Consider the following 115,343-nt stretch of genomic DNA (forward strand, 5'->3'; position numbering starts at 1 on the left):
TCAGCCAGCGGCTGCCGGACAGGTTCAGGCTGCCCGCCAGCATGTCGTACACCTTGAGGCCGATGCCGTAGAACGGCTGGTCGAACATCTGGTAGGCCGGCACCACGAAGCCCAGCGGCCAGACCAGGTGCGGCGCGTTGCGGGCCAGCAGGCCGCGCTCGTGCAGCGCCTCGCGTACCAGGCTGATGTTGCCCTGGGCCAGGTAGCGCACGCCGCCGTGCACGAGCTTGGTGGCCTTGCTTGATGTGCCCTTGGCGAAGTCGGCCGCCTCCAGCAGCAGGGTGCGATAGCCGCGCGACGCGGCGTCCACGGCCGTGCCGAGCCCGGTGGCGCCGCCGCCGATGACGATGACGTCCCAGCGGGCCTCGCGCCGCAGGGTGTCGAGCAGGGCGGCGCGCGAGGGGGGCTGGATGGGGAGGGCGGGTGTGGGCATGGTGGTTCGGTGCAAATCGATCGTATGTCGGCGAAGTTTGGCGATGGGTCGCGTGGTGAGGCGCGGTCAGGCGGCCGGCGCGTCGTCGCGCGCCCAGTCACGGGCGCGGTCCACGGCGCGGTGCCAGCGGCCCAGCCGCTGCGCGCGCTCATCGGCGGAGAGGCGTGGCTCGAAGCGGTGCTCCACCTGCCACTGGCGCGCAATCTCTTCGGTATCGGCCCAGTAGCCGGTGGCCAGCCCGGCCAGATAGGCGGCGCCCAGCGCGGTGGTCTCGGTCACGCGGGGGCGCACCACCGGCGTGCCGAGCAGGTCGGCCTGCATCTGCATCAGCAGGTCGCTGCGCGAGGCGCCGCCATCCACCCGCAGCTCGGCCAGCGCGATGCCGGCGTCCTTCTGCATCGCGTCGAGTACATCCACGCTTTGCAGGGCGATCGATTCCAGCGCGGCACGGGCGATATGCGGCCCGCCGGTGCCCCGCGTGATGCCGACGATGGTGCCACGCGCGAAGGGGTCCCAGTGTGGCGCGCCGAGCCCGGCGAAGGCCGGCACCAGCACCACGCCGCCGGTGTCCTCGCACTGCCGCGCGAGCGGCTCCACCTCGGGCGCGCTCTGGATCAGCTTCAGGCCATCGCGCAGCCACTGGATCGTGGCGCCGCCCATGAACACGCCGCCTTCGAGGCAATATTGCGTGTCGTTGCCGATCTGCCAGCCAATCGTCGTCAGCAGCCGGTTGCGCGAGGTCACGGGCTGGCTTCCGGCATTCATCAGGATGAAGCAGCCGGTGCCGTAGGTGTTCTTCGCCATGCCGGGCGAGAAGCAGACCTGACCGAAGGTGGCCGCCTGCTGGTCTCCGGCGATGCCTGCGATGGGGATCTCGGTGCCGAACAGCCGGGCCGAGGTGCGCGCCACCTCTCCGCTGGAGGGCGCCACCTCCGGCAGCAGGCTGCGCGGAATGTCGAGCAGGCCGAGCAGTTCGTCGTCCCAGCGGAAATCGTGGATGTTGAACAGCAGCGTGCGTGATGCATTCGACACATCCGTCACGTGGCGCTTGCCATCGGTCAATTGCCAGATCAGCCAGCTATCGACGGTGCCGAAGGCCAGTTCGCCGCGTTCGGCGCGGGCACGGGCGCCTTCGTAGTGGTCGAGCATCCAGCGCAGCTTGGTGCCCGAGAAATAGGCGTCGATGATCAGGCCGGTCTTTTGCTGGAAGGTGTCGCCGTGGCCCTCGGCCTGCAAGGCTTCGCACATCGGCGCGGTGCGGCGGTCCTGCCAGACCAGCGCGCGGCCCACCGGCTCGCCGGTCTTGCGGTCCCACAGCACGGTGGTCTCGCGTTGGTTGGTGATGCCGATGGCGCGGATCTGGGTGCCGCTGACGCCGGCATCGCCCAATACCTCGTGGGCCACGGCCAGCTGCGACTGCCAGATTTCATAGGGATCGTGCTCGACGTGCCCGGGATGCGGATAATATTGCCGGAACTCGCGCTGGGCGATCCGCACCACATTGCCGGCGTGATCGAACAGGATGGCGCGCGAGCTGCTGGTGCCCTGGTCGAGGGCCAGCACGTACTGGGGCTGCTGCGATGAAGGCGTCGGGGTCATGCGTTCCATCCGGAATTGAATTGCGGCCGGGTTTGCCGGCCAGACATCGCTGCCATGGCCGAATCCTTGTTCCAACCGTCAGATATCGTGAGTGTGGTGCGCGCCGGCGTGACCGCGCGCAGCCCGTTCGAGCCCGCCGCCCACTTGCGGCTGACCGTGGCGGGACAGCAGGTGGGGTGGATGCCCCGCGTCCATGCGGAACTGTTGCGGCGCATCCCCGGCATGCTGGGCGATGGCCCCGCGGGCGAGCCGGACGCCGTGACGCTGCTCCCCGCCTGCACCACCTTCGAGACCCGCAGCGCGGCGCTGGCCACGCTGGCACGGCAACTGGCCGACGCCGGCCACGTGCGCGGCTGGCGCAACGAGTTGTTCGCGATCACCCCGGCCCTCGCCGCGCCGGCGTTCGCCGTGGTGGAGCGCGCTGCAGCGCGCTTCCTCGGGCTGCTGACCTTCGCCTCGCACATGAACGGGATCATCGCCGGCGAGCGGGCGATGTGGATTTCCCGCCGCAGCGAGAGCAAATCGGTCGACCCCGGCATGTGGGACAACCTCGTGGCCGGCGGCATGCCCCACGGCAGCCATCCGCTCGAAACGCTGATCCGGGAATGCGACGAGGAATCCGGCATTCCGCCCGATCTGGCGGGCCGGGCCGCGCCCCACGGCGTGATCGAGGTACTGCGCGAGATCCCCGAGGGTGTGCAGTGGGAGCACGTATACATATATGACCTGACGCTGCCGCCGGACTTCGTGCCGGTGAACCGCGACGGGGAGGTGGCCGAGCACCGGCGTATCGAGCCGGGCGCATTGCTTGCTATCATGGCGGACCGCGCCATGACCGTGGATGCCACGCTGGTGACGCTGGATACGCTTATCCGGCGCGGCTGGACGCCCAGCGCGCCCCCAGCCTGACCCGCCCCAGCCTCGCTGCGCATCACGGTGCCGGCCTGCCACATGATGATTTGCCCGATTTGCCTACGATGAGCGCCACCGGATTTATCCTTACCCTTTCGTGCCCGGACCAGCCGGGCATTGTTCATGCTGTTTCCGGCCTGCTGTTCCAGCACGGCTGCAATATTGTCGATTCCGACCAGTACGGCGACGAATTCACGGGCCGTTTCTTCATGCGCGTGCATTTCATGCCCGCCCCCGGCGGCCCGGACCTCGCCGCGCTGCGCCAGGCCTTCGCGCCGGTCGGCGACCAGTTCGGCATGCAGTGGGATGTATTCGACGCCACCGTGAAGCCGCGCGTGATGATTATGGTGTCCAAGATCGGCCATTGCCTGAACGACCTGCTGTTCCGCGCCAAGGCGGGCGGGCTGCCGGTGGAGATCGCCGCGATCGTCTCGAACCATCGTGACTTCTACCAGCTCGCCGCGTCGTACGACGTGCCGTTCTTCCACCTGCCGCTGATGAACGCGTCCGCCGAGCAGAAGTCCGCGCAGGAAGCGCGCGTGTTCGAGGTGGTGCGTGACCAGAACATCGATCTGGTGGTGCTGGCGCGCTACATGCAGGTGTTGTCCGACGACCTGTGCCGCAAGCTGGCCGGCCGCGCGATCAACATCCACCATTCCTTCCTGCCGAGCTTCAAGGGCGCCAAGCCGTACTACCAGGCGCACGACCGGGGCGTGAAGCTGATCGGCGCCACGGCGCACTATGTGACGGCCGACCTCGACGAAGGCCCGATCATCGAGCAGGAAATCGAGCGCGTGGACCACAGCATGGACCCCGAGCAACTGACCGCCGTCGGCCGCGACGTGGAATGCGTGGCGCTGGCCCGCGCGGTCAAGTGGCATGCCGAACACCGCATCCTGGTGAACGGGCACAAGACCGTCGTCTTCAAGTAAACGGACGGTATCGCACCAAGGGGCGCTGACGCTCTCCCCCGGCCCCTCTCCCGCAAGCGGGAGAGGGGAGCAAACCGGCAGCGCGTGACAGGCCGAGGGTGTTCCTCCCCTCTCCCTCCGGGAGAGGGGTCGGGGGAGAGGGACGGCGCCGGTCAAGGACACCGCCCCCGCTTCATTCCCCGTCCGCCACCACACAATTCACTCCACTGTCCGCCAGCATCTGCACAAACGGCGGCCGTAGCGGCTCGTCCGTGAACAGGCGGTCGATGCTGGAGAGTGGCGCCAGTTCCACCATCGCCTGACGGTTGAACTTGCTGGCATCGGCCGCGAGCCACACCTCGCGCGAGTGCTCCATGATCGTGCGCGCCACCTTCACTTCGCGGAAATCGTAGTCACGCAGCGTGCCGTCGGTCTCGATGCCCGATATGCCGATCAGGCCGATATCGACCTTGAACTGGCGGATGAACTCCACCGTGGCCTCGCCGATGATGCCCCGGTCGCGCGAGCGCAGCACGCCGCCGGCCACGATGACCTCGCAATCGGGGTTGTCGGCCAGGATATTGGCCACGTGCAGGTTGTTGGTGATGACGCGCAGCCCGCGGTGATGCATCAGCGCGCGGGCAATTTCCTCCACCGTCGTGCCGATGTTCAGGATCAGCGAGCAGCCTTCCGGCACCGCCGCCGCCACGGCCCGCGCGATGCGCACCTTGCCCTCGGCATGCAGCACCTGCCGCTGCCGGTAGGCGATGTTCTCGGTGGTGGACCCATCCATCCGCACGCCGCCATGAAAACGCGCGAGCATGCCGTTTTCCGCCAGCAGATTCACATCGCGCCGCACGGTTTGCAGCGTCACGCCGAACTTGCGCGCGAGTTCGTCGATGGAGGCAAAGCCCTGGTTGCGGACTTCCTCGAGCAGGGCGGTCTGGCGGGGATTGAGCGTCATGTGCCGCATTCTAGTTCAAACACAAACGAAAACAAATGATGCACTGCACGATTGTTTTGTGTTCGTTTATTTGCTAAAACGAGCGGGATGCCATGAATAGTGCCCCTCGGTCACGGTTCTGAATGTGATCGAACAAGCACGCCAATGCAGTTCGAACACGAATCGAACCGATGGAGACCGGATGCAACTGAGCCTGGACGGCGTTGCGCAGCAGGTGGGATCGCAAGCCTATCTTTATCCGATGTCACTGGCGCCTGTACGCGGGGCCGTGACCATTCTCCTTGGGGCCACCCAGGCGGGCAAGACCTCGCTGATGCGGGTCATGGCGGGGCTGGACAAGCCCAGCGCGGGCCGGGTACTGGCCGACGGGACCGACGTGACCGGCGTGCCGGTGCGCGAGCGCAATGTCTCGATGGTCTACCAGCAGTTCATCAACTACCCCTCGCTTACCGTCTTCGACAACATCGCCTCGCCGCTGCGGCTGCGCAACGTGCGCGGGCCGGAGCTGGACACCCAGGTCCGCGCAATCGCCGGCCGGCTGCGCATCGACCACCTGCTGGCGCGCTACCCGGCGGAGTTGTCCGGCGGCCAGCAGCAGCGCGTGGCGCTGGCCCGGGCGCTGGCCAAGAACGCGCCGCTGATGCTGCTGGACGAGCCGCTGGTCAACCTCGACTACAAGCTGCGCGAGGAATTGCGCGAGGAGTTGACCCAGCTGTTCGCCCATGGCGACGCCACGGTCATCTACGCCACCACCGAACCGGCCGAGGCGCTGCTGCTCGGCGGCTACACGGCGGTGCTCGATGCCGGCGAACTGCTCCAGTACGGTCCGACCCCCGAGGTCTTCCACTATCCCGCCTCGCTGCGCGTGGCGCGGGCGTTTAGCGATCCGCCGATGAACCTCGTCGAAGGCCGGCTGGAAGCGGGCCGCGTAACGCTGGCCGGGAACATCGTGATTCCGCTCCCCGACGTGCAGGCGCCCGATGGCCCGGTCACGGTGGGCGTGCGCGCCGCCGCGCTGCGGCTGGCCGCCGTGCCCGGCGCGGTGGCGGTGCCGGGCAAGGTGGCGCTGGCCGAACTGTCCGGCTCCGACACCTTCGTCCACCTCGATACGGCGATGGGCAACCTCGTGGCGCAGTTCGCCGGGGTGCTCGATCTGAAACTCGGCGCGCCGCTCTCGCTGCATCTGGAGCCGGCCCATCTCTACCTGTTCGACGCCGCCGGCCTGCGCATCCATGCGCCCCAGCGGCCCGGCGCGCTGGCCGATGTGGTCAGCACGCCCATCACCGAGACGGGTGGCTGAGATGGCCAGGATCGACCTCGACCTCGCCCATTCCTACGTCGCCGAACCCAAGACCGATGAGGACTACGCGCTGCTGCCGCTGCGCTTCACCTTCGAGGATGGCGGCGCCTACGCGCTGCTCGGGCCCTCCGGCTGCGGCAAGACCACGCTGCTGAATTGCGTGTCCGGCCTGCTGCGGCCCTCGCAGGGCACGATCCAGTTCGATGGCCAGGACGTGACCGCCGCCACGCCGCAGGCGCGCAACATCGCCCAGGTGTTCCAGTTTCCGGTGATCTACGACACGATGACTGTCGGCGAGAACCTGGCCTTTCCGCTGCGCAATCGCGGTGTGCCGGCGGCCCAGGTCAAGGAGCGGGTGGGCAAAGTCGCCGAAATGCTAGACCTGTCGGCTTCGCTGGACCGCCGCGCGAGCGGGCTGGCGGCGGACGCCAAGCAAAAGATCTCGCTCGGGCGCGGGCTGGTGCGGCAGGACGTCTCGGCCATCCTGTTCGACGAGCCGCTGACCGTGATCGATCCGCACCTGAAATGGCAGTTGCGGCGCAAGCTCAAGGAAATCCATCACGAATTCCGGCTGACGCTGATCTACGTGACGCACGACCAGACCGAGGCGCTGACCTTCGCCGATCAGGTGGTGGTGATGTCGCGCGGCAAGGCGGTGCAGGTGGGCGCCGCCGATGCGCTGTTCGAGCGGCCCGCGCATACCTTTGTCGGCAATTTCATCGGCTCGCCGGGCATGAACTTCCTGCCGGGGACGTGGCGCAACGGCGCCATCGAGGTGGCCGGGCGCCGCTACATGCCGGAGCTGCCGGCGGGCATCGGCGCCGCGCTGGAGGGCGCCGGCACCTTCAAGGTGGGGGTGCGGCCCGAGTACCTGCAACTGGCCGCCGCCGACGACCCCCAGGCCATGCCGATGCGCGTGACGCGCGCGCAGGACATCGGCACGTACTGGCTCGTCACCGGCACGGTGGCGGGGGAGGGCGATCAGGCCGGCGGCATCCTGCGCGCCCGGCTCGGCACCGAGGCGGCCACCCTGGCCCCCGGGGACACGGCGTGGCTCACGGTGTTCAATCGCCACACCTGCTTCTATATCAACGAGGAACTGGTCCAATGAAGCCCGTCAACCAGAAGGCCTGGCTGCTGGTGCTGCCCGTGGTGCTGTGCGTGGCGTTCTCCGCCATCCTGCCGCTGATGACCATCGTCAATTATTCGGTGCAGGACATCATCTCGCCGGAGCGCCGCGTGTTCGTCGGCACGGAATGGTTCCGCACCGTGCTGCGCGATGCCGAACTGCACGACGCCCTGATCCGCCAGCTCGGCTTCTCGCTGGCCGTGCTGCTGGTGGAGATCCCGCTCGGCATCCTGCTGGCGCTGGCCATGCCGGCCAAGGGCTGGCGGGCGTCGGCGGTGCTGGTCATCATCGCGCTGTCGCTGCTGATTCCATGGAACGTGGTCGGCACGATCTGGCAGATCTTCGGCCGCACCGACATCGGCCTGCTCGGCGCCGCCCTGGAGGCGATGGGATTCGACTATAACTACACGGGCAGCGCGGTGGATGCCTGGGTCACGGTGCTGGTGATGGATGTCTGGCACTGGACCCCGCTGGTGGCGCTGCTCTGCTACGCCGGGCTGCGCGCGATTCCGGACGCCTACTACCAGGCGGCCCAGATCGACGGGGCGAGCCGCTTCGCCGTCTTCCGCTACATCCAGCTCCCCAAGCTGCGCGGCGTGCTGATGATTGCCGTGCTGCTGCGCTTCATGGACAGCTTCATGATCTATACCGAGCCCTTCGTGCTGACCGGCGGCGGGCCGGGCAACGCCACCACCTTCCTTTCCCAGTACCTGACCCAGAAGGCGGTGGGCCAGTTCGACCTGGGGCCGGCGGCGGCGTTCTCGATTGTCTACTTCCTGATCATCCTGCTGACCTGTTTCATCCTCTATAACTGGATGCAGCGCGCCGGCACGTCCGGCGGGGAGGAGGTGCCCCATGGCTAGTCAACACGCCAGCAACCGGGCCGGCGCATGGCGGCCGGTGTTCCTGGTGGTCTACCTGTTGTTCGCCATCGTGCCGATCTACTGGATGGTCAACATGTCATTCAAGACCAACGAGGAGATCCTGACCACGCTGTCGCTGTGGCCGGCGTCGTTCACGCTCGAGCACTACCGGACCATCTTCACCGATGCCTCCTGGTACTCCGGCTACATCAACTCGCTGATCTACGTCGCCCTGAACACGGTGATCTCGATCAGCGTGGCGCTGCCGGCGGCCTACGCGTTCTCGCGCTACCAGTTCATCGGCGACAAGCACGTGTTCTTCTGGCTGCTGACCAACCGCATGACGCCCCCGGCGGTGTTCCTGCTGCCGTTCTTCCAGCTCTACACCACCATCGGGCTGATGGACACCCACCTCGGCGTGGCGCTGGCGCATCTGGTCTTCAACGTGCCGCTGGCGGTCTGGATCCTGGAAGGCTTCATGTCCGGCGTGCCGCGCGAGATCGACGAAACCGCCTATGTGGACGGCTACTCGTTCCCGCGCTTCTTCCTGACCATCTTCCTGCCGCTGATCAAGGCCGGGGTGGGCGTGGCGGCGTTCTTCTGCTTCATGTTCAGCTGGGTGGAACTGCTCCTGGCGCGGACCTTGACCTCGGTCAATGCCAAGCCGATCGTGGCCACCATGACCCGCACGGTGTCGGCCTCCGGCATGGACTGGGGCGTGCTGGCCGCCGCCGGCGTGCTGACCATCGTGCCGGGCGCCATCGTGATCTGGTTCGTGCGGCACTACATCGCCAAGGGCTTCGCCATGGGCCGCGTGTAGCGCGCCCCGGTCAAAGAGAGGAGTTCGTCACATGTTGAGCTGGATGGTCTGGACCACCCCGGTGGCGGTGTTCTTCGCGCTGGTGGTGGTGATGTTGATCGGCATGACGGTCTGGGAGGCGCGCTCCCCCACGGTCATGCGCAAGGGCTTCCTGCCGATTGCCACCACGCGCGGCGACCGGCTGTTCATCGGGCTGATGTTCGCCGCGTGGATCAACCTGGCCTGGGTAGGGCTGGGCGAGAAGATGCAGACCTGGTTCGGGCTGGCGGAGGAACCGTCGATCTGGATCAGCGCGGCCATCGCGGCCGTGGTGCTGCTTGTGGTCATGCGCCGTGGCTGACGCCCGCCGGCGCGCGCAGTCGTTGCCGTTCCATCATTCCATTATTCCAATAGGAGACACTGATGAAAGTGCACGTGAAGTTGGGGATGTCGGCCCTGGCCATGGCGGCCACGCTGGCATGCGGCGGGGCGCGAGCCGACGAGGCCGCCGCGAAGAAGTGGGTGGACAACGAGTTCCAGCCGTCGTCGCTGGCCAAGGACAAGCAGATGGCCGAGATGAAGTGGTTCATCGACGCCGCCGCCAAGCTCAAGGCCAAGGGTGTGACGCAGATCAATGTGGTGTCGGAGACCATCACCACGCATGAATACGAGTCCAAGACGCTGGCCAAGGCGTTCGAGGAAATCACCGGCATCAAGGTCAACCACGACCTGATCCAGGAAGGCGACGTGGTGGAGAAGCTCCAGACGTCGATGCAGTCCGGCAAGTCGATCTACGACGGCTGGATCTCCGATTCGGACCTGATCGGCACCCACTACCGTTATGGCGCGATYCTGCCGCTGACCGACTATATGAACGGTGCCGGCAAGGAATTCACCAATCCCGGCCTCGACGTGAAGGACTTCATCGGCACCAAGTTCACCACGGCGCCGGACGGCAAGCTGTACCAGCTGCCCGACCAGCAGTTCGCCAATCTGTACTGGTTCCGCGCCGACTGGTTCGCCCGCAAGGACCTGCAGGACAAGTTCAAGGCCAAGTACGGCTATGACCTCGGCGTGCCGACCAACTGGTCGGCCTACGAGGACATCGCCAACTTCTTCACCAACGATGTGAAGGAGCTGGACGGCAAGAAGGTCTACGGCCACATGGACTACGGCAAGAAGGACCCCTCGCTCGGCTGGCGCTTCACGGACGCCTGGCTGTCGATGGCCGGCACCGCCGACAAGGGCCTGCCCAACGGCATACCGGTGGACGAGTGGGGCATCCGCGTGGCGGAGGACAAGTGCACGCCGGTAGGCGCCTCGGTCTCACGCGGCGGCGCCACCAACAGCCCGGCGGCGGTCTACGCGCTGACCAAGTACATCGAATGGATGAAGAAGTTCTCCCCGCAGCAGGCCATGGGCATGACCTTCTCCGAAGCCGGCCCTGTGCCCGCGCAGGGCCAGATCGCCCAGCAGATCTTCTGGTACACGGCCTTCACGGCGGACATGACCAAGAAGGGCCTGCCGGTGGTGAATGCCGATGGCTCGCCCAAGTGGCGCATGGCGCCGTCGCCATATGGGCCGTACTGGAAGCAGGGCATGCAGAACGGCTACCAGGACGTGGGCTCCTGGACCTTCTTCAAGAACACCGACCCCAACCGCCTGGCGGGCGCGTGGCTCTACGCCCAGTTCGTGACGGCCAAGTCGGTCTCGCTGAAGAAGTCGCTGATGGGCCTGACCTTTATCCGCGAGAGCGACATCAACACCGACTACCTGACCAAGAACGCGGCCAAGTACGGCGGCCTGATCGAGTTCTATCGCAGCCCGGCCCGCGTGGCCTGGACGCCGACCGGTACCAACGTGCCCGACTACCCGAAGCTGGCCCAGCTCTGGTGGAAGAACGTGGCCACGGCGGTGACGGGCGAGAAGACCCCGCAGGCGGCCATGGACAACCTGGCCGAGGAGATGGATCAGGTAATGGCGCGGCTCCAGCGCGCCGGCATGACCAACTGTGCGCCCAAGCTGAACCCCAAGAGCGACCCGGCCAAGTGGCTGAGCACCGAGCACGCGCCTTGGAAGAAGCTGGACAACGAGAAGCCGAAGGGCGAGACCATCGCCTATGACAAGCTGCTCCAGGCGTGGAAGGAAGGCCGCGTGCGGTGATGCACCGGTGAGTCGGTAGGGGGGAGGGACGGTGGCGCCAGCGGTTGGGGCGCCACCGTTCCGTTTCAGGTTCCGGACATCGCGCCGGCGGGGGCGGTTGGGGCACCAACCGGCGCGCAATTCGGCGCGGCATGGCGGGCCTTGCCGTGGCGCTTGGCCTCGTAGAGCGCCATGTCGGCCCGCATGAACAACTCGCTGACCGACGAGCCGGTATCCGGTCGATGGATGGCGCTGCCCACGCTGGCCGTGGAGACGAGCGTCAGGCCATCCACGGGGAAGGGCCGCAGCGCGGCCTGCACCACGGTCTGGGCAATCCGTTCCACGGTGGCCGGGTTCGATACGTTGTCCAGGATGATGGCGAACTCGTCGCCGCCGATGCGGGCCACCGCGTCGCCCTTGCGCACGCAGGTGGCGAGCCGTTCGGCGAAGGACACCAGCAGGCGGTCGCCCACCGGGTGGCCGTAGGTGTCGTTCACCGCCTTGAAGTCGTCCAGGTCCACCAGCAGCAGCGCCGCGCGGTGGCCGCCGGCATCGGCGCGGGCCATGGTCTCGTTGAGCCGGCGATCGAAGCCCTTGCGGTTGAGCAGGCCGGTCAGGTGGTCGGACAGGGTCTGTGCCTCCAGCGAGCGCAGCTTCTGGCGCTCCCCGGTCACGTCGCGCGCGAACATGTGCAGGCCGGACACCGTGTCCTGGGCGTCGTTCCACGCCGGCTGGTAGGTGACCTCCCACGCCAGCCCATCGGCCGACTCGCGGGTAAAGGTGGTCACGCGTCCGGCGCGGGCCTCTTCAAGATAGGGCGCATTCGCCACATATTCCGGCGTGCCCCACAGCTCACGCAGCGACAGCCCGGCCACCTGATCGGCAGGGAGGCCGAAGTGGCGCGCGTAGGCCTGGTTCACGAAGGCGAAGCGTTCGTTGACGTCGATGAAGGCGACGAAGTCCGGCACATGGTTGGCAATCGCCTCGATCCGCTTCTCGCTGGCGGCGGCACGGTCCTTGGCGGCCTTCAGCGCGGCCTCTCGCTCGGAAAGCTGGTGCAGCACCTCGGCGAATGAGCCGGCCAGTTCGCCGATCTCGTCGTCGCGCCGCACCGGCAGGTCCGAGACGGCGGCGGGCTGCATCGCCAGTTGGCGCACCGTGCGGTGCAGGTGCTCGAGCGGGGCAAGCAGGCGGCGAATCACCAGCCACATCAGCGCGGCGGTAATCAGCAGGGAAAAGAAGCCGATCACGACCGTGCGCTGGCGGACGTCGATCAGCGGGGCATAGGCTTCCTCCGCCGGAAGCACCGCTACCACCTCCCAGCCATTCGACGACAGCAGGTAGCGCGACACGATGGGCTGAGTGGGCCAGAAGACTTCCCAGTCGGACTCGGCCTGCTCGGCGCCGCACATTTCGCCGAGGGCATGGGCCGGCGCCAGCACGCGGTCCGCCTCGGGGTGCAGCGCGTAGCGCGGATTGGCGCCGGCGGAGACCAGGCAGTAGTAGCCGGTCACGCCCACGCGGCTGTGCGCCAGTTCGCGCAGGAAGTTGTTGGCCGACAGGTTCAGCACGCCGCCCACCACGGCGCGCAGCTTGCCGTCCGTATCGCGCATCGGCACGGCGAGGATGACGCCCGGCGCGGCAGAGTGCTTGCCCTGCAGCAGGTCCGACACGGCGAACGAGGCGCCACGTTCGATGGCGCGGAAATAGTCGCGCTCGCCCACGGTCATCTTTACGCCTTCCGGCACGGCGGTGCTGAACGAGAGCGTGCCGTCCGGGCGGGCCAGGAACACGGCGTTGAAGCTCTCGGGCATATCGACAGCGTCGGTAGCCAGGGCCGACTGCTGGCGCGGGGTCTCGTCCAGATGGGGCGCAAGTGTGCGCGCGAGGCGGCGCAGTACCACCTCACGGGATTCGAGTTTTTCGTCGAGTTGGCCGGCGACCAGTTTGACCAGTGTGTCCTGCTGCGCCTGAAGCAGCGTCTTCAGGCTTTCATAGGCATAGAACTGGGCGTAGCAAGCGCGCGTCACGAGAATGACCGTGACCACGCCGGCTGCGGCGATCGCCATCCGGTACTTCAAGGAGTGCCGCATGAATCTCTTCTTGGTATTTGCACTGAACCCGTTTTATCGGCTGCCGGGCTTTGATCCACAACCCCCGCCCCTTGGCTGGCAACCGATTCGTAGCGTAGCAGACCGCAGGGCCGCGCCGGACGGCCTTTTCGGCAATCTGGTGCGGCATGCCACACGAGGTGGCGCATGCGCCGCGTGGGTCGTGCCGATGCAACAGGCGATGGTGGACCGGGGTGCGCGTTGTTGCGTTAAGGGCAGTCGGCGAGGGTGTCCGCCAGCCAGTCGATCACGGGCCGGAAGCGGGAGGCGCCCCGGAATTCGGCAGGGTAGGCGAGCCAGACCTCGCGTATCACCTCGGGCACCTCGCGCACCAGTTGCAACGCCGGATCGTCGTGGGCCAGGAAGTGGGGCAGCAGGGCGATGCCGAGCCCGGCGCGCACGGCGGCGCGCACCCCAAGCAGGCTGTTGGACTGGAACGAGAACGGCCGGCCGAGGGACTGCGGCCACGCCACTTCGGGGAGCGTGAAGCCTTCGTCGAGCAGGCCGCATAGCGGCGCGTCGTCGGCCACCGGCCCGCGTGCGGAGGCATAGAGCCCGAAGCGCAGCGTGCCGGCGCGCTGGGCCACCAGTTCGCCCTCGTGCGGGCGGTTCAGCCGCACGGCGATATGGGCGCGGCGCCGGGCGAGGCTGGTGACGCGGTTGTCCACCTCGAGCCGGACTTCCATATCGGGGTTCTGCGCGTAGAGCGACGGCAGCCGGGGCGTCAGGAAGTCGCTGCCGAGCGCCGCCGTGGTCGCCACACGGACCACGCCAGACACCCCCGCGCTCGCGCCTTCCATCTCGCGCAGCAGGCGGTCGGCCGATTGCTCCATCTGCCGCGCCGCCGTCAGCGCATTGCGGCCCACGCTGGTCAGCACGAAGGTGCCGTCGGTGCGCGTGGCCACGGGTTTGCCGAGCGCCGCCTCCAGCCGGCGGATGCGTCGGATCGCCGTGGCGTGGGTAATGTCCAGTTCCCGCGCGCAGGCCGAATAGCTGCCGGCCCGGATCAGCGTGGAAAGCGTGAGCAGGTCGTCCCAGGAGATTGTGCTTTTTTGCACAGTGAGTGTGAGTTCGTGGCGAATTGGCGCACAGCATAGCCTGCCCTACGCTGCGTGCATACCCAACTAGGAGAACCGCCCCATGTCCGCGCCCTTCACGCTGCTCGACGCCGCCGGTGCCAGCCGCACCCCTGCCGCCTGGGAAGCCGCCGTGCTGGTCCTGATCGACCATCAGCGCGAATACATCGATGGCAAGCTGCCGCTGACCGGCATGCCCGAGGCCGTGGCGGCCTGTGCCGACCTGCTGGCGCGCGCCCGTGCCCACGGCACGCCGGTGATCCATGTGGTGCATCACGGCAAGGCCGGCGGCGCGTTCGACCCGGCCGGCCCGTATGCCGCAATCATCGAGGGGCTCCAGCCCGCGCCTGGCGAGGAAACCGTGGTCAAGCAGCTGCCGAACAGCTTCGCCGGCACCGAGCTGGACGCCCGGCTGGCCGCGCTGGGTAAAAAGGAACTGATCGTGGCCGGCTTCCAGACCCATATGTGCGTCAGCGCCACCGTGCGGTCGGCGCTCGACCATGGCTACCGCGTCACGCTGGTGGCCAGCGCCTGCGCCACGCGGGATTTGCCCGATCCGCTCGGCGGGGAGCCGCTGGCAGCTGCCGAACTGCACCGGGTTACGCTGGCGGCGCTGAATGACCGGTTCGCCACGGTGGTGCCGGACGCCTCGGTCTGGCAATAGGGGGGAGCCGGGCTGGGCGAACTGGCCCTGTGACGCCCCGGGCGCGTAGGGGGTGTGGATGGCAGGTCCGACCGCGGCCCGCCCGGGCGGCTCAGGCATACTAGCGCCTTCGCGCCCCGGGCCCCATCGCCCGCGCGCCCATCCGCTGCCCCCGATTTCATGAAGCGAATCCTGCTGATCAAGATCACCTCGCTCGGTGACATGGTGCATACGCTGCCGCTGGTGTCCGACCTGCGCCGCGCCTATCCCGACGCCGCCATCGACTGGGTGGCCGACGCCTCGTGCGCGGACATTCCGCGCTGGGCCATCGGCGTAGACCGGGTGATTGCGCCGCCGCTGCGGCAGTTCAAGAAGAACGGCAAGAAGTGGAAGGACCTGCGCGGCATCCTGCGCGCCGTGCGTGAGTTGCGCCGCGAGAAGTACGACGTCGTGGTGGACGTGCATGGCGTCTACAAGAGCGCGATCGTCGCCCGGCTGGCCCGCTCGCCGCGCCGCTTCGGCTACGCCGCCGAATTCCTGGGGGAGGCGAAGGCCGAATTCGCCTACACCGACATTTTCGGCCCGCATGGCAACGCCACCTGCCGCGAAAAGATGCGGCTGGTGACGGCCAACGCGTTGGGCTACACCTATCCCGAAGCCGAGACCAACGCGCTGCGCATACCGGCCCCGGCCACCCCGCTGAACACGGACGGCGTGCCGCGCGCGATGCTGTTCCATGCCACCTCCGCCGAAATCAAGAAATGGCCGCAGGCCCATTGGATTGCGGTGGGCCAGTCGCTGGCGGCGCGCGGGTTCCGCGTGCAGCTGCCGTGGGGCTCGGAGAAGGAGCACGAGGAGTCCCGCGCGCTGGCCGCCGCGATTCCGGACGCCGAGGTGCTGCCGCGCATGTCGATCACCGAGGTGGCGCAGCGTCTGGACGCCGCCGCGCTGGTCGTCGGCATGGACACCGGCTTTGTCCATCTGGCCGACGCGCTCGGCAAGCCCACGGTGATGATCTTCACGGCCACTTCGTGCGAGCACTTCGGCGTGCAGAAGCCGGGCCAGTCGGTGTCGATCGGCGACCAGGGCAAGCCGCCCTCGGTGGAGGCCGTGCTGGCCGCCATCGACTCCGTGGCGCCCAAGCTGCCGGGTCAGGCGGGTCAGGCGGGTCAGTCGGGTCCGTCGCATCAGGCCGCCGGCAACGTGTCCGCGTAGGACCAGTACTCGAACTGGACGATCGTGGCGTTGCCATGGGTCGTCACCACATCCAGCATGCAGGGCCGCCGCCGGATCGCCATCCGGGCCAGGTAGCGCGCCGCGCCGGGCACACCGGGCGGCGGCTGGATGCGGTCCCCGTGGCGCATGGCCAGCCGCAGGATATGCACCGGCACGAAGCGGTGCGCATCGTTCATCGTGGTGTGCGCGGCGGCCGTGAACAGCAGTGGTGCGGCCGCCAGCCCGGAAAAGCGCTTGCGCAGCAGGGCCAGCGTGGTCGGGGCCATGGCCGAGCCGATGCCGGGCAGCGCCAGCGCGGTCAGGCCGCGCACATTGGCCGCCCACAGGCCGCCCACCACCAGCATGGGGTCGCGCTTCTCCACCGGCACCGTGTCCCGCAGCCCCTCCCAGATCGCCGTCATGTCGCCGTTAAGGTCGTACAACTGATAGCAGCCGCCAAAGCTGCGCTGGTAGCCGATGATGCAGTCAAGATCCTCGTCGAACACGGGGCGCGCGTCGCGCGGAATACGGGGCGGCCGGATCTCGAACAGGCCGGCGGACACGGCGTAGTGGCCGGTCCACGTCAGCGTCCGGCCGGAGACGGCCTGCAGGGTGATTTCATCGGGAAGGACATCGAGGGACATGCGCGGCGCTTTGTGGTGGGACGGAACCCCCACGGTAAGCACGGCGACCGCTGCTGTCTTTGAGACGATTCTGAAAGTGCAAAGCCCTTGGGCTAATGGACGAAGCCGCCCTTGACGAAGCGGACCGGCTCGGCGTCCATGCGCAGCAGCAGGGCGGTCAGGCCATCGACGGGGGCATCGACCGATGGATCCGGAGACTGGCGCGGTCCCCCGGACGTGCACAGCAGGTCCGATTCGCGCCACGCGGCCTGCCCCGGCGCCCCTCGGGCCCGCAGCCAGCCCTGGCGGTCGCTCAGCAGGGCGGTGCCCGGCAAGGCCGCCGGGGACACGCCGGCAATGCGCGCCATCACCGCCCACGCCTCGGACGCGGCGGCGACGCAGCCGGCCCGGAACTGCGGCACCTCGGCGGGCGCGTGGCCATCCGGCGTCACCAGCAGGGTCAGGAAGCGCGGGTCCTCCATCGGCAGCGCCGCGCGGCTATCCACGGCCACCAGCCGCACCCGCTGCGTCCCGCGCCAGTCGGCCAGCGAGCGGGGCGCCGCGCCTTCGCATTGCACGGGCATGTCCGGCAGGGCCAGCGCCGTGGGCCACGTCCCCTGCAGGCGCGCGCCGGTGCCGGCGGACAGCGCCTTCATATAGTCGATGACGGCCCAGACATCGGCGTCGCTCAGCGTGGCGCCGAACGTGGGCATGGTCGGCTGGCCGTCGCGGCCCCGCATGCCGGCCACGATATGCCAGAACAGTTCGCCATCGGCGCGGCGGCCCAGCAGCGGGCCGGCGAGCGTCGGCGGCCAGCGCGACAGCGACGCCGCCAGCGGCCCCTCGCCCCGGCCATCGTCGCCATGGCAGGCCGCGCAGTGCCGGGTATAGACCCGTTCACCCCGCGCGATGGAGGCCACGGCGAAGGGGGTAGGACTGACGTGGAAGCTGGTGGGGGCGGCGGGGCCGAGGACGAGGTCGGGCGCCGGCCATGGAGCGAGGATCAGGGCGAGCGCGCCGGCGCCGAACGAGGCCAGCCGGCCCCGTCGCCATGCCAGCGCCAACATCAGCGCGAGCAGCGCGAATGCCATCGCCACGAGGCTCCACGCCAGTTGCCGGGCCAGCCCGGGATCGATCAGCAGCGTCTCGCCGGCAATGCGCCGTGCCCACGGCCACGCCGGCTGGCCGTGGCTATCGCCCGTCAGGCCCAGCGCGTGGCAGAGCCGCAGCAGCGCAAGCTGCGCCGCCTGCAGCCCCGCCAGCAGGTTGTTGAGCCAGACCGAAGCACCCATCACCAGCTGGCATCGAGCCCCAGATGGCGCAGCGCTTCATGCCGCAGCGCAGTCAGGCGCGGATCGCCGCGATGGCGCGGGTAGGGCAGGTCCACCACGATCTCCGCCGTGATGCGCGCCGGCCGCTGGCTGAAGACGATCACGCGCTGGGCCAGGAACAGCGCCTCCTCCACATCGTGCGTGACCAGCAGGGCCGAGAACCGCGCGCGCTGCCACAGTTCGACGAGATCGCTCTGCATGGTCAGGCGCGTCAGGGAGTCCAGCTTGCCGAGCGGTTCGTCGAGCACGAGCAGGCGCGGGTCGTTGACCAGCGCGCGGGCCAGCGCCACGCGCTGCGCCATGCCACCGGAGAGCTGGTGCGGAAACGCGCGGTCGAAGGCTTCCAGCCCCACGCGCCGCAGCGCCTCGTCCACGCGATGCCCCTCCTGCCGGGCGATGCCGCGTGCCTGCAGGCCGAGCGCCACGTTGGCGCGCACGCGGCGCCACGGGAAGAGCGTGGGGTCCTGGAAGACCACGATGCGCGACGGATCGGGCTCGGTGATCGGCGTGCCGTCCTGCAGGATCTGGCCGGACGTGGGCGCATCCAGCCCCGCCACCAGCCGCAGCAGCGTGGACTTGCCGCAGCCGCTCGGCCCCAGCAGCGCCACGAACTCGCCGGGCGCCACGCTCAGGTTCACGTTGTCCAATACGGGCAGGCGCTGGCCGGCATCGCCAAAGTCATGGCTGACGTTGCGGATGTCGATGCGGGCCCCGGCGCTGGCCTGGGCTGCCGGTGCTTCCGCCACGGGTTCACGTTCCAGCACGGCTACCATTTCACAGTTCCTTTCTGCCACGAGAGCGCGCGGTCGCGCACGGCGAACAACAGCGTGATGACGCTCGAGAACAGCAGCGCCATCACGATCAGCGCGGCGTACATGTTCACGTACGAAGCCCAGCCCTGCGCCCAGGTGAGGTACCAGCCCAGCCCGGACTTCACGCCCATCATCTCGGCGGTCACCAGCACAGAGAACGACGCGCCCAGCCCCATGAACAGGCCGACGAAGACCTGCGGCAGCGCGGCCGGAATCGCCACGCGCAGCACCAGGAACCAGCCGGAGGCGCCCAGCGTGCGCGCCACGTCGTAATAGCTCTTGTTGACGCTCGCCACGCCGGACCACGTGAGCACCGCCACGGGGAACGCGGTGGCCAGCGCAATCAGGAACACGGCGGCCGAGTAGCTCGACGGGAAGAAGTAGAAGGTCAGCGGCAGCAGGGCGGTGGAGGGCAGCGGACCCAGCACGCGCAGCACCGGGTGCACCCAGTAGCCGATGCGCCGCGACCAGCCAATCGACACGCCGATCAGGAAGCCCGCCACGCCGCCATAGGCCACGCCCAGCCCCAGCAGGCGGATGGTGTTGACGACACTGTCGCCCAGGCGGCGCCAGTCATCCACATAGACCTCGATCAGGGCCTGCGGCGGCGCGAAGAACGGCGTGGGCAGCAGCGCGGCCTTGGCGGTGAGAATTTCCCAGCCGAGGAAGCCGAGCGGCAACGCCACCAGCCACGGCCCGGTGGGGCGCAGGGTGGCCAGCATGCGGTGCAGCGGGGGGAGGCGCGATCCCGCCAGCGCCAGCCCGGCCAGCGCGGCAGCGACCACCAGCGCGGCGATGCCGAGTTCCTCGGTGTAGGCCCAGTCGGTGAAGCCGGCCACCTTGTTCGGCCAGCGCCAGGTGATGGCGCCGAACGCGGCCCAGGCCAGCGCGGCCAGGAGGCCGGTCGGCCAGAGGCGGCCCGGCCGGGCCACGGCGGCCTGGCGTGGCGCGTTGGCGGCGAGCGAGGCATGCCGGGTGTCGAGCGTGGAGGGACTCGTTGTGGTCATCGCATCATCCCAGTACGTTGGCGTAGACGTGCTGCGCCAGCCGCTTCGCGTCGGTGGACTTCTTCAGCACGCCGATCTTGCGGAAGTCGTCGGCATAGAAGGCGATTTCCTCCTGCAGGTCCACGCCGGTGGGGTGGTGGGTGTAGGTCAGCGTGGCGTAGAGCTTGCGCAGATCGTCCGGGCTGATCTTGGGCGAGTACTTGGCGAAGATCTTCGCGGCCTCGTTCGGGTTCTCGTTGACGAAATCCGTGGCCTGCACGATGGACCGCGCGAGTGCGGCGGCGGCCGGCTTGTCGTTGCGGACCAGATCGCCCCGGGCGCCGACCACGCAGCAGACCTTGCGCGCGTACTCGCCGGTCAGGTTGGTGGCCAGCTCCACGTAGGCGCCGTTGGTGCGTTTCTCCAGCAGGTAGAGATTGGGGTCGCCATCGGCAATCGCCTGGATCTCGCCCTTGTCGACGGCCACGCCGAGCAGGTCGGCCGGGTACTGGCGCCAGGTGATGTCGCGGTCGGGGTCGATGCCATTCTTGGCCAGCAGGATCGTGAAGAAGTGCTTGCCTGGTGCGGCCAGGTCGCTCACGCCCACGGTCTTGCCCTTGAGCGCCTGGAGGTTGGTCACCCCCGCCGCCTTGGCCCCCACCAGCCGCACGCAGCCGCCGTGGGAGCTGCCGATGATCTTGACGTCGAAGCCGGCTTCCAGCGGCTTGAGCCAGCGGTGGATCATGCCCACCGCCGCATCCGCCTTGCCGGTGGCAATCGACTCCAGCAGCTGGTCCGTGGAGCCGCTGTAGTTGATCAGATCCACCTGCAGGCCGTTCTTCTCGAAGAAGCCGCGCTCCTGCGCCACCACGATGGGCGTCAGGCAGAACGAATTCTGGTTCCACGCGAAGGTGAGCTTGCGCGGCGCCGACCACGCCTGCCGGCCCAGGATCAGCGCCGGGGCGGCGAGGGCGGCGCTGCCGGCCAGCCGCAGCACGCCGCGTCGGCGGGTGTTGGGCTGCGGCAGGTTGGGCGGATTCGATTCGTTGGATTGGCTCATGGTGTGGAAACTCCCCGTTTTCGTTGTTGTTGGGCGCAGGCGCAGGCGCAGGTGGCCTCAGGCGGCCTCAGGCGGCCTCAGGCGGCCTTGCGGCTGGCTTCCGCATCGCGGCGTGCCACCAGCTCCCGTACGCGTGGAATAAGCTCGCGGCCGTAGTCGATGGCGTCCTCCAGCGGGTCGAAGCCGCGGATCAGGAAGGTGGTCACGCCGACGTCGTAGTAAGCCAGCAGGGCCTCCGCCACCTGTTCGGGCGTGCCGACCAGCCCGGTGGAGTTGGAGCGGCCGCCGGTCTCGCGGGCGATGGCGGTCCAGAGGCGCTGGTCCACGCGATCGCCCTGTTCGGCGGCGGCCAGCAGGCGGCGCGCGCCTTCGCTCTGCTGCGGGCCGCCCCGGCTGTAGCCGGCCTGCACGCGCAGCGCGCGGGTCCGTTCGAGGATGTTGTCGGCACGCGCCCACGCTTTCTCTTCGGTCTCCGCCAGCACCGGGCGGAACGACACCGAGAAGCGCACCTCGCGCCCGTGCTTGGCGGCTTCCGCCCGCACGCGGGTAGTCAGTTCGCGCACCTGGTCGAGCGACTCGCCCCACAGCGCGTAGACATCGGCATGCTTGCCCGCCACGGTCAGCGCCGCCTCGGACGCGCCGCCGAAGTAGATCGGCACATGCGGTTTCTGGGCCGGCTTGACCTCCGAGAAGCCCTGCGTGAAGCGGTAGAACTCGCCGTCGTGGTCGAACGGCTTGTCCTCGGTCCAGATGCGCCGCAGGATGCCCAGGTACTCGTCCGTGCGCGCGTAGCGCTGGTCGTGATCGAGGAAATCGCCGTCGCGCGCCTGCTCGCTGTCGGAGCCGCCCGAGATGAAGTGCACCCCCAGCCGGCCGCCGCTGAACTGGTCGAGCGTGGCGATCTGGCGCGCCGCCAGCGTCGGCGCCGTGAAACCGGGGCGGTGCGCCAGCATGAAGTGGATGCGCTCGGTCACGGCCGCCGCGTAGGCAATCGTCAGCGTGGCCGACGGGCCGGTGGAGTGGTGCGGCACCAGGACGCGGTCGAACCCGGCCTGCTCATGGGCCTGGGCGAACGCGCGCACATAGTCGCGGTCGATCACGGGGCCCGAGGGCGGATGGATCTCGGACTGCTTCTGGCTCTGGATCATGCCGATGAAATCGACGCTCATGGCGCGGGCCTCCTTGCGGGCGGTGTCAGGAATGACGAGCAAAGTACGCCCGGCGGGCGGTGGCCCCAAACGAATAAAAACGCGGCTCGATATGCGGCAGAAACCGTCGCTCGATATGCGATATGCGTCGTTATCGGCGCGGCGGGCGCGCGGTACGCTATGCGGCACTCATCGCACGATGCTTTCCCGAGATCCCCCATCATGGCTTCGACTTCCCCGCGTACCACCCTGCGCCGCCTGCCTGCGAGCGAGCCCCGGCTGGCCGAGTTGCTGGCGACGCTGACCGCCCGGCTGGCTACCACCGCCGCGCGCCATGACGCAGACGGCAGCTTCCCGCACGCGAACTTCGAGCTGCTGCACGAACATGGCCTGATCGCCCAGGTGGTGCCGCGCGACTACGGCGGTGGTGGGGCGGGGCTGGCGGAGGCACGCCGGATCATCGCGGCCGTGGCGGCCGGCGACCCGGCCACGGCGCTTGTCCTGACCATGACCTATCTCCAGCATCGCGCCATCGGCCGGGCCGATTCGCGCTGGCCCGAGGTGGTGCGCCGCGAGGTCTTCGCCAGCGCGGTGGAAGAGGGCGCGCTGATCAACTCGCTGCGCGTGGAGCCGGAACTCGGCTCGCCGGCGCGCGGCGGCCTGCCGGGCACCGTCGCCACGCGCGTTGGCGACCGCTGGCGCATTCGCGGCCACAAGCTCTACACCACCGGCATTCCGGCGCTGCGCTGGCTGGCCGTGTGGGGCCGCACGCACGAGCCGGAGCCGCGCGTGGGCATCTTCCTGGTGCCGAAGCCATCGGCCGACACGCCGGGCATCCGCGTGGTGGAGAGCTGGAATCACCTCGGCCTGCGCGCGTCCGGCAGCCATGAAACCGTGTTCGAGGACGTGTGGATTCCGCTCGACCATGCGGTGGACATCCGCCGGCCCGAGGCCTGGGCGCCAGCCGGGGCCAGCCAGGCCGACGTGGACGCCAATGCCGACCAGCAGGCGTGGATGGTGGGCCTGCTCGGCACGCTCTACGACGCCGTGGCGCGGGCCGGCTTCGACTGGATCCGCAGCTTCGTGCAGGACCGCGCGCCGGGCAGCCTGGGTGCGCCGCTCGCCACCCTGCCGCGCGTGCAGGAGACCATCGGCGAGATCGCCGCGCTGCTCCGTACCAACCAGGTGTTGCTCGACGATGCCGCCGCGCGGGCCGATGCCGGCACGCTGGCCTCGGCGACGGACAGCGGGCTGCTGAAGTACACCGTCACCGGCAATGCGATCCGGGCGGTGGAGCTGGCGCTGCAGCTGTCGGGCAATCACGGCCTGAGCCGCAACAATCCGCTCGAACGGCACTATCGCGATGTGCTTTGCAGCCGCATCCACACGCCGCAGAACGACGCCATCCTGACCGCCGCCGGCCGCGCCGCGCTGGCCGGTTGACCCATATCGGAACGATGGCTTCGTGCTATGTTTAAGGCCGCTGTTCGAGACAGGGCCGCAGCGATCGTCGCCATCCACAGACGGCCCACCGAACGGGATCACCGCGCGGACCACCGAGGAGACACGGGATGCACGACGCCCTGACACACCCCACGCACCCAGCGCGTACGCTCACGCCGCTGCGCGAGTTCATCACCGGTCTCTCGGCGCTGCTCGACCAGCAGCCCGATGAGCCCCGCATCCTGGCCGAAGGCGGCGCGCTGCTCGCCACGCTGGTGGCGCGCGACGACTGGCTGCCCGACGCCTTCGCCCAGCCGCACCCTGAGTACTACCAGCAGGTCCTGCTCCATTGCGATTCCGCCGAGCGGTTCTCGATCGTCAGCTTTGTCTGGGGGCCGGGGCAGCGCACGCCCATCCACGACCACACGGTCTGGGGGCTGATCGGCATGCTGCGCGGGGCCGAGTATTCGCAGCCGTACCGGATCGATGCCGAAGGCCGCCCGCAGTTGGACGGCGCGGCCACGCGGTTGGAGCCGGGCCACGTGGAGGCGGTGTCGCCCACGGTGGGGGACATCCACCGTGTGCACAACGCCTACGAGGACCGCGTCTCCATCAGCATCCACGTGTACGGCGCCAATATCGGCGCGGTGCGGCGGCACGTCTACCCGGAGGCGGGCGAGCGCAAGCCGTTTATCTCCGGCTATTCCAATTCCACCCTGCCCAATCCCTGGGATCGATCGAAGGAACCCGTTTCGTCATGACCGCTTTGCCCTCCGTCATTCCCGCCGTGTTTCCCGCCGTCTCCAGCCTGTCCGTGCGGCAGGCGCTGCTCGGCCGCGCCGAGATCGCGCTGATCGACGTGCGCGAGGAAGACCCCTACGCCCAGGAGCATCCGCTCTGGGCGGCGAACTTCCCGCTCTCGAAGCTCGAACTGGAAGCGTGGCGACGGATTCCGCGCCGCGACACGCGGATCGTCGTCTATGGCGAGCATGCCGGTGAGGATCTGGCGCCGCGCGCGGCGGCGGTGCTGCACGGGTTGGGCTATACGGATGTGTCGCGGCTGGACGGCGGGCTGGCGGCCTGGATCGCCGCCGGCGGCGAGGTGTTCCGCGACGTGAATGTGCCGAGCAAGTCGTTCGGCGAGCTGGTGGAGGCGAAGCGCCATACGCCGTCACTGGCCGCGCAGGAAGTGCAGGCGCTCATCGACGAACGTGCCGATGTGGTCATCGTGGACGCGCGCCGCTTCGACGAATACCAGACCATGAGCATCCCCACGGCCACCAGCCTGCCCGGCGCGGAACTGGTGTTGCGCGTGCGGGAACTGGCGCCGGACCCGCAGACGCGGGTCATCGTGAACTGCGCGGGCCGGACGCGCAGCATCATCGGCACGCAATCCTTGATCAATGCCGGCCTGCCGAACCCGGTGGCGGCGCTGCGCAACGGCACCATCGGCTGGACGCTGGCGGGGCAGACCCTCGACCACGGCGCCAGCCGGCGCGCGCCGGTGGCGGTGGACGCCGCCCACTGCGAGCGGGCCCGTAGCGGCGCCCGGGCGATTGCCGACAAGGCCGGCGTGCAACGGATTGCCCACGACGCCGTGGCGACGCTGGCCCAGCCGGGGCGGACGCTGTACCGCTTCGACGTCCGCACGCCCGAGGAATACGCCGATGGCCACCTGCCGGGCTTCGCCAGCGCGCCGGGCGGCCAGCTGGTGCAGGAAACCGACCACAGCGCCCCGGTGCGCGGCGCACGGATCGTGCTGGCCGACGACGACCACGGCGTGCGCGCCGACATGACGGCTTCGTGGCTGGCGCAGATGGGCTGGGAAGTATTCGTGGTGGAGCCGGCGGGCGAACATGCTCGCAGCGAGCGCGGCACGTCGGCGGCGCTGGTGCCGGAAGCGGATGCCGTCGATTCCGTCTCGCCAGCCGAACTCGCGAAATGGCTAGAGGATGCGAGCGAGGGCGACATCGCCGTGCTCGACGTGACGGCCAGCGCCAATTACGTCAAGCGCCATATCCCAGGCGCCTGGTTTGCCATCCGCGCCCAACTGGCGCAGGCGCTGGCGACGATCCCTCCGGCAAAACGCTATGTGCTGACCTGCGGCACCAGCCAGCTCGCCCGCTTTGCGGCGGCGGACCTGAAGCGGCTCACATCGGCGCAGGTGGTGGTGCTGGAAGGTGGCACCACGGCCTGGATCGACGCTGGCCTGCCGCTGGAATCCGGCGAAACCCGCCTGGCCGTGCCGAGAACCGACCGCTACCGCCGCCCGTACGAAGGCACCGACAACGCATCGGCCGCCATGCAGGCCTACCTCGACTGGGAATTCGGCCTCATCGCCCAACTCGACCGCGACGGCACGCACTTCTTCGAGGTGGTTTGACGACGGGCTAAGCCCGCGGCTGCAACGCAATCAACGCCATGCCGGCAAGGCACACCACCGCGCCGGCCACATCCCAACTCGTCAGCCGCACCCCATCCACCACCCGCAACCACACCAGCGCCACGACGATATACATGCCGCCATAGGCGGCATACGTCCGCCCGGCAGCGGTGGGGTGGAGGGTTAGCAGCCAGGCGAACAGGGCGAGGGAAATTGCGGCGGGGATTAGCAGCAGCGCGCTCTTCCCCTGCTTGAGCACCAGCCACGGTAGGTAGCAACCGACGATCTCGGCAACAGCGGTGATGGCGAAGAGAAGGGTGAGGCGGAGCATTTAGGGAGGGAAAGCGGACGGGATGGCGCGATTGTGCCAGAGGGCACCGTGAATCCAACTTCGGCGGCGCCCCAAAGCAAAAAGGACCTGGGCTTTCGCCTCAGATCCTTTTTGGTCACCGTATTCTGGTGGGTGGTACAGGGATTGAACCTGTGACCCCTGCCGTGTGAAGGCAGTGCTCTACCGCTGAGCTAACCACCCCTTGCTGCGTCGGCGTCGTTGTTGCGTGACGTCGTGCAGTGGAGAAACGAGATTATGCAGATGCCGCAGTATCTTGTAAAGCCCTTTTTTCGGCATTCCGCGAAAAACTTCGCGGGTTACTGCAGCGTCGGCGTCGCTTCGGCGGCGTCCTGCCAGACGGTCTTGCCGCCGCTGGCCTTGTCGAGCTCCTTCAGCACGCCCATGTGGGCGGTGACTTCGTCGTCGGTGGCCAGCAGCACGGGCAGGGTCAGGGCGGAGAGGTCCGCCGCGGCCTGGGCGCCGGCGCCGTGGGGGCCGGCGTCGAGCATGTCGATGACCAGCGAGTTCTGGCCGCGCGTCATGGCCAGGTAGACTTCGGCGAGCAGTTCCGCGTCCAGCAAGGCGCCGTGCAGGGTGCGGTGGGCGTTGCTGATGCCGAGGCGGTCGCACAGGGCATCGAGCGAATTCCGCTTGCCCGGGAACATCTGGCGTGCCTCGCGCAGCGTATCGATCACGTTGGCGGCGTGCGAGCGGAAGGGCTGGTGGCCCAGCCGCTGGAATTCCATGTCGAGGAAGCCCAGGTCGAACGCCGCGTTGTGGATGATCAACTCGGCGTCCTGCACGAATTCGCGGATGTCGTGGACGACTTCGGCGAATTTCGGCTTGTCGGCCAGGAAATCGAGCGTGATGCCGTGGACGGCGATGGCGTCCTCGTGGATGTCGCGCTCGGGGTTGACGTAGTAGTGCAGGTGGCGGCCGGTCAGGCGCCGGTTCACCAGTTCCACGCAGCCAATTTCGATCAGGCGATCGCCGGTGGCGTGGTTCAGGCCGGTGGTTTCGGTGTCGAGAACGATCTGTCGCATGGCGGGCATTCTAACGGAGACGGGGTGGTTACACGGCGATGGACGCCACGCCGCGATTCGCCAGCGCGTCGGCCCGCTCGTTGCCCGGGTGGCCGTTGTGGCCGCGCACCCAGTGCCAGGAAATGGTGTGCGGCTGGCGCGCTTCGTCGAGTTGCTGCCACAGGTCGGCGTTCTTCACCGGCTTCTTGTCGGCCGTCTTCCAGCCGCGCGCCTTCCAGCCGGTGATCCACTCGCTGATGCCTTTCTGGACGTATTGCGAGTCCGTATAGACCTGGACCACGCACGGACGCTTCAGGGAGCGCAGCGCCTCGATCACGGCCATCAGCTCCATGCGGTTGTTGGTGGTCGGGTTCTCGCCGCCGAACAGTTCTTTCTCATGGGTGCCCGCGATGAGCACGGCGCCCCAGCCGCCGGGGCCGGGGTTGCCCTTGCAGGCACCGTCGGAGTAAATCGTAACTTCTTGCATGGCGTGGTCGATGGGTTCAGCGATGGTCGCGCGGCGTCTTGCCGTGCGTGCCGGTGGGCGTGGCCACCGGGGCGGAGACTGGCGCCAGCGCGGATTTCGGACTTTTCCAGGCCGGGCCGACGAGTCGGATGTTCTTCACCCGCTTGACCGCCGAGATCATGTAGACGGCGCCGAAGATGGGCCACCAGCGGTCGCCGGCCTTCTCCATGAACGCGCTGCGTTGCAGCCAGCGCTCGGTGCGGTAGGGCGGGCAGTAGCAGCCAAAGCGGCCGCGAATGATATCGAACCCGAGCAGCTTGAGCCAGTCCTTGATGCGAACGAAACCCATGGTCTGGGCGTCGCTGGGCAGGAAGGGCAGGGCGCCGAGCCGGTTCAGGCCCTGGCGGGCGCCCCACAGGCTCATCGGGTTGAAGCAGGTCACCACGATGCGGCCTTCGGGCATCAGCACGCGGGAGACCTCGCGCAGCACTTCGTGCGGATCTTCCGAGAATTCCAGGATGTGGGGCAGGGTGACGAGGTCGATGCTCTGGGTGTCGAACGGCAGCTCGTCGAAGCGGCACAACAGTTGGCGGGCGTCCGGATGGGCGTCGCGCGGGCCGTGGGGGCCGGCGCGGCCGTCCAGCGCCAGTGCCGAGAACGGCATACGGTTCTCGCGCAGCGTGTCGATGGCGGGCAGGCCCATCTGCACGGCGTGATAGCCGAAGATGTCCGCCACGACCTGGTCGTACTGGCGCGACTCCCATTCCAGCACGTACTGGCCGGGCGGCGAGGCGAGCCATTCTTCCCAATCTATAATCGGTCGGTTGGACATAGGAGCACTCATGTTGAAAGTGGAGCCAATCCCCGCATTCCAGGACAACTATATCTGGGCGATCCATGACGGGCATAGCGCCGCCATCGTCGACCCCGGCGAGGCTGCGCCCGTGGCGCGATTCCTGGCCGAGCGCGGGCTGGCACTGGGCGCTATTGTAATCACCCATCACCATGGCGATCACCAGGGTGGGGTGGCGGACCTGCTGGCGGACCATCCCAAGGGGCCCGATGGCGCCCCGGTGCCGGTGGTCGGGCCGGCCGGCGAACGTATCGGCCACCGCACCCAGGCGGTGCGCGAGGGCGACACGGTGACGCTGCGCCATCCGGCTGCCACCTTCCGGGTGATCGACGTACCGGGGCACACCGCCGGCCATGTGGCCTATGCGGGCGACCTGCCCGGCGCCGGCCCGGTGGTCTTCTGCGGCGACACCCTGTTCGCCAGCGGCTGCGGGCGGCTGTTCGAGGGCACGCCGGCGCAGATGCTGGCCTCGCTGGACAAGCTCGCCGCGCTGCCGGGCGACACCCGCGTCTACTGTGCCCACGAGTACACGCGCAGCAATGTGCGCTTTGCGCAGGCGGTGGAGCCGGCCAATGCGGACCTCGCCGCCTGGGCGGCCCGCGTGGATGCGCTGCGCGAAGCTGGCACGCCCACCGTGCCGACTACCGTGGCGCACGAGCGCGCGGTCAATCCGTTCCTGCGCTCGCGCGAGCCGGCAGTGCGCCGGGCCGTCCAGGCCCAGGGGGCGGATATGAGTACCGACGCGGCGGCTTTCGGCGCGCTGCGCGGCTGGAAGGACAACTTCCGCTGAGCGGGCGCAGGGCTTCCGCTGACCCCGGGCCGGCGCGCGGGGAGGGATCGAAAAGGACATCGAATTTGTCCGAAACAGGCCGGCAGATCGGCCGATCGCGGGAAAATCTCATTGACGCCAACGGGGCTTTTCCATAGGATCGGGCCACCTTTTTTTGGCGTCACTTCAGAGAAATTCATGCAATTTGGTCGATTTCTGGCGGTAGTTGCGTGTGCGGCGCTGGTTGCAGCCTGCGCCAGCACACCCACCCCGCCCGCCGGCGAGATGGCCGGCACGACGACCGCCCTCGAATCCGGTCCGCCCAAGGACCCGCTCAATACGCTCAACAGCACCGGCAAGGCCGGCTCGCTGGCCAGCACCACCGTGGTCAACGTGGACCAGGTCAGCCTCGACTGGCTGCGCGGCCCGTCGAACGATATCTGGGACCGCATTCGCCGTGGCTTTGCCATGCAGGACCTCGAGGGCACGCTGGTCGACGACCGCACCCAGTGGTACGCGGCACGCCCTGACTATATGGAGCGGATGGTGGGGCGGTCGAGCCGCTACCTGTACCACATCGTGGAAGAGTTGGAGCGGCGCAAGATGCCCACGGAACTGGCCCTGCTGCCGTTCGTGGAGAGCGCGTTCAATCCGCAGGCGGAATCCACGGCCAAGGCGGCCGGCATGTGGCAGTTCATCCCGAGCACGGGCAAGTCCTACAACCTCAAGCAGAACATGTTCCGCGACGAGCGGCGCGATGTGCTGGCTTCCACGGATGCCGCGCTCGACTATCTCTCGCGCCTGTACGACATGTTCGGCGACTGGCACCTGGCCCTGGCCGCGTATAACTGGGGCGAGGGCGCCGTGTCGCGGGCCATCGCGCGCAACCAGGCGCGCGGGCTGCCCACGGACTACGCCAGCCTGACCATGCCGAACGAGACGCGCTACTACGTGCCCAAGCTGCAGGCGGTGAAGAACATCATCGCCAACCCGGCCGCGTACGGCGTGAAGCTGCCCGAGATCCCCGATCACCCGTATTTCGTCACGGTGACCACCTCGCGGGACATCGACGTGGCGCTGGCCGCCAAGCTCGCCAACATGCCGCTGGACGAGTTCAAGGCGCTGAACCCCTCGTTCAACCGCCCGGTGATCCTCGGCGCGGCCAATCCGCAGATCCTGCTGCCGTTCGATAACGCCGAGCGCTTCCAGTTCAACCTCAATACGTACCGGGGCGGGCTGTCGAGCTGGACGGCGGTGACCGTGGACAGCCGCGAGCGCGTGGAGTCGCTGGCCGCGCGGCTCAATGTCGATGCGGACACGCTGCGTGAGATCAACCGCATTCCCAAGGGCATGCGCCTGAAGGCTGGCTCGACGGTGATGATTCCGCGCTCGGAGCGGCATGACCAGGACATCAGCGCCTCGCTGGTGGACACGGCGATGCTGTCCGTGGAGCCGGATGTGCCCGATGCCAAGCGCATCGTCGTGCGGGCCAGCCGCCGCGACACGGTGGTGTCGGTGGCGCGCCGCTACGGTGTTTCGCCGCGCCAGGTGCAGTCGTGGAACAAGCTGTCGGGCAGCAAGCTCGTGGCGGGCCAGAGCCTCGTGCTGATGGTGCGGCCCAACTCGCCGGCCGCCGCCCGCGTCGCGCGTGACGACGATGACGACACCCCGGTGCGTGCCGCCACCCGTGGCAAGCCGGAGCCCAAGGGCCACACCGTCAACAAGTCCGCCAAGGCGGAAAAGACCGAGAAGGCCGAGCCGCGCAAGCGCGTGGTGGTGGAAGCCACCCCGCGCAAGGGCGCGGCCAAGCCCGCATCCAAGGCCGCGCCGGCCAAGGTCGTGCGCGAGGCCAAGCCGTCGCCGGCGCCCAAGGCCAGCGCCAGCAGCAAGAGCAAGGTCCACTGAGACCGGGAGACGCCGCGCCCCTTCCATGGCGGCGCGGCGTCTCTTTCCCCGCAGTCTTCCCCCCCAGCTTCACCCCGAGCTTCACCCCGAGCTTCACCCCATTTCCCCCGATAGACCGGCGCCGCACGCGCTGGCACACTGGCCGTCGACCAAAGACACGCCGGATAAGGCGGAGGAGACACACCATGACGGCAAGCCGTGCCCTGCATGCGCGATCGCTGTCCGACCCGGCGGGGTTCTGGGCGGAACAGGCGAAGCGGATCGACTGGGAAACGCCCTTCGAAACGGTACTCGACGACAGCCGGCCGCCCTTCGCCCGCTGGTTCGTCGGCGGGCGCACCAACCTCTGCCACAACGCCATCGACCGCCATCTGGCGGACCGCGCCGGCCAGCGCGCGCTGATCTACGTGTCGACGGAGACGGACCAGCAGCGCGTCTACACCTACGCCCAGCTCCACGACGAAGTGCAGCGCATGGCCGCCATCCTGCAGGGGCTCGGCGTGGGCAAGGGCGACCGCGTGCTGGTGTACATGCCGATGATTCCCGAGGCGATGTTCGCGATGCTGGCCTGCGCCCGCATCGGCGCCGTGCATTCGGTGGTCTTCGGCGGGTTTGCCTCGGTGAGCCTCGCCGCGCGCATCGACGATGCCAAGCCGAGCGTGATCGTCAGCGCCGACGCGGGCTCCCGCGCCGGCAAGGTGGTGCCCTACAAGCCGTTGCTGGACGAGGCGATCCGGCTGGCCGGCCATCATCCCGACAAGGTCCTGCTGGTCAATCGTGGCCTCGCGGACATGCCGGTCACCGCTGGCCGCGACGAGGACTACGCCGCCTGGCGCGAGCGCGTGGCCGGGCAGGTGGTGCCCTGCGCCTGGCTGGAGTCGAGCGAGCCTTCGTACGTGCTCTACACCTCCGGCACCACCGGCAAGCCGAAGGGCGTGCAGCGCGACACCGGCGGCTATGCGGTGGCGCTGGCCACGTCGATGGAATACATCTTCTGCGGCAAGCCCGGCGACACGATGTTCACGGCATCGGATATCGGCTGGGTGGTGGGGCACAGCTACATCGTCTACGCGCCGCTGCTGGCGGGCATGGCCACGGTCATGTACGAAGGCACGCCGATCCGGCCCGATGGCGGCATCCTCTGGCAGATCGTGGCGGAGCACGGCGTGAACATCATGTTCAGCGCGCCCACGGCGATCCGCGTGCTCAAGAAGCAGGACCCGGCGCTGCTGCGGCGCCACGACCTGTCCAGCCTGCGGCTGCTGTTCCTGGCCGGCGAGCCGCTGGACGAACCTACCGCGCGCTGGATCCAGGACGGCATCGGCAAGCCCGTGGTGGACAACTACTGGCAGACCGAGTCCGGCTGGCCGATCATCGCCATCCAGCGCGGCGTGGAGCCGCTGCCGCCCAAGCTCGGCTCCCCCGGCGTACCGGCCTATGGCTACGACCTGCGCATCGTGGATGAGGTGACCGGCGAGGAATGCGCGCCGAACCAGAAGGGCGTGGTGGCCATCGACTATCCGCTGCCGCCGGGCTGCATGAGCACGATCTGGGGCGACGACGCGCGCTTCGTGAAGACCTACTGGTCCGCCGTGCCGAATCGCCAGTGCTACTCGACCTTCGACTGGGGCGTGCGCGACGAAGACGGCTACGTCTTTATCCTGGGCCGCACCGACGATGTGATCAACGTGGCGGGGCACCGGCTGGGCACGCGCGAGATCGAGGAAAGCCTGTCCTCGCACGCCGGCGTGGCCGAGGTGGCCGTGGTGGGCGTGCAGGACGCGCTCAAGGGGCAGGTGGCGATGGCGTTCTGCATCGCCCGTGACGCGGCGCGCACCGCTACGCCGGCGGACTGCCAGGCGCTGGAGGGCGAGCTGATGAAGACGGTGGACCAGCAACTGGGCGCGGTGGCGCGGCCGGCGCGGGTCTATTTCGTCAACGCACTGCCCAAGACGCGTTCCGGCAAGTTGCTGCGCCGCGCGATCCAGGCCGTGGCCGAGGGCCGCGACCCCGGCGACCTGACCACAATTGAGGATCCCACAGCACTTGAGCAGGTCAAGACCGCCATGGCGGGCTGACTGCCTATATATATAGGGGCGAAGTCTGCACGGCTCGGGGAGGCATCCTTCGACCGCGCAGATTTCGCTTGCCACGACTTCCCATGCGGCCTAATATTTTAAGCATCAAATATTTAACCATGATGTAGTGAGGCGACCCTATGCGCGTGCTTTGCATTGGTGGTGGGCCATCGGGCCTGTATTTCGGGCTGCTGATGAAGCTGCAGGACCCCGCCAACGACGTAGTGGTGGTGGAGCGCAACCGGCCGTACGACACGTTCGGCTGGGGCGTGGTGTTCTCCGATGCCACGCTCGAGAACCTGCGCCAGGCCGACCCCGTGAGTGCGCGCGAGATCGACGCCGCGTTCAACCACTGGGACGACATCGACATCCATATCGGCGGCCGCACCATCCGCTCGGGCGGCCACGGCTTTATCGGCATCGGCCGCAAGCGGCTGCTGAACATCCTCCAGGCGCGCTGCGAGGCGCTGGGCGTGCGGCTCGTGTTCGAGACCGATGTGGCCGATGACCAGGCGCTGGCGCGCCAGTACGGCGCCGATCTGGTGATTGCCTGCGATGGGATCAACAGCCGCATCCGCACGCGTTACGCCGAGACCTTCGCGCCGGACATCGACACCCGCCAGTGCCGCTTCGTCTGGCTCGGCACGCACAAGCTGTTCGACGCCTTCACGTTCGCGTTCGAGAAGACCGAGCACGGCTGGTTCCAGGCTCACGCGTACCGCTTCGACGACACCACGTCCACGTTTATCGTCGAAGCCCCGGAGCGCGTCTGGCGCGACGCTGGCATCGAGCAGATGAGCCAGGAAGAGGGCGTGGCCTTCTGCGAGCGCCTGTTCGCGCGCCATCTGGACGGCCATCCGCTCATCAGCAACGCCACCCACCTGCGCGGCTCGGCCAACTGGATTCGCTTCCCGCGTGTGATCTGCCATCGCTGGGTGCACTGGAACACGCTGGACGATGGGCGCCGGGTGCCGGTCGTGCTGATGGGCGACGCGGCGCATACGGCGCATTTCTCGATCGGCTCGGGGACCAAGCTGGCGCTGGAGGATGCAATCGACCTCGCCAACGCCATCGGACGCGCGCACGGCGGCATCGACGGCCTGCCCGAGGCGTTGACGCACTATGAGGCCACTCGCAGCGTGGAGGTGCTCAAGATCCAGAACGCCGCGCGCAACTCCACGGAATGGTTCGAGAACGTGGAGCGCTACGCGGACAGCCTCGCGCCGGAGCAGTTCGCCTACTCCTTGCTCACCCGCTCGCAGCGCATCTCCCACGAGAACCTGCGTGTACGCGATGCCGGCTACGTGGCGGACTTCGAACAATGGCTGGCCGCCCAGGCCGGCGTGCCGCCCGAGACGCTGCACCTGCGCGCCGCCGATCCCCAACACGGCCTGCCGCCGATGTTCACGCCGTACCGCGTGCGCGGCGTCACCCTCAAGAACCGCGTGGTGGTCAGCCCGATGGCGATGTATTCGTCGGTCGATGGCGTGCCGGGCGATTTCCACCTCGTGCACCTGGGCGCGCGGGCGCTGGGCGGGGCGGGCATGGTCGTGGCCGAGATGACCTGCGTGTCCCCGGACGCGCGGATCACGCCGGGCTGCCCCGGGCTGTGGAACGACACCCAGCGCGATGCGTGGCGCCGGATCGTCGATTTCGTCCACGCCAACAGCGACGCGAAGATCGCCATCCAGCTGGGCCATGCGGGCCGCAAGGGCTCGACCCAACTGGGCTGGGAGAAGATGGACTATCCGCTGGCCGAGGGCAACTGGCCGCTGATCTCCGCGTCGCCGCTGCCCTATCTGCCCGGGATCTCGCAGATGCCGCGCGAGATGACGCCCGCCGACATGGCGCAGGTGCGCGATGACTTCGTGGCCAACGCGCGCCGCGCGGCGGAGGCGGGCTTCGACTGGCTGGAGTTGCACTGCGCCCACGGCTACCTGCTCTCCAGCTTCATCTCGCCGCTGACCAACCTGCGCACCGATGCCTATGGCGGCACGCTGGCGAACCGGCTGCGCTTTCCGCTCGAAGTCTTTACCGCCGTGCGCGCGGTCTGGCCGGCGGAGCGGCCGATGTCGGTGCGGATTTCCGCGCACGACTGGGTGGAGGGCGGCATTACCGCCGACGACGCGGTGGCCATCGCGCGCGCGTTCAAGGCGGCCGGCGCGGACATGATCGACTGCTCTTCCGGGCAGGTCAGCCCCGATCAGGCGCCCGTCTATGGCCGGATGTACCAGACGCCGTTCGCGGACCGCATCCGCAACGAGGCTGGCATTGCGACGATTGCCGTCGGCGCCATCTTCGAGGCCGACCATGTGGACAGCATCGTCGCAGCGGGCCGGGCCGACCTGTGCGCGATTGCCCGCCCGCATCTGGCCGACCCGGCCTGGACGCTGCACGAGGCCGCGCGGCTCGGCTTCCGAAACGTAACCTGGCCGAAGCAGTACGTGGCCGGCAAGCGCCAGCTCGAAACCAATATGGAGCGCGCGGCGGCCACGGCCGGCGTGCCGCCGGGGAAGTGACCATGAGCCTATCCCCATCGCCATCATTGATTGGCAAGCACGCGCTCGTCACCGGCGGCGGACGCGGCATCGGGGCCGCCATCGCGCGTCAGTTACTGGGCGAAGGGGCCAGCGTGACGCTGCTGGGCCGCGACGCTGCCACGCTCGACGCCACCGTCACCGCGCTGCAGGCGCACCGGCTCGGCGACGCCTCGGTGGGCGCCGTGTGCGCCGACATCGCCGAGCCCGCCAGCGTGGAAGCCGCCTTTGCCGCCGCCACCGAGGCGCGCGGCGCCATCACCGTGCTGGTCAACAACGCCGGGCAGGCGCACAGCGCGCCGTTCGGCAAGACTGATCTCGCGCTGTGGCAGCGCATGCTCGACGTCAACCTGACCGGCACCTTCCTGTGCACGCAGGCCGCGCTGCCGGCGATGCTGGACGCGGGCTGGGGGCGCATCGTCAACGTGGCGAGCACGGCAGGGCTGATCGGCTACGGCTACGTCAGCGCCTACTGCGCGGCCAAGCACGGCGTGATCGGCCTCACGCGGGCGCTGGCGCTGGAGCTGGCCGCCAAGGGCATCACCGTCAACGCGGTCTGCCCCGGCTACACCGAAACCGACATCGTGCGCGACGCGGTGGCGAATATCGTCGGCAAGACCGGCCGCACCGAGGCCGAGGCCCGGGCCGAACTGGCCGCACGCAATCCGCAGCGCCGGCTGGTGCAGCCGGACGAGGTGGCCGATGCCGTGGCGTGGCTGTGCCGCCCCTCGGCGTCCGCCATCACCGGGCAGGCCGTGCCCGTGGCGGGCGGCGAGGTCATGGCCGGCTGACATCGAACAAATTCGAGAGGGAGAGAGACAACCCATGAGCGAGATCGCACTGCACATGCACCACCACAAGCGCCCGTTTGCCGACTACCAGCCCAGGCACTTCCTGTGGACGGTGTCCGGCGACGGCAAGGTGGCCACCATCACGCTGAACCGGCCAGAGCGCAAGAACCCGCTGACCTTCGATTCGTACGCGGAGCTGCGCGACCTGTTCCGCGGTCTCTGCTACGCCACCGACATCAAGGCCGTGGTGGTGACCGGCGCGGGCGGCAATTTCTGCTCGGGCGGCGATGTGCACGAGATCATCGGCCCGCTCACCAAGATGAGCATGCCCGAGCTGCTCGATTTCACCCGCATGACCGGCGACCTGGTCAAGGCGATGCGCGCCTGCCCGCAGCCGGTGATCAGCGCCATCGACGGCATCTGCGCCGGGGCCGGGGCGATGATGGCGCTGGCCTCGGATCTGCGCCTCGGCACCCCGCAGGCGAAGACGGCCTTCCTGTTCGTGCGCGTGGGGCTGGCCGGCGCGGACATGGGCGCGTGCTCGCTGCTGCCGCGCGTGATCGGACAGGGCCGGGCGAGCGAGCTGCTCTACACGGGTCGCGCGATGACCGCCGAGGAAGGCCAGCAATGGGGCTTCTTCAACGCGCTGCACGCGCCGGACGCCGTGCTGGCCGCTGCCCAGACGCTGGCCGCCCAGATCGCGGCGGGGCCGACCTTTGCCCATGGCGTGACCAAGAAGCTGCTGCATCAGGAATGGAACATGGGGCTGGACGAAGCCATCGAGGCCGAGGCCGAGGCGCAGGCCATCTGCATGCAGACGAAGGACTTCCGCCGCGCCTACGACGCCTTCGTGGCGAAGCAGAAGCCGGTATTCGAGGGCGATTGAGGCTGATTGAGGCCGGGGAGCATCCATGAGCGACAAGACCTACATCGACCTGCCGTTTTTCGACGATGCGCACCGGGCGCTGGAGCGTGACCTCGATGCGTGGTGCCGCACCGCGCTGGCCCACGTCGATCACACCGATACGGACGCCGCCTGCCGCGCGCTGGTGCGGCAACTCGGCGACGCCGGCTGGCTGCGCTACTGCGTGCCGGCCGCCCATGGCGGCGCGCTGCCGGCGCTGGACTCGCGCGCGCTGTGCCTGCTGCGCGAAACGCTGGCCCACCACGATGGGCTGGCCGACTTCGCCTTCGCGATGCAGGGGCTGGGCTCGGGTGCGATCACGCTGGCCGGCAGCGACGCCGTGCGCGCCCACTACCTGCCGCGCGTGGCCCGCGGCGAGGCCATCGCCGCGTTCGCGCTGTCGGAGCCCGAAGCCGGCTCCGATGTGGCGGCGATGCAATGCAGCGCGCGGTTGTCCGAGGACGGCAGCCACTACGCGCTGAACGGCAGCAAGACGTGGATTTCGAACGGCGGCATCGCCGATTTCTACTGCGTGTTCGCCCGTACCGGCGAGGCGCCGGGCGCGCGCGGCATCACCGCCTTCGTGGTGGATGCCGACACGCCGGGCCTGCGCATCGCCGAGCGGATCGACGTGATCGCCCCGCATCCGCTGGCCACGCTGCAATTCGACGATTGCCGCGTGCCCGTGGGCCAGCGGCTGGGCGAGGCGGGGCAGGGCTTCAAGGTGGCGATGATGACGCTCGACATCTTCCGCGCCTCGGTGGCGGCGGCTGCGCTGGGCTTCGGCCGCGCGGCGCTGGACGATGCGCTGGCGCGGGCCACCAGCCGCCCGATGTTCGGCGGCGTGCTGGCGGACCTGCAACTGACGCAGGCCGCCATCGGCGACATGGCCACGGCGGTGGATGCCGCCGCGCTGCTCACCTACCGTGCCGCGTGGCTGCGCGACGTGCGCGGCGTGCGCACCACCCGGGAGGCAGCCATGGCCAAGATGGTGGCCACCGAGAACGCCCAGCAGGTCATCGACCGTGCCGTGCAGATGTTCGGCGGGCTCGGGGTGAAGGTCGGCACGCGCGTGGAAAGCCTGTATCGCGAGATCCGCTCGCTGCGGATCTACGAGGGCGCCACCGAGGTGCAGAAGCTGATCATCGCGCGCGAGACGCTGGCCGCGGCCGAGCGCAGCCGGTCGTAAATCGACGAAAACAGGAGAGACAAGCATGGTCGCCCCCGCCCCTGCCACCGCCGCTTCCACTTCCACGCGCGATACCGTGGTCGACACCTTCGCTCGCGACCGCCTGCCGCCGCCCGAGCAATGGCCCGAATTCCGCTTCAACGCCGACACCACCTATCCGGCGCGGCTGAACGCCGCCGAGGCGCTGGTGGACCACCACGTGGCAGCCGGGCAGGGCGCCCGCGTGGCCATTCGGCACGAGCGCGACGGCCGCATCGAGACCGTGACCTATGCCGAACTGGCCGCGCTGGTCAGCCGCATTGCCCATGTGCTGGTGGAAGACATGGCGCTGGTGCCCGGCAACCGCGTGCTGCTGCGCGGGCCGAACAACCTGATGATGGCGGCCTGCTGGCTGGCCACGCTCAAGGCCGGGCTGATCGCCGTGCCGACCATGCCGCTGCTGCGCGCGAAGGAGCTGAAGCAGGTCATCGACAAAGCCGAGGTGGGCGCGGCGCTCTGCGATGCCCGGCTCCAGGCCGAACTCGACGCCAACCGGCTGGCCGGCGGCGAGCACTTCTGCCCCAGCCTGAAGACGGTGCGCTACTTCAACGGCGCCGGCCCGGACGCGCTGGAGACGGCGCTGGCCAGCAAGCCCGACACCTTCACCGCCTGCGACACCGCTGCCGACGACACCTGCCTGATCGCCTTCACCAGCGGCACCACCGGCCAGCCCAAGGGCACGATGCACTTCCACCGCGACGTGCTGGCGATGTGCGACCTGTTCCCGCGCCATGTGCTCAAGCCCACGGCGGACGACATCTTCTGCGGCACGCCGCCGCTGGCGTTCACCTTTGGGCTGGGCGGCATGCTGTGCTTTCCGCTGCGGATCGGGGCGAGCACGGCGCTGGCCGAGAAGCTCACGCCCGAGACGCTGCTGAAGCTGATCCAGGACCATCGCGCCACCATTGTCTTCACGGCGCCGACCTTCTATCGCCAGATGGCGACGCTGGCGCCCCAGTTCGACCTGTCCAGCCTGAAGAAAAGCGTCTCCGCCGGCGAGGCACTGCCGGACGCCACGCGCCAGGCGTGGAAGGCGGCCACCGGCATCGAGATGACCGATGGGCTGGGCGGCACCGAGATGATGCACATCTTCATCTCCAGCGCCGGCGCCGACGTGCGCCCCGGCGCGGTGGGCCGCGTGGTGCCGGGCTACGAGGCCCGCATCGTCGATGAAGCCATGCAGCCGGTGCCGCCGGGCACGGTCGGCAAGCTGGCCGTGCGCGGGCCCACGGGCTGCCGCTACCTGGACGACCCGCGCCAGACCAACTACGTGCGCGATGGCTGGAACCTGCCGGGCGACACCTTCCTGGCCGACGCCGATGGCTACTACTTCTATCAGGCGCGCTCGGACGACATGATCATCTCGGCCGGCTACAACATCGCCGGACCCGAGGTGGAAGGCACGCTGATGCGCCACGAGGCCGTGGCCGAGTGCGGCGTGGTGGGCGCGCCGGACCCGGAGCGCGGGCAGGTGGTGATGGCCTACGTGGTGCTGCGCCCCGGCGTGGAGCCCGGCGACGCCATGCGCGCCGCGCTGCAGGCCTACGTGAAGCGCGAGATCGCGCCCTATAAATACCCGCGCCGGATCGAGTTCGTGGCCGCGCTGCCGCGCACCGAGACGGGCAAGCTGCAACGGTTCCGGCTGCGCCAGCTGGCGACCGAGACCGCCGAGACCGGCGCGGAAGGCACCAAGCCATGAGTGACGTGTTCCGCAACACGGTGCGGGTGCGCTTCAAGCACTGCGACACGGCCGGCATCGTGTTCTATCCGCGCTACTTCGAGATGCTCAACGACTTCATCGAAGACTGGTTCGCCGATGGGCTCGACTGGCCGTTCGACGCCATGCACCTCGCCGGCCACGCCGGCGTGCCGACCGCCGAACTGCAATGCCGCTTTACCGCGCCGAGCCGGCTGGGCGAACTGCTGACCCGCGAGTTGCGTGTGACGCACATCGGACGGACCAGCTTCGCCATCGACACCCGCTTCGCCGGGCCGGACGGCGAGACGCGCCTGACCGTGGGCCAGCGGCTCGTCTGCGTCGATACCCAAACCATGACGCCAACGCCGCTGCCCGACCGGGTACGCATCGCGATGGCGCGTTTCCTTCATCCCCACGCATAACCGGATCGTCATATGTTGAAAACGCTGCAACCGCCCGACTGGGCACCGCCCCGGGGCTACGCCAACGGCATCCTCGCCGAGATGACGGTAGGCAGCCGCCTGATCTTCGTCGGCGGTCAGATCGGCTGGAATGCCCAGTGCGAGTTCGAGACCGACGACTTCGCGCTGCAGGTCGCGCAGACCCTGCGCAATATCGTTGCGGTGCTGGCGGCGGGCGGGGCTCGCCCCGAGCACATCGCGCGCATGACCTGGTACGTGAAGGACAAGGCCGCGTACGTGGGCGCGTACAAGGACATCGGTCAGCACTATCGGGAAATCATCGGCCGGCACTTCCCGGCGATGACGGCGGTGGAGGTGGCGGACCTCGTGGAGCCGCGCGCCCAGGTGGAGATCGAGGTCACGGCGGTGGTGCCGGCGGACGTGTCGGCAGGTTAGTGGCGGCGCTGTATATAACCGATCACGGCAGGGCTTGCCATCGCAAGTCCTTGAAAACTTGAGAAATTGGGCACGGCGGGATATAATTCGAAAGTTTCGCTTTCAGAACCCTTCACCCTAGCGCCTACCGTATTCCACCTTCCGCCGCCCCATCCGCGCGCGCCGTTCGTGCACTACAAAAAGTGACGAATGAGACGCAGCCGGCCGGTCCCTCGCCCATGCGCGCGAGGCGCCGCCCCGGGGCACGAGGCGTTGAGCAGGTCGGTCACGGGGTGAGTCCAGCAGGAGCCTACCCGTGTTACCGTCTTTTCCGTCCGCCATTCTCGCGCTTGCAGACGGCACGGTCTTTCGTGGCTATTCCATCGGCGCTTCCGGCCATACCATCGGCGAAGTGGTGTTCAACACCGCTCTCACCGGTTACCAGGAAATCCTCACCGACCCGAGCTATTCCCGGCAGATCGTCACGCTGACGTATCCGCATATCGGCAATGTCGGGGTGAATCGTGAGGACGTCGAAGCCACGAAAGTCCATGCCGCCGGCCTGATCATCAAGGATCTGCCGATTCTGGCCTCGAGCTTCCGCAAGGAACACACGCTCGCCCACTACCTCAAGCAGGAAAAGGTGGTGGCCATTGCCGGCATCGATACCCGCAAGCTGACCCGTATCCTGCGCGAGAAGGGTGCCCAGAACGGCTGCATCCTGGCTGGCGAGGACAACGTCCAGCGCGCCATCGACCTGGCCCGCTCGTTCCCCGGCCTGGCCGGCATGGACCTGGCCAAGGTGGTGTCGGTCAAGGAACCGTACGAGTGGACCCAGAACGAGTGGAAGCTCGGCGAGGGCTACGGCAAGCTGGACAAGCCGCAGTTCCACGTGGTGGCCTATGACTACGGCGTCAAGTTCAACATCCTGCGCATGCTGGCCGAGCGCGGCTGCAAGGTCACGGTGCTGCCGGCCCAGGCCAGCGCCGCCGATGCCCTGGCGCTGAATCCGGACGGCATCTTCCTGTCCAACGGCCCCGGCGACCCCGAGCCGTGTGACTACGCCGTGGCTGCCACGCGTGAGTTCATCGCCCGTGGCATTCCCACCTTCGGCATCTGCCTGGGTCACCAGATCATGGCCCTGGCCGTGGGCGCCAAGACCCTCAAGATGAAGTTCGGCCACCATGGCGCGAACCATCCGGTCAAGGACATGGACGATGGTCGTGTGGTGATTACGTCGCAAAATCACGGTTTTGCCGTGGATGCCGACACGCTGCCGGCCAACGTGCGCGTCACGCATACGTCGCTGTTCGACGGCTCGCTGCAGGGCTTCGCGCTGACGGACAAGCCGGCGTTCTGCTTCCAGGGTCACCCGGAAGCATCGCCCGGCCCGCACGACGTGGCCTACCTGTTCGACCGCTTCATCAAGCTGATGAAGGACGCGAAGCAGTAAGCCGCCGCGAACGAGAACAAGGACACAGCGAGAAACCATGAACGCGTTCATGCACGCCAGCCTGGGCATTACCGATTTCTGGACCTTTGTGCTCGGCACGATCTTCATCGTGCTGCTGCCGGGGCCGAACTCGATGTACGTGCTGTCGGTGGCCGCCCAGCGCGGTGTGCGCGCCGGCTACCGGGGCGCGTGCGGCGTATTCCTGGGCGACCTGATCCTGATGGTGCTGTCGGCCGCGGGCGTGGCGTCGCTGCTCAAGGCCAGCCCGGCGCTGTTCTACGTGGTCAAGACCATCGGCGCGGCCTACCTGGCCTGGATCGGCTTCCAGATGCTGCGCGGCGCGCTGCGCAGCTGGTCCCAGCGGGGCGAGGCCGGGCAGCCGGCGGCGGTCGAAGTGCCGGTCGAGCGCACCACGGACCCGTTCCGCAAGGCGCTGGTCATCAGCCTGCTGAACCCGAAGGCCATCCTGTTCTTCATCTCGTTCTTTATCCAGTTCGTGGACCCGCAGTTCGCGCGCCCGGTGCTGTCGTTCGTGGCGCTGGGGCTGGTCTGCCAGATCTGCAGCTTCGTCTACCTGACCACCATCATCCTTGTGGGCGCGCGGCTTGCCGAAGCGTTCCGCCGGCGCCGCAGGCTGTCGGCAGGCATGGCGAGCGGTGTGGGGGCCATGTTCATCGGCTTCGGCGCGAAGCTGGCGACGGCCACGCTGAACTGATCCGGCGAGTCGAAATAACCTGAATATCCGGCGCGGCGCGCGAGACTTTCGCGCACCGGCCACCAAAGAGAGCGTGCAATGCCAAAACGCACAGACATCAAGAGCATCCTCATCATCGGCGCGGGTCCCATCATCATCGGGCAGGCGTGCGAATTCGACTACTCCGGCGCCCAGGCCTGCAAGGCCCTGCGCGAAGAGGGCTACAAGGTCATCCTGGTCAATTCGAACCCGGCGACCATCATGACGGACCCGAACACGGCCGACGTGACCTACATCGAGCCCATCACCTGGGAAGTGGTCGAGCGCATCATCGAGCGTGAGCGTCCCGATGCGATCCTGCCGACCATGGGCGGCCAGACCGCGCTGAACTGCGCGCTGGACCTGCATCGCCATGGCGTGCTGGACAAGTACAAGGTGGAGCTGATCGGCGCGTCGCCGGAAGCCATCGACAAGGCCGAGGACCGCCAGAAGTTCAAGGACGCGATGACCAAGATCGGTCTCGGTTCGGCAAAGTCTGGTATCGCGCACTCGATGGACGAGGCCGTGGCCGTGCAGTCGCGCATCGCCGCGGACACCGGCACGGCGGGCTACCCGATCGTGATCCGCCCGTCGTTCACGCTGGGCGGCTCGGGCGGCGGCATCGCCTACAACCGCGAGGAATTCGAGGAAATCTGCAAGCGCGGCCTGGACCTGTCGCCGACGCGCGAGCTGCTGATCGAGGAATCGCTGCTGGGCTGGAAGGAATACGAGATGGAAGTGGTCCGCGACAAGGCGGACAACTGCATCATCATCTGCTCGATCGAGAACCTGGACCCGATGGGCATCCACACCGGCGACTCGATCACCGTGGCCCCGGCGCAGACGCTGACCGACAAGGAATACCAGATCCTGCGTAACGCCTCGCTGGCCGTGCTGCGCGAGATCGGCGTGGATACGGGCGGCTCGAACGTGCAGTTCTCGATCAACCCGGCCGATGGCCGCATGATCGTGATCGAGATGAACCCGCGCGTGTCGCGTTCGTCGGCGCTGGCCTCGAAGGCCACCGGCTTCCCGATCGCCAAGGTGGCGGCCAAGCTGGCCGTGGGCTACACGCTGGACGAGCTGAAGAACGAGATCACCGGCGGCCAGACCCCGGCGTCGTTCGAGCCGTCGATCGACTACGTGGTCACCAAGGTGCCGCGTTTCGCCTTCGAGAAGTTCCCGCAGGCCGACAGCCACCTGACTACGCAGATGAAGTCCGTGGGCGAGGTGATGGCGATGGGCCGCACCTTCCAGGAATCGTTCCAGAAGGCACTGCGCGGCCTGGAAGTGGGCGTGGATGGCCTGGACGAGAAGTCGACCGACCGCGACGAGGTGGTGGAAGAGATCGGCGAAGCCGGCCCGGACCGTATCTGGTACGTGGGCGACGCGTTCCGCCTGGGCATGTCGCTCGAGGAAGTGCATGCCGAGACCGCCATCGACCCGTGGTTCTTGGCCCAGATCGAAGACATCGTGAAGACCGAGTCCATCGTGCGCAACCGCACGCTGGCCAGCCTCTCGACGCCCGAACTGCGCCTGCTCAAGCAGAAGGGTTTCTCGGACCGCCGCCTGGCGAAGCTGCTCAAGACCGACGCCAAGTCGGTGCGCGAGGCGCGTATCGCCCAGAACGTGCGCCCGGTCTACAAGCGCGTGGACACCTGCGCGGCCGAGTTCGCCACCAACACCGCCTACATGTACGGCACGTACGAAGCCGAACACGGCGAGTGCGAGGCCGAGCCGACCGCCAACAAGAAGATCATGGTGCTGGGCGGTGGCCCGAACCGGATCGGCCAGGGCATCGAGTTCGACTATTGCTGCGTGCACGCCGCGCTGGCGCTGCGCGAAGACGGGTACGAGACCATCATGGTCAACTGCAACCCGGAAACCGTGTCGACCGACTATGACACCTCGGACCGCCTGTACTTCGAGCCGCTGACGCTGGAAGACGTGCTGGAAATCGTCGACAAGGAAAAGCCGGTCGGCGTGATCGTCCAGTACGGCGGCCAGACCCCGCTGAAGCTGGCGCTGGACCTGGAAGCCAACGGCGTGCCCATCATCGGCACCAGCCCGGACATGATCGACGCCGCGGAAGACCGCGAGCGCTTCCAGAAGCTGCTGCAGGAACTGGGCCTGCGCCAGCCGCCGAACCGCACCGCGCGGGCCGAGGACGAGGCGCTGCGCCTGGCCGAGGAAATCGGCTACCCGCTGGTGGTGCGCCCGTCGTACGTGCTGGGTGGCCGCGCGATGGAAATCGTGCACGAGCCGCGCGACCTCGAGCGCTATATGCGCGAGGCCGTGAAGGTGTCGCACGACTCCCCGGTGCTGCTGGACCGTTTCCTGAACGACGCGATCGAATGCGACGTGGACGCCCTGAGCGACGGCCAGCGCGTGTTCATCGGCGGCGTGATGGAGCACATCGAGCAGGCTGGCGTGCACTCGGGCGACTCGGCTTGCTCGCTGCCGCCGTACTCGCTCTCGCAAGCCACCGTGGACGAGCTGAAGCGCCAGACCGCCGCCATGGCGAAGGCCCTGAACGTGATCGGCCTGATGAACGTGCAGTTCGCGATCCAGCAGCACAACGGCGAAGATACCGTGTACGTGCTGGAAGTGAACCCGCGCGCCTCGCGGACCGTGCCGTATGTGTCGAAGGCTACCGGCCTGTCGCTGGCGAAGATCGCCGCACGCTGCATGGCCGGCCAGTCGCTGGACTCGCAGGGCATCGGCGAAGAGGTGATACCGCCGTACTTCAGCGTCAAGGAAGCCGTGTTCCCGTTCAACAAGTTCCCGGGCGTGGACCCGGTGCTTGGACCTGAGATGCGCTCCACCGGTGAGGTGATGGGCGTGGGCAAGGTGTTCGGCGAGGCCCTGTTCAAGAGCCAGCTGGCCGCCGGTTCGCGCCTGCCCGAGAAGGGCACCGTGCTGATCACCGTCAAGGACAGCGACAAGCCGCGTGCCGTGGGCGTGGCCCGCATGCTGCACGACCTGGGCTACCCGATCGTCGCCACGCGCGGCACGGCGTCGGCCATCGAGGCAGCGGGGATCCCGGTGCGCGTGGTCAACAAGGTCAAGGACGGCCGTCCGCACATCGTGGACATGATCAAGAACGGCGAACTGGCGCTGGTGTTCACCACGGTGGACGAGACGCGTACGGCCATCGCCGATTCGCGTTCGATCCGTATCGCCGCGCTGGCCGGCCGGGTGCCTTACTACACCACCATTGCCGGCGCCCGCGCCGCAGTGGAGGGCCTGAAGCACATGCAAAGCCTGGAGGTCTACGACCTGCAGAGCCTGCACAAGCAGCTGGCCTGATTGCTGCACCGCCAGACCCGCCGGGTTGATACCGGCGGGCTTTCTGGCCTACACTACGTCGAATTCGTCGATTGAACGGCCTACGGGCCGTTCGGTCCTATCCGAAAGCCGCGGTCGAGCGGAAGTGCTTCCGGCAACCTTGCCGGGAGCATGGCTCCAGCTCCGCTGCGGCTCATTTTTTTGTTGAACGAGATATGAGCACCATTCCGATTACCAAGCGTGGCGCCGAACTCCTGAAGGAAGAACTGCAGCGCCTCAAGGCCGTCGAACGTCCCGCGGTGATCACTGCCATCGCCGAAGCGCGCGCGCAGGGTGACCTGTCGGAAAACGCCGAGTACGACGCCGCCAAGGAAAAGCAGGCCTTTATCGAAGGCCGCATCCTGGACGTGGAGTCGAAGCTGTCGGCTGCCCAGATCATCGATCCGACCCAGCTCGACACGGACGGCCGCATCGTCTTTGGCGCCACCGTGGACCTGGAAGACCTGCAATCGGGCAAGCCCGTGAGCTACCAGATCGTCGGCGACGACGAAGCCGACCTCGACAGCGGCAAGATTTCGGTCAGCTCGCCCATCGCCCGGGCCCTGATCGGCAAGTTCGAAGGCGACGTGGCGATCGTGCTGGCCCCGGGTGGCGAGCGCGAATACGAAGTGATCACCGTCCGCTACGTCTGACGGGCGCCCACACGTGTTCTCTTCCTCGTATTCGAACCTGCCGCCGCTGCCCCACCGGATTTTCCTGCTGCTGACCGTTGTTTGGGCCGGCAGTTTGTGGACAGTAGGTTACATGGTGGCGCCGACGCTGTTTTCGGTGCTGCCGAACCGTGAGATGGCAGGCATGATCGCCGGCCACCTGTTCCGGACCGAGGCGATCCTCGGCATCACGGTGGGCGTGCTGCAGTTGGTACTGTGCAATGTGATGATCCGCCGCGGTGCCAAGCGCTATCGCACGCTGCGCTGGATCGTGCTGGCCATGCTGGTTTGCGTGCTGGCCGGCTACTTCGGCGTGCAGCCGTTCATGGAAGGCCTCAAGGTCCGTGCGCAGGCGCTGAACCTGGGTGTCTCCGAGTCGCCGTTCAAGGGCCAGTTCGGCATGCTGCACGGCGTGTCGAGCGTCATCTACCTCGTGCACAGCATACTGGCGCTAGTGCTGGTGTGGCGCGCAGCAGCGCCGCGTTCGGCCGGGGAATAAAAAACGCCCGCACAAGCGGGCGTTCTTCAGGCCAGGAAGGCAGGGCAGGGCGGATCAGCCCAGCGCCTTCTTCTTCTGGCTGCTGGGGCGGGCGCGCAGGCGCTTGACGTTGCCACCCTGGGTCACGCGCTCGTTGCCGAGTACGGTCACTTCCTTGCGGGTGGGCCGACGGTTCGGCGCGGCGCTGGGCTTGCGGACCGTCACGGTGCGCGGCGCGGTGCCAGTGGTCGGGCGGCGCGGGGCCATGCGACCCAGTTCCTCGGGCCGGTTCTCTTCCAGACGGGCCGGACCCGGACGCCAGATCACGAGCAGCTTGCCGATATGCTGGATGGGCGCGGCGTCGAGTTCGTCGCAGATGGCTTCATAAATGGCGATGCGCGTGTCGCGCTCGTCGCCGAATACACGGATCTTGATCAGATCGTGAGCCGCCAGGCTCCGGTCGATCTCGGCCAGGACCGCGCGGGTCAGGCCTTCCGCACCGACCATGACCACAGGGTTCAGACCGTGGGCGCGGGCGCGGAGGGAGGAGCGTTGGGCAGGTATCAGTTCTAGTGCGGGCATGTCAGGGCGCAAAGCGGAATGGCGCGTATTATCCGCCAAAATGACGCCGGCAGGCGGTAAAGATCAGCAAAAAATGGCAAAGAACAAGTTTAATCACGCGTGGTTGCATGACCACATCAACGATCCCTACGTGAAAATGGCGCAGCGCGAGGGCTATCGCGCCCGTGCGGCCTACAAGCTCAAGGAGATCGACGAGCAGGACAAGCTGATCCAGCCGGGCCACGTCATCGTCGACCTCGGCGCCGCCCCGGGCAGCTGGAGCCAGTACGCCCGCAACCGGCTGGCGGCCTCGCCGCGCGCCAAGGATGGCAAGATCGATGGAGCGGTGATCGCCATCGACCTGTTGCCGATGGAACCTGTCGCCGACGTCACTTTTATTCTGGGTGACTTCCGCGAGGAATCGGTATTCCGGGAATTCGAGGAGGTGGTCCTGGCCGCGTCTGGCGGCACCCGGATCGACCTTGTTATCTCGGACATGGCCCCCAATTTGTCCGGTGTGTCTTCGGCCGATTCGGCAAGGATCGAGTATTTATGCGATCTGGCTCTCGAGTTCGCCCAAGCGCACTTGAAGCCCGAGGGATCGTTGCTGGTAAAGTGTTTCCACGGCAGCGGGTATAGCCAGATCGTGGAGAAATTCAAGCGCCAGTTCAAGGTAGTCGCGAAGCGCAAGCCCAAGGCGTCGCGCGACAAGTCTTCAGAAACCTTTATTCTTGGGCGTTACCTGAAGTCGGTGGACTGAAACGTGCGCCGGACACCCCGGGTGCTTGCCGCCATGGGGCGCCTCGGGCACTATCGGGACCATAGATTCAGAGATTCCCTGCGGGGGCGGGGGCTGCATTACAATGCAATGCAGCTATCCCGTTGGCAAGGCAATTGCAAAGGAGTTCGGCCTTGAATAACAACCTGTTTCAAAAGGCGGCAATCTGGCTCGTAATCGCGCTGGTATTGTTCACCGTCTTCAAGCAGTTCGACAAACCACGTGCCCAGGACGGTGTCACCTATTCGCAGTTCATGGATGACGCCAAGAACGGCAAGGTGAGCCGCGTCGACGTGCAGGGCCGTAATCTCGTGGTTTCGCCCAAAGAGGGCGCCAAGTACACGATCATCTCGCCGGGCGACATCTGGATGGTCGGCGACCTGATGAAGTACGGCGTCCAGGTCACCGGCAAGGCCGACGACGAGCCGAACGTGCTGGTCCAGGCCCTGTACTACCTCGGGCCAACCTTGCTGATCATCGTCTTCTGGTTCTACATGATGCGGCAGATGCAGGGCGGCGGGAAAGGCGGTGCCTTCTCGTTCGGCAAGTCCCGTGCACGCCTGATCGACGAGAACCAGAACGCCGTCACGTTCTCGGACGTGGCCGGCTGCGACGAGGCCAAGGAGGAAGTGGTCGAACTGGTCGACTTCCTCAAGGATCCGCAGAAATTCCAGAAGCTGGGCGGCCGTATTCCGCGCGGCGTGCTGCTGGTTGGCCCTCCGGGTACCGGTAAGACGCTGCTGGCACGCGCCATCGCCGGCGAGGCCAAGGTGCCTTTCTTCAGCATTTCCGGTTCGGACTTCGTCGAAATGTTCGTCGGCGTGGGCGCGGCCCGTGTGCGCGACATGTTCGAGAACGCCAAGAAGCAGGCGCCTTGCATCGTGTTCATCGATGAAATCGACGCGGTCGGTCGTCATCGTGGCGCCGGCATGGGCGGCGGCAACGACGAGCGCGAGCAGACGCTGAACCAGATGCTGGTCGAGATGGACGGCTTCGAGGCCAACTCGGGCGTCATCGTGATCGCCGCGACCAACCGTGCCGACGTGCTGGACAAGGCGCTGCTGCGTCCGGGTCGTTTCGACCGCCAGGTCTACGTGGGCCTGCCGGACATCCGCGGCCGCGAGCAGATCCTGAAGGTGCATATGCGCAAGGTGCCGATCGGCAACGACGTGGACGCGTCGGTGATCGGTCGTGGTACCCCGGGCTTCTCGGGTGCCGACCTGGCCAACCTGGTCAACGAGGCCGCGCTGTTCGCCGCCCGCCGCAACAAGCGCGTGGTGGACATGCAGGACTTCGAGGACGCCAAGGACAAGATCTTCATGGGCCCGGAGCGCAAGTCGACGGTCATGCGCGAAGAAGAGCGCAAGGCCACGGCTTACCACGAGTCCGGCCATGCGGTGGTGGCCAAGCTGCTGCCGAAGGCCGATCCGGTGCACAAGGTTACGATCATGCCGCGCGGCTGGGCACTGGGCGTGACCTGGCAGCTGCCGGAGCATGACAAGTATTCGAAGTACAAGGACAACATGCTCGACGAGATCGCGATTCTCTTCGGCGGCCGTGCGGCGGAGGAGGTCTTCCTCAACGCCATGAGCACGGGGGCGTCCAACGACTTCGAGCGCGCCACCAAGATCGCCCGCGACATGGTGACCCGTTTCGGCATGAGCGATTCGCTCGGCGCCATGGTCTATGTCGATACGGAGCAGGACGGCATGTTCGGCAAGCTCTCGTCGAAGACTGTGTCCGAGGCCACCCAGCAGAAGGTTGACGGCGAGATCCGTCGCATCATCGACGAGCAATATGCGCTGGCGAAGCACCTGCTCGAAGATCACCGCGACAAGGTCGAGGCGATGACCAGCGCCCTGATGGAGTGGGAAACGATCGACGCCGATCAGGTGAACGACATCATGGCTGGCAAGCCGCCGCGTCCGCCGCGTAACGTGTCGGGCCAGAACGGTGGTGGTAACACGCCTTCGGGCGGTTCGCCGGTGGCGCCGACCAACGCGCCTGCCACGGCCTGATCGCGATTGCCCTGCCTTCGCAGGCGGGCAGTTCAGAAGCCGGTGCCCTGCGCACCGGCTTTTTCCATTCCAGGACAGCAGATCTTGTCGACCGAGTTCTTCCAGTGCGGGCGCTACCGTTTCGCCCGCAACCGCCGCCCACTGGTGATGGGCATCCTCAACGTCACACCCGATTCGTTTTCCGACGGTGGCCAGCATGCGGGCCGCGATGCGGCCTTGCGCCACGCGGAGCAGATGATTGCCGAAGGCGTGGACATCATCGACATTGGCGGGGAATCGAGCCGTCCGGGCTCAGCGGCGCTGCCGCTGGATCAGGAACTGGCCCGGGTGATGCCGATCGTCGAGGCCCTGGCGCCGTGTGGCAAACCGTTGTCGATCGACACCTACAAGCCCGAAGTCATGCGTGCGGCACTGGCGGGCGGAGCGGATCTGATCAACGATATCTGGGGCTTCCGCATGCCGGGCGCGGTGGAAGCCGTGAGCGGCGCGGCGGCGGGACAGGCGGGCCTGTGCGTGATGCACATGCAGCGTGACCCGCAGACGATGCAGGAAGACCCGCAGTATGTCGACGTGGTGGCCGAGGTGGAGGGGTTCCTGCGCGAACGGGTGTCAACCCTGCGTGCGGCGGGCGTGGACGACGCACGTATTTCGCTCGATCCGGGGTTTGGATTTGGCAAGACGCCGGATCATAATCTCCGTCTGCTCGGCCAAATGCCGCGACTTGCCGTGGACGGCCTGCCGATCCTGGCCGGGCTCTCGCGCAAGTCGACGCTTGGCGCCATTCTCGGCGGCAGACCGCCGCAGCAGCGCGTGGCGGCCAGCCTGGCCGCGGCCGTGTGCGCGGTGGAGCGGGGCGCATTTATCGTGCGGGTGCACGACGTGGAACAGACGGTGGACGCCATCAAGACCTGGTGGGCGATTCGCCATGAATCAGTTGCCGGTACAGGGCAATCGGGAGAATGAAACAGATGACGCGCAAGTATTTCGGGACAGATGGCGTGCGGGGTCGGGTTGGTGAAGCACCGATCACGCCGGATTTTGTGATGCGGCTCGGCTACGCCGCCGGCAAGGTGCTGGCGCTGGGCCAGAAAACCAGCCAGGGCCGGCCGACCGTGCTGATCGGCAAGGACACGCGGATCTCGGGTTATATGCTCGAAGCCGCGCTGGAAGCCGGTTTCACGGCTGCCGGCGTGCACGTGCTGCTGACCGGTCCGCTGCCGACGCCGGGCGTGGCCTACCTGACCCGCGCGCTGCGGCTGGCGGCGGGCGTGGTCATTTCCGCGAGCCACAATCCGTACTACGACAACGGCATCAAGTTCTTCTCGTCGACGGGCGACAAGCTGCCGGACGAGACGGAGCTGAAGATCGAGGCCCAGCTCGAAGAGCCGATGGCCTGCGTGCGTTCGGACGACCTCGGCCGCGCGCGCCGCATCGACGATGCGGCTGGCCGCTACATCGAGTTCTGCAAGAGCACATTCCCGTATGAGCAGGACCTGCACGGGCTCAAGCTCGTGGTGGACTGCGCCCACGGGGCGGCGTACCACATCGCCCCGCACGTGTTCCACGAACTCGGTGCCGAGGTGATCTCCATCGGCAACCAGCCGGACGGCCGCAACATCAACGCCGGCTACGGCGCCACGGCGCCTGAGCGGTTGATCGAATCCGTCAAGGCGCACGGCGCGCACCTGGGCCTGGCCTTCGACGGCGATGCCGACCGCCTGCAGGTGGTGGACGCCGATGGCCGGCTCTACAACGGCGACGAACTGCTGTACCTGATCGTGCGGGACCGGCAGGCTGCTGGCCACCGCGTCGATGGCGCGGTGGGCACGCTGATGACGAACATGGCCGTCGAGCTGGCGCTGAAGCGCCTTGGCGTCGAATTCGTTCGCGCCAAGGTGGGCGACCGCTACGTGCTGGAAGAACTCAACAAGCGCAAGTGGACGCTCGGCGGCGAAGGCTCCGGCCATCTTTTGTGCCTGGATCGTCACACGACGGGCGACGGCATCGTGTCGGCACTCCAAGTGCTGGCTGCACTGCGCCGGAGCGGCAAGACGCTGGCGCAGTTGCTGGAAGGCGTGAAGTTGTTCCCGCAGACCCTGATCAACGTGCGCGTGGAGAAGGGTTTCGACTGGCAGACCCATGCCGGGTTGCAGGCGGCGCGCGCCAAGATCGAGCCGGAACTCGAAGGCCGTGGGCGGGTGCTGATCCGCGCCTCGGGCACCGAGCCGGTGGTCCGTGTGATGGTGGAGGCCGAACAGGTCGAGACCGCCGAACGCGCGGCCCAGGCCTTGGCTGACTCGCTGCGCGCCTGACCGTTCCTGTAGTGACCGAAAATGACGCCAGCGTGATGCTGGCGTCATTTTTTATGCCTTTTTCTCCACATATACGAGTTAACTATCCATCACAAAAGGCCGCTTTAAGAACATCTCGTGTTGTCACGGATCTGTCATATAGAAAGCATAAAGTTCGGATGTCAAAAATTTGTCATTCCCAACCATGTTCTCTGGAGGACATATGAAGCTGGTCAAGACTGCCGTGGCAGGCATCGTTTCGATGGTAGTGATGGGTACTGCGTTCGCGGCGGAAATTACCGGTGCAGGCGCCTCGTTCCCGGCGCCCGTGTATTCCAAATGGGCAGACGCCTACCAAAAAGCTACGGGTAACAAGGTCAACTATCAATCCATCGGTTCGTCGGGCGGCATCAAGCAGATTGGCGCCAAGACGGTCGATTTCGGCGCATCGGACGCCCCGCTGAAGGACGAGGAACTGGCCAAGCAAGGCCTGGTGCAGTTCCCGACGGTGATCGGCGGCGTGGTGCCGGTGATCAACCTGCAAGGCGTGAAGCCGGGCGACCTCACCATCACCGGCGAACTGCTCGCCAACATCTACCTGGGCAAGATCAAGAAGTGGGACGATCCCGCCATCAAGGCCCTGAACCCGAAGGTCCAGCTGCCGAACCAGGACATCCTGCCGGTCCGTCGCGCCGATGGCTCGGGCACCACGTTCATCTTCACGAACTACCTGTCGAAGGTCAGCGCTGACTGGAAGAGCACGGTGGGCGAAGGCACCACGGTCAACTGGCCGGGCGGCGGCACGGGCGGCAAGGGTAACGAAGGCGTGGCCGCTTTCGTGCAGCGCCTGAACGGTGCCATTGGCTACGTGGAGTACGCGTACGCCAAGCAAAACAAGATGACCCACCTGAACATGAAGAACGCCTCGGGTGAAGTGGTGCAGCCGGGCGACGACGCCTTCAAGGCCGCCGCCGCCGGTGCGGACTGGAGCAAGACGTACTACCAGATCCTGACCAACCAGCAAGGCAAGACCGCATGGCCGATCGCTGGCGCCACGTTCATCCTGGTGCACAAGAGCCAGGAAAAGGCAGCGCAAGGCGCGGAAGTGCTGAAGTTCTTCGACTGGGCCTACAAGAGCGGCGCCAACATGGCCGCTGACCTGGACTACGTGCCGCTGCCGGAATCGGTCGTGAACCAGATCCGCACGACGTGGAAGACCAGCGTCAAGGACGCGTCGGGCAAGTCGCTGTACTAAGCTGCTGTACTGACGGCACGGGCAGGGCGCGAGGATCTACCGGATCACGTGCCTTGTCATCCGCAGGGCTGGCCGGCCCGCCCAGGTAAGTCACCGAGGCGGGCCGTGCCGCTTGCATCCACGCACTCCATATCCCACCATGGCCACTACGCCCGATCTCCCCGCCGTCCGGCCCCCCAGCCGCATGGGCGACATCCTGTTCGGCGGCCTGACGCGCGGCGCCGCCATCGTGACGCTGCTGCTGCTGGGCGGCATCATCGTTTCCCTGGCATTCAGCGCCTGGCCCTCGATCCAGAAATTCGGCATCTCGTTCCTGTGGAACGCCGAATGGGATCCGCCTGCCGACGTCTACGGCGCCCTGGTCCCCATCTACGGCACGCTGATCACCTCGATCATCGCGCTTATCATCGCCGTGCCGGTCAGTTTCGGCATCGCCCTGTTCCTGACCGAGCTGTCGCCCGCCTGGCTGCGCCGGCCGCTCGGCACTGCCATCGAGCTGCTTGCTGCCGTGCCGTCCATCGTCTACGGCATGTGGGGCCTGCTCGTGTTCTCGCCGATCTTCGGCGAGTACTTCCAGAGGCCGCTGGCCAACACGATTGGCCAGGTGCCCGTGATCGGCAAGCTGTTCCAGGGCGCGCCGCTGGGCATCGGCCTGCTGTGCGCCGGCGTGATCCTGGCGATCATGATCATCCCGTACATCGCTTCGGTGATGCGCGACGTGTTCGAAGTGACTCCGGTGCTGCTGAAGGAATCGGCGTACGGCGTGGGCTGCACCACCTGGGAGGTGATGTGGCGCGTGGTGCTGCCGTACACCCGGGCCGGTGTGATCGGCGGCGTGATGCTTGGCCTGGGCCGCGCGCTCGGCGAGACCATGGCCGTGACGTTCGTGATCGGCAACACCAACCTGCTGGACAACGTCTCGTTGTTTTCGCCCGGCAACTCCATCACCTCGGCGCTGGCGAACGAATTCGCCGAAGCCGGTGCCGGCCTGCACACCGCCGCGCTGATGGAACTGGGCCTGATCCTGTTCTTCATTACCTTCGTGGTGCTGGCGCTGTCCAAAGTGCTGCTGCTGCGCCTTGCCAAGAATGAGGGGGGCAAATGAACCAAGCCAGCCAAACCGTATCTGCCACGCAGATCCCGGCCGTTCGCCCCGATGCGGACGCCGTGCGCACCCGGCTGCAGGCGTCCCGCCGGCGCATGAACGTCTACGCGCTGACCGCCTCGCTCGCGGCCATGGTCTTCGGCCTGTTCTGGCTCGCGTGGATCCTCTGGACTACCATTTCGCTGGGCGTGGGCGGCCTGTCGCTCGACCTGTTCACGCAGATGACCCCGGCGCCCAACACCGCCGGCGGCGGTCTGGCCAATGCCATCTTCGGCAGCTTCGTGATGGTGGGCGTGGCCACGCTGATTGGCACGCCGCTGGGCATCCTGGCCGGCATCTACCTGGCCGAGTATGGTCAGAAGTCGCCGCTGGCCAGCCTGATCCGCTTTATCAACGACATCTTGCTGTCGGCGCCGTCCATCGTGATCGGCCTGTTCGTCTATGCGCTGGTGGTCACGCGGATGGGGCACTTCTCGGGCTGGGCCGGCATCTGCGCGCTGGCACTGCTGCAGGTTCCCATCGTGGTGCGTACCACCGAGAACATGCTGAACCTGGTGCCGAACGCGCTGCGCGAGGCTGCCGTGGCCCTGGGCACGCCGAAGTGGAAGATGGTGATGTCGATCACGGTCAAGTCGTCGTATGCGGGCATCGTTACCGGCGTGCTGCTGGCCGTGGCCCGTATCGCCGGCGAGACCGCGCCGCTGCTGTTCACGGCGCTGTCCAACCAGTTCTGGACCAGCGACCTGAACAAGCCGATGGCCAACCTGCCGGTGACGATCTTCCGCTTCGCGATGAGCCCGTTCACCGAATGGCAGCAGCTGGCCTGGGCCGGTGTGTTCCTCATTACCGTCGGTGTGCTCGCGCTGAATATCGTCGCGCGCATGCTGTTCAAGAAATAAGCCGGCGCCACGTGCCCCGATCATCGAATTCCAGCGAGACACGAGCATGACCTCTACCGTCATCGACATTCCCGACACCGTGCGCGCCAAGATCGACGTGCGGAACCTGAACTTCTATTACGGTCAGTTCCACGCGCTGAAGCACATCAACATGTCCATCCCGGACCGCAAGGTGACTGCGTTCATCGGCCCGTCCGGTTGCGGCAAGTCCACGCTGCTGCGCACCTTCAACAAGATGTTCGCGCTGTACCCGGAGCAACGGGCCGAGGGCGAGATCAACATGGACGGCGAGAACCTGCTGGCCAGCAAGCAGGACATCGCGCTGCTGCGCGCCAAGGTGGGCATGGTGTTCCAGAAGCCCACGCCGTTCCCGATGTCGATCTATGACAACATCGCCTTTGGCGTGCGTCTGTTCGAAAAGCTCTCGCGCTCCGAAATGGACGACCGCGTGGAGTGGGCGCTCTCGAAGGCCGCCCTGTGGAACGAGGCCAAGGACAAGCTGCACCAGTCGGGCTACGGCCTGTCGGGCGGCCAGCAGCAGCGTCTGTGCATCGCGCGCGGCATCGCCATCCGTCCGGAAGTGCTGCTGCTCGACGAACCGTGCTCGGCGCTGGACCCGATCTCCACCGGTCGCATCGAGGAACTGATTGCCGAACTCAAGGACGAGTACACGGTGGTCATCGTCACCCACAACATGCAGCAGGCCGCGCGCTGCTCGGACTACACCGCCTACATGTACCTGGGCGAGCTGATCGAATTCGGCGAGACCGAGAAGATCTTCATCAAGCCGCACCGCAAGGAAACCGAGGATTACATCACCGGCCGCTTCGGCTGATCGCAGACCTTCCACGCCCCGGCCAGGAGAACATCATGACTGACAAGCACCTGTCGACCCAGTTCGACGCCGACCTCAACGCGATCAACACCAAGCTGCTGCAGATGGGCGGGCTTGTCGAGTCGCAGATCGAGCTCGCCATGCGCGCGCTGGCCGACTTCGACGCCGACCTGGCGGACCAGGTCATCACCCGCGAACAGCAACTCAATGCGCTGGAAGTGGAAATCGACGCGGACTGCAACAACATCATCGCGCGCCGCCAACCCACCGCGCGTGACCTGCGCCTGGTGATGGCGATCTCGAAGACCATCACCAACCTCGAGCGCGCCGGCGACGAGGCCGAGAAAGTGGCCAAGCGCACCAAGCACATCATGGAAGACGCGGCGGCGCACAACATCAACTACTCCGAGGTGAAGCTGTCGGGGGAGATGGCCATCACGCTGCTGCGCCAGGCGCTGGACGCCTTCGCCCGGCTCGACACCGTGGCGGCTGCGCGCATCGTCAAAGATGACAAGGCCATCGACGATGAATTCCGCGCCTTCGTGCGCAAGTTGATCACCTACATGATGGAAGACCCGCGCTCGATTTCGGTAGCGCTGGACTTCCTGTTCATCGCCAAGGCGATCGAACGAATCGGCGATCATGCCAAGAATATTGCAGAATTCATCATCTACATCGTCAAGGGCACGGACGTGCGCCATACCTCGCGCGAAGATATGGAGCGCGAAGCGCTGAGCTGACCCTGGCGGCAAGACTGAGAAGCGGAGAAAACATACATGCCAAGCAGTATTCTCGTTGTCGAAGACGAACCGGCGATTGCAGAACTGATCGCCGTCAACCTGCAGCACGCGGGGCACTATCCAATCCGAGCGTATAACGCCGAACAGGCGCTGTCCCTCATGAGCGATGTCCTGCCAGACCTCGTGTTGCTGGACTGGATGCTTCCGGGCAAGTCGGGCGCGACCTTCGCCAAGGAACTGCGTACCAACGACCGCACCAAGCAGATTCCCATCATCATGCTCACCGCCCGCAGCGAGGAGCAGGACAAGGTGATGGGGCTCGAGGCTGGCGCGGATGATTACGTCACCAAGCCGTTCTCGCCCAAGGAACTGCTGGCCCGCATCAAGGCCGTGCTGCGCCGTCGTGCGCCGCAGCTGACCGACGACGTGGTGGCCATCAACGGCCTGCGGCTGGACCCGGCCACGCACCGCGTGACCGGCCAGGATGACTCCGGCCCGATCAAGCTGGACCTTGGTCCTACCGAATTCCGTTTGCTGCACTTCCTGATGACTCATCCGGAACGTGTGCATAGTCGATCACAATTGCTCGATCAGGTCTGGGGTGATCACGTGTTCGTGGAAGAGCGGACAGTGGACGTGCACATCAAGCGTCTGCGCGCCGCGCTGACGCCCGGGGGCTACAGCAATATGATCGAAACGGTACGTGGCAGCGGGTATCGGTTGGCGCGCTCGCCGAGCCACTGATCCGCCGATCGCCAGATCCTGGCAAGTCCGGCGCGGAGCAGCAGTAAGAGGGGCCGCGCCGGCACCATCGCCACGGCGGATTCGTGGCACACTCCGTCGCAACGACTGCGGTCGACCCGGCCTCCGGCCGGCCGCCTGACTCCACATCCCTCTCATGAATGTCATTTGGGCCCGATCCGCGGCCATCCTCGTCAGCCTGGCAGTTATCGCCGCCGGTCTGTACGTCTTTGTGGGGCCGGTTGCCGGCCTGACCTTCCTTTGCATCGCGCTGTTCCTGCAGCTTTGCTACTACCTGTTCCAGATCAACCGGCTGTGGAAGGTGCTCGACGCGCCCGCCTATGGCGAAATCCCGAGCGCGCTCGGGCTGTGGGGCGAGGTCTATTACCGCCTGCACCGGCTGGTCAAGCGCTGGCGCACGCAGGTGCTCCAGGTGGAGCAGCAGCACACGCGCTTTATCCAGGCCATCCAGGCGTCGCCTTACGGCGTGCTGATGCTTGACGATGCTGACCAGATCGAATGGTGCAACGGCGTGGCCGAGCAGCATTTCGGCCTGAACGCGCGGCGCGATGTGCGCCAGCGCATTACGCACCTGATCCGCCGCCCCGAGTTCATTCAGTACCTGACCCGCGAGCGCTACGACGAACCGCTGGTCATGCGCGACATGGGCGAGCACAAGCGCAACATCACCTCTGTCCAGATCCTTCCTTACGGCGAAAACCGCAAGCTCGTGCTGACGCAGGACATCACCAAGGTGGAAAACACCGAAGCCATGCGCCGCGATTTCGTGGCCAATGTGTCGCATGAACTGAAGACGCCACTGACCGTGCTCACCGGCTTCCTGGAAACCGTGCGCGACTTGCCGGTGTCCGAAGAGGACCGCAGGCGCTACGTGGACCTGATGCTGGTGCAGTCGATGCGTATGCAGCGGATCGTCGAAGACCTGCTGGCGCTGGCCAAGCTCGAGAGCGATGTGCAGCCGCCGACGCAGGATCGCGTGAATGTGGGCGCCCTGGCGGCCCACCTTGTGCACGATGCGGAGGCGCTCTCGCAGGACCGCCACCAGATCGCCGCCGAGATCGACACAGGCGTGGTACTGCGCGGGGCGGAGAGCGAGTTGCTGTCGGCGCTGGGTAACCTGGTGTCGAACGCAGTGCGCTACACGCCGGACGGCGGGCGGATTGCGATCCGGCTGAGTTTTACCGATGGACACTCGGTGTTTTCGGTCAGCGATACGGGGCTGGGCATTGCACCCGAGCACATCCCGCGCCTGACCGAGCGGTTCTACCGCGTGGACCGCAGCCGCTCGCGCGACACCGGCGGCACCGGCCTGGGGCTGGCCATCGTCAAGCATGTCCTGTCGCGCCACCATGCCGACCTGCGCGTGACCAGCGAGGTCGGGCGCGGCAGCACCTTCCGGATCGTCTTCCCGACGGACCGCAGTGGCTATGAGCCGGCGGCCGTTGCATCGCACCTGCCGGACCCGCGCCGCCACGCGGCGTAACACCGGGTCGCGGCAAATCGCCCCCTCCCGCACGCGGGAAGGGGCGAATCGGCGAATCCATCAGTTCCCGAATATCCTCAGCAGTTCCGCCTGACTCACCAGCTGCCGCTTGGCCGCCGAGCGCTTGCGCACGTACTGGCCATCCGGCTGCATCAGCCATGCGGACGCGTTGTCGCGCAGGTGCACCTGCAGGCTTTCCTTGATCACACGCGCCTTGAGCTTGCGATCCAGCACCGGGAAGGCCACCTCAACGCGGCGGAACAGGTTGCGATCCATCCAGTCGGCGCTCGACAGGTAGAGCACATCCTCGCCATCGGCACGGAAGTAGTAGACCCGATGGTGCTCCAGGAAGCGGCCCACCACCGAACGCACGGTGATGTTGTCCGACATCCCCGGCACGCCCGGGCGCAGCGCGCACACGCCACGCACGATCAGGTCGATCTTCACCCCCGCGCGCGACGCCTTGTAGAGTTCGTCGATGATCGACGGCTCCAGCAGCGCGTTCATCTTGGCGATGATGCGCGCCCGCTTGCCCGCCCGCGCATTGCGCGCCTCGGCGCGGATATGCTCGACGAGGTTGCTGTGCATGGTGAACGGCGACTGCCACAGGTGGTTCAGCCGGATCGTCCCGGCCGTGCCGGTCAGCAGCTGGAACACGTGGTGCACGTCCTCGCAGACTTTCTCGTCGGCCGTCAACAGGCCGAAGTCGGTGTACAGCCGAGCCGTGCGCGGGTGGTAGTTGCCGGTGCCCAGGTGCGCATAGCGGCGCAGGGTGACCTGCTTCACCTTCGGGCCGGCTGCCTCGCGCCGCACGATCAGCAGCATCTTGGCGTGGCACTTGTGGCCCACCACGCCGTAGACCACGTGGGCGCCGGCGGACTCGAGCCGCTCGGCCCAGTTGATATTGGTTTCCTCGTCGAAGCGCGCCAGCAACTCCACCACCACCGTGACTTCCTTGCCGTTGCGCGCCGCAGTCATCAGCGCCTCCATGACCGCCGACTCATTGCCGGTGCGGTACACGGTCTGCTTGATGGCCACCACGTTCGGGTCGGCCGCGGCGAGTTGCAGCAGGTCGAGCACGGAGGTGAAGCTCTCGTACGGATGGTGCAGCAGCACGTCCTGCTGGCGGATCACGTCGAACATGCCAAGCCCGGTCAGGAGCGGCTTGACCGGTGCCGGCACGTGCGGCGGATACTTGAGGGCAGGGCGGTCGACCAGATCGGGAATCTGCATCAACCGCACCAGGTTCACCGGGCCGCTCACGCGGTACAGGTCCTGCTCGGTCAGGCCCGATTCCAGCAGCAGCCGGCGCGAGAGCGCGGGCGGGGTATCGGACGAGACCTCGAGCCGCACCGTATCGCCGAAATGCCGGGCCGGCAGTTCGCCCTGGAGCGCCTCGCGCAGGTCGGTGATGTCGTCTTCGGAGACGAACAGGTCGGAATTGCGGGTGACGCGGAACTGGTAGCAGCCCTCCACGTCGATGGCGGGGAACAGTTCATGCACGAACGCCTGCATGAACGAGGACAGCATCACGAAGCCATACGGATAGCCGGACAGCTTCTCCGGCATGCGCACCACGCGCGGCAATGCGCGCGGGGCCTGCACGATGGCGAGGTCGGCGTCGCGGCCGAAGGCGTCCTTGCCGGACAGTTCGACGACGAAGTTCAGGCTCTTGTTGAGCACGCGCGGGAACGGGTGCGCCGGATCGAGCGCGATCGGCGTCAGCACCGGACCCAGCTCGCGCGTGAAGAAATCGCGCGCCCATCGGCGCTGATCGTCGGTCCAGGTGTTCGTCAGGTGAAAAAACACGCCTTCCTGTTCGAGGGCGGGGAAGATCACGTTCTGCAGCATGTCATACTGCGAGGCCACGAGCCGCTGTGTGCGCTCCGTGACGAGCTGATAGGTCTGGAGGACGGAGAGACCATCGGGCGTCAGGCCCGATGCGTTATCACGCATCTGCTCCTTCAGCCCCGCCATGCGGATTTCAAAAAACTCGTCCAGATTGCTGGAGACGATGCAGATGAACTTCAGCCTTTCCAGCAGCGGTACGTTCGGGTCGGCAGCCTGCGCCAGCACGCGCGCATTGAATTCCAGAATGCCAAGCTCGCGGTTCAGCAGCGTGCCGGGCGGCGTCGTCATCATGTGTAGAACCTTATTTTGGCGATGTGGCGACTTTTTCATAGAATCGTGTCAATTTGATGACACTTTGATTTTGTCATGATGCAGACATGACAAGGACATAATCTTACGCGTTTGGCGGGGTTGTACGTATCTTGCCAAACTTGCACCGATCCTGCGCTACTTACGCACGCAATGACACAGAATCCCCGCCTGCTGGCCGCCGTCGACATGGGTTCCAACAGCTTCCGCCTGATGATCGGGCGGGTGGACGAGACGCCCACGGCCTCCGGCCCTGCCAGCCAGATCTTCCAGGTGGATGCCCTGCGCGAGCCGGTACGACTTGCCGCCGGTCTGACGCCTGACAAATACCTGGACCAACCCGCGCGACGACGCGGCATCGACGCGCTGCGCCGCTTTGGCGACCGCCTGCGCGATTTCTCGCCAGAACACGTGCGTGCGGTGGCCACCAACACGCTGCGCGTGGCCAAGAATGCTTCCGAATTCCTGATCGAGGCAGAAAGTGCGCTCGGCTTCCCGATCGAAGTGATCGCCGGGCGCGAAGAGGCGCGGCTGATCTATCTCGGCGCCTCGCACGATGCGCCAGCCTGCCAGGGCAACCGGCTCGTGGTCGACATCGGCGGCGGTTCCACCGAGTTCATCATTGGCAGCGGCTATCAGTCGAAGCTGATGGAAAGCTTGTATATCGGATGCGTGTCGCACAGCCGTCATTTCTTTCCGAGCGGCAACGTGGATGAATACGCGTTCAAGCAGGCCGAACTGGCCGCGCGGCGCGAGATCCAGGTGCTGGTGCGTCAGTACCGCGCGGCGGGCTGGCAGCAGGCAGTGGGCTCGTCGGGCACGGCACGCGCGCTGGCCGAGCTGATCGAGCTGAACGGCATGAACGACAACCCGGCCGAGCACGGCATCACGCGCGAGGGCCTGGAGCGGCTCAAGCGCGCGCTGATCAAGGCCGAGAACGCCAATCGTGTGAAGCTCGCGGGCCTCAAGGCCGACCGCATCCCGGTGCTGCCAGGCGGCCTGTCGATCATGCTGGGCGTGTTCGCCGAACTCGACGTGGACCGCATGGACGTGACCGACGGCGCGCTGCGGTTGGGCGTGCTGTACGACCTGCTCGGTCGTAGCCACCACGAGGACATGCGCACGGTCACCGTCGACCAGTTCATGCGCCGCTACGCCGTGGACCGCGCGCAGGCGAGCCGGGTAGGGCAGGCCGCGCGCGATCTGCTCGCCCAGTTCCCCGATCCGCCCAACGAGCGCCGCGACGACAACCTCGCGCTACTGGGCTGGGCCGCGAGCCTGCACGAGATCGGCATGTCGATCTCGCATAGCGGCTATCACAAGCATTCGGCCTATATCGCCACACACGCGGACATGCCGGGCTTCTCGAAGACCGACCAGGCGCGGCTGGCGACGCTGCTGCTGGGCCATGCGGGCAAGCTGGGCAAGCTCTCTGGCAGCGGCAAGTTCGTCGACTGGCGCATGCTGTTCAGCCTGCGTCTGGCTTTTGTCCTGTGCCGGCGCCGTGCGGACGTGAAGCTGCCCCAGATCGAGGTCAGCCAGCGGTCGGATGCTCTCGATGAGGGTTTCGAAGTGCGGCTGCCTAAGGTGTGGATCGATGAGAACCCGCTCGTCGAGTACAGCCTGGCGCAGGAGTCCGACGAATGGGAGCGCGTGGGCAAGCGCTACAAGGTGGTGTACGTCTGATTCGGCAGTCTTCCGAGCGGCCAGTTAAAAAGGCGACCCCGTTCCCGGAGTCGCCTTTTTTCATGCCGATGAAATGTGCCGTTTCGATCGGGGAGCCGACAGGCTTCGGTCGCGGACTCAGCCGCGGTTGAGGCCCAGGAAATGGCGGGCGTAGCGCGGGTTCATGTCGCTCACGCGCAGCAGCGTCAGGAAGTCGGCTACGTTGAAGTCGGGATCCCATGCCGGCTCGCCGCAGATCTTCGCGCCCAGGCGCAGATAGCCCTTGATCAGCGCCGGCGGTTCCACGTCGAGCGCCTGGTTCAGGTTTTCCACCGGCAGGCGAGTGCGCGGGAAGGCGTGGTACTCGATCGGTGCCAGGAACTTCTCGGAGAACAGACGATGGAGGCTGGCCGCGTAGTGGCCGCCGTCGCTCATCGGCACGCTGGCGCAGCCGAGCATCGACTCGAGGTTGTAGCGTTGCAGGTATTCGCCCAGCCCGGCCCAGAGCGCCATGATGACGCTGCCCGAGCGGTAGTCGCGGTGCACGCACGAGCGGCCCAGCTCCAGCATCTTGGGGCGCAGGTGCGCCAGGCGCACGAGGTCGAATTCGGATTCGGCATAGAGGCAGCCGACGCGCTTGGCCTGGTGCGGCGGCAGCACGCGGTAGGTGCCCACCACGCGCAGCGTTTCCTGGTCGCGTACGATCAGGTGGTCGCAATAGGCGTCGAACATGTCGACATCGGTGCCATTGGACGACGACTGGAGCCGTGCGCCCATTTCTTCGGCGAAGACCTTGTAGCGCAGGCGCTGCGCCTCGGCTACTTCGTCCTGGTGACGTGCCCACGCCACACTGAAAGCAGGCGCTGGAGCTTGTGCATGGGTTTGGTGCTGTGCTGGCTGACGAGGAAGACGGCTCCGCGCCGACTGGCCGGAGCGGCCAGTGGGCAAAGCGTCAAACAGCGGCTGGGTAGGCGTCGGAAGGTCGCGCATGTATGTCCTTTCGGTGACGAAACGGCTTCGAAACAATGTAGAGAGGGCTGGTGACAGTGCCGTGAAGCAGTGATGACGCTTCCATGACGTCCCTCTGTTGGGCGGCGCACCGGCGACTCTAGCCAGCGGCCTCCCGTGTTTCCATCGTCGTTATCCGAAAAAAGGACCGGTATTGCAGTTTGAAAACCTTGCCTCGGAATTGAGGCAGATCCGTCGCGAATCTGCCGCATCGTCCTAGAGGAAATCGGGACCCGTGACGGCGCGCAGGACGACCTGGGCCTCGGTGTCGCGCGTGCGTGCGGACAGCCACCAGATGCCGCTCTTCTTCACGCTCCAGCTGATTTCGTGGCCCGCCAGCAACAGGCTGGCCAGGCGGCCGATCCATGGCTGGTGGCCCACGACCACGGTGTGCTCGTGGCCTTGCGGCCAGTCGATGGCGGCGAGGATGGCGCTGACATCGGCGCCGGGCGCGAGGTCGGGCAGGACTTCCACCTTGCTACTGAGTGCGCCAGCGGTCTCGCGCGTGCGCAGGGCCGGGCTGCAGACTACGCGATGATCGGCGGGCAGATGGGCGCGCAACCATGCGGCGGATGCCTCGGCCTGCTTGCGGCCACGCCGCGTGAGGGGGCGTTGCAGGTCAGCGCTGCGCGAGAGGCTGAGGGGGTCAGGCAAGTCCTCGGCTTCGGCGTGGCGCCACAAGATCAGATTCATGTTGGCAGGTATTCGTTGTGCCTTGAGTATGGTAAAGCGGGTAGCCCAAGGCAAGACGCGGGGCGCGCGTCGTCAAACGAATCGCCAGAAACAAAACGGGCCGCCCGAAGGCAGCCCGTCAGTGTCGGCGGGGGCGATGTCAGCCGCGTGACAGCGGCGCTCGCCCGATCGGCGCGAACTCAGGATTTGTGGCGGAAATTGATGCGGCCCTTGGTCAGGTCGTAGGGCGACATTTCGAGGGTCACGCGGTCACCGGCCAGAATGCGGATACGGTGCTTCTGCATCTTGCCCGAGGCGTATGCCCAGATTTCCACGCCGTTTTCCAGCGTGACGCGATAACGGTTGTCGGGCAGGGCTTCCGACACCACGCCGCCAAATTCAATGAGTTCTTCCTTAGCCAATCTGTTTTCCTTTGCGGCAGCCCCGAGAGCTGCGTAAGTTTTTAGGGAATACGTGTGAAGCGCCCGATGGATCATCGGGCTGGACCGTGCCATGGCGCGGTCCTGTGCGTCTCGGGACAGGCGGGCAAGGTGTTTCCGGGTCTGGCCGGCCGCGACATACCCCGAATCTGGGGGTGCGGCGCCGAAAAATCCAGTGTGCCTGGCAGCACGGACCCGGTTACAGGGCATGCTCAGATACCCCGGAACTGACGCGGGATTATAGCACGTTCGGCGGTGCAGCATGCCCTGCGGCCGTCGGCCGGGCGCCATGAAAAAAGGGCCTACGCCGAAGACGTAAGCCCTTGATTCCACCACTTGTTCTACTGCCTAAAACACCTTGCAAAACTGGTCGGAGCGATAGGATTCGAACCTACGACCCTCTGATCCCAAATCAGATGCGCTACCAGGCTGCGCTACGCTCCGAAGCCGGCGATTCTAGCCCGGGACGGCTCGTGCGGTCAATCACGGCGTGCAATAAGCATTCCTGATGCCAAAATGTGACGTCATCGCCGCTGCGCCCAACACCCCGCTTCAGCGGGGCGCTTTAGGCTTGACTTGGTTCCGGGCGCTGACATAATCCGCACACCGCAAAGGTCCGACCGGCGCACGTCGCCGGGTTGCTGTTCCCATCCGGACCCGGTCCCGACTATCACAACAATGGTGCGCCAGCCGCCGCGAGCGACGCGAGCGGCGCGGCAGTGCCTGAGCCACGCCCCACCGGTGCCCTTGCGGCCACCGGCTGCCCAGGGCGCCCGGAACCTGCGGAAACAAAACAGGACGGCCATCGCAGGCCGCAAACAGAAGGTGGTTTCCCAGTGCCGCGCGGAGCACTTGGCGATGCCTTTGTGAACGGGAAGGAAGATGTTTCAGTCGCAGGTGGTAGTGCTGATCGCAGGCCTGTTTGCGCTGCAGATGGCGGTCGTCTGTGCCGTGTTGCGGCGCGCGCCGGGCATGGAGCGCAGCGGGCTGACCTCATGGGCGTTGGGGGACCTGATTGTCACGCTCGCGGTGGTGCTGCTGGCGGCCCATGCGTGGCGTCCCGAATGGCCACTCCATGGCCTGCCCGAGCTGGCGTTGAGCGTGGGATTGTCGATGATGGTCTACGGTACGCGCCATTTCGTCGGCAAGCCGGGCCGGGGCAGGGTGCTGGCCATCGCCAACCTGCCGGCCCTGGTCGCGGTGGGGGCCCATGCGGCCAGCCACCTCGCGCCGGCCACGCTGCCGGAGTCGGCGGCGTTCGGGGTGTCGCTCTCGCTGGCGGCCGCCTGTATTCAAATACTGTTGTCGATCGAGATCATCCGCATCACGGCGCCGTGCGTGGCGGAGAAGCGGGGCACCGGGCGGCTGGCCGCGCTGTGCCTCTGCTTCGTGGCGCTGGCCTGTGCCGCCCTGGCAGCCATGCAGGCGCTGCCGATGCTGGAGGCGCTGGGCCAGGTTCGCCCGCACGCGCCGGTCGATGCCGATGGCGGCGTCACAGTCTGGTTCGTGTTCGGCGTAGTGGGGTTGTCGGTCAGCTTCGCGCTGATGGCACACGACCGGCTGCGCCGCATGCTGGAGCGCCGTGCGCGGCACGACGACCTGACCGACGTGCTCTCGCGCGGCGCGTTCTGGGAGGAACTCGAGCTGGCCTGCAAGCAGGCGGAACGCACGCGCCAGTCGTTCACCGTGGCGTTCATCGACCTCGATCACTTCAAGGCCATCAACGACCTCTACGGCCATCTGGCCGGCGACAGCGTGCTGCGCCACTTCGCCGGCCTGCTGCGCAAGGCAGCGCCGGCGGGTGCGGTGCTGGGGCGACTGGGCGGCGAGGAGTTCGCCATCGTCCTGCCCGATACCGCGATGGAGGCGGGCCGCGCCGTGAGCCTGCGCCTGAACGCGATCGTGCGCGGCGCGCCGTGCCCCTCGGAACCGGACCCGATTGCCTACACCGTCAGTATTGGCATGGCCGAGCGGCAGGCGGGCGAGAATGCCGATGCCGTCATGCGTCGGGCCGACCGCGCGCTGTACGACGCCAAGCAGATGGGCCGCAACTGCGTGTCGTCGCACGACAGCGGCGAGCCGGTCGGCATGCCGCGCCGGCCCCGTGTGCGCGAACGCGAATCCAACTGATTTCGCGCGCGCGGTGGAGTAGAATGCTGGCCTTGCCGCCACGGCAAGGCTCGTGGCGCCCCGGCCGCCCTTAGCTCAGTTGGATAGAGCACTCGCCTTCTAAGCGAGCGGTCAGAGGTTCGAATCCTCTAGGGCGGGCCAAGTCTTCACGCGGAAGGGTTCACGGCGGCGCCGTGCTTTCCACCTCCAGGGCGGGCATCCAGCTACCGGGTGCCGGCGCCCGCCGTACCGTCCCTCTTACCGTTGCCCGTCGGCCCACCAGTGGCCGCGCCAGCGCGACGCTGATCCCGGTCAATTCCCATACCGTCTGATCGTCCACCTGCAGCACAGCCATGGGGTGGGGCGCATTGCCGATGATCCGAACCTCGCCCGTGAGCGCGATGCGCGCGCCCACCGCCGGAGGCGGCGTCGCCCCGACGCAGGCGGCGAGGCAACCGGCGGCCGCCATCACCAGAAGGCCGCGCTTCGTCACCCCCCTCATTGGATGACCACCGACAGCGCGGTGCCGGGCGGCACGCTCACCCGTTCGCTATAGATCCCATGCATCGCCGGCCGGACGATGGGAATGCTCGCATACGGCTGCAGCTGCGTCGGCACGGTTTGCGTCAGCGCGCGGAGTCCGGCCAGGTTCTGCGGATCGATCACCGGCAGTCGCAGCGCGCCATCGACGCGCGCCGGAAAACCGTAGCCAGCGGGGCTGTCGGTGGCCCGCATCAGCGACCCGGCGGTCGCCGAGAAGCGGCGAAGCTGCTCGCCGAGTCCCGCGCCGGTAGCTTCGGCCCGGATCGCCGCATCAAGGACTTCCAGTGACTTCTCGCTGCTCACGTCGCGCAACAGCCGCGAGAAGAACCCAGCGCCAAGCTGGCGATTGAGAAACCCGCCCAGCGAGCCCGACACCGAATAGCTCTCGCACGTCTCCCCGAACGGCTCCCACGTGGTCAGGCTGCAGTTGTACATGCCGTTGCGGATCCTGACGTAGTCGCGGAACCGGACATCGCGAATATCGTTGACGGCCGGGTCGATGGCGTGCCCGGCGAAGTCCTCCATCATCATCGCGGTGGCTTCGTCGAGCCAGGTATCGAACAGATACTTCGGGCCGTGGCCAGCGCCCCGGCGGTAGAAGTTCTGCAAGTGCATGCCTTCGTGGGCCATGGTGCTGGCAGCCTGCTTCAGCGCGGCGTCGCCCGCCGCGTACAGCGATTCCGAATTCAGGAAGAAGCCCACCGCTTCGTTGCTATGAGGGAGTCCGGCGCTGCGCCGGATCACGTCGCGCGAATAGAAATAGCCCATCAGCCGCGCGGACGGGTTGTCGCTCGTCAGCTTGAGGATGACGATATCGAGCGGCTGGCCGGCACCCGGGATCAACTCCGCATACCCATGCGCGCCCCAGAGCGGCCCGCCGACGTGCGTCAGCAGGTCATAGACCTTGCCCGGCCCCAGGAAACTGGCGGCAAGCGCGTCGATGGTGGCGTCACTGACTTTTGCAGGACCGCGCTCGGCATCCTCGATCCAGAAATTGACGACCGTGCCGTCGCTGGCCTGTGACTGGCGCAACAGCGTCGCCATATGCGGCTGGTCTTCCGCGTCATGCCAGGTGCGGGACTCGTTGAGCACGACCTGCCGCGGGGCGATCCGAGCTTCCCGCGCCTCCAGCGCTGCCAGCGGGCGCGTGGCTGCCAGCCGGGCCCAGCCATGGGCGTTGAATTCGCCGACGCGCCGCATGACGGCGCTGTCCTCTCCATCGAGACGCCACGTCTTGCCGACCGCCGACGCGGATGCCTTGGGCACCAGCGGGAGGGCCGGCATCGCCTGCGGCTCGGCGCCCTGATTGGTGAAGACCAGCGTGACGTCGTGTCCGGAGAGCCCCCGGATATTGACCGGCACATCGACCGGGGCGGCCGTGGCGTTCACATGCCGCCAGACCCCCACGCTGGTTCCGGCATACGTATTGGCGTCCAGCGCGCCACAGCCGGTGCACGCCACCGACAGCAGGTCACCCGGAGGTTGGGGCGCCGTCGGGGCAGGTGGGGTGGGTGGGATGGGCGGCGCAGTGGGGTGGTCGGACCCGCCATCACCCCCGCATGCGGCAAGGCCGCCAACCATGCAGCACGCCAAGGCCAGCTTCTTCATCATGACTCCTTTCCTCTTCGTATGGGAAAGGAAGCTTTTTCCATGGACCGCCGGCTAGGCGCTTGATCTGAATCAGCGGGCCGCAGAGATTCGCAATTGTTCTATCCGAAGGCCCCCGCGAGACATTGCGGGTTGGAACATTTCCCACTTTTTCGCCTATTCTTGGGAGGCGCTTGATGCTCCGCATTGATGCCAATGTGACGCCCTATTGGCAGGACTCTCGGCAGGATGATTGGTAGGCAGCAGCGCGCAAGATCAACCCCTCACCCGGTTTCGGCGCTCATGGGTAACAGCCAAAGCCCTCAAATCCTGTGGCAGGACGGCGAGCACGTTTTCTGTCGAGGCCAGCGCCCGGGCAATGACGGCGCCGACATCGTCCTGATCGTCCGGCCCGCCGCCGACTATCCATCGTCCGCCAGTCTCGACCGCCTTGCTCACGAATTCAGGCTGAAGGATGAACTCGACAGCGCGTGGGCGGTGCGGCCGCTCGAGCTTCTGCGCGAGGATGGCCGGACCTCGCTGGTGCTGGAAGACCCGGGCGGCGAGCCGCTCGAGCTGCTGCTCGGCGCGCCCATGGAGACGGGCAGGGTCTTGCGCTTCGCTGCCGGCATCGCGGCGGCGCTGGGCCAGTTCCATCAGCGCGGCCTGGTCCATAAGGACTTCAAGCCTGCCCATGTTCTCGTGAATGGCACGGACGGACGCGCGCGACTCACCGGCTTCGGCATCGCCTCGCGGCTGCCGCGCGAGCATCAGGCACCCGAGCCGCCCGAAACGATCGCCGGCACGCTCGCCTACATGGCGCCCGAGCAGACCGGTCGGATGAATCGCTCCATCGATTCGCGCAGCGACCTTTATTCGCTCGGTGTGGTGATCTACCAGATGCTCACCGGTGTCCTGCCGTTTTCGGCGAGCGAGCCGATGGAATGGGTGCACTGCCACATCGCCCGAAAGCCGATGCCGCCCAGCGAGCGCCTGACGTCGATACCGGCCCCGCTTTGCCAGATCGTCATGAAGCTGCTCGCCAAGACGGCGGAAGAGCGCTACCAGACTGCGGCCGGTGTCGAGCAGGATCTGCGACGCTGCCTGGCTGCCTGGGAGAGCCATCGCCAGATCGATGGTTTCCCGCTTGGCGAGCACGACACGCCCGACCGTCTGGTGATTCCCGAGAAGCTGTACGGCAGGGAGCGCGAAGTCAACAGGTTGCTGGCGGCCTTCAACCGCGTGATCACGCGCGGCGCACCGGAACTTGTGCTGGTCTCGGGATACTCCGGCATCGGCAAGACCGCCGTCGTCAACGAGTTGCACAAGGTACTGGTGCCGCCACGGGGGCTCTTTGCCGCAGGCAAGTTCGACCAGTACAAGCGCGACATTCCTTATTCGACCTTGGTGCAGGCGTTCCAGAGTCTGGTGCGGCCGCTGCTTGGTAAGCGGGACGCCGAACTGGCGAGCTGGCGCGCCGCGCTGCTGGAAGCCCTGGAGCCGAATGCACGGCTCATGACCGACCTCATCCCCGAGCTGAAGCTCATCATCGGCGAACAACCGCCGGTGCCGGAGCTTGAGCCGCAGCAGGCGCAACGCCGCTTTCAACTGGTCTTACGCCGATTCATCGGTGTCTTCGCCCGGCCGGAACACCCGCTGGCACTCTTCCTCGATGATCTGCAATGGCTGGACACGGCAACGCTCGACTTGCTGGAGGATGTGCTGGCGCGGTCGGACTTGCAGCACCTGATGGTGATCGGCGCCTATCGGGACAATGAGGTGGATGCCGCCCATCCCCTGACRCACAAGTTGCAGGCGATCCGGAGCGCTCGCGGAACGGTGGAGGAGATCACCCTGGCGCCGCTTGGCCGTGAACACCTCGGGCAGCTGATTGCCGATGCCGTGTGCTGCGACACGACGCGCGTGGCATCGCTGGCGCAGCTGGTGCATGAGAAGACGGCCGGCAATCCGTTCTTCGTGATTCAGTTTCTCTACGCGCTGGCCGAGGAGCGCTTGTTCCACTTCGACCATGACACGAAGGGCTGGTCCTGGCATCTCGATCGCATTCATGCCAAGGGCTACACCGACAATGTCGTGGATCTGATGGTGGGCAAACTGAGCCGTCTGCCGAGCGAGACACAGCAGGCGTTGCAGCAGCTGGCCTGCCTCGGCAACATCGCCGAGATCACGATGTTGTCCACCGTGCTGGTGATTCCGGAGAAGGAGGTCCATGCGGTGCTCTGGGAGGCCGTCCGCCTGGAACTGGTCGAGCGGCTGGAGGGCGCTTACCGGTTTATCCATGACCGCGTGCAGGAAGCCGCCTATTCGCTGATCCCGAAAGCGATGCGCGCCGAGGTGCATCTGCGGATCGGCCGCTTGCTGGTCGCCCGAACGCCCATCGGGCAGCAGGAGGCCGCGATCTTCGAGATCGTCAATCAGCTCAACCGCGGCGCTGCGCTGATCACGGCGCAAGCGGAGCGGGACCAGCTCGCCGGGCTCAACCTGATGGCGGGGAAGCGTGCCAAGGGTTCTACCGCCTATGCCTCGGCGCTCACCTATCTCAATATCGGCGTGGCGCTGTTGGGGGAGGATAGCTGGGAGCGCCAGCACGAGATGCTCTTCGCGCTGGAGCTGAACCGGGCCGAATGCACCTTCCTGACCGGTGAACTCTCGGTTGCGGATGAGGAATTGGCGGCACTGTCAGGTCACGCCGCGACGACGGTCGAACAAGCCATCGTGGCCTGCCTGCACATGGATGTCTGCCTGGTGCTCGATCAGAGCAGCCGCGCGATCAATGTCGGCCTCAATTGCCTCCGGAATTTCGGCATCGATTGGTCACCCCATCCGGACGGCGACGAGGTACGGCGCGAATACGGGCGCATCGGGTCGGCGCTTGAGGATCGGGAAATCGAGGCGCTTATCGACATGCCGCTGATGGAGGACCCTGCCTCCCTGGCCACCGTCGATGTGCTGATGAAGCTCTGGACGCCGGCCTTGTACACCGATGAAAACCTGGCTTCGCTGACGATCTGCAAGGCGGTCGGCCTGAGCCTGGAGCACGGCAATTGCGATGCTTCGTGCTTCGCCTACGTCATCCTCATCCGCATTGCAGGGCCGCATTTCGGCGACTACAAGACGGGGTTCCGGTTCGGTCAGCTTGGCTACGACCTCGTGGAGCGGCGCGGGCTTAAGCGCCTCGAGGCGAGAACCTTTGTTTGCTTCGCGCTGTTTGTCGTGCCCTGGATGAAGCACGTGGGGGCTTGCCGTGATCTGCAACGCCGCGCCTTCGATGCGGCAAACCGCGTCGGGGATCTCCAGTATGCAACCTACACGCGCAACGATCTGAACTCGAACCTGATCTTCTCCGGCGATTCGCTGTGCGACGCGCTGGCCGAAGCCGAGCACGGCCTGGCGTTCGCCGAGAAATCGCGGTTCGGTCTCGCCATCGACATCATCGCCACGCAAGTCGCGCTGATGCGCACGCTGCGGGGGCTCACGCCCAAGTTTGGTTGCCTCGACGACGCGCAGTTTGATGAGGCGCGGATCGAGCGGCGTTTCTCGGAGAACCCGGATCTGGCGATTGCGGCGTGCTGGTACTGGATCCGGAAGCTACAGGCGCGCTGTATCGCCGGCGACCACGCGGCGGCCATGGACGCCGCTGCGAAGGCAAAAGGCCTGCTCTGGACCACGGCCTCGTTTTTCGAGGAAGCCGAATACTATTTCTATGGGGCGCTGTCGCACGCCGCCTGCGCCGATGCCACATCCGGCGATGCGCGGCAAGCGCACCTGACGGCGCTGGCTGGGCATCACGGGCAACTGACGGTCTGGGCGGAGCATTGCCCGGAGAATTTCGAGAATCGCGCCGCGCTGGTGGGCGCGGAGATCGCCCGGATTGAAGGCCGCGAACTTGATGCGATGCGGCTCTTCGAACTGGCGATCCGCTCGGCGCGCGCCAACGGTTTCGTGCACGTGGAAGCGCTCGCCAACGAGCTTGCCGCGCGATTCTACGCGGCGCGTGAGTTCGCGGTCATCGCCGAGACCTACTTGCGCCATGCGCACTACAGCTACCTGCGCTGGCGAGCCGATGGGAAGGCGCGGCAACTTGAGCAGATGCACCCGCACCTCAGAACGGAAGCGTTTGCCCCCGGCCCGACGGGCACGATCACGACGCCCGTCGAACACCTTGATCTCTCGACCGTGATCAAGGTGTCGCAGATGGTCTCCGGTGTGATCGTCCTGGAAAAGCTGATCGAGATGGTCATGCGTACGGCGATTGAGCAGGCGGGCGCCGAACGCGGGGTATTGATCCTTCCGGATGCCGGCGAACAGCGGATCACTGCGGAGGCAACGATCGACGGGGATACGGTGGCCGTGCATCTCCACGACCAGCCCATGACCGATGCGGTGCTGCCGGAGTCTGTCCTCAACTACGTCCTGCGGACGCGGGAGAGCGTCATCCTCGACGATGCCGTGGCGGATCCCACGTTTGCGGCCGATCCTTACATCGCACAGCATCGCGCCCGTTCCATTCTCTGCTTGCCGCTGATGAATCAGGCGAGGCTCACTGGCGCGCTCTATCTCGAAAACCATCTCACGACCCGTGTGTTCACTCCCGCCCGCATTGCGATCCTGAGGCTGGTGGCCTCGCAGGCCGCGATTGCGTTGGAAAATGCCCATCTCTACCGCGAACTTGTGGAGCGTGAGGCGAAGATTCGGCGCCTTGTCGACGCCGACATCATCGGGATCGTCGTCTGGACTGTGGAGGGCGACGTTCTCGAGGCCAATGATGCGTTTCTTCGCATGGTGGGATACGCGCGCGACGATCTCATCGCAGGTAGCGTGCGCTGGACGGACCTGACACCACCGGAATGGCGCGAGGGCGACGAGCGCGTGCTGCAAGAGATCAGGGAGATGGGAAGCGCGCCGCCGTTCGAGAAGGAGTTTGTCAGGAAGGACGGCAGCCGCGTGCCCGTCTTGATCGGTGCAGCCACCTTCGAAACCGGCCGAAGGGAGGGCGTCGCTTTCGTGCTCGACCTGAGCGAGCGCAAGCAGGCGGAGGAAAGTATCCGGGAGGGCGAGCGACGCTATCGCGAGGCGCAGACGGAACTGGCCCATGCGAACCGCGTTGCCACAATCGGGCATCTCGGGGCCTCGATTGCGCACGAAATCAAGCAGCCGGTCGCTGCGACAGTGACCAATGCGCACGCAGCCGTGCGGTGGCTGAGGGCCGAGCCGCCCAACATCGACGAGGTCAGCGAGATACTGGGTCGCATCATCAAGGATGGCAATCGGGCGGTGGACATCATTGGCCGCATCCGTGAACTGGTGAAGAAGGCGCCGCCCCGGAAGGAGCCGCTGGACATCAACCAGGCGATCCGCGAGGTGGTCGAACTTACCCGTGCCGAAGCACGGAAGCACGACACGCTGGTGCAGACGCATCTCGCGGACCCGTTGCCGCTTGTGCAGGGAGATCGGGTCCAGTTGCAGCAAGTCCTCCTCAATCTGCTCATCAACGCCATGGAAGCGATGAGCGGCGCGAGCGACGGCGCGCGGGACTTGCTGATCAGTACGGAGAAAGCGGAGGGGAACTGCGTGCGCGTGGCGGTGAGTGATTCAGGGCCCGGCTTTGCGCCAGACGACCCCGAGCGCATCTTCGCTCCCTTCTACACGACCAAGTCCGCCGGGCTGGGGATGGGGCTGTCCATCTGCCGTTCGATCATCGACGCCCATGAGGGTCGAATGTGGGCGAGTGCGAACGTGCCCCACGGTGCGGTCTTTCAGTTCACGGTGCCCGCGGAGCCGGGCACGTCATGGTGATCCCCTGAACGGGTATCTCAGGCGATGACCGTCGGCTATGCGGCAGCCTCCTCGCGCAGGCGACGGGCTTCGTCGCGCAGGAATTGCTGGTAGTCGTCCAGATCGCCGTCGAAAGGCTCGACGCCGCCCTTGGTGACCAGCCAGAACTCATCGCATACAGCGCGCAGCAGGGCCCGGTCGTGACTGACCAGCATCACCGTGCCTTCGAATTCGTTGAGCGCCATGCCGAGCGCTTCGCGTGTGGCCAGGTCGAGGTGGTTGGTCGGCTCGTCGAGCAGCAGCAGGTTGGGGCGCTGCCACACGATCATGCACAACACGAGCCGCGCCTTTTCGCCGCCGCTCATCGTGTGCACCGCCTGATGCACCATGTCGCCACTGAAACTGAAGGTGCCGAGGAAGGTGCGCAGGGATTGCTCGGTGCCACTCTGGCCGGGGGCGCGCATGTGCGGCGGCGTGTCCTTGGCAAGGCGGATCATGTGCTCCATCGGCGTGTCGAGCGGGCGCAGCACGTCGAGTTCCTGCTGTGCGAAGTAGCCGATGTTCAGGCCCTTGCCTTCGCTGATTTCACCGGCAACCGGCGCCAGCGCGTGCGCCACCGTCTTCACCAGCGTGGACTTGCCCTGGCCGTTCGCACCGAGAATGCCGATGCGCTGCCCCGCCAGCACGGAACGGTTGATGCCCTTCACGATGACCGTGGGCGGCGTGCCCGGGAGTGCGTCGGTCGGCGCCGGGTAGCCGAAGCTCGCGTCCAGCATCGACAACAGCGGGTTCGGGACGTTGAGAGGCTCCTTGAACTCGAACGTGAATTCCGCATCGGCAAGCACAGGGGCGATCTTCTCCATGCGTTCGAGCGCCTTGACTCGGCTCTGCGCCTGCTTCGCCTTCGAGGCCTTGGCCTTGAAACGGTCGATGAATTTCTGCAGGTGGGCGATCTTGTCGGCCTGCCTGGCCACCGCGGCCTGCTGCAATAGAAGCTGCTCGGCGCGCATGTCTTCGAACTTGCTGTAGTTGCCGCCGTAACGCACGAGCTTGGCGTTGTCGACGTGCACCGTCACCTGCGTCACGGCGTCGAGGAACTCGCGGTCGTGGCTGATCACCACCATGGTGCCCTGATAGCGCTTGAGCCAGGCTTCCAGCCAGACCAGTGCGTCGAGGTCCAAGTGATTGGTCGGTTCGTCGAGCAGCAGCAGGTCGGACGGGCACATCAGCGCGCGCGCCAGTTGCAGGCGCATGCGCCAGCCGCCGGAGAAGCTGTTGACCGGCTGGCTAAGCTGCGCACCACTGAAGCCAAGGCCCAGGATCAGCGCCTGGGCACGTGCGGGGGCATCGTGTGCACCAGCGTCGTGCAGGGCCATATAGGCGTGCGCCATGCGCATGCCATCGTCGCTGGCCTCGGCGGCGTCGACTTCGGCCTGCGCGGCCAACAGCACGGTGTCACCCTCGACGACAAAGTCGGTAGCGCTCTGCTCGGTCTCCGGCATCTCCTGCGCAACCTGGCCCATCCTCCACGCAGCAGGAATCGAGAACTCGCCGCTGTCTTCGTGCAGCGTGCCGTTGAGAAGGGCGAAGAAGGACGACTTGCCGGCGCCATTGCGGCCGACAAGACCGATCTTTTCGCCGGGGTTGAATGTGACGGACGCGCGGTCGAGCACGACATTGACGCCGCGACGCAGCGTGACATTACGAACGGAAATCATGGGGAGCCACTTCGGAGAGGACTGCCATGATAGCCGACCGGGCGTGTGACGGTTGTTATTTGTTGCGGTGCAACAATAGCAATCGGCGGAAAATCGACGATGAACGCCCAAAAAAAAAACGCCCCAACTGGGGCGCTCTTGATGGCCGCGGGCCGCGCGCCGGGATTACGCCCCCACGCCCCCCGCGCCGACGATGTTGAAGCCACCGTCGACGTAGGTGATCTCGCCCGTCACGCCGCTGGACAGATCGGACAGCAGGAAGGCTGCCACGTTGCCGACTTCGTCGATCGTCACGTTGCGGCGCAGCGGGGCGGCTTCCTCGAAATGCCTGAGGAGCTTGCCGAAGTCCTTGATGCCGGACGCAGCCAGCGTCTTGATCGGGCCTGCCGAGATGCCGTTGGCGCGGATCCCGCGCTCGCCCACGGCTTCGGCCAGGTAGCGCACGCTCGCCTCGAGCGACGCCTTGGCCAGGCCCATCGTGTTGTAGTTCGGAACCACGCGTTCGGCGCCGAGGTAGGTCAGCGTGAGCAGCGATGCCTTGTCGGACAGCAGCGGCAGCGCAGCCTTGGCCAGTGCCGGGAAGCTGTAGGCCGAGATGTCATGCGCGATGCGGAAGCCTTCGCGCGACAGCCCGTCCAGGAAATTGCCGGCGATGGCTTCGCGCGGCGCAAAGCCGATCGAATGCACCAAACCGTCGAATTTTTCCCAGCGCTGCCCCAGAGCGGCGAAAGTCGCGGTAATCTGCTCATCGCTGCCCACGTCGCACTCATAGATCATGTCGGAGCCGAATTCCTTGGCGAAGTCGCTGATGCGGTCCTTGAAGCGTTCGCCGACATAGGTGAAAGCCAGCTCGGCGCCCTCGCGCTTGCACGCGGAGGCGATGCCATAGGCGATCGAGCGGTTGGACAGCAAGCCGGTGATCAGGATCCGCTTACCTGCCAGAAATCCCATAAATTCTCCAAGATATGTGAGGGTGGGGCGGGCATGTTTCATGCTCGGCCCCCGGGGCCGGTGCACGACGGGTAAAGTTCCCCGCAGTTTGTTGCGCCGCGCAGAGGGAATGTCCGGATGGCTGGGGGCCACCCGGACGCATGTAAAATTGTCGCACAACTTCGCCCGGCCACAAGACGCCGGGCATGTCCAGGTCAGAGTGGAGGTCTGCAACGGGATGCCTATTCGCGCACGTTGGCCGCTTCAGGCGGCAGGGCAGTGCTTTCGTCGTGGCGCGGTGCTGCAGAAGGTGCGGGGGCTGGCGCCATTGGCGCTTTGGATATGCGTGCTGGCCTCGGGTTTTCCCGCATTGGCGCATGCCGCGCACGGGATTGCCCTGCACGGCGACCTCAAGTATCCGGCCGATTTCAAGCAATTCGACTACGTCAACCCCGATGCGCCCCAGGGCGGCACGCTGACGCTGGCCAACCCGGACCGGCGCACGAGCTTCGACAAGTTCAATCCGTTCACGCTCAAGGGCACCTCGGCGCCCGGCCTGACCGCGCTGATGTTCGAATCGCTGTTGATCAGTAGCGCGGACGAAACCGCCAGCGCCTATGGCCTGCTGGCCGACGACGTCACCGTGGCGCCCGACGCGCTGTCCGTGACCTTCCGCATCCGACCGGAGGCGCGCTTCACCAATGGCGACCCGGTCATGGCCTCGGACGTCAAGTACTCGTACGACATGCTCATGAGCAAGTCGGCCAGCCCCGGCTACCGGAGCATGTGTACCGACGTGAAGGCCGTGGTCGTGACCGGCGAGCGCACCGTCCGCTTCGACTTCAAGCAGCGCAACACGGAATTGCCGCTGATCGTCGGTTCACTGCCCGTGTTCTCGAAGAAATGGACCGCCAAGGTGCCGTTCGACAAGCTGACCTTCGAGGAACCGATCACCAGCGGCCCCTACGTCATCGACCGCTACGACGCCGGTCGCGGCATCATTTTCAAGCGAAACCCGAGCTATTGGGGCAAGGATCTGGCGGTACGGCGCGGCACGTTCAACTTCGGCCGCGTGGTCTACCGGCTCTATAAGGACGAGACGGCCAAGCTGGAGGCGTTCAAGGCCGGCGAATTCGATGCCATTGTCGAATATCGGTCGAAAAACTGGGCGAAGAGCTATGTCGGCACGCGCTTCCGCAAAGGCGAGCTGATCAAGACCGAATTCCCGCACCGCAACGGCGCCGGCATGCAGGGTTTCGTGATGAACATGCGCAAACCGGTGTTCCAGGATGTACGCGTCCGCCGCGCGCTGATCCTGGCGCTGGACTTCGAATGGCTGAACCGCCAGCTGTTCTACGGCGCGTACAAGCGGCTGGACAGCTGGTTCTCGAACAGCGAGCTGGCCGCCAGCGCGACGTTCGACAGCCGCCCGGGTCCGGGCGAGATGGCGCTGCTGGAGCCGCTGCGCGCCCAGCTGCCGGCGGAAGTGTTCGGCCTCGATGTGGTGCAGCCCACCACCAACGCACCGCGCTCGCTGCGCGACAACCTGCGCGAAGCCCGCCGCCTGCTGGCCCAGGCCGGCTGGACCTACGAGGACGGCGCGCTGCGCAACGCCAAGCGCGAGCCGCTGGTGTTCGAATTCCTCGATGACGGCGGGGCGATGAGCCGGGTGATCACCACCTATGTGCGCAACCTGGAGAAGCTTGGCATCGAGGTGCATCAGCGCACCACCGACTTTGCGCTGTATCAAAAGCGTCTCGAGGATTTCGACTTCGACATGGTGTCGATCCGCTTCCCGGACTCGCAAAGCCCCGGCAACGAGCTGCGCGACCGCTTCACGACCGAGGCCGCGACCACGCCCGGCTCGGACAACCTGTTCGGCGTGAAATCGCCTGCCATCGACAAGCTCGTGGACCACGTGCTGCACGCGCACACGCGCGACGAACTCGTCACGGCGGGTCGCGCGCTGGACCGCGTGCTGATGCACGGGTACTACATCGTGCCGAACTGGTACAGTGCCTCGCATCGCGTGGCCTATCGCAATACGATGTCCTACCCGACCCGCCTGCCGTACTTCTATACGGCGGAGGGCTGGGTTCTCTCCAACTGGTGGCGGAACGATCTGACGCCGAAGACCCAATGACGGCACTGACGGAACCCGGACGCGCATGATTGCCTACCTGCTCAAACGCATCCTGCTGATGATTCCGACCCTGATCGGGGTCATTACGCTGACTTTCGTCGTGATCCAGTTCGTGCCGGGCGGCCCGGTCGAGCAGATGATGCTCGAACTCAAGGGGCGCGGCGGTGGCGGGGAGGCCAGCGGTGGCGGGGCGGAATACCGCGGCCGGCGCGGCGTGGACCCGGACAAAATCAAGGAAATCCAGGCGCTCTATGGCTTCGACAAGCCGCCAATCGAGCGCTATTTCATGATGCTGAAGCGCTTCGCCCAGTTCGACCTGGGCCAGAGCTACTTCCAGCACCGCAGCGTCTGGGAGCTGGTGAAGTCGAAACTGCCGGTGTCGATCAGCCTCGGGCTCTGGACGTTTTTTCTGACTTATCTGATATCGGTCCCGCTCGGGATCTCGAAAGCGATCCGGGCGGGCAGCCGCTTCGATGTGATCAGCAGCATGATCGTGCTGGTTGGCTACGCGATTCCGGGCTTCGTGCTCGGGGTGCTGCTGCTGGTGCTGTTCGGTGGTGGCACGTTCGTCCAGTGGTTCCCGCTGCGCGGGCTGACGTCCGACAATTGGGACCAGCTCACGCTGATGGGCAAGGTCATGGACTACCTCTGGCACCTGGTGCTGCCGATCACGGCGTCGGTGGTGGGCAGCTTCGCCGTCATCACCATGCTGACCAAGAACGCGTTCCTGGAAGAAATCCGCAAGCAGTACGTGCTGACCGCGCGGGCCAAGGGCCTGGCGGAGCGGCGCGTGCTCTGGAAACACGTGTTCCGCAACGCGCTGATCCCGCTCGTCACCGGCTTCCCGGCGGCGTTCATCGGCGCGTTCTTCACCGGCTCGCTGCTGATCGAGACACTGTTCTCGCTCGACGGGCTGGGCCTGTTGTCCTATGAAGCCGTGCTGCGCCGTGACTACCCGGTCGTGCTCGGCACGCTCTACCTGTTCACGCTGATCGGGCTGGTGACGCGCCTGATTTCGGATGTCTGCTACGTGATGGTCGACCCGCGCATTCACTTCGAGGGCATGCACCGATGAGCATTCTCTCCCACGGCGCGGTGCCCAACGGGCTGCCGCACTCGCCGTCGCCGCGCCAGCGCGCGTGGCAACGCTTCCGCCGCAACCGGCTGGGCTACTGGAGCCTGATCCTGTTCGTGGTGATCTTCGTCCTGAGCCTGTGTGCCGAGGTGCTGTCGAGCGACCGCCCGCTGGTGGTGCGCTACAAGGGCGAGTACTACTTCCCGATCGTCAAGGTCTACCCGGAAACCACGTTCGACGGCGATTTCCCGACCCGTACCGACTACCTCGATCCCTTCATCCGCGAACGGATCACCACGCACGGCAATTTCGCGGTGTTCCCGGTGAATCAGTATTCCTACGATTCGCTGAACTACTTCGCCAAGGAGCCGAATCCGGCGCCCCCCTCGTCCGAGAACTGGCTGGGCACCGACGATCGCGGCCGGGACGTGCTGGCGCGCCTGATCTACGGCTTCCGCGTGTCCGTGCTGTTCGGCATGGCGCTGACGATCATCGGCGTACTGGTCGGCACGCTTACCGGGGCGCTGATGGGCTTTTTTGGTGGGCGTTTCGACCTGTTCTCGCAGCGCGCCATCGAGATCTGGAGCTCGATGCCCGAGCTGTACCTGCTGATTATCTTCGCGTCGATCTTCGAGCCGAGCCTGGCGCTGCTGATCATCCTGCTGTCGCTGTTCGGCTGGATGGGGCTGTCCGATTACGTACGGGCCGAGTTCTACCGCAACCGCTCGCTCGACTATGTGAAGGCGGCGCGCGCGCTGGGCCTGTCCAATGTCCAGATCATGTGGCGCCATATCTTGCCGAACAGCCTGACGCCGGTGATCACCTTCCTGCCGTTCCGTATGAGCGCGGCCATCCTGGCGCTGACCAGCCTCGACTTCCTGGGTCTGGGCGTGCCGCCGACGACGCCGAGCCTGGGCGAGCTGCTGGCGCAGGGCAAGGGCAACCTCGATGCCTGGTGGATTTCGCTGTCCACGTTCGCGGTGCTCGTTATCACGTTGTTGCTGCTGACCTTTATGGGCGACGCGCTGCGGGATGCCTTCGATACGCGCCTGGGGCTGGCCCAGTTGCGTGGTCGTGTGGAGCCTAAGGCGCCTGCGGGAAGTCCCGCTGCGGAGGCCGTGCAATGAGCCTCGCCGCAACGTTTCCTGACGCCGTGGCCCCGCCGGCGCCCGGCACGCAATTGATGTGTGTGGACCGACTGTCGGTGACCTTCGGCGAGGGCGAGCACGCCACGCGCGCCGTGCGCGAGGTCAGCTTCGACCTGCGCGCTGGCGAGCGCTACGCGCTGGTGGGTGAGTCCGGCTCGGGCAAGACCGTGACCGCGCTGGCCATGCTCCGGCTGGTTGGCGACGCCCACTACCAGGGCGCCATTCGCTTCGAAGGCCAGGACCTGCTGCGCGTGTCCGGCCGCGAGATGCGGCGCATCCGCGGGTCCGAGATCGCCATGATCTTCCAGGAACCGATGACGGCCCTGAACCCGCTTTACACCATCGGCAACCAGATCGTGGAGACGCTGGCGCTGCACGAGGGCCTGGACCGCCGCGCCGCGCGCGACCGTGCCATCGCGCTGCTCGAGCGAACCGGCATCAGCGACGCCGCCAACCGTTTCAACAGCTTCCCGCATCAGCTTTCGGGCGGCCAGCGCCAGCGCGCGATGATCGCCATGGCCCTGGCCTGCCGGCCCAAGCTGCTGCTGGCCGACGAGCCGACCACGGCGCTCGACGTGACCATCCGCGCCCAGATCCTGGATCTGCTGCGCGACCTCCAGGCCGAGTTCGGCATGGCGGTGATGCTGATCACCCATGACCTGAACCTCGTGCGGGCGTTCGCGCAGCGTGTGGGGGTGATGGAGAAGGGCGTGCTGGTGGAGTCTGGCGAGACGGCCGAGGTGTTCGGCAATCCGCGCCATCCGTACACGCGCAAGCTGATCGACAGCCGCCCGCGCCGCGAGGTGCTGCCGCTGGTGCCACTGGCGCCGGTGCTGCTGGAGACCGATGCGCTCTGCGTCAACTACGCCAAGAAGCGCGCCGGGTTTGCCGGCTGGTTCTCGAAGGAGCAGTTCGCGGCCGTGAAGGACGTGAACCTGCAATTGCGCGAAGGCGAGACTGTCGGCATCGTCGGCGAGTCCGGCTCCGGCAAGACCACGCTGGCTCACGCCGTGCTGGCGCTCCAGCGCCAGAGCAGCGGGGCGATCCGCTTCCTGGGGCGTGCGTTCGACGCCTGCACGCACAAGGAGCGCAGTGCGCTGCGGTCGCGCATGCAGGTGGTATTCCAGGACCCGTTCGGCTCGCTGTCGCCCCGGATGACCATCGAACAGATCGTGGGTGAGGGCCTCGCCCTCCATCAGCCGGGGCTGTCGCCCGAGGCGATGCGCGAGCGCGTGATCGAGGCCCTGCGGGAGGTCGGGATGGACCGGACGGCGCTGGGCCGTTATCCGCACGAGTTCTCTGGCGGACAGCGGCAACGCATCGCCATCGCGCGAGTTTTGATCCTCAAGCCGCAGGTTCTGGTGCTAGATGAGCCGACTTCTGCACTTGACGTCTCGATCCAGCAACAGGTGCTGGCGCTGCTTTCCCAGCTCCAGCACAAGTACAACCTCAGCTATCTGTTCATCAGCCATGATCTAGCGGTGATTCGTGCGATGGCGCACCGCGTCGTCGTAATGAAAAATGGTGAAGTGGTCGAAGCGGGTGAGACGGAAACCGTACTCGGCGCACCGCAGCATCCGTATACGCGCAAGCTGATGGCGGCCGCACAGTTAGGGGTCGTCTGAATGATGTGCGGCGCAGCACGCATGCCGCACTAGCATGACAGCGCGATGTATCACATCGCCGTTATGCGGAATACGAGAAAAAAGATACGTTTTTCACGCTAGCTCATTGATTTGGCTGCGATTTCGGGCGAATTTGTAACCATCTTTGACACGATAATGACAGTCATTTACTATCCCGCGATACCTATTTTTGGGGGTGGTCTGTCGGTCGCATGCTGACCTTTGGGAAGGTCAACCACGCATGCGAATCGTGCACGGTACGCTGGCATATGTCTTGCGTACATACCGCCCTGATGTCTAGCGTTTGTCCGGCAATGTCTGACATGCCGGTCAGATAAGTCCGATTATCAGGAGAACCAATGCAACGAACGGTACTTCATTCCCTGGCGCGCGCCGCTATTGGAATTGCCATTGCATGCGGTGCGACTGTGTCGAATGGAGTGCTGGCGGATACGGTGTTCAAGGACCCGGACGCCCGGATCGATGCCCGCGCGGAACTGAGCGCGGATGCCCATCCGGAAGGCAAGCGTGGCTTGCTGTCGTCGGTGATGAACTCCACCAGCAACGTTGCCAGCAAGGCTGGCGACCTGGTCATGAACGCGCTGGGCCTGATTGGCGTGCGTTACCGCTTCGGCGGTAACAGCCCCGAATCCGGCCTGGACTGCAGCGGCTTCGTCCGCTACGTGTTCAACGACACCTTCGGCTTCGTGTTGCCGCGTCGCTCTGTCGAAATCAGCAAGGTTGGCACCACTGTGGCGGTCAACGAACTGCGTCCGGGTGACCTGGTGTTCTTCAACACCATGCGTCACACGTTCTCGCACGTCGGCATCTATATTGGCGACAACAAGTTCGTGCACGCGCCGTCCACCGGCAGCAAGATCCGCGTGGACGACATGCGTGCCAGCTACTGGGTGACACGCTACAACGGCGCGCGACGCATCGACGATGCCCAGCGCGGCGACGCCGACAACGGCATGGGCAACATGGTCGAGACGCTCAAGCGCTTCGACCCTGCTGCCCAGGGTCGGTCGCTGTACGGCGGCTGAACCGGCTGCTCGCCAAACAAAAAGGACTGCCTCGGCAGTCCTTTTTTATCGGGCTCGACATACAAATAAGACAAATACCCCACTAAAGGGTGACATGATGCGTCACATGAAGTGACACGAATTGTCACGAAGCGAGCCCATGTCCTGACAAGGATTGTCGTTTTACCCCACTATTGGGTGGTAACAATGCCGGTTGGCAGCGGGCGCGTACGGGCGAGAGCGAGCTTGTCGCGCAGGCTCGCCAGCACTGCCGCCGTGGCTTGCTCGCCGGCCAGGATCGCGCGGTTGCGCGCCGTGAAGTCGCTGCCGCTCATGTCGGGCAGGTCAGGGCGGATCACGATGTCCGCGCGCGCCAGCGCCATCTTGTTGATCGACTGACCCATGATGGCCGTGGTCTGCAGCAGCACGCCGCTCTGGCCGCCATTCTTTTGGCTCGACGGATCGGCCGAGATATTCACCGCGATCACGAACTCGGCGCCCATCTCGCGCGCCGCATCCACTGGCACCGGCTCCACCAGCCCGCCATCGACATAGTCATGGCCCTGGATCGACACCGGCTGGAACACGCCCGGCACGCTGCTGGACGCGCGCACGGCCTGGCCGGTATTGCCGCGCCGGAACAGGATCCGCTCGCCGGTCTTGAGATCGGTGGCGACGATGCCCAGCGGCAGCTTCATCTGTTCGATGGTGCGCTGCTTGACCAGCCGGTTCACATAGTTCTGCAGCGCCTCGCCCTTGAGCCAGCCACCGAACTTGGTGCCGAACGGCAGCGCCCAGTCGGCGATGGACGCCTCGTCCATGGTCAGGGCGAGCTTGTTCAGCGTGAAGCCATCCATGCCGGACGCGTAGAGCGCCGCCACCACCGACCCGGCACTGGTACCCGTGACGATATCGGGATGGATACCCTGCGCCTCGAGCGCCTTGATCACGCCGATATGTGCAAAGCCGCGCGCCGCGCCGCCGCCCAGCGCCAGGCCGATGCGCACCGGGCGCGGCGGCAGCGTGGCCACCGGCGGCGTGACGACGGGCTGGGTCGGCAGGGTGGGGGTCGGCTTCGGGCCGGTGGAGCAGGCCGCCAGCAGCATCGCCGCGGAGGCGCCCAGGAAATGGCGTCGTTTCATCGAGGAACGGGAATCTACGGGAAGTGATGCCGGCGCCGTGCGAGGCGGCATCCGAGGTCTCAGACCGGTGGCAGGATAAATGATTCCGGCCGGCGCGTAGCGAAAAAGCGGCGGCGGGCAGGGCGTATAATGCGCCATTCCTCGAATCTGGCCTGCGCGCCGCTGTGCGCGGGCCTTTTTGTTTCTCTCCGCCATGACACAACGCGTCCGCACCCGCTTCGCGCCGAGCCCGACCGGGTTCATCCACCTCGGCAACATCCGCTCCGCGCTCTATCCGTGGGCCTTCGCCCGCCGCATGCAGGGCGATTTCATCCTGCGCATCGAGGATACCGATGTCGAGCGGTCGTCCCAGGAGGCCGTCGACGTGATCCTGGAGTCCATGGCCTGGCTCGACATGGACATCGACGAAGGTCCGTTCTACCAGATGCAGCGCATGGACCGCTATCGCGCGGTGGTGCAGCAGATGATGGAGACCGGCCTCGCGTACCACTGCTACATGAGCACCGAGGAACTGGACGCGCTGCGCGAAGCCCAGCGCGCCGCCGGCGAGAAGCCGCGCTACAACGGCTTCTGGCGCCCCGAGCCGGGCAAGGTCCTGCCCGAGCCGCCGGCCGGCGTGCAACCCGTCGTGCGTTTCAAGAACCCGATCGGCGGCAGCGTGGTCTGGGACGACGCCGTGAAGGGCCGCATCGAGATCTCGAACGACGAGCTGGACGACCTGGTGATCGCCCGTCCCGACGGCACGCCGACATACAACTTCTGCGTCGTGGTCGATGACCTCGACATGAAGATCACCCACGTGATCCGCGGCGACGACCACGTCAACAACACGCCGCGCCAGATCAACATCATTCGTGCGATGGGCGGCCACGTGCCGGTCTACGCGCACCTGCCGACCGTGCTGAACGAGCAGGGCGAGAAGATGAGCAAGCGCCATGGCGCGATGCCCGTGACCGGCTACCGCGACGAGGGCTACCTGCCCGAGGCCGTGCTGAACTACCTCGCGCGCTTGGGCTGGGCGCATGGTGATGCCGAGATCTTCTCGCGCGAGCAGTTCATCGAGTGGTTCGACCTGGAGCACCTGGGCAAGTCGCCGGCGCAGTACAACCCTGAAAAGCTGGCTTGGCTCAACAACCACTACATCAAGATGGGCGATAACGCCCGTCTGGCCGATCTGACGCGCCCCTTCATCGAGGCGCTGGGCGGCAAGGTGGAAGGCGCGAGCCTGGCCGACGTGATCGCGCTGGTCAAGGATCGCGCCAATACGCTGAAGGAAGTGGCCCAGGCCGCGATGCTGTTCTATCGCGGCGAGCCGCAGGCGGATGCCGCGCTGCGCACAGAGCACCTGACCGACGAGATCCGCCCGGCGCTGCAGGCGCTGGCCGCGCAACTGGCCGCGCTGCCTGAGTGGAAGCGCGAGGGCATCAGCGCCACGTTCAAGGCAGTGCTGGCCGAATTCGGCCTGAAGATGCCGAAGCTGGCTATGCCGGTGCGCCTGCTGGTGGCGGGGCAGTTGCAGACGCCGGGCATCGACGCGGTGCTGGAACTGTTCGGCCGCGAGACGGTGCTGCGCCGCCTTGCGGCAGCCTGAGAAAAGTGCGGAAAAATCTCGGCAGGGGCTTGCGCTCGGGCCGGGATTTCAGCATAATCTCCTTCTCCCTGCCGCGCGGCAAAAACCACGCGGATCGGTTGAAAGGCCGAAAAGGGACTTGCAAAGCGGTTGGATTGCTATATAATCTCGGCTTCGCCGGAATCGTAGTAAATCCCGCGACAGCAAGAAGCAGTAAATGACAGTAACATTGGGGCTATAGCTCAGCTGGGAGAGCGCTTGCATGGCATGCAAGAGGTCAGCGGTTCGATCCCGCTTAGCTCCACCAAGTTTCTGTCCCCTTCGTCTAGAGGCCTAGGACATCACCCTTTCACGGTGAGTACAGGGGTTCGAATCCCCTAGGGGACGCCAAAACAGTAGGGCGTAATCAAACGTCCAGCTAGTCGTCGGAAGCAATAGCTTCGAGCGGCGAACCAACACGGAGCGGTAGTTCAGTTGGTTAGAATACCGGCCTGTCACGCCGGGGGTCGCGGGTTCGAGTCCCGTCCGCTCCGCCAAAACTGAACCCGCTTGGGTAAAACCAAGCGGGTTTTTCTTTGGGTGAGAGGTTGATTATCTGATAATCGCCTCGCGGTTTTTGGCGAAAGCAAATGCCACATGGCAGTTGCACTTCGAAAGAAAATCGTAATATAATCGCGGCTTCGCTGAAACGCGATTATGCAGTACTGGTAGTAAAGGGCAGTACCACGGGGCTATAGCTCAGCTGGGAGAGCGCTTGCATGGCATGCAAGAGGTCAGCGGTTCGATCCCGCTTAGCTCCACCAAGGATTTCGAGGCACCGACCCAGCAAAAAAGGTGCCTCAGTCGTTGAAAAGTCTGTTACAGTTACGGACTTCGCAGCGCAGACGGAAACGTTGCAACAAGTTTCTGTCCCCTTCGTCTAGAGGCCTAGGACATCACCCTTTCACGGTGAGTACAGGGGTTCGAATCCCCTAGGGGACGCCAAAACAGCAGGGCGTAATCAAACGTCCAGCTAGTCGTCCGAAGCAATAGCTTCGAGCGGCGAACCAACACGGAGCGGTAGTTCAGTTGGTTAGAATACCGGCCTGTCACGCCGGGGGTCGCGGGTTCGAGTCCCGTCCGCTCCGCCAATATTAAAAATGCCTGCGCAAGCAGGCATTTTTTTTATCCTTCGCTTCCCGTTATTGCATTGCGTGACCCGCCTTTAAATCATGCGGGTTTGCTCACCCGCATGAAATACCGTACCAGCAGCGTGCCGGCCAAGGCCAGGCTGATACTGTTGCCGAACCAGAAACCGGCGGCGCCGCGTGTCCACTCGGGTAGCGCGTCGATCAAGCCGAATCCCATCACATACCCACTACCCAGCCCCACGCCCCACAGCGATCCTGCGTAGATCAACGTCGGAATCAGGGCGATCTTGTACGCGCGCAGGATGAAGGCGGTCATGACCTGCACCGCGTCAAATGCCTGATAGAACGCGACGAACAGCATCAACGGCAGTGCCTTGGTGACTACAGTCGGATCCTTGGCGTAGGCCTGCAGCAGCGGCTCGCGGAGCAGCCACAGCAGGGCGCCTGTCAGCAGCGCCAGCCCGGCCCCGAAGCGGATGCCGCGCCACGCCAGCCGGCGTGCCCCAGCCAAGTCACGCGCGCCAATCGACTGGGCCACCAGCGTGGACGTGGCAATCGCCAGCGAGAGCGGCATCATGTACGCTACCGCGCTCAGATTGGCGATGATCTGATGCCCGGCCAGCGTCTCGGTACCGAGTCGTGTGATGAAGATCGACATCAGCGTGAACGAGGTGATCTCGATCAGATAGGTCAGCCCCATCGGCACGCCCAGTCGCAGCAGCGGGCGGATCTTGCTCCAGTTTGGCCACTCCCAGCCGGCAAAAAGCGCCAGCGGCCGGTAGGCGGCGCCGGTGCGCAGGATCAGCAGGCCGGCGATGCACCAGGTCCAGCTGATCAGCGTGGAGGCCAGTGCGCAGCCCGGACCGCCCATCGGCGCCAGCCCCAGTCCCCCATGAATGAACCACGCGTTGAGCGGCACCTTCATCGCCAGCCCGGCGATCTGGAGCACCGTCACCATGATCGGCCGCGACAGCGCGTTGTTCAGCGCCATATAGATGCGGAAGCTCAGCGCGGCCGGCAGGCCGAACGCCACGATATGAAGATAGTGCGAGGCCTTCTCGACCAGCTCAGGCGGCGCCTTGGCAAACGTGAGCAGCGGCCCAGGGAACAGCAGCAACAGCATGCCCGGCACGGCCAGTGCCACACCCAGCCACGCGGCCTGGCGCACTTCGCTGCCGATCTCGGCGGTGCGGCCCGCGCCATAGAGTTGGCCGGCGATGGGTGCCAGCGCCTGGAGCACCCCCATCAGGCTGATATAGATGGTGATGTAGATGGAGCCGCCCAGGCCCACGGCGGCGAGGTCGGTAGCGGAGGCGCGCCCGGCCATCACCGTATCGATGACGCCGAAGGCCACCACCGCGAGTTGTCCGACCAGGACGGGCGCGGCGAGGTGGAGGATGCGGCGAATGTCTTGCAGCGCGCTGCTCATTGTTCTTGTCGGAAAGCATGGCGCGCCGGCTCAGTCGTGAGTCCGGCGCGTGAGGGGGGCGAGGGGCGTCCTGCGCGGAGGATTAAGGCTGGCGCGGCAGGCGGCGCGGCACCGTGGGCCGGGGCGGCGCAGCGCGGCCAACATCGACCAGCCGGTACAGGCGGAAGCGCTCGTCCCGGTCCGCAGGCCGGCGGCCTTCCCAGACCAGCCGCCATTCGAAGTGCGAAATGTTGCCGGGCGGGCCGTAATCCACGGCGTCGTGGCGCAGCAGCACGTCGCAGCCGTCATCGGGCCCGCCAAAGCGGATATGGCCGTAATACGAGAACGACGCCAGTTGCGCATTCCCCATGCGGATCGGCTGCACGCAGGTATAGGTCGACGGTAGCGCCATCGAGGCGGCTTGCGCCACATCGCGATAGGTCTTGGCGTAGTTGATGGCGGGCAGCCACAGCGTCATGGCCATCACCCACATCAGCGTCGTGCCGGCGGCCGAGATCACCACCGGGCGCCAGATCTGCTTGGGCGCACGCGACAGCCGCCAACGCACCACCAGTACCCAGGCCAGCGTCACCGCCAGCGCGATCACCACCGCGCTCCAGGTGAACGAGTGCTGGAAGCCCGGAATCAGCCGGTACACGTTGTTGGCGATCTTGGGCGGAAAACCGGTCGTGCGGGCGATCCACATGAACCAGAGGAAGCCGCAGAAGATCGTGAAGAACAGCAGGGCGAACCAGTCGATCGCGTTGATTACGCCACGCGCCAGCGTGGGCAATGCGAAGGCAGCCAGCACGGCCATCGGCGGCAGCAACAGGATGAACTGCACGTCGCCGGGGCTGCGTTGCAGCACCAGCAACAGGAGCAGTGTCGTCAGCATCGACAGCGGCAGCGCCACGTGGGCCGCGCGCCGCATGCCACGCCACGACAACCACGCCCAGACGGCCACCGGCCAGACCGGCCACGCGAACAGGAACAGATTTCGTGCGATGAAGCCGGCCGCGGCCAGTGACGGCCCGCCATAGGTGCGACGGTCGTAGCGGGCCCACTCGCGGATGAAGGTGACAGCCTCGTCGCGGTCGGCCGCGCCCAGGTACACCATCGCCATCCACGCGCCGACGATGGCCAGCGCCAGCGGCAGGCCAATCCCCGCCAGCCACTTCGCGGGCAGCGGCCGGCAGGCCACGGCGGCAAGGGCCGTGGCGAGCAGCAGGGCGGCGGCCAGGATCGGCCCGCTGGACAGGCACAGCGCGCCCAGCCCCACGCCGTACCAGAGGCTGCCCTGCACGGGCTTGTCCAGGCTGCGCACCAGCCCGTACAGCATGAAGGCGATAAAGCAGACCTGGCCGACCTGCGCCGTGGTTTCGTGCCCGCGCATCGCCAGCCCCACGCATGCCAGGAACAGCAGCAGCGCGCCATCGGCCAGCGCACGGCCATAGGAGCGCGCATCGGGCTGGCCGCCGAACGCGAACGCGAACGGCTGCACTTCGTCGCGCCGGCCGAGCAGGTAGGTGGAATACCAGATGAAGGCGCAGGTGCCGAAGTAGAACAGCGCCGTGGCCAGCCGCGACGCGTCCGGGGCGCCGAGCCAGCCGCCAAACAGCCGGATCATGATGCCGCCGAGCCAGAACACCAGCGGGCCGTCCTCGCTGAACGGCCGGCCGGCGATGTTCGGCATCAGCCAGTCCTGTGTACCGCCGGTGGCGAGCTGCCACATCACGCCGAAGCCCGCGGCATCCTCGTTCTTCCACGGATCGCGGCCGAACAGGCCGGCCAGCCCGTAGATGATGCAGATGGCCAGCAGCAGGGCGCGCGGCAGCGCGCCGGTGGCGGCGGCGGTCAGGTGGACGGGAGAGGTCTTGGCTTGACTCATCGGCGGTGAAATCGTAGGCAGCAACAATCGGCTGCACAAAAGCAAAGAGGCAGCCGATGCTGCCTCTTTGTCAGGTCGCGCGCGGCGGGAGCATCTGTTCCCTCGTGCGCGGCATGCTCGCGGCTCCGCGAGATTACTTCTTCATCGTGCTCAGCTTGCTGCCGAACTTCTGACGGAACTTCTCGACGCGGCCGGCCGTGTCCATGATCTTCTGGGTGCCGGTGTAGAACGGGTGCGATTCCGACGACACTTCGATCTTGGCCAGCGGGTAGGTCTTGCCGTCGTGTTCGATCGTGTCCTTGGTCTGGATCGTCGAGCGGGTCACGAACTTGAAGTCGTTCGACACGTCGTGGAACAGGACTTCGCGATAATTCGGGTGAATGCCTTCTTTCATGGTGCTTCCTTTCAGGTTGGGTAGCCAGTCCGCTCATGTCTGCCGCGTGCGTGCATCGGATGACGAATGCTTGCGACGAGCGAACCACTTGCCGATAACGGGCAAACCGGGATTATGCCAGAAAGACAAGCGCTTGGACAACAATACGCGCGCGGCGGTGACCATGTCGTCGGGTGTTCGGAAGTGCATTTTGCGTCATTTTTTGGCCGGGTCCTGACGATAGAACGTGGCCAGCGCTTCGTATAGCGTAGACCAATGCCGGCGCAGGCCTTCGGGCTCCACGAAAAATGCCTCGGACGCCACTGCGAAGAACTCGCTGGGCGCCTCGCATCCGTAGGGGTCGATCACCCGCAGCCGGGGCGGCAGCCGCTCGGGGTGGTTCCATGCACTGTCCGGTACGGCCTCGCAGGCATCGGCGAAGGCATCGTACTGGCTCAGGAACGCCTCGGCCCACTGTTCGGCATCGACGCCCGGATGCAGCACGCGCGAGAAGGGCGGCACGCCGTCGGGCTCGCCGTCGAGCATGTCGAGCTTGTGGGCGAACTCGTGGATCACCACGTTGTAGGTGTCCGCCGGCAGCGCGTGGTCGGAATCGAGCCCGGCGCCGGGCGTGCTCACGTCCTGCCAGGACAGGATGACGGGACCATGCTCCCACGCCTCGCCGCTCGCCTCCTCCTCCACGCCGTGCACCAGCCCGATCTCGTCCTCCACGGTGCGCCGGATCAGGAATTCGCCCGGATACAGCACGATGCCGTGCCAGCCGCGATACCACTCGATACCGAGCTTGAGGATCGGCACGCAAGCCTGCACGGCCACGCTGACCACCATCTCATCGGTCAGCGGCAGGTCGTGGGCAGTCGAATATTCCTTGCCGGCGATGAACAGCGTGGCCAGCTCGCGCAGCGCGGCCTGATCCTCGGCGCCGTAGCGCTGCACGTAGGGCAGGGCAGCCACGGTGCGCGTCCAGAGGTCGTCCGGAATGGCGTAGTGCTCGAGCTTGCGGGCGCGTGAGCGCGAGCGCAGGTAGCTGGTCAGTTTGCCGAACATGGGCGGAGGGTCGTCGGATCGATTGGCAGAGACAAAAAAGGCGCACCCAAGGGTACGCCTTTCCTGCCTGATGCACTACCGGGGCGGTTAGCCGCCGCGGCGCATCATGTCGAAGAACTCCGCGTTGTTCTTCGTCGGCTTCATCTTGTCGAGGATGAATTCCATCGCCTGCACTTCGTCCATGTCGGAGATGAACTTGCGCAGGATCCAGATCTTCTGGAGGATTTCCGGCTTGATCAGCAGTTCCTCGCGGCGCGTGCCCGACTTGTTCAGGTTGATGGCCGGGTAGACGCGGCGCTCGGCCAGGCGGCGCTCGAGGTGCACTTCCATGTTGCCGGTGCCCTTGAACTCTTCGTAGATCACGTCGTCCATGCGGCTGCCGGTTTCGATCAGCGCCGTGGCGATGATGGTCAGCGAACCGCCTTCTTCCAGGTTACGCGCGGCGCCGAAGAAACGCTTCGGGCGTTGCAGGGCGTTGGCGTCCACACCGCCGGTCAGCACCTTGCCGGAGGCCGGCACCACGGTGTTGTAGGCGCGTGCCAGACGGGTGATGGAGTCCAGCAGGATCACCACGTCGCGCTTCAGTTCCACCAGGCGCTTGGCCTTCTCGATGACCATTTCGGCCACCTGCACGTGACGGATGGCCGGTTCGTCGAAGGTCGACGCCACCACCTCGCCGCGCACCGAGCGCATCATTTCCGTAACTTCTTCCGGGCGCTCGTCGATCAGCAGCACGAACAGGTCAGCTTCCGGATGGTTGTTCGCAATCGCATGCGCGATGTGCTGGAGCATCACGGTCTTGCCCGACTTCGGCGAGGCCACCAGCAGCGCGCGCTGGCCACGGCCGATCGGGGCGATCATGTCGATCACGCGGCCGGTGATGTTCTCTTCGGCGCGGATGTCACGTTCGAGCTGGAGCGGCCGGTTCGGATGCAGCGGCGTCAGGTTCTCGAACATGATGCGGTTCTTCACCGCTTCGGGCGCCTGCCCGTTGACCTTGTCCACCTTGACCAGCGCGAAGTAGCGCTCGCCGTCCTTCGGGGTCCGCACTTCACCTTCGATCGAATCGCCGGTATGGAGATTGAAGCGGCGGATCTGCGAAGGGCTGATGTAGATATCGTCCGTGCTGGCCAGGTACGAGGTTTCCGGCGAGCGGAGGAAGCCGAAGCCGTCGGGGAGGACTTCCAGCGTGCCGTCTCCGTAGATGGTTTCGCCCATCTTGGCGCGCTTCTTCAGGATCGCAAACATCAGTTCCTGTTTGCGCATCCGCTGTGCATTGTCGATCTCGAGCGTTGCCGCCATTTCGAGAAGCGCAGACACGTGAAGCGATTTGAGTTCTGTCAGGTGCATAGACGAGGGGTACAGAAGTGGCCCGGACGGGCGAGACCAAAGGGAAGGGGGAAAGAATGAGCGAACGCTCGGGGAAGTTGTTGATGGCATCTTAGCACAATCCGGCCGGCGCGCCAGAGCTGGCGCACGCGAAGCCGGATCATGCGGTGCCGCAGCCAGCCATGCCGGGCTGGCCGCGGGGTCTGGCGTCAGGCCAGGGCCGGGACGTTGTTCTTCAGGAACGCGGTCAGGTCCGACTTGGACAGGGCGCCAACCTTCTGGGCGACAACCTTGCCTTCCTTGAACAGGATCAACGTGGGAATGCCACGGATGCCGAACTTGGCCGGCACCTGCTGGTTCTCATCCACATTGATCTTGGCGATCTGCACCTTGTCGCCGAAATCGCGTGCCACTTCGTCCAGGATCGGGGCGATCATCTTGCACGGACCGCACCACTCGGCCCAGAAGTCCAGCAGGACGGGCTTGTCGGACTGGAGGACGTCGGCGTCGAACGATGCGTCGCTCACATACTTGATTTGTTCGCTCATGGCGTGAAACCTCTGGGGCTCAGTTGATGTTGAAGGCTGACCGCTACCTTACACGAGAATCCGGCGATCGGTTTGCGATGGCGCCGGAGGCAGTCAGGTCAGACAGGTCGTGCCGTTGATGCCGATATGTTACCAGCTTGCCGAATTTCAATACCCCCTCGGAACGGGGTGCCGACAGGGCCGGGGACAGGTGCAATTGTGCCCCTGCGCGGTAATACCTGCTCAACATTGTGTTAATCGCGGCAAGAGAATCGCTCAATCGGCATCGGGTTATCCAGTACTCAAATGGATTATCTTTGTGCCCCGGGAATTCCCCCAATAACGGTATCCGGCATGACCTGAAAAGCACTTTGAGAATCCTCCCCATGCCGGCGGACCGGCCGCGCGCGTAGAATGATATGGATTGCCAACCCCGCAGGCACCACAAGGCCACCGACCATGACTGCCGATCCCCGCAAGCCCGATCCCGCCGACGATCTGCCCGACACGCCACCGGACGTGGATCACCTGAGCGACGCCCTGGCGCACCTGAACAGCGCGGTGGAGACCAACAGCATTGCCACTGGCGCGGCCCGTGGGCTCGTCTATAGCGTGATGGAGACGCTCGGCACGCTGGTTGGCGATCCGGACCTGCCCGAGCACGCCCGCTCCGGCTACGAAGGGTTGCTCGAAACCGCCCGCGAGTTGCGTGCGCGGCTGGAGCGCGGTGATCACTGACCCGCGCCCGCCCGGGCTGCCGGGCGGCCCCGGCCAACGCCATCGTATTTCCTTGACTGACTACGCCGTGGCGCCCTGGCGCGCCACGGCCCCGTGCCCCCATTTGCGCCTGACCCGACGTGGTCGGGCGCGCCATCCATGACCCGGCTTTCGTTTTCTCCCGGCCCCGCCTTCCTTGAGCAGGCCGCCACCGCGACGTGGTATTTCCTTGACCATTGCGGACCGGCCGCCGCCGGCGCACACGTGGTCGTGCCCACGGCCGCGCAGATTCCGGGTGTCAGGCTGGCGCTCGACGCCGCCGCGCGCGCCGCCGGCACGCCCCGGCTGCTGCCGCGCGTGCTGACGCTGGGCCACTGGCTGCTGGACCTCCCGCCCGACCTGGAAGCCGAGCCCAGGCCGGTGCGCAGCCATGCCGCGCGCCTGCTGGCCGTGCAGCAGGCCATCCGCGAACAGGACTGGCTGCGCCGCGCGTTCGGCGCCCAGACTGAGGGCGCCGCCTGGGGGCTGGCGCAAACGCTGCTGTCGATCAGCGACGAACTGAGCGCGCGCTGGCTGGAGGACGCCGCCGTCCGCGACGATGACGATATCGATGGCGAGGATCGCGCCGCGCTGCTCCAGGGCGCGTTGCAACGCACCTATGCGCACCTGTCGGAACAATTTCTTGGTCAGGAGGCGCAGATTGTTCTGGCGTTCTGGCAGATGCTTTCCGGTCCGGACGATCCGCTGCCAGCCCGGCGCCGCGCCCTGCAGCGGCTGGCGCAGCAGGTGGCCGGCCCAGTGGTGTGGATTGGCCCGACGCCGCCCGAACCCGTCGAGGCCCGCTTCCTCGCCCAGGCTGGCGAGCAGGTGCCGACGCTCGAAGTGGGCTACGACTGGTCCGGCGGCGCGCACGATGCCGAGGCCACGCCCGACTGGTACGGCACGCTGCTGGCACTGTGGCCCGAGGCACGGCGGATCGATGCAGTGGCAGACGAAGACGAATCTGATGCGTCAGACGATTCCCTGACCCGTCAGTCGCAAAATGCATTGCCTGATCAGCTCCCCGAACATCGCCCCCGCATCCGCGTGGTCGGCAGCGCGCGCTTCGAGGACGAGGCGACCGCCGCCGCCGACCAACTCGTGCAATGGCTCAACGAAGGCCGCCGCCACGTCGCGCTGGTCGCGCATGACCGCGTGGTGGCCCGCCGGGCCCGCGCGCTGCTCGCCCGCGCCGGGGCGCCGGTCCGCGACGAAACCGGCTGGAAGCTCTCCACCACGCGGGCGGCCGCCGCGCTGATGCGCTGGTTCGACGTCCTGGCGCGCGATGGCGACACCGCCGCGCTGCTCGACCTGCTCAAGAGCCCGTTCTGCCTGCCCGGCTTTGCCCATCGCGGCGGCGCCATCGCGCTGATGGAACGCCAGATTCGCCGCGAAGCCATCACCGGCGGCTGGGCGCGCCTGCGTCATCTGTTTGCCGAGCGGCGCGCCAACGCCACGCTGGTCGATGCCGAGACGATGGACGCCGACGAGGCCCAGCAAGCCACCCGCGCCGGCGCGCGCGCGTTGATCGCCACGCTGGCCGACGAGGCCGCCGCGTGGCCGCGCGGCCTGGCGCAGAAGCCCCTGACGGTCTGGCTGGCGCGGCTCGACGCCACGCTGGACGCGCTCGATATGCGCACGCCCCTCGCCGCCGACGACGCCGGCCGGCAGATGCTCGACGCCCTCGCGCGGCTGGCCGAGTTGCCCGACGACGAGACCGGCGCCCACGCCACGCTGAGCCAGCAGGAATTCCGCGCGATGCTGTCCGCCTTGCTCGAATCGGTGGCGTACAAGGAGCCGTCCGCGCAGAGTTCGTCCCGCATCACGATCCTGCCGCTGAACGGCGCGCGCATGCGGCGCTTCGACGGCGTGGTGATCGTCGGCTGCGACGATGCGCAACTGCCGTCCAGCGCCGCCGAACTGATGTTCTTCTCGAACCAGATGCGCCGCGAACTGGCGCTCGAAGACCGCGAGGCGCGCTTCGCCCAGCAGGCGCGCGATCTGGCCGAAGTGCTATTGAACAACGACGACGTGGTGATGACCTGGCAGCGCTTCGGGGGGCGGGGCGAGCCGCACCACGTGTCGGGCTGGATCGAGCGACTGTCGGCGTGCTGCGCGCGCGCCGGGGCGCCGATCGAGGCCAGCATCGCCCCGCGCCTGCACGACACCTTCGCCCAGCCCGGCTATATGCCGGTGCCGACCGCCCCCGAGCGCGTGCCCGCCCGCTGGAGCGCGCAGGCGTACAACATGCTGCGGCGCTGCCCGTACCAGTTCTTCGCCGCGCGGATGCTCGGGCTGGCCGGTCTTGAGGCGGTAAATGACGACCTAGAGAAGCGCGATATCGGCAATCTGCTACACCGCGTGCTGCTGCAATACCACGCCGAAATCGCCGAAGCCGACGAACAGGACGCCGCGCGGCGGCTGGCCCGGCTGCGCCAGATTTCCGACACCGTGTTTGGCGCGCTGATGGCCGAGGACGGCAACGCCATCGGCTACTACCGCCGCTGGCTGGAGGTGCTGCCGTCCTATATCGACTGGCAGGCCGCGCGTGAGGCCGAGGGCTGGCTGTGGCGCGCCGGCGAATTCGACGTGAGCGTGGATGTGGCGATGCCGGACGGCTTGCCGCTGCGGCTGGCGGGCCGCATCGACCGGCTCGACAAGGGCCCGGATGGCGCGCACGCGGTGCTCGACTACAAGACGCAGCCGGCCAGCCGCCTGCGCCGCAAGGCCGGCGATGCCGAGGAAGACTGCCAGCTGCCGTTCTACGGCCTGCTGCGCGCCGATGCAGTGGCGGGCAGCTGGGTCGCGCTGGAAGGCGTGAAGCACGGCGGGAAAGACAGCGCCGCCGCCGCGCAGCGCGAAGTGGAACTGCCCGACTTCGCCGCCGCCGTCACGTGGCTGGAGCGCCAGCTGCGCCACGATGTGGGCCGCCTGCGTACCGGCGCCAAGTTGCCGGCCTTCGGTGACGCCGCCGCCTGTACCTATTGCGAAGCCCGCGGCCTGTGCCGCAAGGGCTTCTGGGAATCCACCGCCTTGCCAGATCTGCAGTCATGACCGACGTCCACGCCTACCTTCGCGATGGGCACCCCATCGAAGAGGCCGATTTCACGCGCGCCGCCTGCGACCCCGCCCGCTCGGTGGTGGTGGAGGCGTGCGCCGGCAGCGGCAAGACCTGGCTGCTGGTGGCGCGGCTGGTGCGCTTGCTGCTGGCCGGTGCCGCCCCGCACGAGATTCTGGCGATCACCTTCACGCGCAAGGCCGCCGAGGAGATGCGCGAGCGCCTGCTGGAAGTGCTCTCGCAACTGGCCAGCGGCACCGACGCCGAGGTGCTGGCCGCCCTGACCATGCGTGGCCTGACCCCGGACGCCGCCCGGGCCGCGCTGCCGCGTGCGCGCGGGCTGCACGCGAAGGTGCTCGCCTCGCCGGGGCGCATGGCCATCGATACCTTCCACGGCTGGTTCGGCACGCTGCTGCGTGGCGCACCGCTGGCCTCCGGCATCGTGCCGGGCGCATCGCTGCGGGAAGACGCCCTGCGCATGAAGCGGGAAGCCTGGGCGCCGTTCTGGCGTGCGTTGGCCCAGCCCCAATTCGCCGAATTGCGGGCATCGTACGAACAACTGGTCGATGCCATCGGCGACTTCCAGGCGCGCAGCCTGCTGGACCGCATGTTCCACGCGCGCAGCGAATGGTTTGCGATGCGCGAGGCTGGCGACCCGGCGACGATGCTCGCGGAACACCTCGGCGACGATGCCACGGCGGACGTACTGGTGGAGGCGCTCTGCGAGGGCGAATGGCTCGACGACTGCACGGCCCTCGCAAAACTGCTAGGGCAGGGCGGCAAGACCGAGCACGGCCATGCTGCCCGGATGATCGACGGCCTGACCGCCATCCGCACCTGGCGCGAGGCGGGCGGCGCGCCCGGCGACGCCGCCGCGCAAGCCTTCCACCGCCTGCGATCGGCGTTCTTCACGGCGGCGGGCGAGCCACGTGCGATGCGTCGCACCACGGCGCTGGTCAAGGCCGCGGGCGGCGAGTCCGCCGTGGACGATCTGCTAGCCCGCCATGCCGAACACTGCGCCCGGCTCGACGAGATCGCCGCGCGCCGCTGCGAGGCCGCCGTGCTGGCCATCAACCTCGCGCTGTACCAACTCGGCGATGCCCTGCTCGAGCGCTACCAGCGCTACAAGAACGACCAGCGCGCGATGGATTTTGCGGATCTCGAATGGCTCGCCGCCCGGCTGATGGCCGACGAGGAGACCGCCACCTACCTCCAGGTGCGGCTGGACGCGCGCTACAAGCACCTGTTGCTCGACGAGTTCCAGGACACCAATCCGCTCCAGTGGCGGATCCTGCAGGGCTGGCTGGCCGGCTACCAGGGCCTGGGCGAGAAGCCGACTGTCTTCCTGGTGGGCGATCCAAAGCAGTCGATCTACCGTTTCCGTCGCGCCGACGCCCGCCTGTTCGGCGCGGCGAGCGCCATGCTGCAGGCCGATTTCGGCGCCACCGTGCTGCGGACCAATCGCACGCGGCGTAACCGTCCGGAGGTGCTCGACTGGGTCAACGCCGTGTTCGACCATGCGCGCGCCGAGGGCCGCTATCCGCTGTACGAGACCCAGACCACGGCGCTGCGCGAGCCCGGCGGGCCGGTCTGGCTGCTGCCGCTGGTCGAGGAGCCGGCTGAGGACGAAGCCGAGGTTCCGGCTGACGCCCCATCCCACCGCGACACGCTGACCCAGCCGCGCACGCGGCAGGGCGATTCGCTGCGCTACGAAGAAGGCCGGCGCGTGGCCGCCTGGCTGCACCATGTGCGCGACCACGTGCCCGTGCGGGAAGGCGACACCACGCGGCCTGCCTGCTGGCGGGACATGCACCTGCTGGTGCGCCGCAAGACCCATCTGGCCGATTACGAGCGCGCGCTGCGCGAGGCCGGCATCCCGTGCCTGAGTCCGCGCCGGGGCGGCCTGCTGGCGACGCTGGAGGCGCTCGACATCTCCGCGCTGCTCGCCTTCCTGATGACGCCGGAGTCCGACCTCGACCTCGCGCACGTGCTCAAGAGCCCACTGGTGGGCGCCACCGACGATGACCTGCTGCTGCTGGCCGGCCTGGAAGGCGAGGGCGGCTGGTGGGCGCGCATCCACGCGGTGGGCGTGCCGCCCGAATGTTCCGATGCGCTACGTGGCGGCGTGGCCCGGCTGCGCGCCTGGCTCGCGCTGGCGCCACAGCGACCCGTGCATGACCTGATCGACCATATCTATGATGCGGGCGAGGTGCGCCGCCGCTACGCCGAGGCCGCGCCAGCCGCCATCCGCGAGCAGGTGCTGGCCAATCTCGACGCCTTCCTGAAGCTGTCGCTGGACCTCGATGGCGGTCGTTATCCGAGCTTGCCGAAGTTTATCGACGAGTTGCAGGAAATTCGGCGCGGCGACGAGGACGAGAGCCCCGACGAGGGCGGCATGGGCGAAGGCGTGGAGGACGGCGAGGCGGAGCCGGAAGATGACGGCGAAAGCCAGCTTGATGCGGTGCATATCCTGACCGTTCACGCCGCCAAGGGGCTCGAGGCCCCCTTCGTGGTGCTGCTCGACGCGAACCACAGCGACCCGGCGGCGGACCGTGGCGGCATTCTGGTTGACTGGCCGCCTGAGTCGCCGGTGCCCCGGCATTTCTCGGCCTACGGCAAGCGCAGCGAGCGCGGCCGGGCCCGCCAGCCCCTGTTCGAGGCCGAAGCGGCGCTGGCCGAGCGCGAGAACTGGAATCTGCTCTATGTGGCGATGACGCGCGCCCAACAGGGTTTGCTGGTGAGCGGCGTGAAGGGCCGTGCGAGCAAGGCCGAGAAAGAGGGCGCGGCGGCCGAGATCGCGGGTAGCTGGTACGTGCGACTGGCGGCGGCAGGCGTGGGCGAAGCGGTGGACGGCTACCCGGAAACCGAAGCTGCCCCAGGCGATGCCGCGCTGACGCCAGTGAGCGAGCGCGTGCGCTACGCGGACTTCCGCCTGCGCTATCGCGACGCGGCGCCACTCCCGCAAATTGACGAATTCGATGAGTTCGACGACAAAGACCAGGAAGAAACGGTGGTGTTCGACGCCGCAGCGGCGGCCCATGGCGAACTGGTCCACGCCTTGCTGGAACGGGTGACGCGCTATCCGGAAGCCTTCGGCGCCTTGCCGGACGTGCCCACGGTCATGCGCTGGTTCCCGCTGACCGGCGCCGGGGCGCCGCAGGCGCGCGAACGCTGGCAGGCCCAGGCCGAAGCGGCCGTGGCCGACGTCCGCACGATGCTGACCGCACCGGCGCTGCGCCCGCTGTTCTTCCCCGAAGCGGCGCTATCGTCGCGCAACGAGGTGGAACTGTACGACGGGCGCGGCCGGCTGCTGCGGATCGACCGACTCGTGGAATTCACCGACCGCGTGGTCGTGATCGACTACAAACTGCGTTTGCTGCCGCAGGAACATGCCGCCTATGGCGCCCAACTCGCGCGCTACGTGGCGGCAGTGGGGCCGATGTTCCCCGGCAAGCGCATCGAGGCCGGCGTGGCCACGGCGGCCGGGGAGTGGATCGACGCGGGCAGTTTGCGCGCGCCGGTTCCGGCAATGCAGCAGGGGTCGTTGTTCTGAGCGATTGGGGGCATGCGCCCCCAATCGAAAAATGGGAGCAGAATAGGCGGCATTGCAGGCCATTGCCGACGCTGTTGCCTGATTGTGCGGGGGCTGTGTGACGTGTAACGCGAACGGTTACGAAGATGTGCCGCGAAGGAACGCAGCAAAAGAATATGGGGGACGAGCCTGACCCTCGGCACTGATGGAAAACGGCTGTGGCTGCTTCGTTCCCGACCTGACCAGGTTGACCGCGCCACCATGCGAGGAGGCCCGTCCGACCGGCATTGTATCGCAACCGGCCGGCGGCGTCCCGAAATTAGTTGGAATACGATTTGTTCTAGCTAGTTTGATCTGACGCAGGCTGTGCGCCGGAGGATCGCTGGCAGCATGGCGGACTGGAAAAATCGTTCCATCTGAATGAGCCAGGACATGAACGCAAACGACCAGATCTTGCGCGGCGCGCTGGCGCCGCAGGACATTTCCACCGAAGTGCTGCTGGAGAAGTACGCCAAGGGCGAGGAAAGCACCATTGCCGATGTGCGTGCCCGCGTGGCGCGTGCGCTGGCGGAGGCCGAGCCGGCCGACCGGCGCGAGATGTGGGGCGCGCGCTTCCTCTGGGCGCTGGAGAACGGCTTCGTGCCGGCGGGGCGGATCAATTCCGCCGCTGGCACGGGTATCCAGGCCACGCTGATCAACTGCTTCGTCCAGCCCGTGGGCGACTCGGTTTCCGAGGCGCGCGACGGCAAGCCCAGCATCTACGCGGCCGTGGCCCAGGCGGCCGAGACCATGCGGCGCGGCGGCGGGGTGGGCTACGACTTCTCGGCCATCCGCCCCGGCGGGGCGCTCGTGCGCGCGACGCACTCGCGCGCGTCCGGGCCGGTGTCGTTCATGAAGGTGTTCGATGCTTCCTGCGCCACCGTGGAGTCCGCCGGCGCCCGGCGTGGCGCGCAGATGGGCGTGCTGCGCTGCGACCACCCCGATATCGAGAGCTTTATCCACGCCAAGGACCAGGGCGACCTCACCAACTTCAATATCTCGATCGGCGTGACCGATGCGTTCATGCAGGCCGTGGAGGCAGATGGCGAGGTGGAACTGGTCCACGAGGCCGAGCCGGGCATGGACATGATCGCCGCCGGCGCCTATCGGCGTGATGACGGCCAGTGGGTCTACCGCCGCGTGCCGGCCCGCCAGCTCTGGGACCAGGTCATGCAGGCCACGTATGACCATGCCGAGCCGGGCATCCTGTTCCTGTCGCGGATCAACGCGGACAACAATCTCTATTACTGCGAGACCATCGAGGCGACCAACCCGTGCGCGGAGCAGCCGCTGCCGTCGTATGGCTGCTGCTGCCTCGGGTCGATCAACCTGACCGGCTTCGTGCGCCAGCCGTTCACGGCCGAGTCCTATTTCGATTTCGAGGCCTTCGCCGAGGTCGTGCGGGTGTCCACGCGCATGCTGGACAACGTGCTGGACGTCACGTTCTGGCCGCTGCCCGAGCAGGAGGCCGAGGCCCGCGCCAAGCGCCGCATCGGCCTGGGCTTCCTGGGGCTGGGGAGCGCGCTGGTGATGCTCGGCCTGCGCTACGACGGCGATGCCGCGCGCGAGCTGGCCGGGCGGATTTCGGAAGCCATGCGCGACCATGCCTACCTGGCATCGGTGGAGCTGGCCGACGAGAAGGGCGCCTTCCCGCTGTTCGAGGCCGACCAATACCTGGCCGGCGGCTTCGTGAGCCGGCTGCCCGAGGCCGTGCGCGACGCCATCCGGGCGCATGGCCTGCGGAACTCGCACCTGCTCTCCATTGCCCCAACGGGCACGATCACGCTGGCATTTGCCGATAACGCGTCGAATGGCATCGAGCCGGCGTTTTCGTGGACCTACAACCGCCGCAAGCGGATGCCGGACGACAGTTACCGATCGTTCGAGGTGGCCGATCACGCCTGGCGACTGTATCGCCACATGGGCGCCGACATGGAGCGGCTGCCGGAGAGCTTCGTCACCGCGCTCCAGATGTCGGCGCTGGACCATATGCGCATGCTGGAGGCGGTGCAGCCCTATATCGACACCAGCATCAGCAAGACCGTCAACGTGCCGGAGGACTATCCGTACGAGGCCTTCCGCAACCTCTACCTGGAGGCCTGGAAGGCCGGCCTGAAGGGGCTGGCGACCTATCGGCCCAACAGCGTGCTGGGCGCCGTGCTCTCGGTCACGCCTGCCGCCGCCCCGGCGACGGCCTCCACCGCCACCACGGCCACCCCGGACGACGATCCGCTGACGCGCCCGTTCAACAGCCGGCCGCTCGGAGACCTGGAAGGCGTGACGTCCAAGGTGGAGTATCTGACCTACGAGGGCCACAAGACCGTCTACCTGACCGTGAACTTCATGCGGGTCTCGGGCGTCATCGATGGCAAGCCGGTGACGGTGGAGCGGCCGCTCGAGTTCTTCATGCCGGCGGGCCAGCGCACCGAGGGGCAGCAGTGGATCACCTCGACCATGCGGCTGCTGTCGATGGTGGCGCGCTCCGGCGGCCCGGTGGCCAAGGCACTGGCGGACATGCGCAACGTGGTCTGGGACAAGGGCACGGTCCGATATGGTGCATTGGTGCGCCAGGACGGCACCGAGGTGCCGCGTTTCCATGATTCCGAGGTGGCCGCCATCAGCTACGCGCTCCAGCGCATCCTGATCAAGCGCGGGTTCCTGGACGAGGACGGCGCCCAGGTGCCGGCGGCGGCGCTGGCGGCCCGGCTGGCCGGGCGGGACGCGTTCCAGGCTGGCGAGCCGGCCCTGGCGCTGGCCGGCAACCCGACGCGGCCGGCCCCGGCCGGCCACAACCCCGGCGTGGGCACCGGCAAGCCTTGCCCCGAGTGTGGCGCCCACGCCCTGCACAAGGTGGATGGCTGCGCCAAATGCGCCAATTGTGGCTACGTGGGGGAGTGCGGTTAATCGGCGCCATTCGGGGCGGCGCGTTTTGCTACAATCGCCGCCATGAGTTATCAAGTTCTAGCGCGCAAATGGCGCCCCAGGGATTTCACCACGCTGGTGGGCCAGGAGCACGTGGTCCGCGCGCTCACGCACGCGCTGGAACAGCAGCGGCTGCATCACGCCTACCTGTTCACCGGCACCCGTGGCGTGGGCAAGACCACGCTCTCCCGGATCCTGGCCAAGGCCCTCAACTGCACCGGCATTGACGGGGCGGGCGGCATCACGGCCCAGCCGTGCGGCCAGTGCAAGGCCTGCCAGGAGATCGACAGCGGCCGTTTCGTCGACTACATCGAGATGGACGCGGCGTCCAACCGGGGTGTGGACGAAATGGCGCAACTGCTGGACAAGGCGGTCTACGCGCCGACCGTGGGCCGATTCAAGGTCTACATGATCGACGAAGTCCACATGCTGACCAACCACGCCTTCAACGCGATGCTGAAGACGCTGGAAGAGCCGCCCGGACACGTCAAATTCATCCTCGCCACCACCGATCCGCAGAAGATTCCGGTCACGGTGCTGTCGCGCTGCCTGCAATTCAACCTGAAACAGATGCCGCCGGGGCATATCGTCTCGCATCTGGACCATATCCTGGGCCAGGAAGGCATCGGCCATGACGGCAACGCGCTGCGGCTGCTGGCCCAGGCGGCCCATGGGTCGATGCGCGACGCGCTGTCGCTGACCGACCAGGCCATCGCCTATAGCGCCGGACAGGTCTCCGAGGAGGCCGTGCGCGGCATGCTCGGCGCCATCGACCAGAGCTACCTCGTGCAATTGCTGGACGCGCTGGCAGCCGAGGACGGCGCCGCCATGCTCGGGATTGCCGATGCGATGGCGGACCGCAGCCTGTCGTTCGCCGGCGCGCTGCAGGATCTGGGCTCGTTGCTGCACAAGGTGGCGCTGGCGCAGGCCGTGCCGGCGTCCGTGCAGGACGAATGGCCCGAGGCTGACGAAGTACGGCGGCTGGCTGGCGTGTTCGACGCCCAGGAAGTGCAGCTGTTCTACCAGATTGCCAATATTGGCCGCAACGAACTGGCACTGGCGCCGGACGAGTACGCCGGCTTCACCATGACGCTGCTGCGCATGCTGGCCTTCCGGCCGTCCGCCAGCCCGGCGACGGTGGGCGGGCTGGGCGGTGGCGGCCAGCAGCAAGTTGCCCGACCGCGCCCCGCCGCGCCGGCAGCACCCGCGCCGCGTGTGGCGGCTGCGCCGGTGGCGATGGCCCCGGCTGCTGTTCCGGTTGCTGTGCCCACGCCTGCCGCTGTTTCGGCTCCGGTGGCGCCAGTCGCTCCGGTGCAGGCCGCCGAGCCGGTTCGACCCGCACCCGTGGCACCTTCTGTCCGCGCCGCCGAGCCGGTGACACCGGTCCGGGCCGAAGCGCCCGTGCCATCCGCTCCGGCGCCGGTAGCCGATGCCGCCGCGATGTCGCCCGCCAAGGCCGCCTTGCTGGCCGCCCGCCAGGCCACGGCTGGCCGTGGCGGCGCGCGGCCGATGTCGGCGCCCGCTGCGGCGGCAGCGCCGAGCCCGCGTCCTGCTGCCCAGCCGTTGCGTCCGCCTGCGGCGGCGCGCCCGGCCACGGCCGTCACGCCGGCACGGGAAGCGCCGGCTGCACCCGCCGCCCAGCCGCTCAAGCCAGTCCAGACGCCCCAACCGGTGCCATCCGCCCCGGCCGCGAAGTCGGCCAGCGGCGAAGTGCCGCCTTGGGAGGAATTGCCCCCCGATTTGCCGGTGATCGGCCCGTACGACAGCGATCCGGGCTATGACCCGAGCTTCGGCGGCTACGACAGCGGTTTCGAGTCGGACTCGTTCGAACCCGCGCCGCGCGCCAGCCGCGCCGCGCCGCAGTCGAAGCCGGCGCGCCGGCCGGAACCGGAGGCCGCCGCACAGCCCGCTCAGCCGGCTGTGCAACTGGCCCCGGCGATTCCGCCCGTGGCGCCAAGCGCCGCCGATGACGGCACGCCGCCCGTGTTCACCGACGACTGGCCGACGCTGGCCGCCACGCTGCCGCTCAAGGGCTTGGCCCAGCAGTTGGCGTTCCAGAGCGAGTTGCACCGCGTGGTCGGCCGCACCCTGCACCTGCGCGTGCCGGTGGCGGCCATCGCCGAAAACAATGTCGCCGAACGGCTCCAGGCCGCGCTGGTCGAGCAATTCGGCGTGGAAGTGCGCGTGCAGTGCGAAATTGGCGCTGTCACGCACACGGCGGCTGCTGTCGATGCAGCGGCACGGGCCGAGCGCCAGCGCGAGGCCGAGTCCACGATTGACGGCGATCCGTTCGTGCAGGGGCTGTTGCGCGAGTTCGGCGGGCAGATCGTGCCCGGCTCCGTCCAGCCACGCGCCGCCTGACAACCATTCCCGGGGCGGCCAGACCAGCACCACCGGCGCCGCCCCGCCATCCACACATATTGATTCAGGAGTATCCCCATGATGAAAGGTCAACTGGCCGGGCTGATGAAGCAAGCCCAGCAGATGCAGGAAAACATGAAGAAGATGCAGGAGCAGCTGGCCCTGATCGAGGTCGAGGGCCAGTCTGGCGCCGGCCTCGTGAAGGTGCTGATGACCTGCAAGAACGACGTGAAGCGCGTGACCATCGACCCGAGCCTGCTGGCCGACGACAAGGACTTGCTGGAAGACCTCGTCGCCGCCGCGTTCAACGACGCCGTGCGCAAAGCCGAGGCCACCACGCAAGAGAAGATGGGCTCGATGACGTCCGGCCTGCCGCTGCCCCCGGGCTTCAAGCTGCCGTTCTGATGACGCATCTGACAGGGGCGCGCCGATGAGAGCGGCGCCGCCCACCTCGCTGCAGGCGCTGATCGAGGCGCTCAAGGTGCTGCCCGGCGTGGGGCCGAAGTCCGCCCAGCGCATGGCCTATCACCTGCTGCAGCACGACCGCGACGGCGCACGCAAGCTTGGCGACGCGCTGCGCGGTGCTGCCGACGGCATCCGCCATTGCGAGCGCTGCAACACCTTCACCGAGCAGGAGATCTGCGAGACGTGCCGTGACACCGCGCGCGACGCCTCGCTGCTTTGCGTGGTGGAGACGCCGGCCGACCAGGTGATGATCGAGCAGACGCTGACCTATCGCGGCCAGTATTTCGTGCTGATGGGGCGGCTCTCGCCGCTCGACGGCATCGGCCCGAAGGACATCCACCTGGACCGGCTGCTGGCCCGCGCCACGGACCCCGAACTCGGCGGACCGGTGGGCGAGGTCATCGTGGCCACTAATTTCACGAGCGAGGGCGAGGCCACTGCGCACTACATCGGCGAGATGCTGAAGTCGCGCGGGCTCAAGGTGTCGCGGCTGGCGCGCGGCGTGCCCGTGGGCGGCGAACTCGAATACGTGGACGCGGGCACCATCGCCCGCGCCGTCATGGACCGGCGTAGCCTGTAGGTATCGGACTTCCTCGGACAAACATGAATCTGGCGCGCTTCGACCTCGTGACGCTTGGCCTGTTCGTGGCCGTGGCCCGACAGGGCAGCATCTCGGCCGGCGCGCGCCAGTCGCACCTGGCCGTGGCGGCCGCCAGCAAGCGGATTTCAGATCTCGAAGCCGCCGTGGGCGCGCCGCTGTTCTTCCGCCACGCCGCCGGCGTGCAACTGACCGAGGCCGGACAGGCCTGCTACCACCATGCGCTGACCATCCTCCAGGACGTGGAACGGATGGCTGGCGTGATGTCGGACTACGCGTCCGGCGTGCGCGGGCAGGTGCGCGTGTGCGCCAACACCTCGGCCATTACCCAGTTCCTGCCGGACGACCTCGCGGCGTTCATGCGCCAGCATCCGACCATCCGCATCGAGCTGGAGGAGCAGAACAGCAGCGAGATCGTCGCCGCGCTGGTCGAAAACCGCGCCGATGTCGGCATCTTCGCCGATCGCACGCCAAGCTCCGGGCTGGTGACCGTGGAATACCGGCAGGACGAGTTGGTCATCATCACGCCGCCCGGGCATCCGCTGTCCGAGCGCGGGCCCGTGCATTACGCCGATACGCTCGAATACGACTTCGTGAGCTTGCCTCAGGTGACCTCGCTGGCGGCGCGGCTGCTCGAGGAAAGCAGCCGGCTGGAGCGGCAGTTCCGGCTGCGCATCCAGGTGCGCAGCTTCGACGCGATGTGCCGCATGGTCATGGCCGGGCTGGGCGTGGGCGTGCTGCCGCGCATCGCGGCCGAGCCGCACGTGAAATCGATGGGGCTGTCGCTGGTGCCGCTGCAGGACGCCTGGGCGCGCCGCTCGCTGCTGATCGGCATGCGCGATCCGGCCGGGCTGACCGTGTCGGCGCGGCTGCTCATCACCCATCTCTGCGGCGACCGCGCGCCGTTCTAAGGCGATCTCCGCGCCATCCCCCGGGATCCCCGGGCGAACTCCGGGTAAGCCCGCCCCTTCGCGTTCCGAGAAAGCCCGCTTGCCGGAATGCCGATTCCGTCGCCCGCGCCGCTGGTGCACACTCCGACCCAACATGAAAAGCCAGTCCCGCAGATCGATGCGGCGCGGCAGCCACGGTCATCACGGAGACACCTCACATGGCGCAACAGATTCTCGAAGGCATTCGCGTCCTGGAACTGGGACAACTGATTGCCGGCCCCTTTGCCGCCAAGACCCTCGCGGATTTCGGCGCCCACGTGGTCAAGGTGGAGCCGCCCGGCCAGGGCGACCCCCTGCGCAAGTGGCGCATGATCCACGAGGACACCTCCGTCTGGTGGGAAGCGCAGTCGCGCAACAAGCAGTCCATCGCCATTGACCTCCGTCAGGCGGAAGGCCAGGCGCTGGTGCGCAAGCTGGCCACCGAGGCCGATGTCCTGATCGAAAACTTCCGCCCCGGCACCATGGAAAAGTGGGGTCTGGGCTGGGACGTGCTCCACGCCGCCAATCCGAAGCTGATCATGGTGCGGGTGTCCGGCTACGGCCAGACCGGCCCGCGCCGGGACGAACCCGGCTTTGCCGCCGTGGCCGAGGCCATGAGCGGCCTGCGTTACCTGACCGGCGAGCCGGGCCGGCCGCCGGTGCGCGCCGGGCTCTCGCTGGGCGATACCATCGCCGGCCTGCATGGCGCCCTCGGTGTGCTGCTGGCCCTGTACGAGCGCGATGCGCGCGGCGGGGTGGGGCAGGTGATCGACGTGGCGCTCTATGAGTCGCTGTTCAACCTCAGCGAAAGCCTGCTGCCCGAGTACTCGGCCTTTGGTGCCGTGCGCCAGCCGGCTGGCGGCGCGCTGCCGGGCATCGCGCCGTCCAACGCCTATCCCTGCGGTTGCGGCGAATATGTGCTGATTGCCGCCAATGGCGACGCAATCTTCCGCCGCCTGATGGCTGCGATGGGCCGCGCGGACCTCGGCGAAGATCCCGCGCTGGCCCGCAACGACGGCCGCGTGAAGCGCGTGGACGAGATCGACGCCGCCATCGCCGCCTGGACCCAGACCCAGACCGTCGAGTCCGCACTGGTGGTGCTGCGCGAGGCCGACGTGCCGTCCGGCCGCATCTACACGGTCAAGGACATCGCCGAAGACCCGCACTACCGGGCGCGCGGTGTGATCGAAACCGTGACGTCGGCCCGGGGGCTGAGCGTGGAAGTGCCGGGCATCATCCCGAAGCTGTCCGCCAACCCCGGGGCCATCCATGACCGCGCGCCCACGCTGGGCGAGCATACCGATGCCGTGTTGGCCGAATCCGGCTTCGACGCGGCCGCCATCGCCGACCTGCGCGCCCGAGGAGTGATCGCATGAGTGCCCAACGTTATCCGCTGGCCGGGCCGGCCAAGATCGAAATCAACGATGTGGCGCCGCGTGACGGCCTGCAGATCGAGCCGGTGGTCGTGCCGACCGAAGGCAAGGTGGCCTTCGTCAACGCGCTGGCCCACTGCGGTTTCGCGCGCATCGAGGCGACGTCGTTCACATCGGCCCGCGCCATTCCCGCGCTGGCCGATGCCGAGGCCGTGATGCACCAGATCGAACGCGTGCCGGGCGTGGCCTACACGGTGCTTGTGCCGAACCTGCGCGGGCTGGAGCGCGCGCTGTCGTGCCAGCCGGACGAGGTGAACCTCGTCATGTCGTGCAGCGAAACCCACAACCGCGCCAACCTGCGCATGACGCGCGAGCAGTCCAAGGCGCAGTTGACGGCGATGATCGACGAGGCCGGCAAGGCTGGCGTGCCGGTGAACGTGTCGCTTTCCACGGTGTTCGGCTGCCCGTTCGAGGGCGATATCCCCGAGGCCGATGTGATGGCCCTGGCGCGCCGATTTGCCGATGCGGGTGCTTCGGGCATCACTTTGTGTGATACCACGGGCATGGCCTATCCGAACCAGGTGGCGGCGATGTGCGAGGCATTCCAGCGCGCGCTGCCGCAGACCGGGCTGACCATCCACCTCCACAACACGCGCGGCATGGGCCTGGCCAATGCCATCGCGGCCTGGCAGACCGGCGTCACGCGCTTCGACGCGGCCGCCGGCGGCCTGGGCGGCTGCCCGTACGCGCCCGGCGCGAGCGGCAATGTCAGCACGGAAGAACTCGTCCACATGTTCGCGTCGATGGGCGTGGACACCGGCGTAGACCTGGACGGCCTGCTGGCCGTGGTCGGGGGCCTGCCGGCACTGGTTGAGCGCGAAATTTCCAGCCAGCTGCTGCGCGCCGGTCCGCGCCTGCGCACCCATCAACCCCCGGCCTGGATGGCTGAGCACTTCGCCGGGCAGTAACGCCAGAGATTCAGATCCCTTCGCTTCCCTATATAACAAGCACGGAGACAACCATGAACCGCAAGACTCAACTGACGGCCGCCGCGCTGCTGGCTGGCATGGCACTCGTACCTGCCGCCCAGGCGCAGGACAGCACCTATCCCAACAAACCGGTGATGCTGGTGGTGTCCGCCGCGGCCGGTGGCACGACGGACATCGCTGCGCGCCTGATCTCGGAGCCGCTGTCCAAGGCGCTCGGCCAGTCGGTCGTCGTCGACAACAAGCCGGGCGGCAACGGCACCATCGCCGCGCAGGCCGTGCAGCGCGCCAAGCCGGATGGCTACACGCTGCTGGTGCAGTATTCGGGCTACCACGTGATCACGCCGCTGCTGACCAAGCAGCCGTGGGATCCGGTGAAGGACTTCGCGCCCGTGGCGAACCTGCTGTCCGCCCCGCAGGTGCTGGTGGTGCGGCCGAGCCTGCCGGTCCACTCGCTCAAGGAACTGGTGGCCTACGCCAAGGCGAATCCGGGCAAGCTCAACTACGCGTCGTCGGGCAATGGCTCGCTCCAGCACGTGTCCACGGAATTGCTGAACCTGCAGGCCGGCACGAAGATTACCCATGTGCCATACAAAGGTACCGGCCCGGCGATGACCGACCTGCTGGGCGGCAACGTCGACCTGACCATCACCACGCCGCCGCCGCTGATGGGCCATATCGCCGCCGGCAAGCTGCGCCCGCTGGTGGTGACCAGCAAGACGCGCCTGCCTAGCCTGAAGGACGTGCCGTCGGCACCGGAGGCGGGCTATCCCGACCTGGACGTGTCGTCGTGGTTCGCCATGTACGCGCCGGCCGGCACGCCGAAGCCCGTCATCGACAAGCTGACTTCGGAGATCGAGAAGATCATGAAGTCCGATGCCTTCCGCAAGAAGGCCGAGGAACTGGGCGCCGAGGCGCGCTACATGAACCCGCAGCAGCTTGATCAGTACCAGCGGGCCGAACTGACGCGCTGGGGCAAGGTCATCAAGTCCGCCGACATCCACGCGGAGTAAAGCGGAGGAGGTCACGGAGCCAGACATTCCGACCATGGCAAGGTGATCGAAAGGCGGCGCACGTACACTGTGCGCCGCCGCGCTGCGTTTACGGCCGGCATTGCGTTGCGTTGGCAATGTCCGCCAAATGTCTGCATCGTCCGGTAGGTGTTGATCCCGATGCGGGCACCGGCCGCGGCCGGTAGCATCGCAATTTGCCGCAAGGCGGCACGCAACGAACAAAAACAGGTAGTCAGGTAGGAGAGCATCTCATGTACGACAAGACATTCTGGAAGCGGGCGCTGATCGCACTGGCCCTGTTCCTGGCCGGGTGGTTCACCTTCAGCAGCGCGCAGGCGCAGGGCAAGCCCGAGAAGACCAAGGTGACCATCGCCGTGGGGGGCAAGAATCTCTTCTATTACCTGCCGCTGACGATTGCCGAGCGCCTGGGCTACTTCAAGGAAGAGGGCCTGGACGTGGAAATCGTCGACTTCGCCGGCGGCGCCAAGGCGCTCCAGGCCGTGGTCGGCGGTAGCGCGGACGTGGTGTCCGGCGCCTACGA

Annotated in this window: 91 protein-coding genes, 9 tRNA genes and 1 other RNA gene (2 of these 101 running past the window's edge); 67 read left to right on the forward strand and 34 right to left on the reverse strand. The window is 66.7% G+C overall.

All coding sequences use genetic code 11. The features are described 5' to 3' along the window. Together AC1DFU_RS14430 and glpK are read right to left on the reverse strand one after the other, a co-directional pair. Positions 1-433: the start of a glycerol-3-phosphate dehydrogenase/oxidase gene (locus tag AC1DFU_RS14430; protein ID WP_092289884.1), read on the reverse strand. The gene continues 1,196 nt to the left of window position 1, outside the view; 433 of the gene's 1,629 nt are visible here — the first part of the coding sequence; it begins with the start codon at positions 431-433; its stop codon lies beyond the left edge, outside the window. A gap of 66 nt (positions 434-499) precedes the next feature. Beyond that, a complete protein-coding gene (gene glpK, locus AC1DFU_RS14435; protein ID WP_369823366.1) occupies positions 500-2,032 on the reverse strand; it encodes a glycerol kinase GlpK in 1,533 nt (510 codons plus the stop codon). A gap of 54 nt (positions 2,033-2,086) precedes the next feature. On the opposite strand from glpK, the gene AC1DFU_RS14440 reads away from it, so the two are divergent. Together AC1DFU_RS14440 and purU are read left to right on the forward strand one after the other, a co-directional pair. Continuing rightward, on the forward strand, positions 2,087-2,941 hold the full coding sequence (locus AC1DFU_RS14440) for an NUDIX hydrolase (protein WP_092289880.1): 855 nt from the start codon (positions 2,087-2,089) through the stop codon (positions 2,939-2,941). A gap of 68 nt (positions 2,942-3,009) precedes the next feature. Continuing rightward, positions 3,010-3,876 (forward strand): formyltetrahydrofolate deformylase, encoded by an 867-nt coding sequence (purU, locus tag AC1DFU_RS14445; RefSeq protein WP_092289875.1) that lies wholly within the window; start codon positions 3,010-3,012, stop codon positions 3,874-3,876. Positions 3,877-4,048: 172 nt separating this feature from the next. Here purU and AC1DFU_RS14450 read toward each other — a convergent pair whose 3' ends face one another. Further along, positions 4,049-4,819 carry a DeoR/GlpR family DNA-binding transcription regulator gene (locus AC1DFU_RS14450; protein ID WP_177219831.1) on the reverse strand — a complete coding sequence of 257 codons (771 nt, stop codon included), beginning with the start codon at positions 4,817-4,819 and terminating at the stop codon, positions 4,049-4,051. Between the two features lie 181 nt (positions 4,820-5,000). Between AC1DFU_RS14450 and AC1DFU_RS14455 the strand changes: the two genes are divergently transcribed. From AC1DFU_RS14455 to AC1DFU_RS14480, 6 genes are all read left to right on the forward strand, one after another. Further along, complete coding sequence (locus AC1DFU_RS14455; RefSeq protein WP_092289872.1) at positions 5,001-6,119, forward strand: ABC transporter ATP-binding protein; 1,119 nt, start codon at positions 5,001-5,003, stop codon at positions 6,117-6,119. A gap of 1 nt (position 6,120) precedes the next feature. Further along, positions 6,121-7,230 (forward strand): ABC transporter ATP-binding protein, encoded by a 1,110-nt coding sequence (locus AC1DFU_RS14460; RefSeq protein ID WP_092289870.1) that lies wholly within the window; start codon positions 6,121-6,123, stop codon positions 7,228-7,230. Beyond that, positions 7,227-8,111, forward strand: a complete 885-nt coding sequence (locus AC1DFU_RS14465) for a carbohydrate ABC transporter permease (protein ID WP_092289868.1) — start codon at positions 7,227-7,229, stop codon at positions 8,109-8,111. The genes AC1DFU_RS14460 and AC1DFU_RS14465 overlap by 4 nt, the downstream gene beginning before the upstream one ends. Continuing rightward, the gene (locus AC1DFU_RS14470) at positions 8,104-8,931 is read left to right on the forward strand and encodes a carbohydrate ABC transporter permease (protein ID WP_092289866.1); all 828 of its coding nucleotides are present in this window, start codon (positions 8,104-8,106) and stop codon (positions 8,929-8,931) included. The genes AC1DFU_RS14465 and AC1DFU_RS14470 overlap by 8 nt, the downstream gene beginning before the upstream one ends. Positions 8,932-8,962: 31 nt before the next feature. After that, entirely contained in the window at positions 8,963-9,271 is a 309-nt protein-coding gene (locus tag AC1DFU_RS14475; protein ID WP_149135621.1) for a DUF2160 domain-containing protein, read from the forward strand. 74 nt (positions 9,272-9,345) lie between these two features. Next, positions 9,346-11,073: an ABC transporter substrate-binding protein gene (locus AC1DFU_RS14480; RefSeq protein WP_092290841.1), complete on the forward strand. Its 1,728-nt coding sequence runs from the start codon at positions 9,346-9,348 to the stop codon at positions 11,071-11,073. Between the two features lie 65 nt (positions 11,074-11,138). Here the strand turns inward: AC1DFU_RS14480 and AC1DFU_RS14485 are convergent, their stop codons facing one another. Next, positions 11,139-13,145: a diguanylate cyclase domain-containing protein gene (locus AC1DFU_RS14485; RefSeq protein ID WP_255370658.1), complete on the reverse strand. Its 2,007-nt coding sequence runs from the start codon at positions 13,143-13,145 to the stop codon at positions 11,139-11,141. Positions 13,146-13,372: 227 nt separating this feature from the next. After that, complete coding sequence (locus AC1DFU_RS14490; protein ID WP_092289860.1) at positions 13,373-14,221, reverse strand: LysR family transcriptional regulator; 849 nt, start codon at positions 14,219-14,221, stop codon at positions 13,373-13,375. A gap of 82 nt (positions 14,222-14,303) precedes the next feature. Here AC1DFU_RS14490 and AC1DFU_RS14495 point away from each other — a divergent pair, with 82 nt between their 5' ends. Beyond that, on the forward strand, positions 14,304-14,903 hold the full coding sequence (locus AC1DFU_RS14495; RefSeq protein WP_092289858.1) for a cysteine hydrolase family protein: 600 nt from the start codon (positions 14,304-14,306) through the stop codon (positions 14,901-14,903). Between the two features lie 159 nt (positions 14,904-15,062). Continuing rightward, on the forward strand, positions 15,063-16,097 hold the full coding sequence (gene waaC, locus AC1DFU_RS14500) for a lipopolysaccharide heptosyltransferase I (RefSeq protein WP_092289856.1): 1,035 nt from the start codon (positions 15,063-15,065) through the stop codon (positions 16,095-16,097). On the opposite strand, the gene AC1DFU_RS14505 is transcribed toward waaC, so the two are convergent. The 6 genes from AC1DFU_RS14505 to AC1DFU_RS14530 all read right to left on the reverse strand — a co-directional run bounded on the left by AC1DFU_RS14505 (position 16,070) and on the right by AC1DFU_RS14530 (position 22,078). Further along, the gene (locus tag AC1DFU_RS14505) at positions 16,070-16,741 is read right to left on the reverse strand and encodes a hypothetical protein (RefSeq protein WP_255370657.1); all 672 of its coding nucleotides are present in this window, start codon (positions 16,739-16,741) and stop codon (positions 16,070-16,072) included. The genes waaC and AC1DFU_RS14505 overlap by 28 nt on opposite strands. Positions 16,742-16,833: 92 nt before the next feature. After that, on the reverse strand, positions 16,834-18,012 hold the full coding sequence (locus AC1DFU_RS14510; protein WP_441590515.1) for a c-type cytochrome: 1,179 nt from the start codon (positions 18,010-18,012) through the stop codon (positions 16,834-16,836). Continuing rightward, the gene (locus tag AC1DFU_RS14515) at positions 18,012-18,824 is read right to left on the reverse strand and encodes an ABC transporter ATP-binding protein (protein ID WP_092289852.1); all 813 of its coding nucleotides are present in this window, start codon (positions 18,822-18,824) and stop codon (positions 18,012-18,014) included. The genes AC1DFU_RS14510 and AC1DFU_RS14515 overlap by 1 nt, the downstream gene beginning before the upstream one ends. Beyond that, on the reverse strand, positions 18,818-19,870 hold the full coding sequence (locus tag AC1DFU_RS14520) for an ABC transporter permease (RefSeq protein WP_441590514.1): 1,053 nt from the start codon (positions 19,868-19,870) through the stop codon (positions 18,818-18,820). The genes AC1DFU_RS14515 and AC1DFU_RS14520 overlap by 7 nt, the downstream gene beginning before the upstream one ends. Positions 19,871-19,874: 4 nt before the next feature. Beyond that, on the reverse strand, positions 19,875-20,909 hold the full coding sequence (locus AC1DFU_RS14525; RefSeq protein WP_092289849.1) for an ABC transporter substrate-binding protein: 1,035 nt from the start codon (positions 20,907-20,909) through the stop codon (positions 19,875-19,877). A 77-nt stretch (positions 20,910-20,986) separates the two neighbouring features. After that, positions 20,987-22,078, reverse strand: coding sequence for an LLM class flavin-dependent oxidoreductase (locus tag AC1DFU_RS14530; protein WP_441590513.1), 1,092 nt, complete (start codon positions 22,076-22,078; stop codon positions 20,987-20,989). 201 nt (positions 22,079-22,279) lie between these two features. On the opposite strand from AC1DFU_RS14530, the gene AC1DFU_RS14535 reads away from it, so the two are divergent. From AC1DFU_RS14535 to AC1DFU_RS14545, 3 genes are all read left to right on the forward strand, one after another. Further along, positions 22,280-23,500, forward strand: coding sequence for an acyl-CoA dehydrogenase family protein (locus AC1DFU_RS14535; protein ID WP_441590512.1), 1,221 nt, complete (start codon positions 22,280-22,282; stop codon positions 23,498-23,500). A gap of 128 nt (positions 23,501-23,628) precedes the next feature. Beyond that, positions 23,629-24,261 carry a cysteine dioxygenase family protein gene (locus AC1DFU_RS14540; RefSeq protein ID WP_092289844.1) on the forward strand — a complete coding sequence of 211 codons (633 nt, stop codon included), beginning with the start codon at positions 23,629-23,631 and terminating at the stop codon, positions 24,259-24,261. After that, positions 24,258-25,883, forward strand: coding sequence for a rhodanese-related sulfurtransferase (locus AC1DFU_RS14545; RefSeq protein WP_441590511.1), 1,626 nt, complete (start codon positions 24,258-24,260; stop codon positions 25,881-25,883). The genes AC1DFU_RS14540 and AC1DFU_RS14545 overlap by 4 nt, the downstream gene beginning before the upstream one ends. A 7-nt stretch (positions 25,884-25,890) precedes the next feature. Here AC1DFU_RS14545 and AC1DFU_RS14550 read toward each other — a convergent pair whose 3' ends face one another. The 5 genes from AC1DFU_RS14550 to AC1DFU_RS14570 all read right to left on the reverse strand — a co-directional run bounded on the left by AC1DFU_RS14550 (position 25,891) and on the right by AC1DFU_RS14570 (position 28,534). Continuing rightward, positions 25,891-26,214, reverse strand: coding sequence for a YnfA family protein (locus AC1DFU_RS14550; RefSeq protein WP_092289840.1), 324 nt, complete (start codon positions 26,212-26,214; stop codon positions 25,891-25,893). Positions 26,215-26,340: 126 nt separating this feature from the next. After that, positions 26,341-26,415: transfer RNA gene (locus tag AC1DFU_RS14555), tRNA-Val, on the reverse strand. 116 nt (positions 26,416-26,531) lie between these two features. Next, complete coding sequence (gene dnaQ / locus AC1DFU_RS14560) at positions 26,532-27,257, reverse strand: DNA polymerase III subunit epsilon (RefSeq protein ID WP_092290837.1); 726 nt, start codon at positions 27,255-27,257, stop codon at positions 26,532-26,534. Between the two features lie 28 nt (positions 27,258-27,285). Beyond that, on the reverse strand, positions 27,286-27,723 hold the full coding sequence (gene rnhA / locus AC1DFU_RS14565; protein ID WP_092289838.1) for a ribonuclease HI: 438 nt from the start codon (positions 27,721-27,723) through the stop codon (positions 27,286-27,288). Between the two features lie 16 nt (positions 27,724-27,739). After that, positions 27,740-28,534, reverse strand: coding sequence for a class I SAM-dependent methyltransferase (locus tag AC1DFU_RS14570; RefSeq protein ID WP_092289837.1), 795 nt, complete (start codon positions 28,532-28,534; stop codon positions 27,740-27,742). 10 nt (positions 28,535-28,544) lie between these two features. Between AC1DFU_RS14570 and gloB the strand changes: the two genes are divergently transcribed. The 15 genes from gloB to AC1DFU_RS14645 all read left to right on the forward strand — a co-directional run bounded on the left by gloB (position 28,545) and on the right by AC1DFU_RS14645 (position 47,985). Next, positions 28,545-29,345: a hydroxyacylglutathione hydrolase gene (gene gloB / locus AC1DFU_RS14575; protein ID WP_092289835.1), complete on the forward strand. Its 801-nt coding sequence runs from the start codon at positions 28,545-28,547 to the stop codon at positions 29,343-29,345. A 177-nt stretch (positions 29,346-29,522) separates the two neighbouring features. Continuing rightward, entirely contained in the window at positions 29,523-31,229 is a 1,707-nt protein-coding gene (locus AC1DFU_RS14580) for a transglycosylase SLT domain-containing protein (protein ID WP_441590510.1), read from the forward strand. A 185-nt stretch (positions 31,230-31,414) separates the two neighbouring features. Beyond that, the gene (locus AC1DFU_RS14585; RefSeq protein WP_441590509.1) at positions 31,415-33,307 is read left to right on the forward strand and encodes a propionate--CoA ligase; all 1,893 of its coding nucleotides are present in this window, start codon (positions 31,415-31,417) and stop codon (positions 33,305-33,307) included. A gap of 140 nt (positions 33,308-33,447) precedes the next feature. Then, complete coding sequence (locus tag AC1DFU_RS14590; protein WP_441590508.1) at positions 33,448-35,826, forward strand: bifunctional salicylyl-CoA 5-hydroxylase/oxidoreductase; 2,379 nt, start codon at positions 33,448-33,450, stop codon at positions 35,824-35,826. Between the two features lie 2 nt (positions 35,827-35,828). Further along, on the forward strand, positions 35,829-36,635 hold the full coding sequence (locus AC1DFU_RS14595; protein ID WP_441590507.1) for an SDR family NAD(P)-dependent oxidoreductase: 807 nt from the start codon (positions 35,829-35,831) through the stop codon (positions 36,633-36,635). A gap of 34 nt (positions 36,636-36,669) precedes the next feature. Further along, the gene (locus AC1DFU_RS14600; protein ID WP_092289825.1) at positions 36,670-37,521 is read left to right on the forward strand and encodes an enoyl-CoA hydratase family protein; all 852 of its coding nucleotides are present in this window, start codon (positions 36,670-36,672) and stop codon (positions 37,519-37,521) included. Positions 37,522-37,546: 25 nt separating this feature from the next. Next, positions 37,547-38,728 carry an acyl-CoA dehydrogenase family protein gene (locus tag AC1DFU_RS14605; RefSeq protein ID WP_441590506.1) on the forward strand — a complete coding sequence of 394 codons (1,182 nt, stop codon included), beginning with the start codon at positions 37,547-37,549 and terminating at the stop codon, positions 38,726-38,728. 25 nt (positions 38,729-38,753) lie between these two features. Next, positions 38,754-40,466, forward strand: coding sequence for an AMP-binding protein (locus AC1DFU_RS14610; protein WP_441590505.1), 1,713 nt, complete (start codon positions 38,754-38,756; stop codon positions 40,464-40,466). Then, positions 40,463-40,888, forward strand: a complete 426-nt coding sequence (locus AC1DFU_RS14615; RefSeq protein WP_441590504.1) for an acyl-CoA thioesterase — start codon at positions 40,463-40,465, stop codon at positions 40,886-40,888. Before AC1DFU_RS14610 ends, AC1DFU_RS14615 begins: the two co-directional genes overlap by 4 nt. Positions 40,889-40,900: 12 nt before the next feature. Next, entirely contained in the window at positions 40,901-41,323 is a 423-nt protein-coding gene (locus tag AC1DFU_RS14620) for a RidA family protein (RefSeq protein ID WP_441590503.1), read from the forward strand. Between the two features lie 295 nt (positions 41,324-41,618). Next, entirely contained in the window at positions 41,619-42,755 is a 1,137-nt protein-coding gene (gene carA, locus AC1DFU_RS14625) for a glutamine-hydrolyzing carbamoyl-phosphate synthase small subunit (RefSeq protein WP_092289815.1), read from the forward strand. Between the two features lie 37 nt (positions 42,756-42,792). Beyond that, positions 42,793-43,470, forward strand: coding sequence for a leucine efflux protein LeuE (gene leuE, locus AC1DFU_RS14630; protein WP_092289813.1), 678 nt, complete (start codon positions 42,793-42,795; stop codon positions 43,468-43,470). A 78-nt stretch (positions 43,471-43,548) separates the two neighbouring features. After that, on the forward strand, positions 43,549-46,797 hold the full coding sequence (gene carB, locus AC1DFU_RS14635; RefSeq protein WP_092289811.1) for a carbamoyl-phosphate synthase large subunit: 3,249 nt from the start codon (positions 43,549-43,551) through the stop codon (positions 46,795-46,797). A 194-nt stretch (positions 46,798-46,991) separates the two neighbouring features. Further along, positions 46,992-47,468, forward strand: a complete 477-nt coding sequence (gene greA / locus AC1DFU_RS14640; RefSeq protein ID WP_092289809.1) for a transcription elongation factor GreA — start codon at positions 46,992-46,994, stop codon at positions 47,466-47,468. A 13-nt stretch (positions 47,469-47,481) separates the two neighbouring features. Next, a complete protein-coding gene (locus AC1DFU_RS14645) occupies positions 47,482-47,985 on the forward strand; it encodes a DUF4149 domain-containing protein (RefSeq protein ID WP_092289807.1) in 504 nt (167 codons plus the stop codon). A 54-nt stretch (positions 47,986-48,039) separates the two neighbouring features. On the opposite strand, the gene AC1DFU_RS14650 is transcribed toward AC1DFU_RS14645, so the two are convergent. Beyond that, positions 48,040-48,546, reverse strand: a complete 507-nt coding sequence (locus AC1DFU_RS14650; protein WP_092289805.1) for a YhbY family RNA-binding protein — start codon at positions 48,544-48,546, stop codon at positions 48,040-48,042. Between the two features lie 73 nt (positions 48,547-48,619). Here AC1DFU_RS14650 and AC1DFU_RS14655 point away from each other — a divergent pair, with 73 nt between their 5' ends. From AC1DFU_RS14655 to phoR, 11 genes are all read left to right on the forward strand, one after another. After that, complete coding sequence (locus tag AC1DFU_RS14655) at positions 48,620-49,285, forward strand: RlmE family RNA methyltransferase (protein ID WP_092289803.1); 666 nt, start codon at positions 48,620-48,622, stop codon at positions 49,283-49,285. A 152-nt stretch (positions 49,286-49,437) separates the two neighbouring features. Continuing rightward, a complete protein-coding gene (gene ftsH, locus AC1DFU_RS14660; protein WP_092289801.1) occupies positions 49,438-51,321 on the forward strand; it encodes an ATP-dependent zinc metalloprotease FtsH in 1,884 nt (627 codons plus the stop codon). An 84-nt stretch (positions 51,322-51,405) separates the two neighbouring features. Next, positions 51,406-52,284, forward strand: coding sequence for a dihydropteroate synthase (folP, locus tag AC1DFU_RS14665; RefSeq protein ID WP_092289799.1), 879 nt, complete (start codon positions 51,406-51,408; stop codon positions 52,282-52,284). A 5-nt stretch (positions 52,285-52,289) separates the two neighbouring features. After that, a complete protein-coding gene (glmM, locus tag AC1DFU_RS14670; RefSeq protein ID WP_092289797.1) occupies positions 52,290-53,633 on the forward strand; it encodes a phosphoglucosamine mutase in 1,344 nt (447 codons plus the stop codon). 202 nt (positions 53,634-53,835) lie between these two features. Continuing rightward, on the forward strand, positions 53,836-54,867 hold the full coding sequence (gene pstS / locus AC1DFU_RS14675) for a phosphate ABC transporter substrate-binding protein PstS (protein ID WP_441590502.1): 1,032 nt from the start codon (positions 53,836-53,838) through the stop codon (positions 54,865-54,867). Positions 54,868-55,006: 139 nt separating this feature from the next. Then, positions 55,007-55,972 carry a phosphate ABC transporter permease PstC gene (pstC, locus tag AC1DFU_RS14680; protein ID WP_092289793.1) on the forward strand — a complete coding sequence of 322 codons (966 nt, stop codon included), beginning with the start codon at positions 55,007-55,009 and terminating at the stop codon, positions 55,970-55,972. Then, positions 55,969-56,871, forward strand: coding sequence for a phosphate ABC transporter permease PstA (pstA, locus tag AC1DFU_RS14685; protein ID WP_092289791.1), 903 nt, complete (start codon positions 55,969-55,971; stop codon positions 56,869-56,871). Before pstC ends, pstA begins: the two co-directional genes overlap by 4 nt. Positions 56,872-56,917: 46 nt before the next feature. Continuing rightward, positions 56,918-57,706: a phosphate ABC transporter ATP-binding protein PstB gene (gene pstB / locus AC1DFU_RS14690; RefSeq protein ID WP_092289789.1), complete on the forward strand. Its 789-nt coding sequence runs from the start codon at positions 56,918-56,920 to the stop codon at positions 57,704-57,706. A 35-nt stretch (positions 57,707-57,741) separates the two neighbouring features. Further along, complete coding sequence (phoU, locus tag AC1DFU_RS14695; protein ID WP_092289787.1) at positions 57,742-58,446, forward strand: phosphate signaling complex protein PhoU; 705 nt, start codon at positions 57,742-57,744, stop codon at positions 58,444-58,446. Between the two features lie 36 nt (positions 58,447-58,482). Further along, positions 58,483-59,190 (forward strand): phosphate regulon transcriptional regulator PhoB, encoded by a 708-nt coding sequence (gene phoB / locus AC1DFU_RS14700; protein WP_066735924.1) that lies wholly within the window; start codon positions 58,483-58,485, stop codon positions 59,188-59,190. 154 nt (positions 59,191-59,344) lie between these two features. Beyond that, positions 59,345-60,691 (forward strand): phosphate regulon sensor histidine kinase PhoR, encoded by a 1,347-nt coding sequence (gene phoR / locus AC1DFU_RS14705; RefSeq protein ID WP_092289785.1) that lies wholly within the window; start codon positions 59,345-59,347, stop codon positions 60,689-60,691. A 60-nt stretch (positions 60,692-60,751) separates the two neighbouring features. Here phoR and ppk1 read toward each other — a convergent pair whose 3' ends face one another. Then, positions 60,752-62,872 (reverse strand): polyphosphate kinase 1, encoded by a 2,121-nt coding sequence (ppk1, locus tag AC1DFU_RS14710; RefSeq protein ID WP_092289783.1) that lies wholly within the window; start codon positions 62,870-62,872, stop codon positions 60,752-60,754. 132 nt (positions 62,873-63,004) lie between these two features. On the opposite strand from ppk1, the gene ppx reads away from it, so the two are divergent. Continuing rightward, a complete protein-coding gene (gene ppx, locus AC1DFU_RS14715) occupies positions 63,005-64,537 on the forward strand; it encodes an exopolyphosphatase (protein ID WP_092289781.1) in 1,533 nt (510 codons plus the stop codon). A gap of 117 nt (positions 64,538-64,654) precedes the next feature. Here the strand turns inward: ppx and AC1DFU_RS14720 are convergent, their stop codons facing one another. The 4 genes from AC1DFU_RS14720 to AC1DFU_RS14735 form a co-directional block, all read right to left on the reverse strand. Beyond that, the gene (locus tag AC1DFU_RS14720) at positions 64,655-65,506 is read right to left on the reverse strand and encodes a GNAT family N-acetyltransferase (protein WP_441590501.1); all 852 of its coding nucleotides are present in this window, start codon (positions 65,504-65,506) and stop codon (positions 64,655-64,657) included. 234 nt (positions 65,507-65,740) lie between these two features. Continuing rightward, a complete protein-coding gene (locus tag AC1DFU_RS14725; RefSeq protein ID WP_092289777.1) occupies positions 65,741-66,217 on the reverse strand; it encodes a SixA phosphatase family protein in 477 nt (158 codons plus the stop codon). A gap of 179 nt (positions 66,218-66,396) precedes the next feature. Next, positions 66,397-66,618 (reverse strand): translation initiation factor IF-1, encoded by a 222-nt coding sequence (infA, locus tag AC1DFU_RS14730; RefSeq protein WP_008641674.1) that lies wholly within the window; start codon positions 66,616-66,618, stop codon positions 66,397-66,399. 385 nt (positions 66,619-67,003) lie between these two features. Next, positions 67,004-67,080 (reverse strand) — tRNA-Pro (locus AC1DFU_RS14735). 438 nt (positions 67,081-67,518) lie between these two features. Here AC1DFU_RS14735 and AC1DFU_RS14740 point away from each other — a divergent pair. Then, positions 67,519-68,766: a sensor domain-containing diguanylate cyclase gene (locus AC1DFU_RS14740; protein ID WP_092289775.1), complete on the forward strand. Its 1,248-nt coding sequence runs from the start codon at positions 67,519-67,521 to the stop codon at positions 68,764-68,766. A 64-nt stretch (positions 68,767-68,830) separates the two neighbouring features. After that, positions 68,831-68,907, forward strand: a tRNA-Arg gene (locus tag AC1DFU_RS14745). Positions 68,908-68,926: 19 nt separating this feature from the next. Here AC1DFU_RS14745 and AC1DFU_RS14750 read toward each other — a convergent pair. Both AC1DFU_RS14750 and AC1DFU_RS14755 read right to left on the reverse strand, forming a co-directional pair. Beyond that, a complete protein-coding gene (locus AC1DFU_RS14750) occupies positions 68,927-69,238 on the reverse strand; it encodes a hypothetical protein (RefSeq protein ID WP_255370656.1) in 312 nt (103 codons plus the stop codon). Positions 69,239-69,243: 5 nt separating this feature from the next. Then, complete coding sequence (locus AC1DFU_RS14755; RefSeq protein WP_441590500.1) at positions 69,244-70,899, reverse strand: M30 family zinc metallopeptidase; 1,656 nt, start codon at positions 70,897-70,899, stop codon at positions 69,244-69,246. A 279-nt stretch (positions 70,900-71,178) separates the two neighbouring features. Here AC1DFU_RS14755 and AC1DFU_RS14760 point away from each other — a divergent pair, with 279 nt between their 5' ends. Next, on the forward strand, positions 71,179-76,692 hold the full coding sequence (locus tag AC1DFU_RS14760; protein WP_441590499.1) for a trifunctional serine/threonine-protein kinase/ATP-binding protein/sensor histidine kinase: 5,514 nt from the start codon (positions 71,179-71,181) through the stop codon (positions 76,690-76,692). Positions 76,693-76,727: 35 nt separating this feature from the next. On the opposite strand, the gene AC1DFU_RS14765 is transcribed toward AC1DFU_RS14760, so the two are convergent. Continuing rightward, positions 76,728-78,389 carry an ABC-F family ATP-binding cassette domain-containing protein gene (locus AC1DFU_RS14765; RefSeq protein ID WP_092289769.1) on the reverse strand — a complete coding sequence of 554 codons (1,662 nt, stop codon included), beginning with the start codon at positions 78,387-78,389 and terminating at the stop codon, positions 76,728-76,730. A 165-nt stretch (positions 78,390-78,554) separates the two neighbouring features. Beyond that, positions 78,555-79,340, reverse strand: a complete 786-nt coding sequence (fabI, locus tag AC1DFU_RS14770) for an enoyl-ACP reductase FabI (RefSeq protein ID WP_092289767.1) — start codon at positions 79,338-79,340, stop codon at positions 78,555-78,557. 217 nt (positions 79,341-79,557) lie between these two features. Between fabI and AC1DFU_RS14775 the strand changes: the two genes are divergently transcribed. The 5 genes from AC1DFU_RS14775 (at position 79,558) to AC1DFU_RS14795 (ending at position 86,356) form a co-directional block, all read left to right on the forward strand. Continuing rightward, positions 79,558-81,462 carry an extracellular solute-binding protein gene (locus AC1DFU_RS14775; RefSeq protein ID WP_092289765.1) on the forward strand — a complete coding sequence of 635 codons (1,905 nt, stop codon included), beginning with the start codon at positions 79,558-79,560 and terminating at the stop codon, positions 81,460-81,462. A gap of 25 nt (positions 81,463-81,487) precedes the next feature. Next, the gene (locus AC1DFU_RS14780; RefSeq protein WP_092289763.1) at positions 81,488-82,537 is read left to right on the forward strand and encodes a microcin C ABC transporter permease YejB; all 1,050 of its coding nucleotides are present in this window, start codon (positions 81,488-81,490) and stop codon (positions 82,535-82,537) included. Next, positions 82,534-83,664: an ABC transporter permease gene (locus AC1DFU_RS14785; protein WP_092289762.1), complete on the forward strand. Its 1,131-nt coding sequence runs from the start codon at positions 82,534-82,536 to the stop codon at positions 83,662-83,664. Before AC1DFU_RS14780 ends, AC1DFU_RS14785 begins: the two co-directional genes overlap by 4 nt. After that, positions 83,661-85,310: an ABC transporter ATP-binding protein gene (locus AC1DFU_RS14790; RefSeq protein WP_441590498.1), complete on the forward strand. Its 1,650-nt coding sequence runs from the start codon at positions 83,661-83,663 to the stop codon at positions 85,308-85,310. Before AC1DFU_RS14785 ends, AC1DFU_RS14790 begins: the two co-directional genes overlap by 4 nt. A gap of 359 nt (positions 85,311-85,669) precedes the next feature. Continuing rightward, entirely contained in the window at positions 85,670-86,356 is a 687-nt protein-coding gene (locus AC1DFU_RS14795) for a C40 family peptidase (protein ID WP_092289758.1), read from the forward strand. Between the two features lie 170 nt (positions 86,357-86,526). Here the strand turns inward: AC1DFU_RS14795 and AC1DFU_RS14800 are convergent, their stop codons facing one another. Further along, the gene (locus tag AC1DFU_RS14800) at positions 86,527-87,477 is read right to left on the reverse strand and encodes a patatin-like phospholipase family protein (RefSeq protein WP_092289756.1); all 951 of its coding nucleotides are present in this window, start codon (positions 87,475-87,477) and stop codon (positions 86,527-86,529) included. Positions 87,478-87,670: 193 nt separating this feature from the next. Between AC1DFU_RS14800 and gltX the strand changes: the two genes are divergently transcribed. From gltX to AC1DFU_RS14835, 7 genes are all read left to right on the forward strand, one after another. After that, positions 87,671-89,068: a glutamate--tRNA ligase gene (gene gltX, locus AC1DFU_RS14805; RefSeq protein WP_092289754.1), complete on the forward strand. Its 1,398-nt coding sequence runs from the start codon at positions 87,671-87,673 to the stop codon at positions 89,066-89,068. A 210-nt stretch (positions 89,069-89,278) separates the two neighbouring features. After that, positions 89,279-89,354, forward strand: a tRNA-Ala gene (locus tag AC1DFU_RS14810). 7 nt (positions 89,355-89,361) lie between these two features. After that, a tRNA-Glu gene (locus tag AC1DFU_RS14815) sits at positions 89,362-89,437 on the forward strand. Positions 89,438-89,506: 69 nt separating this feature from the next. After that, a tRNA-Asp gene (locus AC1DFU_RS14820) sits at positions 89,507-89,583 on the forward strand. Positions 89,584-89,774: 191 nt separating this feature from the next. Continuing rightward, positions 89,775-89,850 (forward strand) — tRNA-Ala (locus AC1DFU_RS14825). A 105-nt stretch (positions 89,851-89,955) separates the two neighbouring features. After that, positions 89,956-90,031 (forward strand) — tRNA-Glu (locus tag AC1DFU_RS14830). A 69-nt stretch (positions 90,032-90,100) separates the two neighbouring features. Beyond that, positions 90,101-90,177: transfer RNA gene (locus AC1DFU_RS14835), tRNA-Asp, on the forward strand. Between the two features lie 79 nt (positions 90,178-90,256). Here AC1DFU_RS14835 and AC1DFU_RS14840 read toward each other — a convergent pair. From AC1DFU_RS14840 to trxA, 6 genes are all read right to left on the reverse strand, one after another. Next, on the reverse strand, positions 90,257-91,606 hold the full coding sequence (locus AC1DFU_RS14840) for an MATE family efflux transporter (protein ID WP_092289752.1): 1,350 nt from the start codon (positions 91,604-91,606) through the stop codon (positions 90,257-90,259). An 82-nt stretch (positions 91,607-91,688) separates the two neighbouring features. Continuing rightward, on the reverse strand, positions 91,689-93,473 hold the full coding sequence (locus AC1DFU_RS14845; RefSeq protein ID WP_441590497.1) for an ArnT family glycosyltransferase: 1,785 nt from the start codon (positions 93,471-93,473) through the stop codon (positions 91,689-91,691). A gap of 133 nt (positions 93,474-93,606) precedes the next feature. Continuing rightward, a complete protein-coding gene (locus AC1DFU_RS14850; RefSeq protein WP_092289748.1) occupies positions 93,607-93,867 on the reverse strand; it encodes a type B 50S ribosomal protein L31 in 261 nt (86 codons plus the stop codon). Between the two features lie 195 nt (positions 93,868-94,062). Then, entirely contained in the window at positions 94,063-94,914 is an 852-nt protein-coding gene (locus AC1DFU_RS14855) for a M90 family metallopeptidase (protein ID WP_092289746.1), read from the reverse strand. Between the two features lie 87 nt (positions 94,915-95,001). Next, complete coding sequence (gene rho / locus AC1DFU_RS14860; RefSeq protein WP_092289745.1) at positions 95,002-96,264, reverse strand: transcription termination factor Rho; 1,263 nt, start codon at positions 96,262-96,264, stop codon at positions 95,002-95,004. Between the two features lie 188 nt (positions 96,265-96,452). Then, positions 96,453-96,791: a thioredoxin TrxA gene (trxA, locus tag AC1DFU_RS14865; RefSeq protein WP_092289743.1), complete on the reverse strand. Its 339-nt coding sequence runs from the start codon at positions 96,789-96,791 to the stop codon at positions 96,453-96,455. Between the two features lie 438 nt (positions 96,792-97,229). Between trxA and AC1DFU_RS14870 the strand changes: the two genes are divergently transcribed. The 3 genes from AC1DFU_RS14870 (at position 97,230) to AC1DFU_RS14880 (ending at position 104,137) form a co-directional block, all read left to right on the forward strand. Further along, positions 97,230-97,508, forward strand: a complete 279-nt coding sequence (locus tag AC1DFU_RS14870; protein WP_092289741.1) for a hypothetical protein — start codon at positions 97,230-97,232, stop codon at positions 97,506-97,508. A 138-nt stretch (positions 97,509-97,646) separates the two neighbouring features. Further along, positions 97,647-100,580: a PD-(D/E)XK nuclease family protein gene (locus AC1DFU_RS14875; protein ID WP_441590496.1), complete on the forward strand. Its 2,934-nt coding sequence runs from the start codon at positions 97,647-97,649 to the stop codon at positions 100,578-100,580. Further along, complete coding sequence (locus AC1DFU_RS14880) at positions 100,577-104,137, forward strand: UvrD-helicase domain-containing protein (RefSeq protein ID WP_092289737.1); 3,561 nt, start codon at positions 100,577-100,579, stop codon at positions 104,135-104,137. Before AC1DFU_RS14875 ends, AC1DFU_RS14880 begins: the two co-directional genes overlap by 4 nt. Positions 104,138-104,295: 158 nt before the next feature. Here the strand turns inward: AC1DFU_RS14880 and ffs are convergent. Then, positions 104,296-104,394, reverse strand: an RNA gene (gene ffs, locus AC1DFU_RS14885) — signal recognition particle sRNA small type. A 154-nt stretch (positions 104,395-104,548) separates the two neighbouring features. Here ffs and AC1DFU_RS14890 point away from each other — a divergent pair. The 9 genes from AC1DFU_RS14890 to AC1DFU_RS14930 all read left to right on the forward strand — a co-directional run. After that, positions 104,549-107,059, forward strand: a complete 2,511-nt coding sequence (locus tag AC1DFU_RS14890) for an adenosylcobalamin-dependent ribonucleoside-diphosphate reductase (RefSeq protein WP_092290833.1) — start codon at positions 104,549-104,551, stop codon at positions 107,057-107,059. Positions 107,060-107,101: 42 nt separating this feature from the next. Then, positions 107,102-109,438 carry a DNA polymerase III subunit gamma/tau gene (locus tag AC1DFU_RS14895; RefSeq protein ID WP_477159766.1) on the forward strand — a complete coding sequence of 779 codons (2,337 nt, stop codon included), beginning with the start codon at positions 107,102-107,104 and terminating at the stop codon, positions 109,436-109,438. 78 nt (positions 109,439-109,516) lie between these two features. Further along, entirely contained in the window at positions 109,517-109,843 is a 327-nt protein-coding gene (locus tag AC1DFU_RS14900; protein WP_092289733.1) for a YbaB/EbfC family nucleoid-associated protein, read from the forward strand. Positions 109,844-109,868: 25 nt separating this feature from the next. Beyond that, the gene (gene recR / locus AC1DFU_RS14905) at positions 109,869-110,483 is read left to right on the forward strand and encodes a recombination mediator RecR (protein WP_092289731.1); all 615 of its coding nucleotides are present in this window, start codon (positions 109,869-109,871) and stop codon (positions 110,481-110,483) included. A 23-nt stretch (positions 110,484-110,506) separates the two neighbouring features. After that, positions 110,507-111,412 carry a LysR family transcriptional regulator gene (locus AC1DFU_RS14910; protein WP_092289729.1) on the forward strand — a complete coding sequence of 302 codons (906 nt, stop codon included), beginning with the start codon at positions 110,507-110,509 and terminating at the stop codon, positions 111,410-111,412. Positions 111,413-111,609: 197 nt separating this feature from the next. Continuing rightward, positions 111,610-112,806: a CaiB/BaiF CoA transferase family protein gene (locus AC1DFU_RS14915; RefSeq protein WP_092289727.1), complete on the forward strand. Its 1,197-nt coding sequence runs from the start codon at positions 111,610-111,612 to the stop codon at positions 112,804-112,806. Then, positions 112,803-113,771: a hydroxymethylglutaryl-CoA lyase gene (locus AC1DFU_RS14920; RefSeq protein WP_092289725.1), complete on the forward strand. Its 969-nt coding sequence runs from the start codon at positions 112,803-112,805 to the stop codon at positions 113,769-113,771. The genes AC1DFU_RS14915 and AC1DFU_RS14920 overlap by 4 nt, the downstream gene beginning before the upstream one ends. A 53-nt stretch (positions 113,772-113,824) precedes the next feature. After that, entirely contained in the window at positions 113,825-114,802 is a 978-nt protein-coding gene (locus AC1DFU_RS14925) for a Bug family tripartite tricarboxylate transporter substrate binding protein (RefSeq protein WP_441593545.1), read from the forward strand. Between the two features lie 251 nt (positions 114,803-115,053). After that, positions 115,054-115,343: the 5' end (the start) of an ABC transporter substrate-binding protein gene (locus AC1DFU_RS14930; protein ID WP_092289721.1), read on the forward strand. 754 nt of this gene lie beyond the right edge of the window; 290 of the gene's 1,044 nt are visible here — the first part of the coding sequence; the start codon lies at positions 115,054-115,056; its stop codon lies off the right edge, out of view.

The organism is Cupriavidus sp. 10L45, assembly GCF_056395225.1.

What these genes read in the sequence shown, in the direction of transcription:
- pstA (WP_092289791.1), top strand. Translation starts at nt 55,969, where the DNA reads ATGAACCAAGCCAGCCAAACCGTATCTGCCACGCAGATCCCGGCCGTT.
- AC1DFU_RS14915 (WP_092289727.1), top strand. Translation starts at nt 111,610, where the DNA reads ATGGCGCAACAGATTCTCGAAGGCATTCGCGTCCTGGAACTGGGACAA.
- glmM (WP_092289797.1), top strand. Translation starts at nt 52,290, where the DNA reads ATGACGCGCAAGTATTTCGGGACAGATGGCGTGCGGGGTCGGGTTGGT.
- AC1DFU_RS14535 (WP_441590512.1), top strand. Translation starts at nt 22,280, where the DNA reads ATGGCTTCGACTTCCCCGCGTACCACCCTGCGCCGCCTGCCTGCGAGC.
- rho (WP_092289745.1), bottom strand. Translation starts at nt 96,264, where the DNA reads ATGCACCTGACAGAACTCAAATCGCTTCACGTGTCTGCGCTTCTCGAA.
- AC1DFU_RS14550 (WP_092289840.1), bottom strand. Translation starts at nt 26,214, where the DNA reads ATGCTCCGCCTCACCCTTCTCTTCGCCATCACCGCTGTTGCCGAGATC.
- AC1DFU_RS14725 (WP_092289777.1), bottom strand. Translation starts at nt 66,217, where the DNA reads ATGAATCTGATCTTGTGGCGCCACGCCGAAGCCGAGGACTTGCCTGAC.
- AC1DFU_RS14890 (WP_092290833.1), top strand. Translation starts at nt 104,549, where the DNA reads ATGAACGCAAACGACCAGATCTTGCGCGGCGCGCTGGCGCCGCAGGAC.
- fabI (WP_092289767.1), bottom strand. Translation starts at nt 79,340, where the DNA reads ATGGGATTTCTGGCAGGTAAGCGGATCCTGATCACCGGCTTGCTGTCC.
- AC1DFU_RS14775 (WP_092289765.1), top strand. Translation starts at nt 79,558, where the DNA reads ATGCCTATTCGCGCACGTTGGCCGCTTCAGGCGGCAGGGCAGTGCTTT.
- AC1DFU_RS14785 (WP_092289762.1), top strand. Translation starts at nt 82,534, where the DNA reads ATGAGCATTCTCTCCCACGGCGCGGTGCCCAACGGGCTGCCGCACTCG.
- AC1DFU_RS14600 (WP_092289825.1), top strand. Translation starts at nt 36,670, where the DNA reads ATGAGCGAGATCGCACTGCACATGCACCACCACAAGCGCCCGTTTGCC.
- AC1DFU_RS14520 (WP_441590514.1), bottom strand. Translation starts at nt 19,870, where the DNA reads ATGACCACAACGAGTCCCTCCACGCTCGACACCCGGCATGCCTCGCTC.
- waaC (WP_092289856.1), top strand. Translation starts at nt 15,063, where the DNA reads ATGAAGCGAATCCTGCTGATCAAGATCACCTCGCTCGGTGACATGGTG.
- trxA (WP_092289743.1), bottom strand. Translation starts at nt 96,791, where the DNA reads ATGAGCGAACAAATCAAGTATGTGAGCGACGCATCGTTCGACGCCGAC.
- dnaQ (WP_092290837.1), bottom strand. Translation starts at nt 27,257, where the DNA reads ATGCGACAGATCGTTCTCGACACCGAAACCACCGGCCTGAACCACGCC.
- AC1DFU_RS14590 (WP_441590508.1), top strand. Translation starts at nt 33,448, where the DNA reads ATGCGCGTGCTTTGCATTGGTGGTGGGCCATCGGGCCTGTATTTCGGG.
- AC1DFU_RS14530 (WP_441590513.1), bottom strand. Translation starts at nt 22,078, where the DNA reads ATGAGCGTCGATTTCATCGGCATGATCCAGAGCCAGAAGCAGTCCGAG.
- AC1DFU_RS14605 (WP_441590506.1), top strand. Translation starts at nt 37,547, where the DNA reads ATGAGCGACAAGACCTACATCGACCTGCCGTTTTTCGACGATGCGCAC.
- AC1DFU_RS14545 (WP_441590511.1), top strand. Translation starts at nt 24,258, where the DNA reads ATGACCGCTTTGCCCTCCGTCATTCCCGCCGTGTTTCCCGCCGTCTCC.
- AC1DFU_RS14920 (WP_092289725.1), top strand. Translation starts at nt 112,803, where the DNA reads ATGAGTGCCCAACGTTATCCGCTGGCCGGGCCGGCCAAGATCGAAATC.
- AC1DFU_RS14720 (WP_441590501.1), bottom strand. Translation starts at nt 65,506, where the DNA reads ATGCGCGACCTTCCGACGCCTACCCAGCCGCTGTTTGACGCTTTGCCC.
- AC1DFU_RS14570 (WP_092289837.1), bottom strand. Translation starts at nt 28,534, where the DNA reads ATGTCCAACCGACCGATTATAGATTGGGAAGAATGGCTCGCCTCGCCG.
- recR (WP_092289731.1), top strand. Translation starts at nt 109,869, where the DNA reads ATGAGAGCGGCGCCGCCCACCTCGCTGCAGGCGCTGATCGAGGCGCTC.
- AC1DFU_RS14525 (WP_092289849.1), bottom strand. Translation starts at nt 20,909, where the DNA reads ATGAGCCAATCCAACGAATCGAATCCGCCCAACCTGCCGCAGCCCAAC.
- ppk1 (WP_092289783.1), bottom strand. Translation starts at nt 62,872, where the DNA reads ATGAAAAAGTCGCCACATCGCCAAAATAAGGTTCTACACATGATGACG.
- AC1DFU_RS14880 (WP_092289737.1), top strand. Translation starts at nt 100,577, where the DNA reads ATGACCGACGTCCACGCCTACCTTCGCGATGGGCACCCCATCGAAGAG.
- leuE (WP_092289813.1), top strand. Translation starts at nt 42,793, where the DNA reads ATGAACGCGTTCATGCACGCCAGCCTGGGCATTACCGATTTCTGGACC.
- AC1DFU_RS14855 (WP_092289746.1), bottom strand. Translation starts at nt 94,914, where the DNA reads ATGTTCGGCAAACTGACCAGCTACCTGCGCTCGCGCTCACGCGCCCGC.
- pstB (WP_092289789.1), top strand. Translation starts at nt 56,918, where the DNA reads ATGACCTCTACCGTCATCGACATTCCCGACACCGTGCGCGCCAAGATC.
- AC1DFU_RS14780 (WP_092289763.1), top strand. Translation starts at nt 81,488, where the DNA reads ATGATTGCCTACCTGCTCAAACGCATCCTGCTGATGATTCCGACCCTG.
- AC1DFU_RS14475 (WP_149135621.1), top strand. Translation starts at nt 8,963, where the DNA reads ATGTTGAGCTGGATGGTCTGGACCACCCCGGTGGCGGTGTTCTTCGCG.
- AC1DFU_RS14755 (WP_441590500.1), bottom strand. Translation starts at nt 70,899, where the DNA reads ATGATGAAGAAGCTGGCCTTGGCGTGCTGCATGGTTGGCGGCCTTGCC.
- AC1DFU_RS14595 (WP_441590507.1), top strand. Translation starts at nt 35,829, where the DNA reads ATGAGCCTATCCCCATCGCCATCATTGATTGGCAAGCACGCGCTCGTC.
- AC1DFU_RS14800 (WP_092289756.1), bottom strand. Translation starts at nt 87,477, where the DNA reads ATGAAACGACGCCATTTCCTGGGCGCCTCCGCGGCGATGCTGCTGGCG.
- AC1DFU_RS14840 (WP_092289752.1), bottom strand. Translation starts at nt 91,606, where the DNA reads ATGAGCAGCGCGCTGCAAGACATTCGCCGCATCCTCCACCTCGCCGCG.
- gloB (WP_092289835.1), top strand. Translation starts at nt 28,545, where the DNA reads ATGTTGAAAGTGGAGCCAATCCCCGCATTCCAGGACAACTATATCTGG.
- purU (WP_092289875.1), top strand. Translation starts at nt 3,010, where the DNA reads ATGAGCGCCACCGGATTTATCCTTACCCTTTCGTGCCCGGACCAGCCG.
- phoU (WP_092289787.1), top strand. Translation starts at nt 57,742, where the DNA reads ATGACTGACAAGCACCTGTCGACCCAGTTCGACGCCGACCTCAACGCG.
- pstC (WP_092289793.1), top strand. Translation starts at nt 55,007, where the DNA reads ATGGCCACTACGCCCGATCTCCCCGCCGTCCGGCCCCCCAGCCGCATG.
- AC1DFU_RS14485 (WP_255370658.1), bottom strand. Translation starts at nt 13,145, where the DNA reads ATGCGGCACTCCTTGAAGTACCGGATGGCGATCGCCGCAGCCGGCGTG.
- glpK (WP_369823366.1), bottom strand. Translation starts at nt 2,032, where the DNA reads ATGACCCCGACGCCTTCATCGCAGCAGCCCCAGTACGTGCTGGCCCTC.
- AC1DFU_RS14655 (WP_092289803.1), top strand. Translation starts at nt 48,620, where the DNA reads ATGGCAAAGAACAAGTTTAATCACGCGTGGTTGCATGACCACATCAAC.
- AC1DFU_RS14875 (WP_441590496.1), top strand. Translation starts at nt 97,647, where the DNA reads ATGACCCGGCTTTCGTTTTCTCCCGGCCCCGCCTTCCTTGAGCAGGCC.
- AC1DFU_RS14440 (WP_092289880.1), top strand. Translation starts at nt 2,087, where the DNA reads ATGGCCGAATCCTTGTTCCAACCGTCAGATATCGTGAGTGTGGTGCGC.
- AC1DFU_RS14850 (WP_092289748.1), bottom strand. Translation starts at nt 93,867, where the DNA reads ATGAAAGAAGGCATTCACCCGAATTATCGCGAAGTCCTGTTCCACGAC.
- AC1DFU_RS14900 (WP_092289733.1), top strand. Translation starts at nt 109,517, where the DNA reads ATGATGAAAGGTCAACTGGCCGGGCTGATGAAGCAAGCCCAGCAGATG.
- AC1DFU_RS14650 (WP_092289805.1), bottom strand. Translation starts at nt 48,546, where the DNA reads ATGCCCGCACTAGAACTGATACCTGCCCAACGCTCCTCCCTCCGCGCC.
- greA (WP_092289809.1), top strand. Translation starts at nt 46,992, where the DNA reads ATGAGCACCATTCCGATTACCAAGCGTGGCGCCGAACTCCTGAAGGAA.
- carB (WP_092289811.1), top strand. Translation starts at nt 43,549, where the DNA reads ATGCCAAAACGCACAGACATCAAGAGCATCCTCATCATCGGCGCGGGT.
- AC1DFU_RS14765 (WP_092289769.1), bottom strand. Translation starts at nt 78,389, where the DNA reads ATGATTTCCGTTCGTAATGTCACGCTGCGTCGCGGCGTCAATGTCGTG.
- AC1DFU_RS14795 (WP_092289758.1), top strand. Translation starts at nt 85,670, where the DNA reads ATGCAACGAACGGTACTTCATTCCCTGGCGCGCGCCGCTATTGGAATT.
- AC1DFU_RS14895 (WP_477159766.1), top strand. Translation starts at nt 107,102, where the DNA reads ATGAGTTATCAAGTTCTAGCGCGCAAATGGCGCCCCAGGGATTTCACC.
- pstS (WP_441590502.1), top strand. Translation starts at nt 53,836, where the DNA reads ATGAAGCTGGTCAAGACTGCCGTGGCAGGCATCGTTTCGATGGTAGTG.
- AC1DFU_RS14460 (WP_092289870.1), top strand. Translation starts at nt 6,121, where the DNA reads ATGGCCAGGATCGACCTCGACCTCGCCCATTCCTACGTCGCCGAACCC.
- AC1DFU_RS14610 (WP_441590505.1), top strand. Translation starts at nt 38,754, where the DNA reads ATGGTCGCCCCCGCCCCTGCCACCGCCGCTTCCACTTCCACGCGCGAT.
- AC1DFU_RS14925 (WP_441593545.1), top strand. Translation starts at nt 113,825, where the DNA reads ATGAACCGCAAGACTCAACTGACGGCCGCCGCGCTGCTGGCTGGCATG.
- AC1DFU_RS14495 (WP_092289858.1), top strand. Translation starts at nt 14,304, where the DNA reads ATGTCCGCGCCCTTCACGCTGCTCGACGCCGCCGGTGCCAGCCGCACC.
- AC1DFU_RS14615 (WP_441590504.1), top strand. Translation starts at nt 40,463, where the DNA reads ATGAGTGACGTGTTCCGCAACACGGTGCGGGTGCGCTTCAAGCACTGC.
- AC1DFU_RS14585 (WP_441590509.1), top strand. Translation starts at nt 31,415, where the DNA reads ATGACGGCAAGCCGTGCCCTGCATGCGCGATCGCTGTCCGACCCGGCG.
- gltX (WP_092289754.1), top strand. Translation starts at nt 87,671, where the DNA reads ATGACACAACGCGTCCGCACCCGCTTCGCGCCGAGCCCGACCGGGTTC.
- AC1DFU_RS14470 (WP_092289866.1), top strand. Translation starts at nt 8,104, where the DNA reads ATGGCTAGTCAACACGCCAGCAACCGGGCCGGCGCATGGCGGCCGGTG.
- AC1DFU_RS14845 (WP_441590497.1), bottom strand. Translation starts at nt 93,473, where the DNA reads ATGAGTCAAGCCAAGACCTCTCCCGTCCACCTGACCGCCGCCGCCACC.
- AC1DFU_RS14540 (WP_092289844.1), top strand. Translation starts at nt 23,629, where the DNA reads ATGCACGACGCCCTGACACACCCCACGCACCCAGCGCGTACGCTCACG.
- AC1DFU_RS14910 (WP_092289729.1), top strand. Translation starts at nt 110,507, where the DNA reads ATGAATCTGGCGCGCTTCGACCTCGTGACGCTTGGCCTGTTCGTGGCC.
- AC1DFU_RS14620 (WP_441590503.1), top strand. Translation starts at nt 40,901, where the DNA reads ATGTTGAAAACGCTGCAACCGCCCGACTGGGCACCGCCCCGGGGCTAC.
- ppx (WP_092289781.1), top strand. Translation starts at nt 63,005, where the DNA reads ATGACACAGAATCCCCGCCTGCTGGCCGCCGTCGACATGGGTTCCAAC.
- AC1DFU_RS14450 (WP_177219831.1), bottom strand. Translation starts at nt 4,819, where the DNA reads ATGACGCTCAATCCCCGCCAGACCGCCCTGCTCGAGGAAGTCCGCAAC.
- AC1DFU_RS14505 (WP_255370657.1), bottom strand. Translation starts at nt 16,741, where the DNA reads ATGTCCCTCGATGTCCTTCCCGATGAAATCACCCTGCAGGCCGTCTCC.
- phoR (WP_092289785.1), top strand. Translation starts at nt 59,345, where the DNA reads ATGAATGTCATTTGGGCCCGATCCGCGGCCATCCTCGTCAGCCTGGCA.
- phoB (WP_066735924.1), top strand. Translation starts at nt 58,483, where the DNA reads ATGCCAAGCAGTATTCTCGTTGTCGAAGACGAACCGGCGATTGCAGAA.
- AC1DFU_RS14465 (WP_092289868.1), top strand. Translation starts at nt 7,227, where the DNA reads ATGAAGCCCGTCAACCAGAAGGCCTGGCTGCTGGTGCTGCCCGTGGTG.
- AC1DFU_RS14870 (WP_092289741.1), top strand. Translation starts at nt 97,230, where the DNA reads ATGACTGCCGATCCCCGCAAGCCCGATCCCGCCGACGATCTGCCCGAC.
- AC1DFU_RS14580 (WP_441590510.1), top strand. Translation starts at nt 29,523, where the DNA reads ATGCAATTTGGTCGATTTCTGGCGGTAGTTGCGTGTGCGGCGCTGGTT.
- AC1DFU_RS14515 (WP_092289852.1), bottom strand. Translation starts at nt 18,824, where the DNA reads ATGGTAGCCGTGCTGGAACGTGAACCCGTGGCGGAAGCACCGGCAGCC.
- AC1DFU_RS14790 (WP_441590498.1), top strand. Translation starts at nt 83,661, where the DNA reads ATGAGCCTCGCCGCAACGTTTCCTGACGCCGTGGCCCCGCCGGCGCCC.
- AC1DFU_RS14455 (WP_092289872.1), top strand. Translation starts at nt 5,001, where the DNA reads ATGCAACTGAGCCTGGACGGCGTTGCGCAGCAGGTGGGATCGCAAGCC.
- rnhA (WP_092289838.1), bottom strand. Translation starts at nt 27,723, where the DNA reads ATGCAAGAAGTTACGATTTACTCCGACGGTGCCTGCAAGGGCAACCCC.
- AC1DFU_RS14740 (WP_092289775.1), top strand. Translation starts at nt 67,519, where the DNA reads ATGTTTCAGTCGCAGGTGGTAGTGCTGATCGCAGGCCTGTTTGCGCTG.
- AC1DFU_RS14510 (WP_441590515.1), bottom strand. Translation starts at nt 18,012, where the DNA reads ATGGGTGCTTCGGTCTGGCTCAACAACCTGCTGGCGGGGCTGCAGGCG.